103 protein-coding genes, 2 tRNA genes and 1 pseudogene (2 of these 106 running past the window's edge) are annotated in these 112,241 nt (G+C 71.6%); 58 read left to right on the top strand and 48 right to left on the bottom strand.

Going from position 1 to position 112,241, the window contains the following annotated elements:
- Positions 1-1,119: the 5' portion of an APC family permease gene (locus BLT44_RS02085; protein WP_010155816.1), read on the bottom strand. The gene continues 339 nt to the left of window position 1, outside the view; the window shows 1,119 of its 1,458 coding nt (coding positions 1-1,119); the start codon lies at positions 1,117-1,119; its stop codon lies beyond the left edge, outside the window.
- A gap of 120 nt (positions 1,120-1,239) precedes the next feature.
- Positions 1,240-3,000, bottom strand: coding sequence for an IlvD/Edd family dehydratase (locus BLT44_RS02080; protein ID WP_010155817.1), 1,761 nt, complete (start codon positions 2,998-3,000; stop codon positions 1,240-1,242).
- A gap of 236 nt (positions 3,001-3,236) precedes the next feature.
- Between BLT44_RS02080 and BLT44_RS02075 the strand changes: the two genes are divergently transcribed.
- Positions 3,237-4,421 carry a Gfo/Idh/MocA family protein gene (locus tag BLT44_RS02075; RefSeq protein ID WP_010155818.1) on the top strand — a complete coding sequence of 395 codons (1,185 nt, stop codon included), beginning with the start codon at positions 3,237-3,239 and terminating at the stop codon, positions 4,419-4,421.
- 14 nt (positions 4,422-4,435) lie between these two features.
- Here the strand turns inward: BLT44_RS02075 and BLT44_RS02070 are convergent, their stop codons facing one another.
- A complete protein-coding gene (locus BLT44_RS02070; RefSeq protein ID WP_010155820.1) occupies positions 4,436-5,608 on the bottom strand; it encodes a 4-hydroxybenzoate 3-monooxygenase in 1,173 nt (390 codons plus the stop codon).
- Positions 5,609-5,946: 338 nt separating this feature from the next.
- Between BLT44_RS02070 and BLT44_RS02065 the strand changes: the two genes are divergently transcribed.
- The 6 genes from BLT44_RS02065 to pcaC all read left to right on the top strand — a co-directional run bounded on the left by BLT44_RS02065 (position 5,947) and on the right by pcaC (position 11,083).
- Positions 5,947-6,867 carry an IclR family transcriptional regulator gene (locus BLT44_RS02065; protein WP_010155821.1) on the top strand — a complete coding sequence of 307 codons (921 nt, stop codon included), beginning with the start codon at positions 5,947-5,949 and terminating at the stop codon, positions 6,865-6,867.
- Between the two features lie 87 nt (positions 6,868-6,954).
- Positions 6,955-7,788, top strand: a complete 834-nt coding sequence (pcaH, locus tag BLT44_RS02060) for a protocatechuate 3,4-dioxygenase subunit beta (RefSeq protein WP_010155822.1) — start codon at positions 6,955-6,957, stop codon at positions 7,786-7,788.
- Complete coding sequence (gene pcaG, locus BLT44_RS02055) at positions 7,788-8,354, top strand: protocatechuate 3,4-dioxygenase subunit alpha (protein WP_010155823.1); 567 nt, start codon at positions 7,788-7,790, stop codon at positions 8,352-8,354. Before pcaH ends, pcaG begins: the two co-directional genes overlap by 1 nt.
- Positions 8,344-9,891 (top strand): lyase family protein, encoded by a 1,548-nt coding sequence (locus tag BLT44_RS02050; protein ID WP_244887460.1) that lies wholly within the window; start codon positions 8,344-8,346, stop codon positions 9,889-9,891. The genes pcaG and BLT44_RS02050 overlap by 11 nt, the downstream gene beginning before the upstream one ends.
- On the top strand, positions 9,888-10,664 hold the full coding sequence (locus BLT44_RS02045; protein WP_074689870.1) for an alpha/beta fold hydrolase: 777 nt from the start codon (positions 9,888-9,890) through the stop codon (positions 10,662-10,664). Before BLT44_RS02050 ends, BLT44_RS02045 begins: the two co-directional genes overlap by 4 nt.
- Positions 10,661-11,083: a 4-carboxymuconolactone decarboxylase gene (pcaC, locus tag BLT44_RS02040; protein WP_074689868.1), complete on the top strand. Its 423-nt coding sequence runs from the start codon at positions 10,661-10,663 to the stop codon at positions 11,081-11,083. Before BLT44_RS02045 ends, pcaC begins: the two co-directional genes overlap by 4 nt.
- A gap of 134 nt (positions 11,084-11,217) precedes the next feature.
- Here pcaC and BLT44_RS02035 read toward each other — a convergent pair whose 3' ends face one another.
- Entirely contained in the window at positions 11,218-12,741 is a 1,524-nt protein-coding gene (locus BLT44_RS02035; protein WP_010155825.1) for a SulP family inorganic anion transporter, read from the bottom strand.
- 83 nt (positions 12,742-12,824) lie between these two features.
- Between BLT44_RS02035 and BLT44_RS02030 the strand changes: the two genes are divergently transcribed.
- A complete protein-coding gene (locus BLT44_RS02030; protein WP_010155826.1) occupies positions 12,825-13,202 on the top strand; it encodes a MerR family transcriptional regulator in 378 nt (125 codons plus the stop codon).
- Positions 13,203-13,257: 55 nt separating this feature from the next.
- Here the strand turns inward: BLT44_RS02030 and BLT44_RS02025 are convergent, their stop codons facing one another.
- A complete protein-coding gene (locus BLT44_RS02025) occupies positions 13,258-13,659 on the bottom strand; it encodes a hypothetical protein (RefSeq protein WP_010155827.1) in 402 nt (133 codons plus the stop codon).
- 184 nt (positions 13,660-13,843) lie between these two features.
- Between BLT44_RS02025 and BLT44_RS02020 the strand changes: the two genes are divergently transcribed.
- Positions 13,844-14,419, top strand: a complete 576-nt coding sequence (locus BLT44_RS02020; protein ID WP_010155828.1) for a dihydrofolate reductase family protein — start codon at positions 13,844-13,846, stop codon at positions 14,417-14,419.
- A gap of 126 nt (positions 14,420-14,545) precedes the next feature.
- Here BLT44_RS02020 and BLT44_RS02015 read toward each other — a convergent pair.
- Both BLT44_RS02015 and BLT44_RS02010 read right to left on the bottom strand, forming a co-directional pair.
- Positions 14,546-14,619 (bottom strand) — tRNA-Met (locus BLT44_RS02015).
- 102 nt (positions 14,620-14,721) lie between these two features.
- Positions 14,722-14,937 carry a hypothetical protein gene (locus BLT44_RS02010; protein WP_029608159.1) on the bottom strand — a complete coding sequence of 72 codons (216 nt, stop codon included), beginning with the start codon at positions 14,935-14,937 and terminating at the stop codon, positions 14,722-14,724.
- Between the two features lie 175 nt (positions 14,938-15,112).
- On the opposite strand from BLT44_RS02010, the gene BLT44_RS02005 reads away from it, so the two are divergent.
- The 5 genes from BLT44_RS02005 (at position 15,113) to BLT44_RS01985 (ending at position 19,871) form a co-directional block, all read left to right on the top strand.
- Positions 15,113-16,069, top strand: coding sequence for an Lrp/AsnC family transcriptional regulator (locus tag BLT44_RS02005; RefSeq protein WP_176783259.1), 957 nt, complete (start codon positions 15,113-15,115; stop codon positions 16,067-16,069).
- Between the two features lie 92 nt (positions 16,070-16,161).
- Positions 16,162-17,598, top strand: coding sequence for an amidase (locus tag BLT44_RS02000; protein ID WP_074689864.1), 1,437 nt, complete (start codon positions 16,162-16,164; stop codon positions 17,596-17,598).
- Positions 17,595-17,903 (top strand): hypothetical protein, encoded by a 309-nt coding sequence (locus BLT44_RS01995; protein ID WP_010157858.1) that lies wholly within the window; start codon positions 17,595-17,597, stop codon positions 17,901-17,903. Before BLT44_RS02000 ends, BLT44_RS01995 begins: the two co-directional genes overlap by 4 nt.
- Complete coding sequence (locus tag BLT44_RS01990) at positions 17,900-19,363, top strand: sodium:solute symporter family protein (RefSeq protein ID WP_010157859.1); 1,464 nt, start codon at positions 17,900-17,902, stop codon at positions 19,361-19,363. The genes BLT44_RS01995 and BLT44_RS01990 overlap by 4 nt, the downstream gene beginning before the upstream one ends.
- 88 nt (positions 19,364-19,451) lie before the next feature.
- Positions 19,452-19,871 carry an organic hydroperoxide resistance protein gene (locus BLT44_RS01985; RefSeq protein ID WP_010157860.1) on the top strand — a complete coding sequence of 140 codons (420 nt, stop codon included), beginning with the start codon at positions 19,452-19,454 and terminating at the stop codon, positions 19,869-19,871.
- A gap of 162 nt (positions 19,872-20,033) precedes the next feature.
- Here BLT44_RS01985 and BLT44_RS01980 read toward each other — a convergent pair whose 3' ends face one another.
- The 6 genes from BLT44_RS01980 to mvk form a co-directional block, all read right to left on the bottom strand.
- Positions 20,034-21,179 carry a hydroxymethylglutaryl-CoA synthase gene (locus BLT44_RS01980; RefSeq protein ID WP_010155831.1) on the bottom strand — a complete coding sequence of 382 codons (1,146 nt, stop codon included), beginning with the start codon at positions 21,177-21,179 and terminating at the stop codon, positions 20,034-20,036.
- Positions 21,176-22,243, bottom strand: a complete 1,068-nt coding sequence (locus tag BLT44_RS01975; RefSeq protein ID WP_010155832.1) for a hydroxymethylglutaryl-CoA reductase — start codon at positions 22,241-22,243, stop codon at positions 21,176-21,178. The genes BLT44_RS01980 and BLT44_RS01975 overlap by 4 nt, the downstream gene beginning before the upstream one ends.
- Positions 22,244-22,358: 115 nt before the next feature.
- Entirely contained in the window at positions 22,359-23,498 is a 1,140-nt protein-coding gene (gene fni, locus BLT44_RS01970; protein ID WP_010155833.1) for a type 2 isopentenyl-diphosphate Delta-isomerase, read from the bottom strand.
- The gene (locus BLT44_RS01965) at positions 23,488-24,582 is read right to left on the bottom strand and encodes a phosphomevalonate kinase (RefSeq protein ID WP_010155834.1); all 1,095 of its coding nucleotides are present in this window, start codon (positions 24,580-24,582) and stop codon (positions 23,488-23,490) included. The genes fni and BLT44_RS01965 overlap by 11 nt, the downstream gene beginning before the upstream one ends.
- Positions 24,579-25,565: a diphosphomevalonate decarboxylase gene (gene mvaD, locus BLT44_RS01960; RefSeq protein ID WP_010155835.1), complete on the bottom strand. Its 987-nt coding sequence runs from the start codon at positions 25,563-25,565 to the stop codon at positions 24,579-24,581. Before mvaD ends, BLT44_RS01965 begins: the two co-directional genes overlap by 4 nt.
- Positions 25,562-26,653, bottom strand: coding sequence for a mevalonate kinase (gene mvk / locus BLT44_RS01955; protein WP_074689862.1), 1,092 nt, complete (start codon positions 26,651-26,653; stop codon positions 25,562-25,564). Before mvk ends, mvaD begins: the two co-directional genes overlap by 4 nt.
- A gap of 463 nt (positions 26,654-27,116) precedes the next feature.
- Here mvk and BLT44_RS01950 point away from each other — a divergent pair, with 463 nt between their 5' ends.
- A complete protein-coding gene (locus BLT44_RS01950) occupies positions 27,117-28,985 on the top strand; it encodes an ABC transporter ATP-binding protein (RefSeq protein ID WP_010155838.1) in 1,869 nt (622 codons plus the stop codon).
- A 450-nt stretch (positions 28,986-29,435) separates the two neighbouring features.
- Positions 29,436-30,980, top strand: a complete 1,545-nt coding sequence (locus BLT44_RS01945; RefSeq protein ID WP_010155840.1) for a hypothetical protein — start codon at positions 29,436-29,438, stop codon at positions 30,978-30,980.
- A 296-nt stretch (positions 30,981-31,276) separates the two neighbouring features.
- On the opposite strand, the gene BLT44_RS01940 is transcribed toward BLT44_RS01945, so the two are convergent.
- Positions 31,277-31,891 (bottom strand): TetR/AcrR family transcriptional regulator, encoded by a 615-nt coding sequence (locus tag BLT44_RS01940; RefSeq protein ID WP_010155841.1) that lies wholly within the window; start codon positions 31,889-31,891, stop codon positions 31,277-31,279.
- A gap of 100 nt (positions 31,892-31,991) precedes the next feature.
- Between BLT44_RS01940 and BLT44_RS01935 the strand changes: the two genes are divergently transcribed.
- The 10 genes from BLT44_RS01935 (at position 31,992) to nrdF (ending at position 41,872) form a co-directional block, all read left to right on the top strand.
- Positions 31,992-32,849, top strand: a complete 858-nt coding sequence (locus BLT44_RS01935; protein ID WP_010155842.1) for a carbon-nitrogen hydrolase family protein — start codon at positions 31,992-31,994, stop codon at positions 32,847-32,849.
- Positions 32,846-34,237, top strand: a complete 1,392-nt coding sequence (locus tag BLT44_RS01930) for an APC family permease (protein WP_244887459.1) — start codon at positions 32,846-32,848, stop codon at positions 34,235-34,237. Before BLT44_RS01935 ends, BLT44_RS01930 begins: the two co-directional genes overlap by 4 nt.
- A gap of 314 nt (positions 34,238-34,551) precedes the next feature.
- On the top strand, positions 34,552-35,775 hold the full coding sequence (locus BLT44_RS01925) for a pyridoxal phosphate-dependent aminotransferase (protein WP_029608160.1): 1,224 nt from the start codon (positions 34,552-34,554) through the stop codon (positions 35,773-35,775).
- The gene (locus BLT44_RS01920) at positions 35,772-36,230 is read left to right on the top strand and encodes a 23S rRNA (pseudouridine(1915)-N(3))-methyltransferase RlmH (RefSeq protein WP_010155844.1); all 459 of its coding nucleotides are present in this window, start codon (positions 35,772-35,774) and stop codon (positions 36,228-36,230) included. The genes BLT44_RS01925 and BLT44_RS01920 overlap by 4 nt, the downstream gene beginning before the upstream one ends.
- Before the next feature lie 46 nt (positions 36,231-36,276).
- A complete protein-coding gene (locus BLT44_RS01915) occupies positions 36,277-37,218 on the top strand; it encodes a PfkB family carbohydrate kinase (RefSeq protein ID WP_074689860.1) in 942 nt (313 codons plus the stop codon).
- Between the two features lie 39 nt (positions 37,219-37,257).
- The gene (locus BLT44_RS01910; RefSeq protein ID WP_074689858.1) at positions 37,258-37,683 is read left to right on the top strand and encodes a hypothetical protein; all 426 of its coding nucleotides are present in this window, start codon (positions 37,258-37,260) and stop codon (positions 37,681-37,683) included.
- 248 nt (positions 37,684-37,931) lie between these two features.
- Positions 37,932-38,165 (top strand): glutaredoxin-like protein NrdH, encoded by a 234-nt coding sequence (gene nrdH, locus BLT44_RS01905; RefSeq protein WP_010155847.1) that lies wholly within the window; start codon positions 37,932-37,934, stop codon positions 38,163-38,165.
- 115 nt (positions 38,166-38,280) lie between these two features.
- Positions 38,281-38,709: a class Ib ribonucleoside-diphosphate reductase assembly flavoprotein NrdI gene (nrdI, locus tag BLT44_RS01900; RefSeq protein WP_010155848.1), complete on the top strand. Its 429-nt coding sequence runs from the start codon at positions 38,281-38,283 to the stop codon at positions 38,707-38,709.
- Positions 38,709-40,850 carry a class 1b ribonucleoside-diphosphate reductase subunit alpha gene (nrdE, locus tag BLT44_RS01895; protein ID WP_029608162.1) on the top strand — a complete coding sequence of 714 codons (2,142 nt, stop codon included), beginning with the start codon at positions 38,709-38,711 and terminating at the stop codon, positions 40,848-40,850. The genes nrdI and nrdE overlap by 1 nt, the downstream gene beginning before the upstream one ends.
- 53 nt (positions 40,851-40,903) lie before the next feature.
- The gene (gene nrdF, locus BLT44_RS01890; protein ID WP_010155851.1) at positions 40,904-41,872 is read left to right on the top strand and encodes a class 1b ribonucleoside-diphosphate reductase subunit beta; all 969 of its coding nucleotides are present in this window, start codon (positions 40,904-40,906) and stop codon (positions 41,870-41,872) included.
- Positions 41,873-41,954: 82 nt separating this feature from the next.
- Here nrdF and BLT44_RS16130 read toward each other — a convergent pair.
- Together BLT44_RS16130 and BLT44_RS15515 are read right to left on the bottom strand one after the other, a co-directional pair.
- Positions 41,955-42,017: pseudogene (locus BLT44_RS16130) on the bottom strand (tyrosine-type recombinase/integrase); the annotation flags it as partial.
- Between the two features lie 88 nt (positions 42,018-42,105).
- Entirely contained in the window at positions 42,106-42,264 is a 159-nt protein-coding gene (locus BLT44_RS15515; protein WP_155819019.1) for a hypothetical protein, read from the bottom strand.
- Positions 42,265-42,573: 309 nt separating this feature from the next.
- On the opposite strand from BLT44_RS15515, the gene BLT44_RS01880 reads away from it, so the two are divergent.
- Positions 42,574-43,371: an alpha/beta fold hydrolase gene (locus BLT44_RS01880; protein ID WP_010155853.1), complete on the top strand. Its 798-nt coding sequence runs from the start codon at positions 42,574-42,576 to the stop codon at positions 43,369-43,371.
- A gap of 256 nt (positions 43,372-43,627) precedes the next feature.
- On the opposite strand, the gene BLT44_RS01875 is transcribed toward BLT44_RS01880, so the two are convergent.
- From BLT44_RS01875 to BLT44_RS01855, 5 genes are all read right to left on the bottom strand, one after another.
- On the bottom strand, positions 43,628-45,310 hold the full coding sequence (locus BLT44_RS01875; protein WP_074689856.1) for an ABC transporter ATP-binding protein: 1,683 nt from the start codon (positions 45,308-45,310) through the stop codon (positions 43,628-43,630).
- Entirely contained in the window at positions 45,307-46,104 is a 798-nt protein-coding gene (locus tag BLT44_RS01870) for an ABC transporter permease (protein WP_010155855.1), read from the bottom strand. Before BLT44_RS01870 ends, BLT44_RS01875 begins: the two co-directional genes overlap by 4 nt.
- 173 nt (positions 46,105-46,277) lie before the next feature.
- On the bottom strand, positions 46,278-47,324 hold the full coding sequence (locus BLT44_RS01865) for an ABC transporter permease (protein ID WP_050803103.1): 1,047 nt from the start codon (positions 47,322-47,324) through the stop codon (positions 46,278-46,280).
- Positions 47,324-48,958 carry an ABC transporter substrate-binding protein gene (locus tag BLT44_RS01860; protein WP_010155857.1) on the bottom strand — a complete coding sequence of 545 codons (1,635 nt, stop codon included), beginning with the start codon at positions 48,956-48,958 and terminating at the stop codon, positions 47,324-47,326. The genes BLT44_RS01865 and BLT44_RS01860 overlap by 1 nt, the downstream gene beginning before the upstream one ends.
- Positions 48,955-50,628: an amidohydrolase gene (locus BLT44_RS01855; protein WP_010155858.1), complete on the bottom strand. Its 1,674-nt coding sequence runs from the start codon at positions 50,626-50,628 to the stop codon at positions 48,955-48,957. Before BLT44_RS01855 ends, BLT44_RS01860 begins: the two co-directional genes overlap by 4 nt.
- Positions 50,629-50,824: 196 nt before the next feature.
- On the opposite strand from BLT44_RS01855, the gene BLT44_RS01850 reads away from it, so the two are divergent.
- Complete coding sequence (locus BLT44_RS01850) at positions 50,825-51,466, top strand: TetR/AcrR family transcriptional regulator (protein ID WP_010155859.1); 642 nt, start codon at positions 50,825-50,827, stop codon at positions 51,464-51,466.
- Positions 51,467-51,761: 295 nt separating this feature from the next.
- Positions 51,762-53,162: a M20/M25/M40 family metallo-hydrolase gene (locus BLT44_RS01845; RefSeq protein WP_010155860.1), complete on the top strand. Its 1,401-nt coding sequence runs from the start codon at positions 51,762-51,764 to the stop codon at positions 53,160-53,162.
- 81 nt (positions 53,163-53,243) lie between these two features.
- Here the strand turns inward: BLT44_RS01845 and BLT44_RS01840 are convergent, their stop codons facing one another.
- Entirely contained in the window at positions 53,244-54,416 is a 1,173-nt protein-coding gene (locus tag BLT44_RS01840; RefSeq protein WP_074689854.1) for an RsbRD N-terminal domain-containing protein, read from the bottom strand.
- A gap of 158 nt (positions 54,417-54,574) precedes the next feature.
- Between BLT44_RS01840 and BLT44_RS01835 the strand changes: the two genes are divergently transcribed.
- From BLT44_RS01835 to BLT44_RS01820, 4 genes are all read left to right on the top strand, one after another.
- Positions 54,575-55,906, top strand: a complete 1,332-nt coding sequence (locus tag BLT44_RS01835) for an MFS transporter (protein WP_010155863.1) — start codon at positions 54,575-54,577, stop codon at positions 55,904-55,906.
- A gap of 88 nt (positions 55,907-55,994) precedes the next feature.
- Positions 55,995-57,677 carry a thiamine pyrophosphate-dependent enzyme gene (locus BLT44_RS01830; RefSeq protein WP_010155864.1) on the top strand — a complete coding sequence of 561 codons (1,683 nt, stop codon included), beginning with the start codon at positions 55,995-55,997 and terminating at the stop codon, positions 57,675-57,677.
- A 10-nt stretch (positions 57,678-57,687) separates the two neighbouring features.
- Complete coding sequence (locus tag BLT44_RS01825; RefSeq protein ID WP_010155865.1) at positions 57,688-59,337, top strand: amidohydrolase; 1,650 nt, start codon at positions 57,688-57,690, stop codon at positions 59,335-59,337.
- A gap of 147 nt (positions 59,338-59,484) precedes the next feature.
- Positions 59,485-60,756 carry a M20 family metallo-hydrolase gene (locus tag BLT44_RS01820; RefSeq protein ID WP_010157878.1) on the top strand — a complete coding sequence of 424 codons (1,272 nt, stop codon included), beginning with the start codon at positions 59,485-59,487 and terminating at the stop codon, positions 60,754-60,756.
- A 57-nt stretch (positions 60,757-60,813) separates the two neighbouring features.
- Here the strand turns inward: BLT44_RS01820 and BLT44_RS01815 are convergent, their stop codons facing one another.
- Positions 60,814-62,184, bottom strand: a complete 1,371-nt coding sequence (locus BLT44_RS01815; RefSeq protein WP_176783258.1) for a D-alanyl-D-alanine carboxypeptidase family protein — start codon at positions 62,182-62,184, stop codon at positions 60,814-60,816.
- A 255-nt stretch (positions 62,185-62,439) separates the two neighbouring features.
- On the opposite strand from BLT44_RS01815, the gene BLT44_RS01810 reads away from it, so the two are divergent.
- The 3 genes from BLT44_RS01810 to BLT44_RS01800 all read left to right on the top strand — a co-directional run bounded on the left by BLT44_RS01810 (position 62,440) and on the right by BLT44_RS01800 (position 65,754).
- A complete protein-coding gene (locus BLT44_RS01810; protein ID WP_010155866.1) occupies positions 62,440-63,612 on the top strand; it encodes an acetyl-CoA C-acyltransferase in 1,173 nt (390 codons plus the stop codon).
- A 34-nt stretch (positions 63,613-63,646) separates the two neighbouring features.
- Positions 63,647-64,459 (top strand): polyphosphate--glucose phosphotransferase, encoded by an 813-nt coding sequence (gene ppgK, locus BLT44_RS01805; protein ID WP_010155867.1) that lies wholly within the window; start codon positions 63,647-63,649, stop codon positions 64,457-64,459.
- Between the two features lie 188 nt (positions 64,460-64,647).
- Complete coding sequence (locus tag BLT44_RS01800) at positions 64,648-65,754, top strand: FUSC family protein (RefSeq protein WP_010155868.1); 1,107 nt, start codon at positions 64,648-64,650, stop codon at positions 65,752-65,754.
- A gap of 25 nt (positions 65,755-65,779) precedes the next feature.
- On the opposite strand, the gene BLT44_RS01795 is transcribed toward BLT44_RS01800, so the two are convergent.
- The 5 genes from BLT44_RS01795 to BLT44_RS01775 all read right to left on the bottom strand — a co-directional run bounded on the left by BLT44_RS01795 (position 65,780) and on the right by BLT44_RS01775 (position 70,374).
- Positions 65,780-66,268, bottom strand: a complete 489-nt coding sequence (locus BLT44_RS01795; RefSeq protein ID WP_010155869.1) for a DUF3237 domain-containing protein — start codon at positions 66,266-66,268, stop codon at positions 65,780-65,782.
- The gene (locus BLT44_RS01790) at positions 66,265-66,849 is read right to left on the bottom strand and encodes a MarR family winged helix-turn-helix transcriptional regulator (protein WP_010155870.1); all 585 of its coding nucleotides are present in this window, start codon (positions 66,847-66,849) and stop codon (positions 66,265-66,267) included. Before BLT44_RS01790 ends, BLT44_RS01795 begins: the two co-directional genes overlap by 4 nt.
- 3 nt (positions 66,850-66,852) lie before the next feature.
- Positions 66,853-68,094, bottom strand: coding sequence for a flavin-dependent oxidoreductase (locus BLT44_RS01785; protein ID WP_010155871.1), 1,242 nt, complete (start codon positions 68,092-68,094; stop codon positions 66,853-66,855).
- A 355-nt stretch (positions 68,095-68,449) separates the two neighbouring features.
- Positions 68,450-69,463, bottom strand: a complete 1,014-nt coding sequence (locus BLT44_RS01780) for an aldo/keto reductase family protein (RefSeq protein WP_010155872.1) — start codon at positions 69,461-69,463, stop codon at positions 68,450-68,452.
- 137 nt (positions 69,464-69,600) lie between these two features.
- Positions 69,601-70,374 carry an SDR family NAD(P)-dependent oxidoreductase gene (locus tag BLT44_RS01775; RefSeq protein ID WP_010155874.1) on the bottom strand — a complete coding sequence of 258 codons (774 nt, stop codon included), beginning with the start codon at positions 70,372-70,374 and terminating at the stop codon, positions 69,601-69,603.
- Positions 70,375-70,486: 112 nt separating this feature from the next.
- Here BLT44_RS01775 and BLT44_RS01770 point away from each other — a divergent pair, with 112 nt between their 5' ends.
- From BLT44_RS01770 to BLT44_RS01755, 4 genes are read left to right on the top strand one after another with little or no spacing between them, the layout of a single operon-like run.
- On the top strand, positions 70,487-71,248 hold the full coding sequence (locus BLT44_RS01770) for a 3-oxoacid CoA-transferase subunit A (RefSeq protein ID WP_010155875.1): 762 nt from the start codon (positions 70,487-70,489) through the stop codon (positions 71,246-71,248).
- Complete coding sequence (locus BLT44_RS01765; RefSeq protein WP_010155876.1) at positions 71,245-71,904, top strand: 3-oxoacid CoA-transferase subunit B; 660 nt, start codon at positions 71,245-71,247, stop codon at positions 71,902-71,904. Before BLT44_RS01770 ends, BLT44_RS01765 begins: the two co-directional genes overlap by 4 nt.
- Positions 71,901-73,070 carry a thiolase family protein gene (locus BLT44_RS01760; protein ID WP_010155877.1) on the top strand — a complete coding sequence of 390 codons (1,170 nt, stop codon included), beginning with the start codon at positions 71,901-71,903 and terminating at the stop codon, positions 73,068-73,070. Before BLT44_RS01765 ends, BLT44_RS01760 begins: the two co-directional genes overlap by 4 nt.
- A gap of 54 nt (positions 73,071-73,124) precedes the next feature.
- Positions 73,125-73,916, top strand: a complete 792-nt coding sequence (locus BLT44_RS01755) for an IclR family transcriptional regulator domain-containing protein (RefSeq protein WP_010155878.1) — start codon at positions 73,125-73,127, stop codon at positions 73,914-73,916.
- A 36-nt stretch (positions 73,917-73,952) separates the two neighbouring features.
- Here BLT44_RS01755 and BLT44_RS01750 read toward each other — a convergent pair whose 3' ends face one another.
- Positions 73,953-74,393, bottom strand: coding sequence for a DoxX family protein (locus BLT44_RS01750; RefSeq protein ID WP_010155879.1), 441 nt, complete (start codon positions 74,391-74,393; stop codon positions 73,953-73,955).
- 138 nt (positions 74,394-74,531) lie between these two features.
- Entirely contained in the window at positions 74,532-75,302 is a 771-nt protein-coding gene (gene ddaH / locus BLT44_RS01745) for a dimethylargininase (RefSeq protein ID WP_010155880.1), read from the bottom strand.
- A gap of 193 nt (positions 75,303-75,495) precedes the next feature.
- Here ddaH and BLT44_RS01740 point away from each other — a divergent pair, with 193 nt between their 5' ends.
- The gene (locus BLT44_RS01740; RefSeq protein WP_010155881.1) at positions 75,496-77,667 is read left to right on the top strand and encodes an ATP-dependent Clp protease ATP-binding subunit; all 2,172 of its coding nucleotides are present in this window, start codon (positions 75,496-75,498) and stop codon (positions 77,665-77,667) included.
- Between the two features lie 92 nt (positions 77,668-77,759).
- On the opposite strand, the gene BLT44_RS01735 is transcribed toward BLT44_RS01740, so the two are convergent.
- Genes BLT44_RS01735 through BLT44_RS01725 form a run of 3 tightly spaced genes read right to left on the bottom strand, consistent with a single transcriptional unit; the run spans position 77,760 to position 79,974 of the window.
- Positions 77,760-78,332: a DUF2238 domain-containing protein gene (locus tag BLT44_RS01735; RefSeq protein WP_010155882.1), complete on the bottom strand. Its 573-nt coding sequence runs from the start codon at positions 78,330-78,332 to the stop codon at positions 77,760-77,762.
- Positions 78,329-79,192, bottom strand: a complete 864-nt coding sequence (locus tag BLT44_RS01730) for an endonuclease/exonuclease/phosphatase family protein (protein WP_010155883.1) — start codon at positions 79,190-79,192, stop codon at positions 78,329-78,331. The genes BLT44_RS01735 and BLT44_RS01730 overlap by 4 nt, the downstream gene beginning before the upstream one ends.
- Complete coding sequence (locus tag BLT44_RS01725; protein WP_010155884.1) at positions 79,189-79,974, bottom strand: glycosyltransferase family 2 protein; 786 nt, start codon at positions 79,972-79,974, stop codon at positions 79,189-79,191. Before BLT44_RS01725 ends, BLT44_RS01730 begins: the two co-directional genes overlap by 4 nt.
- Before the next feature lie 487 nt (positions 79,975-80,461).
- Between BLT44_RS01725 and BLT44_RS01720 the strand changes: the two genes are divergently transcribed.
- Both BLT44_RS01720 and BLT44_RS01715 read left to right on the top strand, forming a co-directional pair.
- Entirely contained in the window at positions 80,462-81,430 is a 969-nt protein-coding gene (locus BLT44_RS01720; RefSeq protein ID WP_010155885.1) for an aldo/keto reductase, read from the top strand.
- A gap of 92 nt (positions 81,431-81,522) precedes the next feature.
- A complete protein-coding gene (locus BLT44_RS01715) occupies positions 81,523-82,455 on the top strand; it encodes an aldo/keto reductase (RefSeq protein ID WP_010155886.1) in 933 nt (310 codons plus the stop codon).
- Between the two features lie 40 nt (positions 82,456-82,495).
- On the opposite strand, the gene BLT44_RS01710 is transcribed toward BLT44_RS01715, so the two are convergent.
- Positions 82,496-83,683, bottom strand: coding sequence for an ROK family transcriptional regulator (locus tag BLT44_RS01710; RefSeq protein WP_010155887.1), 1,188 nt, complete (start codon positions 83,681-83,683; stop codon positions 82,496-82,498).
- 95 nt (positions 83,684-83,778) lie between these two features.
- Between BLT44_RS01710 and BLT44_RS01705 the strand changes: the two genes are divergently transcribed.
- The 8 genes from BLT44_RS01705 (at position 83,779) to BLT44_RS01670 (ending at position 92,741) form a co-directional block, all read left to right on the top strand.
- The gene (locus tag BLT44_RS01705) at positions 83,779-84,876 is read left to right on the top strand and encodes a Gfo/Idh/MocA family protein (protein ID WP_231291520.1); all 1,098 of its coding nucleotides are present in this window, start codon (positions 83,779-83,781) and stop codon (positions 84,874-84,876) included.
- Entirely contained in the window at positions 84,873-86,372 is a 1,500-nt protein-coding gene (locus BLT44_RS01700; RefSeq protein ID WP_010155889.1) for a sugar ABC transporter ATP-binding protein, read from the top strand. Before BLT44_RS01705 ends, BLT44_RS01700 begins: the two co-directional genes overlap by 4 nt.
- Positions 86,369-87,421 (top strand): ABC transporter permease, encoded by a 1,053-nt coding sequence (locus BLT44_RS01695; protein ID WP_010155891.1) that lies wholly within the window; start codon positions 86,369-86,371, stop codon positions 87,419-87,421. Before BLT44_RS01700 ends, BLT44_RS01695 begins: the two co-directional genes overlap by 4 nt.
- Positions 87,418-88,629: an ABC transporter permease gene (locus BLT44_RS01690; RefSeq protein ID WP_010155892.1), complete on the top strand. Its 1,212-nt coding sequence runs from the start codon at positions 87,418-87,420 to the stop codon at positions 88,627-88,629. The genes BLT44_RS01695 and BLT44_RS01690 overlap by 4 nt, the downstream gene beginning before the upstream one ends.
- On the top strand, positions 88,626-89,843 hold the full coding sequence (locus BLT44_RS01685) for a substrate-binding domain-containing protein (protein WP_010155893.1): 1,218 nt from the start codon (positions 88,626-88,628) through the stop codon (positions 89,841-89,843). Before BLT44_RS01690 ends, BLT44_RS01685 begins: the two co-directional genes overlap by 4 nt.
- A gap of 153 nt (positions 89,844-89,996) precedes the next feature.
- A complete protein-coding gene (locus tag BLT44_RS01680) occupies positions 89,997-90,881 on the top strand; it encodes a sugar phosphate isomerase/epimerase family protein (protein ID WP_010155894.1) in 885 nt (294 codons plus the stop codon).
- Positions 90,878-91,894 (top strand): sugar phosphate isomerase/epimerase family protein, encoded by a 1,017-nt coding sequence (locus tag BLT44_RS01675; RefSeq protein ID WP_010155895.1) that lies wholly within the window; start codon positions 90,878-90,880, stop codon positions 91,892-91,894. Before BLT44_RS01680 ends, BLT44_RS01675 begins: the two co-directional genes overlap by 4 nt.
- 187 nt (positions 91,895-92,081) lie before the next feature.
- Complete coding sequence (locus BLT44_RS01670) at positions 92,082-92,741, top strand: TrmH family RNA methyltransferase (protein ID WP_074689850.1); 660 nt, start codon at positions 92,082-92,084, stop codon at positions 92,739-92,741.
- A gap of 1,251 nt (positions 92,742-93,992) precedes the next feature.
- On the opposite strand, the gene BLT44_RS01665 is transcribed toward BLT44_RS01670, so the two are convergent.
- The 3 genes from BLT44_RS01665 to BLT44_RS01655 are packed head-to-tail and all read right to left on the bottom strand — an operon-like array spanning position 93,993 to position 96,177.
- Positions 93,993-94,718 (bottom strand): GntR family transcriptional regulator, encoded by a 726-nt coding sequence (locus BLT44_RS01665; RefSeq protein ID WP_010155899.1) that lies wholly within the window; start codon positions 94,716-94,718, stop codon positions 93,993-93,995.
- A 14-nt stretch (positions 94,719-94,732) separates the two neighbouring features.
- Entirely contained in the window at positions 94,733-95,536 is an 804-nt protein-coding gene (locus tag BLT44_RS01660; RefSeq protein ID WP_010155900.1) for a carbon-nitrogen hydrolase family protein, read from the bottom strand.
- Positions 95,533-96,177 (bottom strand): RraA family protein, encoded by a 645-nt coding sequence (locus BLT44_RS01655; protein ID WP_029608168.1) that lies wholly within the window; start codon positions 96,175-96,177, stop codon positions 95,533-95,535. Before BLT44_RS01655 ends, BLT44_RS01660 begins: the two co-directional genes overlap by 4 nt.
- A 366-nt stretch (positions 96,178-96,543) precedes the next feature.
- Between BLT44_RS01655 and BLT44_RS01650 the strand changes: the two genes are divergently transcribed.
- Genes BLT44_RS01650 through BLT44_RS01635 form a run of 4 tightly spaced genes read left to right on the top strand, consistent with a single transcriptional unit; the run spans position 96,544 to position 100,424 of the window.
- Complete coding sequence (locus BLT44_RS01650) at positions 96,544-97,608, top strand: extracellular solute-binding protein (protein ID WP_010155902.1); 1,065 nt, start codon at positions 96,544-96,546, stop codon at positions 97,606-97,608.
- Between the two features lie 2 nt (positions 97,609-97,610).
- Entirely contained in the window at positions 97,611-98,720 is a 1,110-nt protein-coding gene (locus BLT44_RS01645) for an ABC transporter ATP-binding protein (protein ID WP_010155903.1), read from the top strand.
- 10 nt (positions 98,721-98,730) lie between these two features.
- On the top strand, positions 98,731-99,636 hold the full coding sequence (locus tag BLT44_RS01640) for an ABC transporter permease (protein WP_010155904.1): 906 nt from the start codon (positions 98,731-98,733) through the stop codon (positions 99,634-99,636).
- Between the two features lie 5 nt (positions 99,637-99,641).
- A complete protein-coding gene (locus BLT44_RS01635) occupies positions 99,642-100,424 on the top strand; it encodes an ABC transporter permease (RefSeq protein ID WP_010155905.1) in 783 nt (260 codons plus the stop codon).
- Between the two features lie 263 nt (positions 100,425-100,687).
- On the opposite strand, the gene solA is transcribed toward BLT44_RS01635, so the two are convergent.
- The 3 genes from solA to BLT44_RS01620 all read right to left on the bottom strand — a co-directional run bounded on the left by solA (position 100,688) and on the right by BLT44_RS01620 (position 103,754).
- The gene (gene solA, locus BLT44_RS01630; protein ID WP_010155906.1) at positions 100,688-101,872 is read right to left on the bottom strand and encodes an N-methyl-L-tryptophan oxidase; all 1,185 of its coding nucleotides are present in this window, start codon (positions 101,870-101,872) and stop codon (positions 100,688-100,690) included.
- Positions 101,873-101,910: 38 nt separating this feature from the next.
- Positions 101,911-103,068 (bottom strand): tyramine oxidase subunit B, encoded by a 1,158-nt coding sequence (locus BLT44_RS01625; protein ID WP_010155907.1) that lies wholly within the window; start codon positions 103,066-103,068, stop codon positions 101,911-101,913.
- Positions 103,069-103,211: 143 nt separating this feature from the next.
- Positions 103,212-103,754 carry a TetR/AcrR family transcriptional regulator gene (locus tag BLT44_RS01620; RefSeq protein WP_010155908.1) on the bottom strand — a complete coding sequence of 181 codons (543 nt, stop codon included), beginning with the start codon at positions 103,752-103,754 and terminating at the stop codon, positions 103,212-103,214.
- Positions 103,755-103,831: 77 nt separating this feature from the next.
- Between BLT44_RS01620 and BLT44_RS01615 the strand changes: the two genes are divergently transcribed.
- Positions 103,832-105,436, top strand: a complete 1,605-nt coding sequence (locus tag BLT44_RS01615) for a DNA-3-methyladenine glycosylase 2 family protein (RefSeq protein ID WP_218130071.1) — start codon at positions 103,832-103,834, stop codon at positions 105,434-105,436.
- Entirely contained in the window at positions 105,433-106,128 is a 696-nt protein-coding gene (locus tag BLT44_RS01610) for a methylated-DNA--[protein]-cysteine S-methyltransferase (RefSeq protein WP_010155911.1), read from the top strand. Before BLT44_RS01615 ends, BLT44_RS01610 begins: the two co-directional genes overlap by 4 nt.
- Before the next feature lie 95 nt (positions 106,129-106,223).
- On the opposite strand, the gene BLT44_RS01605 is transcribed toward BLT44_RS01610, so the two are convergent.
- The 8 genes from BLT44_RS01605 to BLT44_RS01575 all read right to left on the bottom strand — a co-directional run bounded on the left by BLT44_RS01605 (position 106,224) and on the right by BLT44_RS01575 (position 111,472).
- Positions 106,224-106,424, bottom strand: a complete 201-nt coding sequence (locus BLT44_RS01605) for a hypothetical protein (RefSeq protein WP_029608172.1) — start codon at positions 106,422-106,424, stop codon at positions 106,224-106,226.
- 28 nt (positions 106,425-106,452) lie between these two features.
- The gene (locus BLT44_RS01600) at positions 106,453-106,971 is read right to left on the bottom strand and encodes a DUF2243 domain-containing protein (RefSeq protein WP_010155912.1); all 519 of its coding nucleotides are present in this window, start codon (positions 106,969-106,971) and stop codon (positions 106,453-106,455) included.
- Complete coding sequence (locus BLT44_RS01595; protein WP_010155914.1) at positions 106,968-107,828, bottom strand: cytochrome c oxidase assembly protein; 861 nt, start codon at positions 107,826-107,828, stop codon at positions 106,968-106,970. The genes BLT44_RS01600 and BLT44_RS01595 overlap by 4 nt, the downstream gene beginning before the upstream one ends.
- 123 nt (positions 107,829-107,951) lie before the next feature.
- Positions 107,952-108,845 carry a CPBP family intramembrane glutamic endopeptidase gene (locus BLT44_RS01590; RefSeq protein ID WP_010155915.1) on the bottom strand — a complete coding sequence of 298 codons (894 nt, stop codon included), beginning with the start codon at positions 108,843-108,845 and terminating at the stop codon, positions 107,952-107,954.
- Positions 108,846-109,121: 276 nt separating this feature from the next.
- On the bottom strand, positions 109,122-109,403 hold the full coding sequence (locus BLT44_RS01585) for a hypothetical protein (protein ID WP_143025946.1): 282 nt from the start codon (positions 109,401-109,403) through the stop codon (positions 109,122-109,124).
- Positions 109,404-109,666: 263 nt separating this feature from the next.
- Positions 109,667-109,834, bottom strand: coding sequence for a hypothetical protein (locus BLT44_RS15510; protein WP_155819025.1), 168 nt, complete (start codon positions 109,832-109,834; stop codon positions 109,667-109,669).
- A 247-nt stretch (positions 109,835-110,081) separates the two neighbouring features.
- Positions 110,082-110,152 (bottom strand) — tRNA-Gly (locus BLT44_RS01580).
- Between the two features lie 63 nt (positions 110,153-110,215).
- A complete protein-coding gene (locus BLT44_RS01575) occupies positions 110,216-111,472 on the bottom strand; it encodes a serine hydrolase domain-containing protein (protein ID WP_010155917.1) in 1,257 nt (418 codons plus the stop codon).
- A gap of 119 nt (positions 111,473-111,591) precedes the next feature.
- Here BLT44_RS01575 and BLT44_RS16095 point away from each other — a divergent pair, with 119 nt between their 5' ends.
- Positions 111,592-112,241: the 5' portion of a biliverdin-producing heme oxygenase gene (locus tag BLT44_RS16095; protein WP_331270906.1), read on the top strand. The gene runs 412 nt beyond the window's last position; the window shows 650 of its 1,062 coding nt (coding positions 1-650); its start codon is at positions 111,592-111,594; its stop codon lies beyond the right edge, outside the window.

The following is a 112,241-nucleotide window of genomic DNA, read 5'->3' as shown; positions in this document are numbered from 1 at the left end:
CTGCTCGGGAGGCAGCGCGAGCACCGCGAACACCGCAGTCGCGAGCGCCCAGACGACTCCGACCGTCAGCGCCGACAGATAGGGCGAGTTGTGCTTCGGGTGGACGTGGCCGAGGGCGCGGGGAAGCGCGTGGTCTCTCGCGAGCGAGAAACCGTAGCGGGCGGCGATGTTCTGGATCGACAGCATGCATGCCAGCGTCGACGTGATCAGCAGGATCGTCATGACATCTGCGAAGATCTTGCCGAGGAGCAGCACGATCGAGTTGTGGAACAGGTTCGCGGTGTCCGATGCCGCGGCGGATTGGACCCCCTCAGTGCCGAAGAACGCGACGTACGCGGAGGCGGTCGCCGCGTAGAAGAGGCCGATGCCGAGCACGGACAGGTAGGTTGCGCGCGGAATCGTGCGGGCCGGATCCTTCACCTCCTCGCGGTAGATGACGGTGGCTTCGAATCCGAAGAAGTTGCCGATGGCGAAGAGCAGCGCGAGGCCGAACGTCGCATCGCTCGGCCGGGGGAGCGACAGCGAGAAGTCTTCGCCGCTCGACACGTTATGCGCGAACGCAGCGACGTCGTACACGACGATGATCAGCACCTCGAGCACCATGACGATGGTCAGCACCTTCGCCGACAGGTCGATGCGGTTGTAGGCGAAGAAGGTCGTGAGCACGATGATCGCGAGCGCGTACCAATACCAGGCGATGTCGGGGCCGCCCAGCGTGTGCACGACGAAGCCGCTCATGGTGACCGCGAAGAACACGGGGGCGAAGTACCCGATGAAGAGGTAGCCGACCAGCGCGAGGAACGCCCCGCCGAGCCCTGCTGCCTTGCCGAGCCCGGCCGTGACGAAGGAGTAGAAGCCGCCCGGATTCTCGATGCGGCGACTCATCAGCACGAAGCCGACCGAGAAGATGAGCAGCATCGCCGTCATGATCAGGTAGATCGCAGGCGCACTGTTGCCGCCGAACATGAGCAGCACCGGCATGGTGCCGGCGACCGTCGCGAGTGGCGAGGAGAACGCCAGCACGCTCATGGCGAGTGTGCCCACCCCCATATTGCCTTGGAGCCGGTTGATGGTGGTGGTGTCGAGCGGGGGTTCGACCGCTTGCTGCTGAGGTGCCATGAGATTCGCTCACTGTCGTCGTCGTTGATGACCCGGCGCACTGCGATACGTGTGCGCGGTGCGCCAGGGGGAGAAGAACTGCTGCGTGTGTTCGGGCCGTGCAGGGTCAGGGGCGGCGGATCACCAACCGCCCTGCCACCCGGTGAAGAGGCCGTAGGGGAGGCGCTGCGGCTCCTCGTCGGGAATGGCGTGGAGGAAGTCGAAGTCGCACCCCTCGTCGGCCTGCGTGACATGGTCGAGGAACAGACGCCCGTAGCCGCGATTGTACTTGCGCGGCGGGAGCTTCAGGTCGGCGAGTCGTCGCTCCAACTCCTCGGCCGGAATGTCGAGATCGAGACGCTGCGTGGTCACGTCGAGCACGATCGGGTCCCCGTCGCGCACGACCGCCAGCGGCCCACCCGCAGCGGCTTCCGGCGAGACGTGCAGAATCGTCGTGCCGAAAGCAGTGCCACTCATGCGGGCATCCGAGATGCGTACGACGTCGCGGATTCCGCGCTTCAGCAGTTTCTCGGGGATGGGCAGCATGCCCCACTCCGGCATCCCCGGGGCGCCGACCGGGCCGCAGTTGCGCAGCACCAGCACCGAATCCTCGGTGATGTCGAGGTCGGGATCATCCACCCGCCTGCCGAGATCCGCCATGTCGTCGAAGACGACGGCAGGGCCGCGGTGCGTGAGCAACTCCGGGCTCGCGGCGCTCCGCTTGATCACGGCTCCCTTCGGAGCCAATGATCCGCGCACCACCGCGATGCCGCCGGAGGCGTCGAACGGAGTCTCGAGCTTCGAGATCACCTCGCCGTCGGGTTCGGGCGCGTTCGCGAACCCGGCCGCGAGCGATTCGCCGGTGACCGTGATCGCGTCGCCCTGCAGCAGCGGCGAGAGTTCCTTCAGCACCGCTCCGATGCCGCCCGCGTTGAAGAGCTGCTGCACCAGGTACTCGCCCGAGGGTCGCACATTGACGATGCGCGGCGTGCGCTCGGAGATCTGGTGGAAGCGGTCGAGATCGAGTTCGTATCCGACTCGCCGCGCGAGCGCGAGGAGGTGCAGCACGGCGTTCGTCGAACCGCCGACCGCCATGAGGAGCGTGATCGCGTTGTCGAACGCGTCGGGTGTGAGGATCTCGCGGGGCGTCGGCCCGCCGGTGAGCGCCATCTCCACGGCGCGGCGCCCGGTCGCCTCCGCCGCCTGCGCACGCCGAGCGTGCACGGCCGGAATCGCTGCCGTCGACGGCAGGCACATCCCGAGGGCTTCGGTGATCGAGGTCATCGTCGAGGCGGTGCCCATCTCGCTGCAGTGACCCGCAGTCGGCTTCGCAGACGCTTCGAGCTCATCGAAGTCGGCCTGCGTCATGCGGCCCGCACGCAGTTCGTCGGCGTATTTCCACGTATCCGTGCCGACGCCGAGCTGCTTGCCGCGGAAGACCGCGGGCTCCTGCGGGCCGCCCGTCAGCATGATCGTGGGAATGTCGGCGCTCGCCGCACCCATGAGTTGCGCGGGCACCGTCTTATCGCAGCCGCCGAGCAGCACGATCGCGTCCAGCGGGTAGGAGCGGATCGACTCCTCGACGTCCATCGCCATGAGGTTGCGGAACTGCATTGCTGAGGGCTTCATCAGGCTTTCGCCCAGTGAGATGGTCGGGAACTCGAGCGGCAGGCCGCCGGCCATCAGCACCCCGCGCTTCACGGAGTCGGCCAGCAGCTTGAAGTGGATGTTGCAATTGACGAGTTCAGACCAGGAGTTCGCGATGCCGATCACCGGTCGGCCCTTGATGGCGAAGCCTGAGAAGCCCTCCGCCTGAATCGCGGTTCGGTGCACGAAGCCGGTGAGATCGTGCGGAGCGAACCAGCGCGAGCTGCGGAGGTCGGCCTGGGGTGAGTCTTCCATTCTGGTGTTCATTCCTTCTCGTCCGAGTGAGAAGACGAATGCCGCCGAGGAGTCGACACCACGTTCGAACTCCGTTGTCAGCACTGCGTCGCTAATTGCACTCCAGTACAGCAATGCGTGCGTATCCCGACCTGTTCCAGATTGAGACAGCTGCGACTCCCCGGCTCGGTCGTAATCTGGCGCAGGCGTCGTTGGAGCAACGCCGCCGCATCGCAGGCGAAGACGAAGGAGTCGTAATGGTGAGCAGTGAGCGTATCGGCGTCGGGCTGATTTCGGTCGGGTGGATGGGGCGCCTGCACGCGCGGGCCTACTTGGCGACACGCCAGTTCTTCCCCGAACTCGCGCGGCACCCCGAGCTGGTGATCGCGGCAGACCCTGATGCTTCGGGCCGCGAGCACGCCGCAGAGGCGCTCGGGTTCCGGGAGACGACGGCCGACTACCACGAGCTGCTCGCGCACCCCGATGTCGACGTCGTCTCGATCTGCGCACCCAACTTCTTGCACCACGAGATCGCCCTCGCAGCTATTGCAGCCGGCAAGCCGTTCTGGATCGAGAAGCCGATGGGCATCAGTGCGACGCAGTCTCGCGAGATCGCGCAGGGCGCGGCAGCAGCCGGCCTGATCACGGCGGTCGGGTTCAACTATCGTCACGCACCGGCCGTCGCCGAAGCGCGTCGACTCGTGCGGAGCGGAGAACTCGGCACGATCACGAACGTCCAGATGCGTCTGCTCACCAGCTACGCGTCAGACCCGCAGCAGGTCTTCACGTGGCGATACGAGAAGGAGCGTGCCGGCACCGGAGTGCTCGGCGACGTGCTCTCGCACGGCTTCGATCTCGCGCAGTTCGTCGTCGGGCGTGTGGAATCGCTGAACGCGATCACCGAGACCTTCATCCCGCAGCGCCCGCTTCCGTCTGGCAACTCGGCGAACAGCTTCGCGAAGGGGGAGGCCTCGACGACCCTGCGTGATGTGGAGAACGAGGATTATGCCGCGGCATTGGCGCGTTTCGAGAACGGGGCGGTGGGGTTCTTCGAATCGACCCGGGTCGGGATCGGTCCGCATGCTGAGTACATCTTGGAGGTCTACGGCACTGAGGGTTCGATTCGATGGAACTTCGAGCGCATGAACCAGTTGGAAGTCGCGAAGGATCTGCGTGGATATCAGACGGTGCTGACCGACACGACCTTCGGCGAATTCGGTCGCTTTCAGCCGAACGCCGGCCCAGGCATCGGTTTCAACGATCTGAAGACCATCGAGGCGGCGCTCTTCATCCGATCGGTCATCGAGGGCACGCAGCTGGCTCCGTCTGTCGCCGACGGCTGGTCGGCATCGGAACTCGTCGACGCGTCACTGCGCAGTGCGGAGTCGGGGGCCTGGGTCAGCATTCCCGAGGTCGACGGCGTCACCACCTACGACCGGTAGCGGAACGCAGGGGTTCACCGTTCGAGCGGCCACCCCGTGTACGCCTCGGCCAGGTAGCGCCGGCCCGCCTCCGACTCCACGACGCTGCGCAGCTCGCCGAGCTGCCGCTGCCGGTCGAACGCGTCGCTCCCGGGCGCCGCGTGGAGCATGCTCGTCATCCACCACGAGAAGTGCTGCGCCTTCCAGATGCGGCGCAGCGCCCGCTCGGCGTAGGCGTCGACGCCGCGCTCGTCGCCCTCTACCAGCAGCCGCCGAAGGGCGTCGCCGAGCAGCAGCACGTCGGCGACGGCGAGGTTCATGCCCTTGGCGCCGGTCGGCGGCACCGTGTGCGCCGCGTCCCCGACCAGCGCGGCGCGCCCCAGCCGCAGCTCACCCGCGACGAAGCTGCGGAAGCGCAGCACGTCGCGCTGGAAGACGGGGCCCTCCGCGAGCCGTGTGCCGGGAACGCGGCGCTGCAGCGTCTCCCAGATCTCGGCCTCGGAGAGCGCGTCGGGGTCGGTATTCGGGTCGCACTGGAAGTACATGCGCTGCACCGTGTCGGATCGCTGGCTGATCAGCGCGAACCCGTCGGCGGAGTTGCTGTAGATCAGCTCGCTCGCACTCGGCGGGGCGTCGCAGAGCACCCCGAACCAGGCGAACGGATACTCGCGTAACGACCCGGTCTCGCGGCCGCCGGCCACGGCGCGGCGCACGACGCTGCGCGATCCGTCGCCGCCGACGACGAAGTCCGCGCGAATCTCGAAGGGGGCCCCGTTCTCGTCGGCGCCCGTGATGCGCGGCTGCGCCTCGATGTCGTGCACGCCCGAGACGGTGGTGCTGAAGCGCAGGTCCTGGCCCGCGGCGAGGCGGGCGGCGATGAGGTCTTTCAGCACCTCGTGCTGCGGGTACAGCCACACCGATCGGCCGACGAGCGCGGGGAAGTCGATGCGGTGCCCCTCGCCGGCGAAGCGCAGCTCGATGCCGTCGTGGCGGTGGCCCACGGTGCGCGCCCGGCTTCCGCTGATCCCGTCGAGCACCTCGACGGTGCCCTGCTCGAGGATGCCGGCCCGGATGGTCGTCTCGATCTCGGCGCGGCTCCGCGCGTCGACGACGATCGACTCGATGCCCGCCTCCGCGAGCAGGTGCGAGAGCAGCAGGCCCGCGGGCCCCGCTCCGACGATGGCGACGCGCGTGCGGTCGACGATCATGTGGTCTCCTGTGACGGTTCGAAGGCGGGGGGCGGCCCCGCGAGCGAGCGAGTGCTCGCGGAGCCTCGATCAGTGTGGCCCGGGCGCGCCGCCGCGCCCTCGGGATTTCTCACTGACTGAGAATCGCGGATCCGGCCGTTCGTGCGCGCGCCCGCCCGCCCTTCCTCCCTACGGCTGCTCGAGCGTTCCGACGCCGAGGCCGAGGGTTCGCACCGACCCGGAGGGTTGCTGCGCTGCGAAACCCCTCGTGCTCGCGCCGAACCCTCGGTCTCAGCGAGAACGTCGCGCGCGCCCGCTACGCTCGTCCCCACATGCCGACGTGACCGCGAGGAGGCAGCATGGCAGCGCGATCGACACCGCACGCGGGCCCCGACGAGGGTTCGCATGGGAGCCCGGATGAGGACCCGTACGCGGACCCGCACACGGGCCCGCACGAGCACCCCGACGAGAGCCCGCAGGAGTACCCGGGTGCGGACCCCGATGAGGGCCCGCACGCCGGCGCACCGCAGTACCCCGGCGTGCTCGACCGCGCGCTGGCGGTGCTGTCGTGCTTCACGGAGGACGAGCCCGAGCTCACCGCGGCGGAGCTCGTCGAGCGCACCGGCCTCGCCTCCTCCACGCTGCACCGCCTGGTCACGATGCTCGTCGAGCGGGAGCTGCTCGTGCGGCTGCCCGGTCGCGGCCTCGCCATCGGAGCGCGTCTCTGGGAGATCGGGGAGCTCTCCCCGTTGGCGGTGCGGCTGCGCGAACGCGCGATCCCGCACCTCATGCGGCTGTACGAGGTGACGGGCGAGAACGTGCACCTCGGGGTGCTCGACGGGCCGCCCGAGCGGGCGACCGTGCTCTACGTGGGGCGCGTGACGGGGCGCCGCTCGATCCCGACGGTGAGCCGGGCGGGCGGGCGCGGGCCGTTGCACACCACCGGCGTGGGCAAGGCGCTGCTCGCAGGCTGCGAGGAGGCGTGGCTCGAACGCTACTTCGCCGCGCGCCCGCTGCTGCGGGAGACGACGCACTCGATCACCGACGAGGGGCGGCTCCGGGCCGACCTCGCGGCGGGGCGCGCCCGCGGGTACTGGCGCACGCAGGAGGAGATGACGCTCGGCAACGTGTCCATCGCGGCGGCGCTGCCCGGGGTGCTCGGGCTGCCGCCCATCGCTCTGGGAGTGGTGGTGCACCTCGAGCGGGCCGACGAGCGACTGCTCGCGATGCTCGTGCAGCAGGCGGCGAGGGAGATCTTCGCCGAGGTGCGCAGCCTCTGAATCCCGCTCAGTGGGAGCGGTTCGGGGGCGCGGCGGTGCGAGCTGGCACGCTGATGCGCAGGCACGACCTCGAAGGAGAGCCCCGCAATGCCACAGCACCCCACCGTCGCCCCCGCGCCCGCCCCTGCGCCCGAGACCCTGCTCGCGGCGCCCGATCAGGCGTCCCAGCAGCAGATCTCGGATGAGATCGCGGCGCTGCACACCGATTTCTCGAACCGCGTCGCCGATGGCGAGCGGCTGCCGCGCACGATGTACGACTTCCCGCCCTACCGGTCGAGCCTGCTGCGGCACCCGACGAAGGATCCGCAGCTCGTCGACCCCGAGACGATCGAGCTGTGGTCGCCCGCATACGGCCAGCGCGATGTCGCCGCCATCGAATCCGACCTGACGCTGCAGCACACCGGCGACCCCCAGGGCGAGCGCATCACCGTGACCGGGCGCCTGCTGGACTCGTGGGGGCGCCCCGTGCGCGACCAGCTGATCGAGATCTGGCAGGCGAACGCGGCGGGCCGCTACATCCACCAGCGGGATCAGCACCCGGCCCCGCTCGACCCGAACTTCACCGGTGCGGGGCGCGCGATCACGAACGACGCGGGCGAGTACACGTTCACCACGATCAAGCCCGGGCCGTATCCGTGGAAGAACCACGTGAACGCGTGGCGGCCCGCGCACATCCACTTCTCGGTCTTCGGGCGATCCTTCACCCAGCGGCTCGTCACCCAGATGTACTTCCCGGGCGACCCGCTCTTCGCACTCGACCCGATCTACAACTCGATCCGCGATCAGCGCGATCGCGACCGGCTCATCGGGGTCTACGACCACGACCTGACCGTGCCCGAGTTCTCGATGGGCTACCGCTTCGACATCGTCATCGACGGCCCTGCGGCGACCTGGTTCGAGCCCGAGGAGGGAGAGCACTGATGTCGAGCACCGCACCCGAGAAGACGCACGAGCCCACGCCCGGGCAGACCGTCGGCCCGTTCTTCGCGTTCGGCACCGCCTTCCCGAAGCAGCGCGAGGTGGCCTTCCCGCACTCGCCGGGCGCCATCGTGCTCGCCGGTACGATCTTCGACGGAGCGGGTCTGCCGATTCCCGACGCGATGATCGAGATCTTCGGCGCCGACATCGACGGCTCCGTGCCGCGCGCTCGGGGCGCGCTGCGCCGCAACGACCACGCGTTCACGGGCTTCGGCCGCGCGTTCACCGACGATGAGGGTCGCTACGAGTTCTGGACGCGCAACCCCGGATCGGTGGCCGGCGAGGCGCCGTTCTTCTCGGCGATCGTCTTCGCGCGCGGCCTGCCCGACAAGCTGCACACCCGCATCTACCTCCCCGAGGATGGCACTCGTCTCGACGCCGACCCCCTGCTCTCCGTGCTCTCCGCCGCGCAGCGCAGTACGCTCGTTGCAACGCGAACGCCCGACGGGCATCTCGCGCACGACATCCACCTGCAGGGTGCGAAGGAGACCGTGTTCCTTGCCTACTGACCCGCAAGCGCAGCCGCTCGGGCGGCCGAAACCCCGCGCGTTCGACACGGGGCTCCTCGCCCCGGTGAGCTCGGGGCGGGATGAGGCGCTCGCCGACGCCGAGGTGCTCGCCGCCCTCGTCGCGGCGGAGGTCGCGCTCGTGCGAGCCTGGGCGGAGGTGGGGGTCGCACCCCGTGAAGCCGCGGACGCCGTCTCGGCCGCCCTCGGGTGGCGGGGTGCGGGTCGCGGGTGCGCGGGTGTCGACGACTGGCTCGCGGCCGTCGTCGAGGAGGCGCCGCAGGGCGGCAACCCGGTGATCGGGCTCGTGCCGCGGCTGCGGGCGGAGGTCTCACCCGACACGCGCCACTGGGTGCACCGCGGCGCGACCAGCCAGGATGTGCTCGACTCGGCCCTGATGCTCGTCGCGCACCGCGCGGGTCGCGAGACCCTCGAGCACGCGCGTCGCACGGAGGCCGCGCTCGCGCAGTTCGCTCGGGCGGAGCGGGATCGCATCGCCGTCGCCCGCACCCTCACCCAGCACGCCGTGCCCACGACCTTCGGGCTGCGCATCGCCGGGTGGGTGCGCGCCGTGCGGCGCGCCGCCGAGCGCCTCGCGGAAGCGCTCGCGGCACTGCCGGCGCAGCTCGCCGGCGCGGGCGGCACCCTGGCGGGGTACGTGGCCGTCGCCGGTGCGGAGCTGGGCTCTGCCGAGCGAGCCGAACAGGCTGCCGCCGAGCTGCCCGCAGCGTTCGCCGCCGAGCTCGGGCTCGCGGCGCCCGACGGCCCCTGGCACACGTTGCGCTGGCCCGTCACCGAACTGGGCGACGCGCTCGTGCAGCTCGTCGACGCGCTCGGAGTGATCGCCGCGGAGGTCGCCACGCTCAGCCGAACCGAGATCGGCGAGGTCGCCGAGGGCCGCGGCGGAGGCTCATCGGCCATGCCGCAGAAGCAGAACCCGGTGCACGCCGTGCTGATCCGCTCAGTGGCGATCCGCGCCCCGCATCTGGGCGCGACCCTGCACGCCGCCGCAGCGCTCGCCGTCGACGAGCGGCCCGACGGGGCCTGGCACGCCGAGTGGCCCGCGCTGCGCGAACTGCTGCGGCTCGCCCTCGGCGCGAGCTCCCACGCCGCCGACCTCGTCTCGGGCCTCCACGTCGACGCCGAGGCGGTGCAGCGCAACGTCGAGCTGACGCGGGGGCTGATCGTCGCGGAGCGCCTCTCGCTCGTGCTCGGCCCCGTGATCGGTGCGGAGCGCGTGCGCGAGATCGTGTCGCGCGTGCGCGGAGGCGCGTCGTTGCGCGATGCCCTCGCGGCCGAGCCGGGGCTGGTCGACGCCCTCGCCGCCCGCGGCGGGCCCACGATCGACGAGCTGGCGGATCCGGCGCGCTACACCGGCCTCGCCCAGCAGCTCGTCGATGCCGCCCTCGCCGGCGAACCCGCCGGCGGCCCTGACGCGGCAGCGCCAGACGGCGCACCCGGCGGCGCAGCACCCGGCGGCGCAGCACCCGACGCCGGCGAGCCGACCGGCCCCACCGCACCACGACAGGAGCACCGATGACCGCACCAGGAATCGCACTCACCGAACCGGTCGGCCCCGCCGGCGCGCCCCTCGTGGTGCTCGCGCACTCGCTGGGCACGGGCCCGCTGATCTGGGAGCCCGTCGTGCCGCAGCTCATCACCGACTACCGCGTGACGCTGCTGTCGCTGCCGGGTCATGGAGCCGCACCCGTGCCCGGCGGTGCCTTCTCGATGGAGGAGCTCGCCGACGCCGTCGCCGCGAGCGTGCGCGACATCGCAGGCAGCGCGTACGTCGCCGGAGTATCGATCGGCGGCGCGCTCGCGCTCACGCTGGCACTGCGGCACCCCGACCTGGTGGCGCGGGCGGTGAGCATCGCGTCGGCGGCGTCGCTCGGCTCGGCGGAGCACTGGAACGCGCGTGCCGCCACCGTGCGGGCCCAGTCGACCTCCGTGCTCATCGCGGCGTCGGCGGCGAACTGGTTCGCGCCCGAGTCGCTCGAACGCGAGCCCGAGCTGATCGGGCGCATTCTGCACGCGCTGCAGAACACTTCGGACGAGGGCTACGCGCGGTGCGCCGAGGCGCTCGCCGGCTACGACCTGCGCGACCGGCTCGGCGAGATCCGCGTGCCCGTGCTCGCGATCGGCGGCGCCCAGGACGCGGTGGCACCCGAGGACCGGCAGGACGAGCTGGTCGCGGGCATCGCGCGGGCCCGCAAGGTGATGATCGAGGACGCCGCGCACCAGCCCCCGGCCGAGAGCGGGGAGGCGGTCTCCGCGGCGCTTCTCGCGTTCTTCGGGGAGGAGCGGGCATGAGCGCCGACGAGCGCGACGCCGCGGCAGGCGAAGGCCTGTCGGATGCGTCGCGCTACGAGCAGGGCATGAGCGTGCGCCGCGCCGTGCTCTCGGACGCCCACGTCGACCGGGCGAACGCGCAGACGACGGCCTTCACCGCCGACTTCCAGGATTTCATCACCCGCACCGCGTGGGGCGACATCTGGTCGCGCCCCGGGCTCGACCGGCGCTCGCGCTCGATCGCCGTGCTCACCGCGCTCATCGCGCACGGGCACGAGACGGAACTCGCGATGCACCTGCGCGCGGCGCGCACGAACGGACTGACCGTCGAGGAGATCAAGGAGGTCATTCTGCAGGCCGGGCTCTACTGCGGAGTGCCGGCGGCGAACTTGGCGTTCGTCGTCGCGCAGCGCGTGTTCGAGGAGCTCGGCGACCTGTAGCGATCCCGCGCAGCCGGGCGAGGCGCCGCGCAGCCGGACGAGGCGCCGCGCAGCCGGGCGAGGCGGCGCGCGGCCGAACCCCGGCCCGGCCGGGGAGACGCCCGCCGCTCAGCCCTCTGAGCCGAGCCCGCCGCTCAGCTCTCTGTGCCGAGCTCGCCGCTCAGCCGCGTGTGGAACGCCGCCGACTCGGCGTTCATCCCGATGAACTCCACCGAGATGCCGCGCTGGCGGTACTTCGTCTGAATCGCGTCGAGTGCGGCGACGGTCGAGGCGTCCCAGACGTGCGCGCGGCTGAAGTCGATGACGACGCGCTCGGGGTCGTTCGCGTACTCGAAGAGCGTGGTGAGGTCGTTGCTCGACGCGAAGAGCAACTGCCCCGAGACGGTGTACCGGGCCACGGTCTCGCCGCTCTCGACGGTCACCTCCCGCTGCACGCTCACGAGGCGCGCCACCCGCCGCACGAACATGATCGCCGCGGCGAGCACCCCCACGATCACCCCGATGGCGAGATTGTGCGTCGCGAGCACGACCGCGACGGTGATGATCATCACCGCGGTCTCGCTCTTCGGGAGCCTCCGCAGCGTGGCGGGCGAGACCGAGTGCCAGTCGAAGGTGCCGATCGACACCATGATCATCACGGCGACGAGCGCCGCCATCGGAATGACCGCGACGATGTCGCCGAGCAGCACGATGAGGATCAGCAGGAACGCGCCCGCAAGGAAGGTCGAGATGCGTGTGCGCGCCCCCGACGCCTTCACGTTGATCATCGTCTGGCCGATCACGGCGCAGCCGCCCATGCCGCCGAAGAAGCCCGAGACGATGTTCGCCACGCCCTGCCCCCACGACTCCCGGGTCTTGTTGGAGTGGGTGTCGGTCACATCGTCGATGAGTTTCGCGGTGAGCAGCGACTCCATGAGCCCGACCATCGCCATCGCGAGCGCGTACGGGCCGATGATGGTGAGCGACTCCCAGGTGAGCGGCACGTTCGGCACGAACAGCTCGGGCAGGCTGCGGGGGAGCTCGCCCTGGTCGCCCACGTTCGGCACCTGGATCGCGAACACGAGGGCGACGGCCGTCACGAGCACGACCGACACGAGCGGGGCGGGCACGATGCGGGTGAGGCGCGGCATCGCGATCAGGATGAGCAGGCCGAGGGCGACCAGCGGATACACGGCCCACGGCACGTCGATGAGCTGCGGCAGCTGGGCGCTGAATACGAGGATCGCGAGCGCGTTGACGAAGCCCACCATCACGCTGCGCGGGATGAAGCGCATGAGCTTCGCCACCCCGCAGACGGCGAGCACGATCTGCAGCAGGCCGGCGAGGATCACCGTCGCGATGAAGTACTCCATGCCGTACTCGCGCGAGACCGGCGCGATGACGAGGGCGACCGCTCCGGTCGCGGCGGTGATCATCGCGGGCCGACCGCCGACGAAGGCGATCGTGACGGCCATGATGAACGAGGAGAAGAGCCCGACCTTCGGGTCGACGCCGGCGATGATGGAGAATGAGATCGCCTCGGGGATGAGCGCGAGGGCGACCACGAGGCCGGCGAGCGCCTCGCGCGTGAGGAGTCGCGGCGACCGGAGTGCGGTCAGCACGGACGGATCGGGGCGGTAGCGCGCCGTATCGTCGGTGCTGCTCGGTGCGATGGACATGTGTCTCCTCCTGCGAAGCGGCGGGGCCCGCCCGATAACACTAACGTAGCGTTAGGGTTGAGGGAACGGAACGAGGAGCGCGCATGCCCGAAGACGGAATGATGCACATCGGAGAGCTCGCGGATCGCACGGAGCTGTCGATCCGCACCCTCCGCCACTACGATCAGATCGGGCTGCTCGTGCCGAGCGGGCGCTCCGAGGGCGGCTTTCGGCTCTACACCGAGAGCGATTACGACCGGCTGATGCTGATCCGGCGCATGAAGCCGCTCGGCTACTCCCTGGATCAGATGGCCGACCTGCTGCGGGCCATCGACCGCACGCACGGGTCGACGGAGGCGCATGCGGCGCGGGCGATCGGCGACTTTCTCGCCGACGCCGAGGAGCGGCGCGAGAAGCTCGCGCGGCAGCTCGCTGCGGCCGACGAGTTCATCCGCCAACTGCGCGAGACGCCGCTGCGCTGAGTCGCGGCGGCTGGGGTCGGTTCACGCGCGCCGCTGCGGCGACCGGCGGGCACTCCTACAGTCGCAGCTGCCGCACCTGCAGCTCGAGTGCCGCATCACTCGTCGCCCAGCTGACCGTCTTTCCCTCACCCTTCTTGCTGATGCCGACGCCCGGAACACCCCAGTTGACCATCGTGTACTCGGGCCCCGCCTCGCCACCGGGGCCGAAGGCCTGCTGGGAGGAGGTCGACCCGACTTCCCCGACAGTGATCGCGGTGGCGTCGGGCAGAACGATTGTCGAGCCCCGCAGGTCACAGCCCGGTTCGCCCATGCGATCCATCGTCTGAGCCTCGATCACGCTGGCGTCGCATTGCACGAGATCTTCCCATCCCGGCGGAATCGTCACGCCCTTCGGCGCACAGGAGCTCACCGCGAGACCCATGAACAGCATCGCGGCGCCTCCCACGATTCGCATCATGCGTCGAGCCTATCCGCGCCGCCCCGCACGGTGATGTCGCTGCGCGAGACGCCGCTGCGCTGAGTCGCGGCGGCTGGGGTCGGTTGCCGCGTGACACCGGCGTCGGCGGTTCGTATCATGAGAGGCGTCAGCGGGTGCGAGGCCCCTGCGGGCGCAGAGCTGCGGATCGAACATGGGGTGAGTGATGGCGCGAGAACTCGTATGGACCGGTTTCGTCACCGTGGACGGCGTGATGGATTCGCCGGGCGGGTCGAGCGAGGGGCACCCGAACGGCGGGTGGGTGATGCGCACCCCGTTCGACGAGGCCGCGTTCGCGCTGAAGGGCGAGGAGCTGGGCGAGACCACGGCGCTGCTGTTCGGGCGGCGCAGCTACGAGGCCTTCGCGCCGGTCTGGCGGGATTCCGAGGATCACGCCGCGTACCGGGATCTGCCGAAGTACGTCGTGTCGTCGACGCTCGACCCCGATGCCCTCGTCGAGGGGTGGGGTCCGACGACGCTGCTGCGCTCGAGCGCCGACGTCGCCGCGCTGCGGGAGAGCGCGGGCGGCGCGATCTTCATCCATGGAAGCGGCGAGCTCGCTCGGCGGCTGGCCGCGGCGGGGCTCATCGATCGGTACCACCTGCTGGTGTTCCCGGTGCTGCTCGGCAGCGGCAAGCGGGTGTTCGCGAGCGATCAGCCCGGCGAGCAGCGCCTCGTGCTGCGGGAGTCCGAGGCCTACGGCAACGGAGTGGTGAAAGCGATCTACGACGTCGCGCGTTGACGCGAGATGGGCGGGCGACGACTCCTGCGCCGCCGGCGGCGATCCCGCGGCCCCGAGTGCGGAGACGGGGCCGGAAAACCCAGAGGCTCCTGGTCCGGTTCTCACCGGGCCAGGAGCCTCTGTTCGTTGCGGGGGCGGGATTTGAACCCACGACCTCCGGGTTATGAGCCCGGCGAGCTACCGAACTGCTCCACCCCGCGGCACACCTCCACCGTACCGCGGGGGCGACGCGAGTTCGAATCGGGCCGATCCTCCGGCGCGTCGGGGTTGTATGAGGGGGACTCCGCCATGCGGCTCGCGCCTCACCGCCCCGACGGGGGGAGCTTGTCGATGCCGTGCCGGTTCGGCTCGGTCGGCTCGGCCGCGGTGGCGGGCGACGCCTGGGCGGGGCCCGAGGGCGTCGCGTCTGAGGTCGGGTAGCTCGGCTTGTCGGCTTCGGACGCCTCGCCCACCTCGTCGCGCTCCTCCTGCGGCGGCAGATGGTCGAGGGGCTGCTTGATGTCGTCGTGATTCGTCATGCCACCCACGACCGCGCGCGGTCGGGCGGCGGGCCAGGGGATTGCAGGCGCGTGCGCGATGTGGTGGGATGCGCCGGCCCGGCGCGCGGCTGCCCGGCGCGCGGCTGCCCGGCGCGCGGAGCCGGCTGCGGTGGCTACGATCGAGTGAACGGACGCAATGAGGGAGGGCCCAGGGGTGCTTGACGTGCTTTCCGAGCTGGATCGCCGCATCGTCGGCGCGCTGCAGGTCGACGGCAGGGCGTCGTGGAGCGCGGTCGCGCGGGCGCTCGACGAACCGCTGCGCACCGTGGCCCGGCGGGGCAGGGTGCTGCTCGAATCGGGGATGGTGTCGGTGGTGGGGCTGCGCAACCTCGGCCCGACCTGCGTGATCGAGGTGACGTGCAAGCCGTCGCGCCTCGAATCGCTGGCGCGGGAGCTGGCCGAGCACCCGGGTGTCGTCTACGTCTTCGTGCTCGCGAACCCGTCGAGCGTGCTGGTCGAGGTGCACGAGCAGTTGTTCGATCTCGGCACGATGACGCTGTCGGTGATCCCCGCCTATGCGGGGGTGCTGGAGGTCTCGGCCACGCCGGTGCTGCACTACTTCAAGACGAACGCCGATTGGCAGCCGGGGCTGCTCTCCGCGGCCGAGACGGCGCTCCTGGGGGCGGGGCCGCGGGTAGAGGAGTCGACGGCGCTTCCCGAGCAGCTCGACGCGGCCGACAGCGCGATCGTGCAGGCGCTGGAGCGCGACGGCCGGGCGAGTGCGGCCGAGCTCGCGGAGGTTGCGGGGGTGACGGAGCCCACGGCGCGGAAGCGGCTCGGCGATCTGCAGCAGCGGGGTGCGCTCGCCACGCGCGTGCTCGTCGATCCGCGGCTGCTCGGCTTCCGCATCGAGACGTGCGTGCGAATCGACTGCGCGCCCGCGCAGGTGCGCGAGGTGGGCGAGGCGATCGCCGCGCTGCCCGAGAGCCGTTACGTGGCGGAGCTGCTGGGGGAGCGCTCGCTGATCGCGCACTTCGCCGCCGATGACCTTCCGCACGTGCGCCGTCTGCTGCACGACGAGTGGACGAGGCTGGCGGGCCGCCTGCATCCGGCGCTCATCACGCGCGTGGTGAAGCGGAGCGGGCGCCTCGTCGACACGGTGGAGGCGTAAACCAAAAATCCTACGCAGGTTCTTGGCATAACTCGCAAGTCGTGATTTACTTACTGACCGTAGTCGTAAGTCAATGACGATGGGAATCACGTATGGCCGATCCGGCCGAACTCACCGAGCTCTCCGCGACCGAACTGCGAGCGGCGCTCGGCGCACGCGAGATCAGCGCCGTCGAGGCGGTGACCGCCCACCTCGACCGCATCGAGCGCGGCTCCGCCGTCAACGCGATGGTCACGGTCGACGCCGACGGTGCGCTGCGCCGCGCCGCCCGCCTCGACGCGGAGGGGCCCGATCCGCGCCTGCCGCTCTTCGGCATCCCGGTCGGCGTCAAAGACACGCACGACACGGCGGGCCTGCGCACGACGTACGGCTCGATCCGGCACGCCGAGCACGTTCCCGAGCGCGATGCCGCGCACGTGCGGCGGATGCGCGACGCGGGCGCGATCGTGCTCGGGAAGACGAACGTGCCCGAGTACGCCGCGGGGTCGCACTCGGTCAACCGCGTCTTCGGCGCGACCCGCAACCCCTACGCGCTCGACCGCTCGGCCGGAGGCAGCAGCGGCGGCGCCGCAGCAGCGCTGGCGGCGCGGCAGGTCGCGCTCGCCGATGGGAGCGACATGGGCGGATCGCTGCGCAACCCCGCATCGTTCTGCAACGTCGTCGGCCTGCGGCCCTCGCCGGGCGTCGTGCCCGAGGCGGAGGCGACGAACCTGCTCACGCCGCTCACGACGGCCGGCCCGATGGGGCGCACCGTCGACGACGTCGCCCTGCTGCTCTCCGTCATCGGCGTGCCCGACCCGGGCACGCCCGTCGCGGCGCCGGCGCTCGGCGCCGCACCCGCGGTCGCCGATCTCCGCGGGCTGCGCGTGGCCTGGGCGCCGACCCTCGGCGGCCAGGCGCCGCTCGCGGCCGACGTCGCGGCGGTGCTGGAGGAGGCCGTCTCCCGATTCGCCGAGCAGGGGGCGAACGTCGAGATCGCGTGCCCCGACCTCGCCGGTGCCGCCGACGCCTTCCTCACGCTGCGGGCCGCGGAGTTCGAGATCGCCTGGGGCGATCAGCTCGACGTCCACCCCGATGACTTCAACGATCGCCTCACCTGGAACATCGAGCAGGGGCGCACACTGACCGGCCGCGACGTCATGCGCGCGCAGGAGCGCCAGACGACGCTGATGCGCGAGGCCGCGCGGTTCTTCGAGCGCTTCGACGTGCTGCTCGCACCGGCGGCCACGGTCGCGCCGTTCCCCGTCGAGTGGGACTACCCGCGCACCGTCGCGGGAGAAGCGCAGGCCCACTACCTCGACTGGATGCGCGCGGCGACGACGATCACGATGCTCGGCACCCCCGCGCTCTCCGTACCCGCCGGGTTCACCGCCGAGGCGCTGCCCGTCGGCCTGCAGATGGTCGGCCCCTTCGGCAGCGACCTCCGGCTGCTCGGGATCGCCAAGGCCTTCGAGACCCTCACCGGGTTCGCCCGTCGCACCCCCCACCTCCCCGCCGAATCACGCCATTGGAGCAACGAAGCACGATGAAACCACGACTGTTCACCCCCGGAAGGCTCGCGATCGTGAGCGTTCCCGCCCTCGGATTCTTCGCGATGCCCTTCCTGCCGTTCGCGCAGGAGCCGACCCTCTGGCTCGGCCTCCCCGCAGTGCTCGTGTGGAGTGCGCTGATGGTGCTGCTCTCCGTCGCCGCCCTGCAGATCGTCGAGACGCTCTACCTCCGGGCGGGCGGCCGTGAGGCCGACCAGCAGGAGGCGGAGCGCTTCGCGACCCGGCAGATCGAGCAGATCCGCGCCGCGCGCATCGCCGCAGAGGACAGCGAGGGCGTGCGATGACGCTCTCCATCATGATCGTGGCCGGCATCGTGCTGATCGGCGCGCTCGGCATGGCCAGCCGTCGGCGCCAGAAGAGCATGAGCACCTGGACCGTCGGCGAGCGCAGCAACCCGAAGTGGACCTCGTGGTTCCTCCAGGCCGGCGAATCGCTGACCACGTTCAGCTTCCTGGGTCTCGCCGGCATCGCGTTCGGCGGCGGCGTCAGCGCCACCTTCGCCGTCGCGTACCTCACCATCTCGTGGCTCGGCCTCTACTTCGTGGCGCCCCGCATCCGCGAGTTCGGGCAGCGCCGCGGCTACCTCACCATGGGCGACTTCTTCGAGGATCGCTTCCGCAGCAGGTGGCTCGGCCGCGTCGTGTCGGTGATCGGCGCCCTCGCGCTGATCCCGTACCTGCAACTGCAGATCACGGGCCTCGGGCTGATCGTCGAGCTCGCCACGGGCAGCGAGGGGGCGCGCGGCCTGAGCATGGTCGTCGCGAGCATCCTCGTCGCGCTGTTCGTCGCCTGGTCGGGGCTGCGGGGCATCGCCCGCGTGGCGATCCTCAAAGACGTCATGATGGTGGTCGCGATGATCGTCATCGCCGCGGGCCTCATCATCTCCTTCGGCGGCATTCCCGAGATCTTCGCGCAGATCGCGCGCGAGGCACCCGTGCTCCTCACCATGCAGGTCGACGGATACGACCCGGTGTTCTTCATCACCGCCACCCTCGTCACCGTCATCGGCTCCAGCTTCAACACGCTGCCGCATCTCTGGCCGCCCGTGCTCGCCGCGAAGAGCGGCGAGGTGCTCCGCAGCAACGCGAAGTGGCTGCCGATCTACCAGCTGGTGCTGTTCCTGCCCATCACCGTCGGGCTCGCCGCCGTACTCGTGCTGCCCGCCGACACGACCGGCAACACGGTGCTGCTCACGATGTCGGGGGCGATCCTGCCCGACTGGCTCGTCGGCGTCGTGGCCATCGCGGGAGCCTCGGCGGCCATGGTGCCCGCCTCGGCGATCGTCATGGGCATCTCGACGCTCATCACCCGCAACGTGATCGGCAGCATGCCGGCCGGGCGCCAGATGACCGGCAACTACGCCGTCATCGTCGCCGCGACGGGGCTCGCGCTCGCCTTCGGGCTCGTGCGCTCCGACATCGGCGCGCTGCTGCTGCTCACCTACGGCTGCTCCACGCAGTTCGCACCCGCCATCGCCATCGCACTCGCCGATCGCGTGCGCGTCGGCGCGTGGCCGATCGGGCTCAGCATCGTGACGGGCTCGCTCACGGTCGCCGTGATCACGTTCGCGGAGATACCGATCGGCAGCTGGGACTCGGGGCTGATCGCGCTCGCGCCGAATCTCGCCGTGCTCGTGGTCGCCGAGGCCGTCCGTCGCGCGCGGGGCGGGCGCGACGTCGAGCAGGTCGCGATGCCGTCGCCGGATCGCGTGGCAGCCGCGGGCTCGGTGTCCGCTCTGAGCTGACTTCGGGCGAGTATCGGCACGGCGTCAGCCGATCGGCGTAGCCTGCGAACGTGGCAGGCACGAGCGCCCGCCACTGAAAGGGGAACTCATGAGCATCATGTACACCGCTGAGGCACTCGCGACCGGCGACGGGCGCAACGGCCACGTCAGAAGCGTCGACGGCCTCGTCGACACCGATCTGCGCGCTCCGAAGGAGATGGGCGGCCCCGGCGGCGCCCCCAACCCCGAGGTGCTGTTCGCCGCCGGCTACGCGGCGTGCTTCCACGGTGCGCTGCAGGCGGTCGCGCGCGAGCAGAAGGTCGACATCTCGGATTCGAGCGTGGGATCCCGCGTCAATCTGGCCAACGTCGACGGCGGGTTCGAGCTCTCCGTGGAGCTCGAGGTCGTGCTGCCGCACCTCGACCACGAGCAGGCGCAGCAGCTTGCCGACGCCGCCCACCAGGTGTGCCCGTACTCGAAGGCGACGCGCGGCAACATCGACGTGAAGGTCACCGCCTCGGACGACTGAGTCTCTTCGGGCGTCGAACGCCCGCCGACGCACCGAGCCCCTGCCGAGAGAACGTGTTCTCGGCGGGGGCTCGGCGTCTCGGCGGGGGCTCGGCGTTCCGGGCGGGGCGGGGCGGGGCGCGCGGCGGGCCGAGGCGGGGCGGGGCGGGGGCGCGGCGCCCGCCTAGCGGCGCTCGTACCGGCGGGCGCTGCCCGAGATGCCGGCGAAGCGGAAGGGGGCCTCCGTGACGCGCGGCGTCTCGACATCGGTGCTGCTCGGCAGTTCACGGGCGTGCAGCTCGCGGTACTCGGGCACGCTCAGCGGCACCCGCGCGTCGAGCACCGACGTGAAGCGGTCGCCGCGCGACGCCGCGGCGGGCTGCACGATGCCGGTCAAGAACTCGCTCACGCTGCCCGAGCCGTAGCTGAACATGCCGAGGCGCTTGCCGACGAGGTCGGGCTCGTGGTCGAGCACCGAGGCGACGCCGGCGTACAGCGACGCCGTGTACGCGTTGCCGAGCCGGCGGTTGTAGATCGCGCCCGGCACGAGCCCGTCGTCGCCGAGGTCGACGCCGGTGTGCTCGCCGAGGCGGGCCTGCGCCTTGCGCGCCATCTTCGTGTACGGCTGGTGGTAGACGAGGCGGTCGATGTCGGTGATCGCGGGCCCGCCGTGCGCCGCCAGATCGTCCCAGGCGCCCGTCATGGCGTCGAGGTACGCCGAGATCGACAGGGCGCCGTCGACGATCGCTGTCGACGAGTCGTTGGGGCGCCAGAAGTCGTCGACGTCGGCGGAGAAGAGCCCCGATGCGGGTTCGATCTCGACGAGCGCGGGGTCGGCGGCGATGAGGATCGCGGCGGCGCCCGCGCCCTGCGTCGGCTCTCCCGGCGAGTCGAGCGCGTACCGGGCGATGTCGCTCGCGATCACGAGCACGCGCTCATTCGGGTTGCGCTGCACGATGCCGACCGCCGCCTGGATCGCGGCGGTGCCGCCGTAGCAGGCCTGCTTGATCTCGGCGACGCGCACCTGCGGCGGGAGGCCGAGCAGCTTGTGCACGAACACGCCGGCCGCCTTCGAGTGGTCGAGACCCGACTCGGTGGCGAAGAGCAGCGTGCGCACGCCGTCGAGTCCGTTGCGGTCGAGCAGCGCGAGGGCCGCGGTGGCGCCCATGGTGACGATGTCCTCATCGGCCGCGGGAACGCTGAACTCGTCCTGCCCGAGGCCGATCCGGTACTTCGCCGGGTCGACGCCCGTGGTCTCGGCCAGCGTGCCGAGGTCGAGCAGGTGGTGCGTGCTCGCCAGTTCGATGTCGTGAATGCCGATCGAGATCATGCGTTCGGCGTCTCCTTCCGCTCGATGCGCAGGTGCGCGGCCATGAGTTCGCCCGGGTTCGTCTGCGCCGCGATGAGCGAGAGCTCGCCGCAGAGCACGGTCGCCGCCATGAGTTCGGCGAGCCGGCGCGCGTTCTCGCCGGGTTCGCGATCCTCGCGGCAGCCGATCCGGGTCAGCGCCTCCTCGATGTGAGGCAGGTGCTTGCCGTTGCCGACGGTGCCGACGATGAGGTGGGGCACGGTGCACGAGAAGTACAGGCCCTCCTCCCGGTTCTCGGCGTAGGTGATCCCCTGCGATCCCTCGACGATGTTCGCCGCATCCTGCCCCGTCGCGAGGTAGAAGCCGAGCAGCATGTTGGCGTAGTGCGCGTTCGCCGAGCGGATGGCTCCGGCGATGGTGCTGCCCACGAGGTTCTTGCGCACCACCATGTCGGTGACCCGCTGGGCGTCGGTGCGCAGCCCGCTGGCCACGAGCTCGTGCGGGATCAGGATCTCAGCGACCACGCTGCGGCCGCGCCCCAGGATCCCGTTGACGGCGGTCGCCTTCTTGTCGGAGCAGTAGTTGCCCGAGATGGAGCCGTACTCGAGCTCGAGCCCCCACGACAGGATGCGCTCCATCAGCGCGTCGGCGGCGTTCGTGACCATGTTGTGGCCCGACGCGTCGCCGGTGGTGAAGGCGAAGCGCACGAAGAGCAGATTGCCGACGATCTCGGGGTGCGCCTCGAGCAGCTTCGCGTGGCGGCTGCCGCCCGTCACGACCTCCTGCAGCTCGCCGAAGCGCGCCTCGATGGTCTGCGCGGCGATCTGCGCGCCGACGGCGCCGCGCGCGGTGAACAGCACGGAGCGCGTCATGCGCTCGCCCGTGACGACGGTGCGGATGCCGCCCTCCACGGCGCGGGAGACGCGCGCACCGCGCCCGACCGAGGGCCAGAGCGGCGTCTCGTACGTGGCGAGGGGCACCGAGATCTCACCGGAGACCGAGGTGCCGGTGATCCTGATGGGGCCGACCCAGCTGGTCGGGATCTCGGTGACGGTCTCGCAGTGGGCGTGTTCGGGAACGCTCATGGCTTCCTTCGTGAGTGAGTGCGTGCGTGCGGGGTGGGGGTCGGCGCGGCGCCGCAGATGCGGGGCGGCGCGATGCAGCGGAGGCGCTGGCGCTGGAGGTGCGTGCGCGGGCGGGTCATGGGCGCGGCGCCTCCGATCGGAGAGCGAGTGCACTGAGGTCAACGCCGCGGTCGGCGCAGAATTCCCGCAGCCGCCCGCGCAGGATGAGGTCGGTCGCGAGCAGATCGTCTCGCGTCGCCGCCCCGAGCAGTGCGTAGACCGCGCGGGTGCGCAGCTTCCAGTCGTTCACGAGGGCGATGAGGCGCTCGGCGCCGCCGGGCTCGCCGTTGCGGCCGATCGCCGCGAGGAACGCGCCCGCGACGCCGACGGCCTGGGCCCCGGCCGCCAGCGCCTTCACCACGTCGAACGGGGAGCGCACCCCGCCGGAGGCGAGCAGCGCGGGGGCGCCCTGCGGGGCGTCGAGGAGGCACGCGAGGGCCGACTGGCCGAACCCGGCGAGCATCGCGTACTCGCCGGCCGGGCGCCGGGCGTTCTCGATCTTCAGGAAGTCGGTGCCGCCGCGCCCGCCGACGTCGGCGATGCCGACGCCGATCTCGGAGAGGTGCCGCAGCGCGCTGCGGCTGAGGCCGAATCCGACCTCCTTGACGATCACGGGAACGGGCGAAGCGGCGGCGAGCTGCTCGATCGACGCGATCCACGACGAGAAGTCGCGCGAGCCCTCGGGCATCGCCGTCTCCTGCACCGCGTTCACGTGCACCTGCAGGGCGTTCGCCCCGAGCAGCTCGACCGCCCGCGGCGCGTCGGAGGCGGGGCGCCCCACCCCGAGGTTCGCCATGACGAAGCCGTCGGGGTTCTCGTCGCGGATCACCGAGAAGCCGCGCGCGGCGTCGGGCTCGTCGAGCGCGACCGAGACCGAGCCGCACGCCATCGGCAGCCCGGTCTCGCGCGCCGCGATGGCGAGCTCGCGGTTGATGCGGGTCGTGCGCTCGGTGCCGCCCGTCATGCCGTTGACGTAGAAGGGCGTCTCCCAGCGCCACCGTCCGGCGGCGTGCTGCGGCCCGGCGCCGAAGGCGATGCCGACGCCGAGATCGACGCGTTCGGCGTCGACGCCGTCGAGCGCCTGGTGCACGAAATCGAGGTCGTCGAACTCGTTGCGCCCGGCGTCGCCCTGCTGACCGAGCGCGAGGTCGACGTGCTCGTCCTTGCGCGCGGCCCGGCTGCCGTCGATCGCCTGCGGCGCGGTCTCAGAATGCATCGACGCCTCCCGACGCGGGGTGCGGGGCGAGGCTGAGGCGCCGGATGTCGTTGGCCTCCCACTCGCGCAGAATCGGTTCGGTCGCGAGATCCGCATCCGCGAGCACGATGCCGCAGTCGCCGCCGCCCGCGCCCGAGGGCTTGCCGCCCGCACCGTGGCGCTCCGCGATGTCGCAGAGATCCCGCAGCTGCGGCGTCTCGATTGTGATGCCCGACGATGCGCCCAGGCGCTGCAGCACCCGGCGCGCCCGCCCCAGCACCTCCGGAGCCCCCGCGCCGCCGCGGGCGAACGCGTCGACCAGCGCGTCGACGCAGGCGCGGCTGTCGGCGATGAACGTCGGATACGGCTGCAGCGGGGTGCGGCTCTCGGAGGTGCGCACCTGCTCCACGAGGCGCTCGGTCGATGCCGGGGAGCCCGTCCAGCCCACGAGCAGCTGCAGCGCATCGGGATGCGCGAGGCGCGTGACGCCGCTGCCCGCCCACTCCTGCCGCGCGGCGAGCGTCGCCGACACGCCGTGCGCGGCCCGGTGCGCGCGCAGCGCACCGCGGTCAGGGGAGGCGTAGCGGATCCACCCGCCGAAGGTGCTCGCCGCCAGATCGCCGCCCGACGCCGTCGGGGCGACCTCGATGGTGGCGAGCAGGGCGAGCTTGAAGCGCTCGAGCTCGCCGAGGCCGAGCCCGTAGAACTCGTCGAGCGCGGCGACGACCGCGACCGTCACCGCCGCCGACGAGCCGAGGCCGAACTTGCGCCCGCTCACGTCGTCGAGCTCGCTGCTGATGTCGAGATCGTAGTAGCGCGGGGGCAGGCTGCGCTCGGAGCGCAACTGCTCGACCGCGGTGATCGCGGCGAACACGTAGTCGTAGGGCTGGTGCTCGAGCACGATGCGGTCGCTCGCGTCGTCGCGCACCCACACGAGGGGCGAGCGGCCGTACGCGCTCGAGCGCACGCGGCCGACCTGCGATCCCTCGCTCAGCTGCACCGTGATGTACCGGTCGACCGCGACGATGACGGCGGGCTGCCCCGGATCGACGACGGCGTACTCGCCGGCGATGTAGAGCTTGCCCGGCGCGCGCTGCTCGATCATGCGGTCGCCCCCGCCGGGGCCGCCGAGTCGGGGGCGACCAGCTGCGCGCCGGCGCCCGCGCCGACGAGCCGCACCGAGCCGAAGCCCTGCAGCGCATCACGCAGATCCTCCGCCTGATCCGGTCGCACGATCACGGCGACGTTCGGCCCCGCGTCGGCCGTCGCATACGCCTCGAGACCCTGATCGCGCAGCGCGACGACCGCGTCGAAGACGGCGACGCTCGTCGGGGCGAGATACCTGATCGGCGGATCGCACGACTGGATCACCGCGTGCATGCGCAGCGCATGCGACTCCGTGATGCGGCCCACCCGCGTGAAGTCGTCGGCCGCGCAGGCCTCGAGCATCGCGGCGAGCGACTCCTCGGTCGACGAGATCCAGGCGGGGAAGAAGGGGGACGTGAGTGCGGAGCGGCGCATCGCGGCGCGACTCGACACCGCCTTCTGCGCCGTATCGACGGTGACGATCACCATCCGCATGTCGGGGCCCGAGACCCCCTCCGCGTACGAGTGCGCGTCGTCGCCAGCGTGCCAGACGGCGAGGCCGTCGACGAGGCTGCGCGATGCCGAGCCCGACCCGCGGCGCGCCAGACGGCTGAGGTCGCGGCGATCCAGGTCGAGCCCGTACGCTGCGGCCGCCGCGGTCGCGAGCGCCGCGAACCCCGACGCCGACGACGCGAGCCCCGCACCCGTCGGAGCCTCGTTGGTGGAGGTGACAACGGCGCGCGCCTCCGAACCCGCGAGCTCGCGCACCCGGTCGAGGAACCGGGTGACGCGCCGCGTCGCATCGTCGCTCGCCTCGGCGCCGTTCAGGGCGAACGCGTCGGAGCGGGCGCCCGCATCGAGCGCGACGGTGGTGGTCGTCGCGAACGCGTCGAGCGTCAGCGACAGGCTGCCCGCGACGGGCAGGATGAGATCCTCGTCCTGCTTGCCCCAGTACTTCACGAGGGCGATGTTCGGGAACGCCCGAGCGGTTGCGGTCGTCATGCGGCGGGAACCTCCACTGTCCAGGTGCGTTCGGCGCCGGCGTCGCGCATGGCGGCGCCGATCTGCTCGGCGTGCGCCGTCGAGCTCGCGACCGCGATGACGCAGCCGCCGAGCCCCCCGCCGGTGAGCTTCGCCCCGCTCGCGCCCGCAGCGCAGGCCGCGGCCACGATGGCGTCGAGGTGATCCGAGCTGACCCCCACGCGGTGCAGGATCGCGTGAGCTTCGCTCATGGCGGCGCCGACCGCGGCACGGTCGCCCGCCGCGAGATCCTCGATCGAGTGCTCCGCGATCTCGGCCAGCCGGGAGAGCAGGGCGTCGGTGGATGCGGGCTCGCGCTCGCGGAGCGCCTGCACCGAGCCCACCGCCTGCGCCGTCGACCCGGGGTGGCCGGTGTCTGCGAACGCCAGAATCAGGGGCGCTCCGATGCGGATCGGCGCGACCGCGCCGCGGGTGAACCGGATCGCGCCCGTCGCCGCCACCGTGCGGGCGTCGATGCCGCTCGGCTTGCCGTGGGCGACGCGCTCGGCCGTCTGGATGAGGTCGAACAGCGTCTCGCCGTCGAGCTCCGCGCCGGCGAGGTCGAACGCCGCGCGCGCGATCGCCGCCGCGACCGCCGCGCTCGACCCGAGGCCGCGCTCGTGCGGGATGGAGCTCGCGATGGTGACGAGCGCGCCGTCGGCGACCGCGGGTGCGTCTGCCGCGCTCGCGCCTGCCGCGCCGTCGGCGACCGCGCCTGCGCCTGCGTCTGCCGCGCCCGCCTCGCTGCGCGCGAGATCGGCGAGGCCGGCGCGCTCCAGCGACGCGCGGATCGCGGTCACCACGGGGGTGAGCCGCGCGGGCGCGCCGTCGACGGGCCCCGTGTAGAGGGAGCTGGCGATTCGGAGCCCCGCCGGGCCGCCGCGCTCGATCGTCGCCTCCGCCGTCAGGCTGTCGACGGGGATGGCGATCGCCGGGGCGCCGTAGACCACGGCGTGCTCGCCGAAGAGGATCGCCTTCGCGTGCGCGGCCCCCGCCCCTCGGCGGCCGCCCGCAACCGGAACCGGGGACGCCTGAACATCGTGCGGTTCCACGCGGGGGGTCTGGGACATTCGGATCCGTTTCGGTCGACTCCCGGGAGCGAAATCCGCGCTCGGGCACGCGTGAAGGGGGCCGGACACCCCCGTCCCCTGCACGTCAGATCTCTTAGGGTATTCGCAACCGCCTGAAGATGCGACCCGGGCACCCTCCCGGCGGCGCCCGCGGGGAGTGCGGAACTCCCGATGAGAAGGAGGTTCGGCGACGAAATCCGCTGTCGGCGGACGCGGTGGGGGTTGCGCAAGGGGGGTGCGCTGGGTGTTGCGCTGGGGCTGGTGCAGGGGGGGTGCGCGGTCGTGGTGCGGGGGCGGTGCCGGGTCGGTGCCGGGGGTGCGCACGAGTGGGCAGGCGCGCGGTGCGGCTGTCGAGGTGCACAGCGGTGCGGCGCGTCGCCGACGACCGCTTGCGGCGAACACGGCGCCGCAGCGCCCCGCGGCGCGCTATTCTCCGAAGCATGAGCGCGGGTGAAGCATGAGCATGGGCGGCGGGCCGGTCGGCCGGGGATCCCGCATCTCCGCCGGCGACGCCGAACTCCAGCGCAAGCTCAACCGCGACGCGCCCGCGGTGCCGGGGCTCGGGCGCCGCATCGCCGCGCTGTTCCGCCCCTACCGCGCGCAGCTCGTCGTCATCGTCGCGCTCGTGCTGGTCTCGGCCGCGCTCGCGATCCTGCCGCCGCTGCTCACGCAGCGCATCTTCGACGACGGCCTGTTCCCCCTCGACGGCGGCGGGCCGCACCTCACCGTGCTCGCCTGGCTCGTCGGCGCGATGATCGCCGTGTTCGTCATCTCCTCCGGGCTCGGGATCGTGCAGACCCTCTTCACCGCGCGCGTCGGCAACCGCGTGATGGGCGACCTCAGAGTGCGACTCTTCTCCCACCTGCAGTCCATGGAACTCGGCTTCTTCACCCGCACGAAGACCGGCGTGATCCAGTCGCGCCTGCAGAACGACGTCGGCGGCGTCGCGAACGTGCTGACGAACACCGTCTCCAACATCATCGGCAACACGGTCACGGTCGTCGCCGCCATCGTGGCGATGCTGCTGCTCAGCTGGCAGCTCACCCTCATCGCCGTCGTCGTCATGCCCGTGCTCGTGATCGCGCAGCGACGCGTCGGGCAGATCCGCGCGAAGATCGCCGGCCGCACGCAGGAGTCGCTGTCCGAGATGAGCGCGATCACGCAGGAGGCCCTCTCCATCTCGGGCGTGCTGCTCGCGAAGACCTACTCGCGCCAGAGCGCCGAGACCGAGCGCTACTCGGCCGAGAACCGCAACCAGATCGACCTGCAGGTGCGGCAGACGATGAGCGGGCAGCTGTTCTTCGCGCTCGTGCAGGTGTTCCTCTCGGCGGTGCCCGCGATCGTCTACCTCGTCTCGGGGTGGCTCATCGCGCGAGGCCAGAGCGAGGGGTTCGACCCCGGCATCACGGCGGGCACGATCGTGGCCTTCACCACGGTGCAGTCGCGCCTGCTCTTCCCGCTCGTCGCCCTCATGCGCATCGCGCTCGACCTGCAGACCTCGCAGGCGCTGTTCGCCCGCATCTTCGAGTACCTCGATCTGCGGCCCGCCATCGTCGACGCCGACGATGCGCGCGAGCCGTCCGACGCCCCGGGCCGGGCCGGTCGCATCGCGTTCGAGTCGGTCTCGTTCCGCTACCCCGACGCCGGCCCTGACGATCGCCCGACGCTCGACGACGTGTCGTTTCACGTGGAACCGGGGGAGTTCGTGGCCTTCGTCGGCGCCTCCGGATCGGGCAAGACCACCATCGGCTCGCTCGTGCCCCGCCTCTACGACGCCTCCTCCGGCACCGTGCGCTACGGCGACGACGATGTGCGCGAGCTGCGACAGGAGGCGCTCATGGACCGCATCGGGGTCGTGACGCAGGAGCCCTACCTGTTCCACGCCTCGGTGCTCGCCAACCTGCGGTACGCGAAGCCCGACGCCTCGCTGCACGAGGTGCAGGCCGCGGCGCGCCTCGCGAACATCCACGACACCATCGAGAGCTTCGCCGACGGCTACGAGACCGTCGTGGGCGAGCGGGGCTACCGCCTCTCGGGCGGCGAGAAGCAGCGGATCGCGATCGCGCGCGTGCTGCTCAAGAACCCCCGCGTGCTCGTGCTCGACGAGGCGACGAGCGCGCTCGACACCGTCAACGAGCGCATCGTGCAGCACGCCCTCGAAGACGCCCGCAGCGGCCGCACGACCATCGCGATCGCCCACCGCCTCTCGACGATCGTCGACGCCGACCGCATCTACGTGGTCGGCGGGGGGCGCATCCTCGAGCACGGCACCCACCAGCAGCTGCTCGAGCGGGGCGGCGCCTACGCCGAGCTCTACGCCCAGCAGCAGTAGCGGGGAGTCGGCGGGTGCGGCGGCGGCGGCGGCCGCGCCGCGCCGGTGTCTGCGTCCGCGTCGGCGTCTGCGTCGGCGTCCGCGTCGGCGGCCGTGCCGAAGCCCCTGTGCGAGCGGGGTCACTTCGGGAGGGTGTGGGCGACCGTTTCAGGCGCGACACCCTCCCAAAGTGACCCCGCTCCGATGGCGGAGGCAGGGTGCGTCGGCGATGCGTCAGTCGGTGTCCGCGACCATCGGCGTTCGCCCATCCGCGTCGTTGCCTGACCGACACCGCCCCTCTCTCCGCTCGCACGACCAGCGGGGTCACTTCGGGAGGGTGTCGGCGGTGGTTTTCGGTGCGACACGCTCCGAAAGTGACCCGGCTCGCAAAAGTGGGAGGGTGCGGGGTGTGGAGGTGCGTGGGTGGGACCGCGCTCTCGACCGGGACGTTCGACTCAGTATGGTGAATGCATGACCGAGTCGCGCCAGCCCGAGCCGCCTGCGCAGCAACCGGAGGCGCAGCAGCAGCCCGGTTCCCCGCAGCAGCAGCCACCTCAGCAGCAAGCCGGGTACCCGCAGGGGCCCGGAAGCCCGCAGCAGCCGGAGGGCTGGCCGCAGCAGCCGGGTCACGCGCATCAGCAGGGGTACCCGCAGCAGCCGCCCGGCCAGCCGATCCAGCAGCCATTCGGCCACCCCGCCCAGCCGCCCGGCGTCCCGAATCGGTACCCCGGCCACCCCGTCCAGCCGCCCGGCGTCCCGAACCAGCAGCCGGGTTACCCGATCCAGCACAGCGGCGCCTCAATCCAGCACGTCGGCTCCCCGAACCAGCCGCCGGGCTTTCCGCCGACGCATCAGGGCCTGCAGCAGTACGCTCCCGGTGCTCCCCATCCGCAGCACCCGCAGCACCAGCACCAGCACCCGCAGCACCCGCACCTGCCGTCCCCGCCCCCGGCCGCACCGCCGGCGCCGCGCAAGATCAACGTCGGCAAGACGCTGCTGTTCGTAGCGCTCGGGGTCCTGCTGGTCGTGGGGATCGTCGTCGGACTGCTGTTCGCCGCCGTCAATGCGCTCGGGAAGTGGGGCAGCTCGGTGGTCGACGGCGCGATCAGCGGGCAGTCCACCGCCGCGACCGTGTACGTGATGAACGAGCGGCCGGGCTGGGACGCGATGGAGACGTACGTCGTCGGCACCCTCGACACGTACTCGCAGGCCGCCGAGGACGGCACGATCTTCGACATGACGCCCAACGGGCGGAGCGTCTCATCCGACTACTACGCGGCGCTGCTGTACCAGCTGACCGACCTGCGCTCGGCACTGCGATTCGCCGGATCGACGATGAGCACCGACGCCGCCGAGCTCGACGACCGCATCCAGGCGTACGTCACGGAGGTCGAGGAGATCGAGCGCAGATTCGCCGCGGGTGAGGATCTCGACGTCACGGTGCAGATCACCGACGAGAACGGCGAGGTGCGCGAGTACAGCGGCGATCGCGCACCGGCGGAGGGGCCCGACGGCGCGCCGCTCGCCAGCGATCCCGAGACGTACGCGCGGGGGTTCGCGGCTCAGCCCGACGCCGATGGCAGTTACGCGAGCGCCGCGCAGCTGCTCGCCGCCCAGTTCGGGCGCGAGGTGAGCTTCGACTACTCGGCGGTGCGGCAGTACTGCATAGAGTCGGATCCGACCGGCATCGCGGAGGCCGGTTTCTGCGCCGCCAACCCCTCGGTGATCTACGTCAACGACACGGCGCCGGGGTATCCGCAGAATCTCTCGAGCCCCGCATTCATCGACGTCATGAAGCACGAGCTCGCTCACGCGGTCACCTTCGACACGTGCGGAACGCCGCGGCCGCCCATCACCGGAACGCTCACGGAGGGCGTCACGAGCTCGTACGCGGTGCTGTTCTTCGGGGCCGATTTCGATGAGCTGCAGAGCCGATCGGAGACGGCTCCCGAGTACACGATGACCGAGGAGACCGACCGGATCGCGCGAGCCCTGCACGACGGTCAGTGCTCCTAGGCGGCGTGCTCGCGGGCTGAACGGCCCCCGCCCCGCCCCGCCCCGCCGCTCCGCCGCTCTGCCGCTCCGCCGCTCCAAATCTGCGAGCGGGGTCACTTTCGGAGTGTGTCGGTGTGTGCGACCGCTGCAACTCCCTCCGAAAGTGACCCCGCTCGCGAGGACGCGAGGAAGGTGAGGGGAGCGGGGCGGCGGGGCGGGGCAGCGGCGGAGAGGGGGAGCGGAGCGGCAGAGCGGGGCAGCGGCGGAGAGGGGGAGCGGAGGCGCGGCGGCGGAGCGGCTCGGGGCAGCCGCGATCCCTACGGGCGGCCCGCGAGCAGATTCGCGCCCGTCAGCGACGACGCGACCGACAGGGAGACGCGCAGCGCATCATCCGCCGGGAGGCGGCCCGCGGTGACCGGAATCGCGATCCCGTCCTCGACGGCGAGGATCGCCCGGGCGGTCTCGAGAACGTCGTACTGCAGCCGCATCGCGCCCGCGCGGGCACCCGATTCGAGGATCTCGCTGAACAGGTCGAGCTGCTCGGCCTCGAACTCCACGCCCGAGGCGAGGATGCGCTCCTGCCGGAGCGCGAGCGCCGAGAGCTCCATGAGCAGCACGGTGGCGGCGTGCGAGCTCGTGCCGGTGCGGGGTACGCCGAGCGCGATGCACTCGGTGAGGCGCTCGACGGGCGAAGCGACGTGCGCGACATGCTCCCGACGCCGCGTCGAGTATTCGGCGATCGCCGTCTCGTACGTGTCGGCGTAGAGGTCGGCGAGATCGGGGTAGTAGTAGCTGACCGCCGCCGGCGTGAGCGAGGCGGCCTCAGCGATGTCGACGAGACGCGCGCCGCCCTGCCCGCGTTCGATGAGCAGCCGCGACGTGACCGCGATGAGTTCGCGCTTGCGGGCTTCCTGGTTGCGGGGGCGGGCCATGCGCTCATTCTTTCAGAGCGGAGGGGGCGCCGCGCGCAGCCCGGTTGACACGTCCAGCAATAGTTATTTAAAGTTTCATTAACCAATGAAGGGAAGGCCCATGAGCCGATCACTCGGTGTTGCACTGGTGCAGCACCACGCCACAACACTCTCCGCGTTCGCAGAGCACCTCCGCGCGAGCGCCGCCGCCCACCCGCAGATGCGTCTCTGGGTCTACCCCGAGCTGCACCTCGACACCCCGGTCGGCACCCCGGATATCGAGAGCATCGCCCGCCCGCTCGACGACGAGCGCTTCGCCCGGCTCGCCGCGCTCGCCGCCGAACTCGGCATCTGGCTGGTGCCGGGCACCTTCTTCGAGCGCAGCGACTCCGGTCGCGTGCACAACACCGCGCTGGTGTTCGGCCCCGACGGGGAGGTGCGCGCGACGTACCGCAAGATCTTCCCGTGGCGCCCGGCCGAGACCTGCGCTCCCGGCGCCGAGTTCACCGTCTTCGACCTGCCCGGATACGGGCGGATCGGCATCTCGATCTGCTACGACATCTGGTTCCCCGAGCACGCCCGCCACCTCGCGTGGGCGGGCGCCGATCTGATCCTGAACCTCGTGCAGACGAACACGAGCGACCGCGAGCAGGAGCTCGCCATCGTGCGCGGCAACGCCATCATGAACCAGGTATGGATCGCATCGGTGAACGCCGCCGCACCGACCGGCCGCGGCCGGTCGCTCGTCGTGGATCCCGACGGCGCGATCCGCATGCAGTCGTCGACCGCGGAGCAGCAGATCCTCACGAGCGTCGTCGACTTCGACCAGGTGAGCGCGGTGCGCCGGTTCGGCACGGCGGGGGTGTCGCGGCCGTGGGCGCAGCTCCGCCCCGACGACGCGCCGATCGAGCTGCCGCTGTACGCCGGGCGCATCTCGCCCGAGACGTGGGCGCCGCGCGGAGCGGAGGCGGGCGAGTGAGCGCGCCGACCTCCGCGCAGGGCGCGCAGGCCGCGCAGGGCGCGCAGGGCGTGCAGGGCCTGCAGGGCCTGCAGCCGACGAAGCTGCTGCCGCGACTCGGGCTGCTCGGGGTGGTCTTCTTCGGGCTCGCCTACATGGCGCCGGGCATCGTCACCTCGACGTTCGGAGTCGTATCGGGGGCGAGCCGCGGCGCCGCCCCGACGGCGTACCTCATCGCCACCGCGGCGATGCTCCTCACGGCGATCGCCTACGCGGTGCTCGCTCGGGCGTACCCGAACGCCGGATCCGCCTACACCTACGTCGGCAAGACGCTGGGGCGCGTCGCGGGGTTCTTCGCCGGGTGGGTGATCCTGCTCGACTACCTCTTCCTGCCCATGGTGGCGTGGCTGATCCAATCGACGTACCTGCACGCGCAGTTCCCGGGCATTCCGCTGTGGGTGTGGCTGGTCGTCAACGTGGGCGCGACGACCGCGATCAACCTGCTGGGCATCGCGCTGGCGGATCGCGTCAACATCGTGCTCACCGTCGCCGCGATGGCCTCGGTCGCGGCGCTCGTGGTCGTGCTGCTCCTGTTCCTCGGCCGCGAGGGCGGCGCGCCCGTCTCGAGTGCGCTCTGGAACGAGGAGACAAGCGTGGTCGCCGTCAGCTCCGCCGCGGCGGTCGCGGCGTACTCGTTCCTCGGGTTCGATGCGATCAGCACGCTCAGCGAGGAGACGAAGGAGCCGAAGCGCGACATTCCGCGGGGGATCGTGCTGGCGGTGCTCATCGGCGGATGCATCTTCGTCGGCGTCTCACTGCTCATGCAGCTCGTGCACCCCGGAGGGGCCTTCGACGATCCCGACACGGCCGGGTACACGATCTCCATCTTCGCCGGCGGCGCCGCGTTCACGAACATCAACAATCTCGTGAGCGTGATCGCCGGCTTCGGGTCGGGCCTCGCGATCCAGGCGACGTCGAGCCGGCTGCTCTTCGTGATGGGGCGCGACGGCGTGCTGCCGCGGGCGGTGTTCGGGCGGCTCAGCAACGCGTTCCGGGTGCCGTGGCTCAACATCCTGCTGATCGGCGCGATCGGCATGTTCGGCATGCTGCTCGACATCGGCACGGCGACCGCGTACATCAACTTCGGCGCGTTCCTGGCGTTCGCGCTCGTGAACATCGCGTTCCTCGTGTGGATCTGGCGGCGCGCCGAGCGGTCGCGCCCGGTCGCGGCGCGGGCGCTGCTGAGCCTCGTCCCCATCGCGGGCTTCGCCGTCGACCTGTACCTGTTCTCGCAGCTGCACCCCGAGGCGTACGCGGTGGGCGGCGTGTGGCTCGCGCTCGGCGTCGTGATGCTCGCGGTCGCGACGGGCGGCTTCCGGCGCCCCGTTCCGGTGCTCTCGGAGCGCTGACCGCGATCCGGCCCCGCGGCCGCTCCACTGCTCCGCCGCCCCGCTGCTCCGCCGCTCCGCTGCTCCGCCGCTCCGCTGCTCCGCCGCTCCGCCGCTCCGCCGCGCCGCCGCTCCGAATCCGTGAGCGGGGTCACTTTCGGAGTGTGTCGGTGTGCGCAACCGCTGCAACACCCTCCGCAAGTGACCCCGCTCTCGAAAGGGGAGAGGAGAAGAGAGGAGAGGCGGCGGCGCGGCCGCAGGAGAGGCGGGCGGCGGCGCGGCCGCAGCGGAACGGGGGCGGCGGCCGAGCGGCCGCGCGACGTAGGATCGTGACCGTGCGCACTATTACCCAGTCACGGAAGCTCGCGGGGGTGCGCTACGACGTGCGCGGCCCGATCCTGCAGGAGGCCGAGCGCCTCGAGCGCGAGGGCCATCGGATCCTCAAGCTGAACATCGGCAACCCGGCGCCGTTCGGGTTCGAGGCGCCGCCCGAGATCGTGGAGCGGCTGCAGGAGGCGCTCGCCGAGGCGCAGGGGTACAGCGATTCGCGCGGCATCCTCCCCGCCCGCGAGGCGGTCGCGCGCTACTACACGGAGGAGGGGGTCGCGGGCGTCACCCCTGACGACGTCTTCATCGGCAACGGCGTGAGCGAGATGATCTCGCTGGTGGTGCAGGCGCTCGTCGACGAGGGCGACGAGGTGCTCGTGCCGTCCCCCGACTACCCGCTCTGGACGGCGCAGGTCACCCTCTCGGGCGGCCTCGCCGTGCACTACCCGTGCGACGAGGCGAACGGATGGATGCCCGATCTCGACGCGATCGAGCGCCTGGTGACGCCCGCCACGAAGGGCATCGTGCTCATCAACCCCAACAATCCGACGGGGGCCGTGTACTCGGCGGAGCTGGTGCGCGGGTTCGCCGCGCTCGCCGAGCGGCACGGCCTCGTGCTCATGGCCGACGAGATCTACGAGCGCATCCTGTACGACGGCGCCCGGCACGAGCATGCGGCGCTGCACGTGCGCGACACCCTCTGCCTCACCTTCAGCGGCCTGTCGAAGGCGCAGCGCGTCGCGGGCTACCGGGCGGGGTGGCTCGCGATCTCGGGCGACCGGGCCCGGGGCCGCGACTTCTTGGAGGGGTTGCAGCTGCTCGCGAACATGCGCATGTGCGCGAACGTGCCGGCGCAGCACGCGATCCCCGTCGCCCTGTCGCCGGCGTCGAACTGGTCGGGCATCGCCGAGCTGTGCGCCCCGGGCGGGCGGCTGCGCGAGCAGCGGGACGCGGCGCACCGGCTGCTCACCGAGATTCCGGGGGTCGGCTGCGAGCTGCCGGGCGGGGCGATGTATCTCTTCCCGCGGCTCGACCCCGAGGTGTACCCGATCGTCGACGATCAGCGGTTCGTCATCGATGTGCTGCGCGCCACGCACGTGCTCGTCACCAACGGCCGCGGCTTCAACCTGCCGACGCCCGATCATCTGCGGTTCGTCACCCTGCCGTCGGTGCCCGTGCTCACCGAGGCCATCGGGCGCATCGCGGAGTATCTCGAGACGAGGCGGGCGTGAGCGTCCGGGTGCTCGCCGTCGGCAAGAAGCACGAGAGCTGGGTCTCGGAGGGCATCGGCCGGTACGAGAAGCGCCTGCGCAAGCCCTTCGACACGGCGTGGCAGCTGCTGCCGCACTCCTCGCGCGAGGGGGAGGCGGCGCGCGCCGAGGAGTCGGATCGGCTGCTCGCGAAGCTGGATCGCGACGCCTTCGTCGTGCTGCTCGACGAGCGCGGGCGGGGCGTCGATTCGCCCGAGTTGGCGCGCACGCTGCAGCGGGCGTTCGACGGGGGCCGGTCGGTGACGGTGATCATCGGCGGGGCGTACGGCGTGGACGACCGGGTGCGGGCGCGCGCCGATTTCGTGTGGAGCCTCTCGCGGCTCGTCTTCCCGCACCAGCTCGTGCGTCTCGTGCTCGTCGAGCAGCTGTACCGTTCGCAGGAGATATCGGCGAACCGCTCGTATCATCACGTGTGATCCGATCCGGATCGCCCGCAGTCCGCCCGCTCCAGGAAGGCCCGCAGTGACGCGTTCTCCCCGTCTCGCCGTCGTCGGCAGCATCAACCTCGACCTCATCGCCCGCACGGCCGCCCTGCCCCGGCCGGGGGAGACGGTCGGCGGTGGCTCGTTCTCCCGGCTTCCCGGGGGCAAGGGCGCGAATCAGGCGGCCGCGGCGGCGGCGCTGGGCGTCGCGACGCGCATGATCGGGGCGGTCGGCGACGACGCCGATGGGGCGCTCGCCCGCGACACCCTCGTCGCGGCGGGCGTCGACGTGTCGGCGGTGCGCACGGTCGACGAGCCGACGGGGGTGGCGCTCATCGGCATCGACGCGTCGGGGGAGAACCAGATCAGCGTGTGCCCGGGGGCGAACGCGGCCGTGACGGTGCCGGGCGACGCGTTCGCGCCGGGCGAGGCGGTGCTCGTGCAGCTCGAGGTGCCGATGACCGCCGTCGCCGCCGCGGCGCGTGCGTGCACGGGGTTCTTCGCGGTGAATGCGGCGCCCGCGGCGGAGCTGCCGGAGGCGGTGCTGCAGCGGGCGGATCTCGTGATCGTGAACGAGACCGAGTTCGCGGCGCTGCCCGCGCTGCACGGGGCCGGTGCGGGTGCGGTCGATGCGGGTGCGGGTGCGGGTGCGGTCGATGCGGGTGCCGATGCCGGTGCGGGTGCGGGTGCGGGAGTCGGGCACGGCGAGGGCGCCGGCCCGCTCGTGGCGGTCAGCCTCGGTGCGGAGGGGGCGAAGCTGCTGCGGGGCGGCGCGGAGGTGGCGCGCGCGGCGTCGCCCGCAGCCGCCGTGGTGAGCACCGTGGGCGCGGGCGACGCGTTCTGCGCCGCGCTCGTGGCGGCGCTGATCTCGGGCGTCGCCGAGGCCGACGCGCTGGCCGCGGCCTGCGCCGTGGGCGCGGCAGCGGTCGCCGACGAGCGCTCGCAGCCCGCGCTGCAGCCGCTGGAGGCGTATCTGCCGTAGCGGTCCGTGAATGTCGGCGGTCGGCGCGACGATCGAGGCATGATCCCGTTCCGCCTCTCAGCGCGGCTGCAACCGCGGTCGCGCTCCGGAGCTCCTGTCGCTCCGGTCGGCCGCGCCCCGCGCGACGCCGGTGGGCGCGGCGCGGGCACCGCCGGCGACGCCCGCGACCGCGATGCCGGTGGCGCGATCGTGGTGCCGTGGCGCATCGCGCAGCGTTCGGGCAGCGGGGTCATCGAGGTGGAGAACACGGGTGCCTTCGCACTGCACGCGGTGCGGTTCTCGTTGGCGGGCGACGGCCTCCTCGGGCTGTCGCTGCCGCGTACGGTGCTGCCGGGCGAGCGCCTGCGCGTGGCGGTGCGCGGCACGCGGGCGGAGGCGGCCGCCGAGGCGCCCGATTCGCTGCTCGTGCTGCGCTGGTTCGCGGCCGACGGGAGGGAGCTGCTGTGGCCGGTTTCGCTCACGTGAGACGCCCTCCCCCGACACGCCGAGCAGGGTGTGGAGGGAGGAATTTTTCGCGCCCTGCGGCGTTGTGGATAAGTGGGCGAGAAGTGCGGGAACGCGCCGAAAGTTCTCCCCAGTCCGGCCCCCGGATGCGGGAAAAGTCGGTGCAAAACTACATTGGTGTAACTACTGCATGTTGTGGTCGGTCCCGGTGTGGTTCACTAGATGTAGTGCCTCGGACGAGGCGGCACAGTTTTATCGAAGGGCGTGAAATGGCGATCACCGTATACACCAAGCCGTCGTGCGTGCAGTGCACCGCGACCTACCGGGCGCTCGACAGCAAGGGCATCGAGTACGACGTGCTCGACCTCTCGCAGGACGAGACGGCGCTCGAAGCGGTGAAGGAGCTCGGCTACCTGCAGGCTCCCGTGGTGGTGACCGACGACGAGCACTGGTCGGGCTTCCGCCCCGACAAGATCTCGGAGCTCGCGGGTCGTCTCGCGTAGCAGTGCGGTGACGGGGCGGGAGCACATGCGGTTCCCGCCCCGCGCAGTACCCCGGGGCTCCGGCGGGCCCCGCCGGTGGAGCGGCGAACGAGCGGGCTGAGAGGAAGAGGAGAGTATGGCGGATCTCGTCTACTTCTCCAGCGTCTCCGGCAACACGCACCGATTCGTCGAGAAGCTCGGCCGGCCGGCCGAGCGGATCCCGATCCGGACCGGCGACGAGCCGCTCCGGGTCACCGAGCCGTACGTGCTGCTGCTGCCCACCTACGGGGGAGGCCCCGAGACGCGGGCCGTGCCGAAACAGGTCATCAAGTTCCTCAACGACGAGGAGAACCGCATGCACCTGCGCGGGGTGATCGCCGCGGGCAACACCAACTTCGGTGAGGCCTACGCGATCGCCGGCGACATCATCGCCAGGAAGTGCCGAGTGCCCTTCCTCTACCGATTTGAACTCTTTGGAACACCGGACGACGTCACCGCCGTCCAAGATGGATTGGAACAGTTTTGGTCCCGACAGCAACAGCCGCCGACACCTCGAGCGCAGTGATGGAGCCCGGACTCGAATCGTCGAAGATCAGCGAGATGGACTACCACGCGCTGAACGCGATGCTCAATCTCTACGACGCCGACGGGAACATCCAGTTCGACCGCGATCGCGAGGCGGCGCGCCAGTACTTCCTGCAGCACGTCAACCAGAACATGGTGTTCTTCCACAACTTCGAAGAGCGCATGCGGTACCTCATCGACAACGACTACTACGAGCGCGAGCTCATCGAGCAGTACGGCGTGCCCTTCATCGAAGAGCTCACCAACGAGGCGTACGCGATGAAGTTCCGCTTCCCGACGTTCCTCGGCGCCTTCAAGTTCTTCACCTCGTACGCCCTCAAGACGTTCGACGGCAAGCGCTACCTCGAGCGCTTCGAGGATCGCGTCGTCATGTCGGCCCTCGGCCTCGCCGAGGGCGACCGCGAACTCGCCCGCGGCCTCGTGCGCGAGATCGTGTCGGGCCGATTCCAGCCGGCGACCCCCACCTTCCTGAACCTCGGCAAGGCGCAGCGCGGCGAACTCGTCTCCTGCTTCCTGCTGCGCATCGAAGACAATATGGAGTCGATCTCGCGCGGCATCAACTCGTCGCTGCAGCTCTCGAAGCGCGGCGGCGGCGTCGCCCTGCTGCTGTCGAACATCCGCGAGACCGCGGCCCCGATCAAGAAGATCGAGAACCAGTCGTCGGGCATCATCCCCGTGATGAAGCTGCTCGAAGACAGCTTCAGCTACGCGAACCAGCTCGGCGCGCGACAGGGCGCCGGCGCCGTCTACCTGTCGGCGCACCACCCCGACATCATGCGCTTCCTCGACACCAAGCGCGAGAACGCGGACGAGAAGATCCGCATCAAGACGCTGTCGCTCGGCGTCGTGATCCCCGACATCACGTTCGAACTCGCCAAGAAGGGCGAGGACATGTACCTCTTCTCGCCGTACGACGTCGAGCGCGTCTACGGGGTGCCCTTCGGCGACATCTCGATCTCCGAGAAGTACGCCGAGATGGTCGACGACGCGCGCATCAAGAAGACGAAGATCAACGCGCGCCACTTCTTCCAGACCATCGCCGAGCTGCAGTTCGAGTCGGGCTACCCCTACATCGTGTTCGAAGACACGGTGAACCGGGCGAACCCGATTAAGGGCCGCATCAACATGTCGAACCTGTGCTCCGAGATCCTCCAGGTCAACACCCCGACCACGTACAACGAGGACCTGAGCTACGCCGAGATCGGCAAGGACATCTCGTGCAACCTCGGCTCCATGAACATCGCGGCCGCGATGGACGGCGGCAACCTCGGCGGCACCGTCGAGCTCGCGATCCGCGCCCTCACCTCCGTCAGCGACCAGAGCCACATCTCGTCGGTGCGGTCGATCGAGGACGGCAACGACCAGTCGCACGCCATCGGCCTCGGCCAGATGAACCTCCACGGCTACCTGGCCCGCGAGCACGTGCACTACGGCTCCGAAGAGGGCATCGACTTCACGAACATCTACTTCTACACGGTGCTGTTCCACGCCCTGCAGGCCTCCAACCGCATCGCGATCGAGCGCCAGACCGTGTTCGGCGGCTTCGAGGACTCGCAGTACGCAACGGGCGAGTTCTTCGACAAGTACACCGAGCAGGAGTGGGCGCCGGCCACGCCGCGGGTCGCCGAGCTCTTCGCGCAGGCCGGAATCGCGATCCCGAACCAGGCCGACTGGCGCGAGCTCAAGGCGAGCGTCATGGAGCACGGCATCTACAACCAGAACCTGCAGGCCGTGCCCCCGACCGGCTCGATCTCGTACATCAACAACTCGACGAGCTCGATCCACCCGATCGCGTCGAAGATCGAGATCCGCAAGGAGGGCAAGCTGGGCCGCGTGTACTACCCGGCGCCGTTCATGACGAACGAGAACCTCGAGTACTACACCGACGCCTACGAGATCGGCCCCGAGAAGATCATCGACACCTACGCCGCGGCCACGCAGCACGTCGACCAGGGCCTGTCGCTCACCCTGTTCTTCAAGGACACCGCGACGACGCGCGACATCAACAAGGCGCAGATCTACGCATGGCGCAAGGGCATCAAGACGATCTACTACATCCGCCTGCGTCAGCTCGCACTCGAGGGCACCGACATGTCGGAGTGCGTCAGCTGCATGCTGTGATCCTCGCGATCACGGCATAACGACACAGAAACCACCGGAGTAGAGAGAACCCGATGAACTTCAAGCTGGGCCACGCCGTGCAGGCGATCAACTGGAACCGGATCCAGGACGACAAGGACCTCGAGGTCTGGAACCGACTCGTCAACAACTTCTGGCTGCCCGAGAAGGTGCCGCTGTCGAACGACGTGCAGTCGTGGGCCACCCTCACGCCGCAGGAGCAGCTGCTCACCATGCGCGTGTTCACGGGGCTCACCCTGCTCGACACGATCCAGGGCACCGTCGGCGCTGTGTCGCTGATCCCCGACGCGATCACCCCGCACGAGGAGGCCGTCTACACGAACATCGCGTTCATGGAGTCGGTGCACGCCAAGAGCTACTCGTCGATCTTCTCGACGCTCTGCTCCACGCAGGAGATCGACGACGCGTTCCGCTGGTCGATGGAGAACCCGAATCTGCAGAAGAAGGCGCAGATCATCACCGACTACTACGAGGGCGATGATCCCCTGAAGCGCAAGGTCGCCTCGACGCTGCTCGAGTCGTTCCTCTTCTACTCGGGCTTCTACCTGCCCATGTACTGGTCGAGCCACGCGAAGCTCACCAACACGGCAGACCTGATCCGCCTCATCATCCGCGACGAGGCCGTGCACGGCTACTACATCGGCTACAAGTTCCAGAAGGGTCTCGAGAACGAGACCGAGGAGCGCCGCCAGGAGCTCAAGGACTACACGTTCTCGCTCATGTACGAGCTGTACGAGAACGAGGTCAAGTACACCGCAGACCTCTACGACCCGGTGGGCCTGACCGAGGACGTCAAGAAGTTCCTCCACTACAACGCCAACAAGGCGCTCATGAACCTCGGCTACGAGCCGATGTTCCCGAAGGAGATGACCGACGTCAACCCGGCGATCCTGTCGTCGCTCTCGCCCAACGCCGACGAGAATCACGACTTCTTCAGCGGGTCGGGCTCGTCGTACGTCATCGGCAAGGCCGTCGCCACCGAAGACGAGGACTGGGACTTCTAAAAGCCCAGATAAGAGGCGCTATTTACAGAAGAGGCTCGGGTTGGTAGTTTCGCATGAGCGAAGCTCCAGCCCGGGCCTTTCTTAGGTCGGCGTACACGTCAAGAGTCATCGCTGCGGAAGCGTGACCAAGCATCCTCTGCACGGCCAGGTCACGTCATCAGAGACGGCCCATTACCTAGGGGCCGACCGCACCGTCCGGGCATGCTCGTGAGCTGCAAAGCCATTTGGTCCTGCTATTCACCGTGCCTGAAGCCGAATGGATAGAAGCCGTGAATCACCCCATCGATGTAGCGGTGCTGCGCTACATTCGCGAACTCCAGTGCTTCTTCCTGCGTGGCACAGATTGCAAGAATCTTGAGGTCCGGAGTGGAGTCCTCCTGGACGACCCACACTCCGTCTGTATAGGCGTTCCGATCCATCATTGAAAGCTCCCCTCTCAGATACGGGAAGCCGTTGATCTGCGGACGCTCGTATGGAGATTCTAAGGAACAGCTCGCCTGCAGCGAGAAGCCGTGGAAGTGCGCAGAAAGCCCCCTCTGAAGTCCGTTCGTAGATTCCCGAGGGGCTTTTTACTGCGCCCGCTTTCGGTCGGGGAGAGCTGGGAGGGTGGCCGTTCCCGTCCCGACCCTCAGCCTTCACGCGGCTCGCCTCACCGAACGACAGCGCGCACGCCGCCGCGCTCAGCGGGCCACAATGGAGGGATGTCGACTCCGCTGATCCCCGAGATGCCCGAACCCGTCTACGTGATGTCGGAGGAGGGATTCCGTCTCGCGACCTACACGTGGGGCGACGAGGACGCGCCCGTGGTGCTGGCGGTGCACGGCTTCGCGTCGAGCTGCCGCGACAACTGGGTGAGCACCGGCTGGGTGGGCGGGCTGCTGCGCGAGGGCTTCCGGGTGCTCGGCATCGACCAGCGCGGTCACGGCATGAGCGAGAAGCCGGTCGAGCCCCGCAACTACCAGATGCCGCTGCTGGTGTCTGACGTCGAGGTGATCCTCGACACCTACATGATCGACCCGGTGCGGTACCTCGGCTATTCGCTCGGCGCCCGCGTCGGCTGGCATGTGGCGGTCGACCTCGCCGATCGCGTCGAGCGCGCCGTGCTCGGCGGCATCCCCGACGGCCGCCCGCTCGGGCGCCTCGACCTCGCGCAGGCGAACGACTATCTCGCCAACGGCACCCCGGTGACGGATCGCGCCACCCAGAACTACGTGAAACTCGCCGAGCGAGTGCCCGAGAACGATCTCGCCGCGCTCATCGCGCTCGCCGGCGGCATGCGGTTCGGCGACGAGAACCCCGACCTGGGGCGCCCCCCGCAGCAGCCCGTGCTCGTCGCCACCGGCACCGAGGATCTCATCTTCGACGACTCGAAGCAGCTCGCCGCGCAGCTGCCGCACGGCGCATTCGCCGAGATCGAGGGGCGCCACCACTTCAACGCCCCCGGTGCGCGCGACTTCAAGCGGATCGGCATCGACTTCCTGCGCGACGCGGGGGAATAACGCTCGGCGCTGCCGGCGCCGGCATCGGCACTGGCGCCGGTGCCGGAACCGGCGCCGTCGGCCCTGCTCGCCCCGGCTTCGTGCAGGGGATCCGGCGAAATGCAGTGCACTTTCGCGCTGTACGCCCGTTGGACGCCGGATCTCCTGTGCGACGGCGGGGCCGGGCGGGCGGGGGGATTGGCCTGAGCGCGGCGGAAGGGCGACAGCCGGGCGGGGCCCGGGCTGGGCCGGGCCCGGCCCGGCCCAGCCCGGGCCCCTACGCGGCCTGCTGCCAGAGCGGCGCGGGCCGCGAGGTGATGAGGCGCTGCGTGTACTCCTCCTGGGGGTCGGTGAGGATCTGCGCGGTGCTGCCGTACTCGACCACCTCGCCGCGCTGCATCACGAGGGTCTCGGTGCAGATGCGGGAGACGACCGCGAGGTCGTGCGTCACGAAGACGATGGAGAGGCCGAACTGGTCGCGCACCTCCTCGATGAGTTCGAGCACCTGCGCCTGCACCGAGACATCGAGCGCGCTCGTCGCCTCGTCGAGCACGAGCAGCTTCGGCCCGGCGGCGAGAGCCTTCGCGAGCGCGACGCGCTGCCGCTGGCCGCCCGAGAGCGCCTTCGGCCGCGCCGCGAGCTGGTCGGGGCGGAGGCCGACGCGTTCGAGCAGCGACGCGGCCACCGTCTCGGCCTCGCGCCGCGCTCCGCCGCGATGCAGACGCACCACGTCGGCGACGGCCCGCCCGATCGGGATGCGCGGATCGAGCGACAGGTACGGATCCTGGAACACCATCTGCGTGGTCGCCGCCAGCTCGCGGCGCTCGGCGCCCGACATAGCCCGATCGGGGCGCGCGACGCCGCCGAACGACAGCTCGCCGGCGTCTGCCTGTTCGAGCCCGACGAGGATGCGGGCGAGCGTCGACTTGCCCGACCCCGATTCGCCGACGATGCCGAGCGATCCGCCGCGTGCGAGCGCGAAGCCGACGCCCGAGAGCGCCGTCACGTCGTCGCGGCCCGGCACCCGGTAGCGCTTGGTGAGCCCGGACGCCGCGATGAGCGGAGGCTCGGCGGCGGACGCGCCGGCACCGTCGGCACCTACGGCACCGTCGGCACCGGACGCGCCGGCGGCGGGATCCGGATCGCCGAGAGCGTCGGCACCAGCACCAGCACCCGCATCCCGCACCTCGATGCGCGGCGTCGCGGCCAGCAGCTCCTGCGTGTACGCCTCCTGCGGGGCGCGGAACACGGCCTCGGTCGCCCCCTCCTCGACCACGCGCCCGCCCCGCAGCACGACGACGCGCTCGCACAGCGAGGCGGCCAACCCGAGATCGTGCGTGATGAACAGCATGCCCATGCCGCGCGCCGCCTGCTGTTCGCGCAGCAGCTCGACGATGCCCGCCTGCGTGGTGACGTCGAGGGCGGTGGTCGGCTCGTCGCAGAGCAGCAGATCGGGGGAGTCGAGCAGCGCAGCGGCGATCATGACGCGCTGCAGCATGCCCCCCGAGAGCTGGTGCGGGTACTGGTCGAGCAGCGCCGCGGCGCGGGGCAGACCGACCTGCTCGAGCTGCGCGACGGCGCGGGCGGCGGCGTCGGCGCGGCTGAGCCCGTGCCAGCGCACGAGCGTCTCGGTGAGGAAGTCGCCGAGGGTGCGCACGGGGTTGATGCCGGCTCGCGGATCCTGGAAGATCATCGACGCGCGGGTGCGGCGGATGGTGCGCAGCTGCGCCTCCGTCGCGGTGACGGTGTCGATGTCTCCGACCCGCACCGATCCGTCGAGCGAGGCGTGGTCGGGGAAGAGGCCGAGGGCGGCCCGGGTGGTGAGCGACTTGCCCGATCCGGATTCGCCGACGAGCGCCACCGATTCGCCGGAGGCGACGGAGATCGAGACCCCGTTCAGCAGCGGGCCACGGCCCGGAACCCGCAGCGAGAGGTCTGCGATGTCGAGGAGCTGGGTCATGAGAAGTTGCCTCCGATGCGGTCGGACAGTTCTTCGCCGATGATGTTGATGGCGACCACCACGAGCACGACGACGGCGGCCGGCACGAACGTGGGCAGCAGCGCCCCGCTCATGAGCGCTCCGCGGCTCTCGTTGATCATGGAGCCCCAGTCGGCGGTCGGCGCCTGCACGCCCAGGCCGATGAACGACAGCGCGGCGAGGTCGGCGAGCACGTAGCCGAAGTTCAGCGTCGACTGGGCGCCGACCGTCGGCACCACGTTGGGGAGCACGCGGCGCATCGCGATCCACGATCCCCGGAAGCCGAGCACGCGGTACGCCTGCACGTAGGGCCGCGTGCGCTCGGCGACGACGAGACCGCGCGTGAGCCGCGCGACGTAGGGGATGTAGGCGATCGTCATCGCGAGCACGGGGGCGAAGAGCCCCTTGCCGAAGAGGGCGACCGCGAGGATCGCGAGCAGCATCGCCGGGAATGAGAACAGGAAGTCGAAGACGCGCGACAGCACGGCGTCGATCCAGCCGCCGCGCCACGCCGCGACGAGACCGAGCAGGAGGCCCAGCACGGTCGAGCCGATGACGACGATGAGGGGGCCGATGAGCGAGGTGCGCGCCCCGTACATGAGGCGGGTGAGCAGGTCGCGGCCGAGCGCGTCGGTGCCGAGCCAGTGCGCCCAGCTCGGGCCCGAGAGCACGTTCTGCAGGTCGACGTGATCGGGGTCGTACGGGGCGATCAGCGTGGCGAGCGCGGCCGCGAGCACCACGACCGCCACGAAGACGAGCGACACCGTCGCCTGCACGGAGAAGCGCCGGCGCCGCAGCGATTTCGGTACGGCGAGGGCTCGGGTGGCGTTCGGCGGCCCGCCGGGGGCGGGCGCGGAAGCGCGGGACGCTCCGGCTGCCCCGGGGGCGCCGGACGCGCTGGACGCGCCGGATGCGGACGGCCGGGGCGCGGCCTGAGAGGCAGAGGTGCTCATCGGGTCTCCGATCCTGCGGCGATGCGGGGGTCGATCAGGGGCTGAAGGAGATCGACGATGGTGTTGATGGTGACGAAGGCGACGACCACGACGAGCACGATCGCCTGCACCACCGGGAAGTCGAGGCGGTCGACCGACTGCACGAGCAGCGAGCCCATGCCGGCGAGGCCGAACGTCTGCTCGACGATCGCGCTCGACACGAGCAGGCCGGCGACGAGCACGCCGCTGACGAGCAGGATCGGCCCGATCGCGTTGCGCAGCACGTGCCGCAGCACCACCGACGAGCGGGTGAGGCCGCGGCTCGTCGCCACCTCGACGTGCTCGCGCACGAACTGCTCGTTCATCGACGAGCGGGTGACGCGGGCGATCAGCGCGACGAACGCGAGGCCCAGCGCGAATGCGGGGAGGATGAGGTGCACGAAGCGATCCCACCCCTCGTCGCCGCTGCCGAACGACGGGAACCACCCGAGCTGCACGGCGAAGACGGCGATGAGCAGGATCGCGATGACGAAGGCCGGCACCGCCCCGAGCGCCGTCGACGTCATCAGGATCACGCGATCCGCCGCCCTGCCGCGCCGCAGGCTGGCGAAGATGCCGGCCGCGAGCCCGAGGAGCACGATGATGACGGCGGCGAGCGCCACCAGCTCGAGTGTGACCGGCAGGCGGGCGAGCAGCACGTTCGACACGTCGTCGCGGTACTGCAGCGAGCGGCCGAAGTCGCCGCGCACCACGCCGCCGATCCACGAGAGGTACTGCTCGATGGGCGGCTTGTCGAGGCCGTACTGCTTCGTGACCTCGGCGATCGCCTCGGGGCTCGGGCTGCGGCCGCGCAGCAGGAACCGGGCCGGGTCGCCGGGTACGACGAAGCGTGAGAAGAACACGACGAGGGAGGCGGCGAACAGGGTCGCCACGAGGCCGACCACACGCCCGAGCACGAAGCGCGCCGTCGCCCCGCCGCGGCCCGCGCGGGTGCGGCGCGCCTCCGGTCCGTCCTCGCGCAGGCGCACGGCCCGCGTCTCGTTCGCTCCTGACGGTGCGCGCATCACTCGGCCCTCCCGATCGTCGCTGCCCAGGGGTAGTACATGTAGTAGATCGACGGGTCGACGCCTGTGATCCGCTCGCCGAGCCACAGCGTGGTCGGCACGTCGAACAGCGGAATCCAGGGGAGCTCCTCGCTCGTGAGCCGCTGCGCCTGCGCCGCGAGGTGCGAGCGCGCGTACGGGTCGTCGGTCTGCAGCGCCTTGTTCACGATCGCGTCGAACTCCGGGTTCGACCACTGGCCGTAGTTCGAGAACTCGCCGGTGCGCAGCACCGCGTACATCTCGAGCGGGTCGGTGCTCGAGAGGTACCAGCGCGTCGTCAGCAGATCGACGCCCTCGAGCGCCGTCGGGTCGGAGAAGAGGAGCGTGTAGGCGTTCGGCGTGCGCGTGTCGATCTCGATGTCGAGCCCGATCTCGGCGCCCGCCGAGGCGACCGCCTGCGAGATCACGTCGAACGAGGCATCGAGCGACGCGGTGGCGTAGGTGATCTTCGCGCCCTCCGCGCCCGCCTCGCGCACGAGCCGGCGCGCCTCGTCGAGGTCGTAGTCGTGGTTCGGCAGATCCTCGAACGCGGCGTCGGTCGCCTCGGGGTCGCCGTTGATCCACACCGACTCGGGCGTGAGGGCGTCGGTCGGCGTCGCGTAGCCCTGCACCGCGGCGCGCACCAGCGCCTCGCGGTCGAGCGCCATCGTCAGCGCCTGGCGCACCCGCACGTCGCCGAGCGGCCCGTCCATGTCTGAGACGATGAGGCTCTGCACGGTCGCGTTCAGGCCGAAGTGCACGCTGCCCGTGTCGCTGGCGCGCAGCACGTCGATGGCGTTGCTCGGGATCGTCCACGCGCCGTCGATCTCGCCCGTCTGCAGCGCGTTGACGCGCGCATTGGCGTCGGTGAGGATCACGAACGTCAGCTGCTCGGCCTTCGCCCGCAGCTCCGGATCCCAGTAGTCGTCGAAGCGGTTCAGGGTGATCGACTCCCCCGAGCGCCACTCGCCGAACGAGAACGGCCCGGTGCAGTTCACGCCCGTCGACTGGTTGCCGTAGTCGGCGCCTGCCGCCTCGGTGCTGGCGGCCGACTGGATGACGCCGGGGGCGGCCGACATCAGCTGGTTGAACTGCGAGTCGGGCACGACGGTGCGCACGGTGACCTCGTGCTCGCCGGTCTGCTCGATGGTGTCGACGTTCTTGAACGTGTCGTACCAGAACGAGGCCACCTCGGGGTCGAGATGCCGCTGCAGCGACACGACGACGTCGTTCGGCGTCATCTCGGTGCCGTCGTGGAACGAGACGCCCTCGCGGATCGTGTACACCCAGGTGAGCGGGTCGGGATGGTCGAACGCGGTCGCGAGCCCCGGCGAGACCGACAGGTCGGAGTTCCACCGCAGCAGCGAGTCGCAGACGTTCGAGAGCACCGTGTTGTCGTTGTAGTCGAACGCGTAGGCGGGGTCGAGGGAGTAGGGCTCGGTGCCGAGCGCCCACGTGAACGAGTCGATGTCGCCCACCGGCGCCGGGGTGGTCGCCTCGAGCTCGAACGTGCCCGCATCCTTCCCGACGGCGCTCTGCCCGCACCCGACGAGACCCGCGGCGAGCAGGATCGCGGTGCCCGCCGTGGCCGCTCGGCGCATGCGGCGCCCGGTCACGCTGCGCCCTCCGCCCGCGCGTACACGCGCTCGCCGCCGATCCACGTCTCGTCGACGCGCGCGGTGTGCAGATCCTCGCGAGCGAGTTCGAAGAGGTTGCGGTCGAGAATGGCGAGGTCGGCGTAGTACCCCGGCTCGATGCGGCCGGTCGCGTGGTCGAGGTGGTTCACCCGGGCCGTGCCCTGGGTGTACGCGTCGAGCGCCTGCGCCAGGGTGAGCTTCTGCGACTCGGGGCCGAGGGGCGGCAGGTCGCTGCCGGGCGAGCGGCGGTTCACGGCGATGTGGATCGCCTGCACCGGGTCGGGGCTCGACACCGGCCAGTCGCTGCCTGCGGCGAGCCGGGAGCCCGACGCGACGAGCTCGCCGAAGGGGTAGTGGTGGTCCTCGGCGTCGTCTGCGAGGAAGGGGAGGGTGAGGGTGTCGAGCTGATCCTCGTGGCAGGCCCACAGCGCCTGGATGTTCGCGGTCGCCTCGAGCGGCGCGAACCGCGCCACGTCCTCCGAGCGCACCACCTGCAGGTGCGCGAGGTGGTGGCGGTTGCCGCTCGCGCCGTTCTGCTCCCGCGCGTACTCGACGGCGTCGAGCGCGTCGGTCACCGCGCGGTCGCCGAGCGCGTGGAAGTGCACCTGCATGCCCGCGGCGTCGAGCGCGGCGACGAAGCGCGCCATGTCTCGCGGATCGAAGAACGAGATGCCGCGGTTCTCGGTCGCGTCGCCGTGGTGGTCGCGGTAGCACTCGTGCATCGCCGCCGTGAAGTTCTCGGCGACCCCGTCGACCATCACCTTCACCGACGCCAGCGAGAGCCGGTCGGGGTGGCACTCGCGCGCCACCTCGTCGCGGCGGGCGAGGATCGGGCCGAGCTGCGCGTCGCCGTCCTCCCGGTTCCACCACTGCGCCCCCCGCACCCGCACCTTGAGGGCGCCGTCTCGGGCGGCGCGCAGGTAGACGGGCACCGTGTCGGGGCTTCCCATGAACTCGCCGACGGCCGCGTCCTGCCAGGCCGTGATGCCGAACGAGACGAGGTGCTGCTGGGCGGCGAGCAGCCCCGCGTACGCCTGGTCGAGCGTGGGGCGCGGCCGCACCTCGCCGAAGAGGCTCATCGCGCCCTCGTGGGCCGTGCCCGCCGGGGTGCCGTCGGCCTCGCGCTCGAAGCGGCCGTCGGCCGGGTCGGGCGTCTCCGCGGTGATGCCGGCCAGCGCGAACGCGCGCGTGTTGGCCCACGCGCCGTGGTGGTCGCGGTTCTCGAGCAGCACCGGCCGGTCGGGCACGATCTCGTCGAGCATCTGCCGCGTGGGCGTGCCGCCGGGGAACGCGTCCATCGACCAGCCGGCGCCCTGGATCCAGGCGAGGTCGGGGTGCGCCGCGGCGTAGGCTGCGACCGCGGCGAGCGTCTCCTCGGCGGTGTCGCAGCCCGACAGGTCGCAGCTCAGCAGTTCGACGCCGGCCATCACCGGGTGCGCGTGCGCGTCTTGGAAACCGGCGATGAGCAGCCGGCCGGCGAGGTCGACGCGGGTGGCCGCCGTCTCGGCGAGGCGGGCCACCTCCTCGGCGTCGGTGGAGAGGATGCGCCCGTCTGCGACGGCGATGCCGCCGAAGACGGGGGAGCCCTCGGTTCCGGTGTAGATCCAGCCGTGCTCGAACACGGTGTCAGCGGTCGGGGTGTGCGTCACCGCAGCCTCCTTCGGCGTATCTTCTTCGATGCGTAGGAGTTCACGGTAGGCGAGATCCGCCGCCGAGTCAACGTCGATGACATGGACGTTGACTATTCGTGATCCGCGCTGGCTACACTGAGACCACCGCGAGACGCGGGAGAGACGCAGCTGACGACGGAGGCCGAGGGTGGCGAGTGGTGCCGGGGTGAGACGCGTGCGACTGGATCAGCGCACGATCATCGACGGGGTGCTCGAACTCGCGCGCACCGAACCCACCTCCCGCGTCACCTTCAAGCGCCTCGGCGAGCACCTCGGCGTCGACGCGTCGGCGATGTATCGGCACTTCCGCAACAAGGACGAACTGGTGCGCGCCTCCCTCGACCGCCTCAGCGGTTGGGCGGCCGAAGCGGGCCGGGCGGCGAGCGGCACGTGGCGCGAGCGGGTCGAGGTCGTCGTGACGCGCACCGCCGAGCTCAGCCTCGAATACCCCGCGATCGGCAAGGAGGGCGCCGTCACCGACCCGGCGGGCCCCGGCGACGCGTCCGCCGTCGAGTTCCTCCTCGAGATGCTCGTCGAGGCGGGGCTCTCGGGCGACGACCTCATCCGCTTCTACGCGGCGATCTCGGGCTTCATGCTCGCCCACTCCTCGGCGATGGCCAACGAGACCTTCCAGCGCGGGCCCCTCGCCCGCGACGGCTCGATCCCCTGGATCAGCACGTTCGGGCCCATCGCCCTCTCGGAGTACCCCCTCGTCGACGCGCATCGCGACGCGCTGCTCGCCGTCGACGGCATGACGGTGTTCCGCGCGGGCGTCTCGGCGATCCTCGACTCCGTCGAGCGCGCCGTGTCGGCCTGAACCCGCCGGTGCACACGTTTCTCGCCGGTGCACCGCCCTTCCCCCCGCGCCGCGCCCGCCGGTGCACACGTTTCTCGCCGCGCCGCGCCCGCCGGTGCACACGTTTCTCGCCGACGCACATGCGAAACACGGGTGGATCGGCGAACGCGGTGTGCGCCGGCGGGCGCGCACGGGCCGCAGCGGCGGGGGAGCGCGGAGCGGTGCGCGGCGTCACCCCGCTCGACCCCGCGCCGCGGCACCCGAGTAGGCTGGACGGGTGACCCGGGCGCGGCCCGAGAAGAGGAGGTGGCAGCCGGTGTCTGAACGCGGCGAGGAATCGACGGCATCGACCCCGGCTGCACCGGAATCGGCCCTGCAGCCGTCTGCGACCGGCTCGGCCGCAGACACGATCGCGCTGCTGCGCGCACTGATCCGCGAGGCGTGCGTCAACGACGGCAGCGTGGGGTCGGGGCAGGAGATCCGCAGCGTGCGCGTGCTGCAGCGCTTCCTCGCCGACGCCGTGGCCACCGGCCGCGTGGAGACGCACGTGCTCGAATCTGCGCCCGGCCGCGCCTCGCTCGTCGCGCGCCTCCGCGGCACCGGCACCGACCCCGACGCCCCGTCGCTCGGTCTGCTCGGCCACCTCGACGTCGTGCCGGTGGACCCCGACGGCTGGACCCGCAACCCCTTCGGCGGCGATCTCATCGACGGCGAGATCTGGGGGCGCGGCGCCGTCGACATGCTGTACCTCACCGCCGCGTTCGCCTGCGTGCTGCGCGACGCCGCGCTCGCCCCCGAGCCGCCCCGCGGCGACCTCGTGCTGATCGCGGTCGCCGACGAGGAGGGCGGCGGCGAGTACGGCATCCACTGGCTGGTGCGCCAGCACCCCGAGGTCGTGCGGGTGACCGAGGCGCTCTCGGAGTCGGGCGGCATGCGCATGGGCCGCCACGTGGCCATCGAGGTGGCCGAGAAGGGATCCGCCGGGCGGCGCCTCGTGATCCACGGCAAGCCCGGCCACGCGTCGATCCCGTACGGGGCGAAGAGCGCGTCGTACCGCGTGGGCGAGGTGCTGCAGCGCCTCGGCGAGGTGATGCCGGCCGCCCAGCTCGGGCCGCTCTGGAACGCGTTCGTCAGCGCGCGCATTGAGGATCCGGCGCTCGCCGAGCGGCTGCGCGACCCGGTGCGGCTCGACGCCGCGCTGCCGCACCTCGGCGGCATCGCCGGGTACGCGCATGCGGTGTCGCGCATCACGATGTCTCCGACGGTGCTGCGCGCCGGCATGACGCACAACGTGATCCCCGCGATGGGCACGATCGACCTCGACATCCGCACCCTCCCCGGCACCACGGACGCGGAGGTCGACCACCTGCTGCGCGTCGTGCTCGGGCCGCTCGCCGATGACATCGAGATCGAGCACCTGCGGGGCTGGGCGGCCACGACGTCGCCCTCCGACACCCCGCTCTTCGCCGCGATCGAGCGCGCGGTCGCCGCGGTCGCCGACGCCCCGGTCGTGCCGATCATGGCGGCCGGCGGATCGGATGCGCGCGTGCTGCGCGAGCTCGGCATCCCGGCGTACGGCTTCGGGCTGCTCGGCCCCGACTGGAGCTACGAGCGGTACCGCGAGGGCGTGCACGGCAACGACGAGCGCATCGACGTGGAGTCGGTGACGCTCTCGCTCGCCGCGCTGCAGCGCATCGTCGCGGATCGCCTCGCCTGATCCGACCCCGATCACCCGGCGCCGGTCACCCCCGCCCGACTGGGCGCCCGCCGGTCGCCGCCCGACCCGGCCCCCGCCTGATCAGGCCCAGCCGACGACGAGGCGCGCCGCGTCCGCGGGCACGAGCGGGTCGACGCCCGTGAGGTCGGCGAAGCGGCGCAGCCGGTTCGCGAGGGTGTTGCGGTGGCAGTAGAGCGCCTCGGCGGCGGCGCCGATGCTGCCGGTGTCGAGGTATCGGCGCACCGCCTCCTCGAGCCGTACGCGCTCGGCGGGGGTGCAGCGCGCGAGCGCGTCGTGCACGTCGGCGAGGATCGGGCTGCCGGCGTCGAGCAGGCTGCGGGCCGCGAGCCGCGCCCAGCCGCGGCTCCACGTCATCGCCCCGGTCTCGTCGGCGGTGAACGCCAGCGCCAGCGCCCGCGCGGTGGCGGCGGCCTGTCGCAGGTCGGCGACCCCGGCGAGCGCTCGCGCCACGCCGACGCGCAGGTCGAGCGCGCGCGCCGCGACCTCCGCGAGCCGGGTTCCGGGGAGCGGCGTCTGCCGCATGAAGGCGATGAGGGTCTCGCCGAGGTGGTGGGTGTAGACGCGCCCGCCCGCGCGTTCGAGTTCGGAGATGTGCACGCGCAGCGCAGCGATGTCGTCGCCGACGGCGGCGACGACGTGCAGCGGGGCGGTCTCGGCGAGCCCGAGGTCGGCGGCGATCGTTTGAAGGCGCTCGGGGCCGGGCTGCGCGTCCTGGAAGAGCGCCGCGATGAGCCCCTGCCGCACCGACGCCCGCTCCTCGTTCATGCGCTGCAGCTCGTCGAGGTAGGCGGCCTCGGTCTGGTGCACGTAGTCGTCGACGGTGCGCAGCACGATGTTCGTGTGCCGCACGATGAGCTCGGCGTCGGCGGCCGAGGCCGCCCGGGTGAGCGCCTCCCACAGCACGGTGAAGTCGTGGCGGATGGCGGTCATGAGCGAGGTGAGGGGGATCCCGGCGCGCGCCCGCGAGACGCCGACGTCGGTGGCGACGGGTACGGGGGCGGCGAATCCGCCCGCCCGCAGCCCTTCGATCAGGGAGATGAACGAGAGCGTGCCCGTGCGGCGCAGCTCGGAGACGGGGATCGGAGCCGGGTCGTAGCCGGGCACCGCGCCGACCTGCGAGAGGAAGCGGTCGGTGAGCGCTTCGGGGTCGAGCTGTGCGAGCAGCTCCAGCCACCGGCCGCGGTCGTCGGGGGTGGGGGTGTCGCTGAGCGCGGCGGCGGAGCGGGCGTCCATGCCTCCAGTGTATGTGCACATGCACTGAAATCTGCGCGTGTTCGGGGGCGATATGGCACTCCGGATGTGCGGATTCCCTGCGAAAATCGAGTACCGACGCCCGCGCAATCGTGCGCGTGCCGCACGCCCGGATCCCGCATCCTCGACGGAGAGAACGCATGAGCGAGACAACCCACACGGCATCGATCGAATACGGTGCCACGCAAGAACTGAGCGTCAAGGACGCGAACAAGGTCGCGATCGGAGCCCTCATCGGCACCGCTCTCGAATGGTACGACTTCTTCCTGTTCAGCGCTGCCGCCGCTCTGGTCTTCAACGTCCAGTACTTCACGAGCGAGAACGCGACGGCGGCGGCGCTCGCCTCGTTCGCCACCTTCGGCGTCGGCCTCGCGGCGCGCCCGATCGGCGGCATCATCTTCGGCCGCATGGGCGACAGCATCGGCCGCCGCAAGGTGCTGATGATCACGATCGTCGGCATCGGCGTCGTCACCGGCCTCATCGGCCTGCTCCCCACCTACGCGGCCATCGGCATCGCGGCCCCGGTGCTGCTCGTGCTGATGCGCGTGCTGCAGGGCCTCTTCGTGGGCGGCGAGTGGTCGGGCGCCATGACCATCGTCGTAGAGAACGCCCCGCTGCACCTCCGCGCCCGGTACGCGGCGATCCCGCAGATCGGCTCGCCCATCGGCACCATCTTCTCGTCGGGCGGCTTCTTCGTGATGACGCTCATCCTGTCGCAGCAGAGCTTCGACTCGTGGGGCTGGCGCATCCCGTTCCTCATCGCGTTCCCGCTGCTGCTCGTGGCCGTGTACATCCGCTCGAAGCTCGAGGAGTCGCCCGTCTTCCGCCAGCTCGAGGAGTCGGGCGAGGTCGACAAGACCCCCGTCGCCAGCACCTTCAAGCACAGCTGGAAGCAGATCATCGTGGGCATGGCGGCGGCCCTGCTCGGTGTGGGCGGGTTCTACCTCGTCACCGCGTTCTGCGTGTACTACGGCGTGAACGTGCTCGGCTACGACTCGTCGCTGATGCTGCTCGGCAGCATGGTGGCCGCGTTCGTCGAGATCTTCATGCTGCTGTGGGGCGGCATGCTGGGGTCGAAGTACGGCGCGAGCCGCGTGATCCTGTGGGGCGGCGTGGCTTCGGCGATCGTCGCGATCCCGGCCTTCCTGATGCTCGCGTCGGGCAACCCGGTGCTCGTGGTGCTCGCGATGACGCTCGCCGTGGCCGCGCTCTCGCTGCCCTACGCGGCCTCGGGCACGGTGCTCACCGGGCTCTTCCCGGCGAAGACGCGCTACACCGGCGTGGGCCTGGCGCAGAACACCGCCGGCATGCTCTCGGGCTTCATCCCGCTGCTCGCGACCGGCTTCGTCGCCGCCGCGGCAGATCACTGGTGGCCCGCCGCTGCGATGCTCATCTTCCTGAGCCTCTTCTCGGCATTCGCGGGCGCCGTCGCGCCGCGCCTCAGCGTGAAGCTGCCCGGCTTCAAGCACTGATCGACGGGGCCGGTGCGGACCCTCGTGTCGAGGGCCCGCACCGGCCTCTCCCGTTCCCGCCCCCTCGTTCTCGGAAGGATCGCACCACATGTCACAGTCGGCCGGCCACCTCATCGTCCGCACCCTGGAGGCGCACGGCGTGCCGCGCGTCTACGCCGTTCCCGGCGAGAGCTACCTCGACGTGCTCGACGGGCTGCACGATTCGACGATCGAGACGGTCGTCTGCCGTCAGGAGGGCGGGGCGGGCTTCATGGCGCTCGCCGAGGGCCGGCTCACGGGGCTGCCGGGCGTCGCGATGGTGACCCGCGGGCCGGGCGCCGCGAACGCGATGATCGCGATCCACACGGCGTGGCAGGATGCGACGCCGCTGGTGCTCTTCGTCGGCCTGATCCCGGTCGCCGATCGGGAACGCGACTCGTTCCAGGAGTTCAGCCTGACCGGCTGGTTCGGCTCGACCGCGAAGCGGGTCGTGACGATCGACGACGCCGACCGGGCGGGCGAGCTCGTCGCGGAGGCGTTGCGCGTCGCCGCCGCCGGCCGCCCCGGCCCGGTGGTCGTCGGGCTCCCCGAGGACGTGCTGGTGGAGCTCACCGACGCGGCCCCGAGCACCCCGATCCCGGTGCCGGATCCGCAGCCCTCGGCGGGGGAGATCGCCGCGATCGCGGATCGCCTCGCCCGCGCCGAGCGCCCCGCGATCATCGCGGGCGGAGACGGCTGGCACACGGGAGCGGGCCGGGCGCTGCTCGACTTCGCGGCCGACGCCGGCGTTCCGGTGTTCGCCGACTGGCGCGCCTACGACGCCGTTCCCCACGAGGGCCCGGCGTGGGCCGGCTGGCTCGGGTACGGCCGCGCCGACGCGGTCGCCGCGGGGTACGCCGCGGCCGACCTCCTCGTGTTCGTCGGGTGCGGCCGATCCGACGTGATGAGCGACGGCTACCGTCTCGGCTTCGCGGCGGAGACCGTGCTCGTGTCGATGGACCCGGAGGCCGCGATGCACGCGGGGCGCATCGACCAGCAGGTGCTCGCGACTCCGGCGGCGTTCGTCGAGGCGCTCGGCGCCATCGATCGCGCATCGGCGCGCGGCGGGCGGGGCATGGAGTGGATGGACGCACGTGCAGCCGCGCAGCAGCGGTTCGCGGCCCACCGCCCCGACGCCTCCGTGCCGGGCGTCGCCGGCGTCTCGGGCATTCCCGCGGGCGTCGAGCAGCCGGGCGTCGACCTCGGCATCGCGTTCGGCGAGCTCGACGACCGGCTCGGCGGCCGAGCGGTGCTGACGTTCGGGGCGGGCAACGCGACCATCTGGGCGCACCGCTTCGTGCAGCACCGCACGCCCGCGAGCCTCGTCGGGGCCCGCAACGGCGCCATGGGGCTCGCGGTGCCCGCCGCCGTGGCCGCCTCCCTCGCCTTCCCCGAACGCCCCGTCGTCGCGGTGTGCGGCGACGGCGACTTCATGATGAACGGGCAGGAGCTCGCCACGGCCTTCGCCCACGGGGCGGCACCGCTCGTGATCGTGGTCGACAACGGCATCTACGGCACCATCGTGCAGCACCAGGAGCGGCACTACCCCGGCCGCCCATCGGGCACGCGGATGGCGAACCCCGACTTCGCCGCCTGGATGCGCTCGTTCGGCGGCCACGGCGAGCGGGTGGAGCGCACCGAGGAGTTCGCCGCGGCCCTCGACCGCGCGCTCGCCGCCGAGGGCCCCGCACTCATCCACCTGCTCATCGACGAGAGCGTCATGCCGCCCGCCGCGGGCGAGATCGCAGCCTGAGGAGACACCCATGCAACTCGACCTGATCCTCACCGCACGTGAGATCCTCACCATGCACCCCGAGCGCCCCACGGCCACTTCGGTCGGCGTCATCAACGGGCGCATCGTCGGCTTCGACGAGGAGATCGCGGGGCTCGACGCCGCCGAGACCCACGATTTCGGCGACGCCTGCATCACGCCCGGCCTCATCGACGCGCACTGCCACACCGCCTGGTGGGGGCTCGGGCTCACCTCGATCGATCTCAGCGCGACGCGCGGCCTCGACGCGCTCTACGCGCAGATCGCCGCCGAGGTGGAGCGCCTCGACGCGCTCGGCGATCCCGAGGCGTGGGTGCACGGCACGGGGTTCAACCAGGCGCATCACGGCGGCGCCTTCCCCGACATCGCCCGTCTCGACGAGATCACCGGGGAGCGTCCGCTCTACCTGCGCCACACCTCGGGCCACGCCTCCATCACGAACACCGCCACCCTTCGGCTCGTCGGGGCGCTCGACGCGGAGTTCGAGAACCCGACCGGGGGCGTGGTGGTGCGCGACGCGCAGGGCGCGCCGACCGGCCTGCTCGAGGAGGCGGCGCAGGGGCTCGTGCAGGCGCTCCTGCTGCCCTACGCGACCGAGCGCCTCGTCGAGGCCCTGGAGGCGGCGACGAGCCGATACGCCGAGCAGGGCATCACGAGCTTCACGGAGGCGGGCGTCGGCGGCGGGTGGATCGGCCACAGCCCGATCGAGGTCGCGGCGTACCAGGCGGCGGCCGAGCGCGGCCGCCTGCACTCCCGGGCACAGCTGATGCCGGCGATCGACGCCCTCAGGCCCCTCACCGGGCACGCCGCCGACTTCTGCCGCGAGGGCGAGGGCGCCGGGCTCGACCTCGGCATCCGCGCCGGGTTCGGCGACGACGCGGTGCGCTTCGGGCACGTGAAGGTGTTCCTCGACGGGTCGCTGCTCGGCGCCACCGCCGCGGTCACCGAGGACTACTGCGGGCACGACCACAACACCGGCTACCTGCTCGACGAGCCCGAGGTGTACCGCGAGCGGGCGCTCGGCGCCTACCGCGCGGGCTGGCCGCTCGCCCTGCACGCGATCGGCGACGCCGCCATCGATCTGGCGCTCGACCTCATCGAGGAGGCGCAGGATCGCTACGGGCGCCGCGACGTTCCGTGCCGCATCGAGCACTTCGGCATCGCCCGGCCCGACCAGGTGGAGCGCGCGGGGCGCCTGCGGGTCGCCGTCACGCCGCAGGCGGGGTTCATCAGCGCCTTCGGCGACCAGATGGCGGATCGGGTGGGCCGCGACCGCGAGGGCTGGCTGTACCGGGGGCGGTCGGTGATCGACGCGGGCATCGTGCTCGCCGGATCCTCTGATCTGCCGGTCGCCGACAACAACCTGCGGCGCGGCATGCAGGCCGCCATCGACCGGCGCACCGAGAACGACACCGTGCTCGGCGCGGCCGAGGCGATCACCCCGGAGGAGGCGCTGCGCACGCACACCGAGTGGGCGGCGCGGGCGACCGGGCAGATCGCCGACAAGGGCACGCTCGAGCGCGGCAAGCTGGCCGACTTCACCGTGTTCTCCGCGTCGCCGCTCACGGCGCCCCGCGTCGCCGACCTCGACGTCGTCGCCACGGTGCTCGGCGGCGCGCTGAGCTACGACTCGCGACGCTGAGCCGCCCGGGATCGGCACGAGCCGCAGCGCCCCGATCCCGCCGGCCTCGGCACCCCGCCCCGGCACCCGTCCCGCAGCCGCACCCGCGCCGGCACCCCGCCCCGCAGCCCCGGCACCCCGCTCCGCAGCACAGCACACCACGTAAGGATGACCATGACGCAGCAGCACGATGAGGCCTTTCTCGCCGACTGGGCCGTGCACTCGCAGTTCGGCGCCGTGCCCGGCACCAACGGCGTCGACCGCCAGGCCGCGACCGCGGCCGACGGGGAGCAGCGGGCGTGGTTCGCGCAGCTGCTCGAGCAGCACGGGTTCACCGTCGAGCGCGACGCCGCCGGCAACCAGTTCGGCCTGCTCGAGCTCGTGCCCGGCGCCCCCTACGTGGTGACCGGATCGCACCTCGACTCGCAGCCGACCGCGGGCCGCTTCGACGGCGCCTACGGCGTGATGGCTTCGGCGCACGCCTGCTTCCGGGTCGCCGACGAGCTGCGGGCCGACCCCTCGGCGGCGCGGCTGAACCTCGCCGTCGTCAACTGGTTCAACGAAGAGGGCTCGCGCTTCAAGCCGTCGATGATGGGCAGCTCCGTCTTCACCGGCAAGATGGCCCTCGACGCGGCGCTCGCGACTACCGACCCGCTCGGCACGACCGTTGCTGACGCGCTCGACGCCATCGGCGAGCGCGGCACGGGCGATGTGCTCGGCGGCGATTCGGGCCGCGAGGTGGCGTCGTACGCCGAGATCCACGTGCAGCAGGGGCGCAGCATGGAGGAGGACGGAGTGACCATCGGCCTCGTGAACGCGACGTGGGCGGCGCACAAGTTCGAGTTCTCCGTGACCGGGGCGCAGGCGCACAGCGGCTCGACCCTCATGACCGATCGCCGGGACGCGCTGCTCGGAGCCGCCCGGCTCGTGGTGGCGGCGCGCGAACTCGTCGACGAGTTCGAGCCGGGCGCGCTCCACACCGCGTGCGGCGAGCTCAACGTCTACCCCAACTCGCCCGTCGTCGTGGCGAGCCACGTGGAGCTGCTGCTCGACCTGCGCTCGCCGAGCGCCGACGTGATCCGCGCCGCGCACGCCTCGCTGCAGCGCACGATCGAGCGGGTGCAGCGCGAGGATCGGGTGGAGATCACGGTCACCGCCGAGCACAGCTGGGATCAGAACCCCTACTCCGAGGCGGGCGTCGAACTGGCGCGCGAGGTGGCCGCCGAGCTCGGGCTCCCGCACGATCGGGTGATGACGGTGGCCGGCCACGATTCGACGAACATGAAGGACGTCGTGCCCACGGTCATGCTCTTCGTGCCGAGCGTGGCGGGCATCTCGCACAGTCTCGACGAGTTCACCGAGGAGGCCGACCTCGTCGCGGGCGCGAACCACCTCACGGGCGTCGTGCGCCGGCTCGCCGCCGGCGCGCTCGTCGACTGAGGCTTCGCGGGCGGCGCGGCGAGAGACGCGCGGCCCTCCCCTTCGCTCGCCGGAGCCTCAGCTCCAGGTGAACAGTTCGCGCGGGTGGGTGAGGCGCCAGCCGTAGCTCGGCGCGACCACATCGGCTCCGGTGACGAGGTCGACCGTGCGGTCGGCCGGCGCGTCCGGCTCTGCGGGGTCTTCCCGCTCCGCGGGGTCTCGCGGCTCCCCGGGACCGGCGACGCGGATCGCGCCCACGCTCCGCCCGGCCGCGGCATCGGCGCCGGTGAGCCCCGCATCGGGCTCGCCCGCCTCCGAGAACCCGCCGGATCGGAGCGACGCCGTACGCGTCGCCTCCTCGCCGGGCAGCAGCACGGCGTCGGCACCGCCGTCGGCGAGGATCGGGATCTCGGCGCCGTCGACGGTCGTGGCGGTGCCCAGGCGCTCGCCGGGCTCGACGATCGCGAGTCGCCGGGGCGCCGCGTCGAGCGCCGAGAACAGGTCGAGGCTCGAGCGCAGGCGATCCTCGTCGGAGTCGCGCCCCAGCACCACCGAGAGCTGCACCACCTCGCGGCTCAGCGCGTCGCTCGTGCGCGCCGCCGCGAGGTTGTACCCGGCCGCGTTCGTGCGCCCGGTCTTCACCCCGACCACCCCGTCGAGCACCCCGTGCAGCGGATTCGTGCTCTCGACCGTGCCGATGCCCCAGGGCAGGTCGACGCGGGGCAGCGCCACGATCTCGGCGACCGTCTCGTTCTCGAGCGCAAGGCGCGCGAGGCGCAGCACGTCGGCGGCAGACGCGGCGTTCCGCTCGTCCATGCCGGTCGGCTCGTGCAGTTCGAGCGATGCGAGGCCCGCGCGCTGCTGCCAGTCGCGCACCGCGGCGAGGAACCCGGCGTCGTCGCCGAACACCGAGTACGCGTACGCGGCGGCGAAGTCGTTGGCCGATGGCACCAGCGCGAGCTGCAGCATCTGGCGGGCCGTCACCTCGGTGCCCACCGGGATCGGGAACGCGACCCCGTCCTCGGCCAGGTACTCGGCCTGGCGCGCGGCGTCCTCGGCGGTCCAGATGTGCGTCGGGCCGTCCGATCCGGCCTCCACCGGTTGCGCGTCGAGCACGACGAGCGCCGTGACGAGCTTCGAGATGCTCGCGATGGGCGCCGCGCGCTCGGAGTTCGTCCACACCGCGTCGTCGTGCAGCCAGCCCACCGCCGTCGGATGCTGCTCGGCGTCGACGGCGCGCTGCACCCCCGCGGCGTCTGCCGAGAAGCGCGCCGTCGCCGGCTCGTCGAGGCGCACCACCGGCTCGGGCAGTGGCGCGATGGCGCACAGCACGGCGTAGGCGAGAGCGAGCAGTGCCGCGAGGCCCGCGGCGCCGAGGCCGACGAGGCGGCGCGTGCGCGGGCGCGGGGCGCGGTGCGGGGCGCGATGCGGGGCCGAGGTCGAGCTCACCCGATCCACCCTAGGGCGCTTCGGGACCCCGTCGCGTCGGTGAGAGATTCGGCGCGCGTGAGGCGATTCGCCCCCGGGGCCTCGCACCGACGCCGAATCTCTCACCGAAGCAGGGGGGGGGGAGCCGGCGCACCGCCCGGCCGTGCCGCACACCTGCACACTCCGGGCCGCACCGCCCGTGCAGGTGTGCGGCGCGCCCGTCGGCCGCATGCGCGATGATGGGTGCAGTTCGCCGCACCACCGAGGAGTCAGCCGATGACCGCACTCATCGCGGGTTACGCCCGCACGCCGTTCACCCGTTTCACCGGTCAGCTGGCCGCGCAGCCCGCCACCGTGCTGGGCGCTCACGCCGTGCGCGCCGCGCTCGCGCGGGCTGGGGTGGCCTCATCCGACGTCGACGCCGTCGTGGTCGGCCAGGTGCTGCAGGCGGGCGCCGGGCAGAATCCCGCCCGCCAGACCGCGGTGGGCGCCGGCATTCCCCTCGGCGTGCCCGCGATCACGCTGAACGCCGTGTGCCTCTCGGGCGCCGAGGCCGTGTCGCAGGCCGTGCGGCTCATCGCGAGCGGCGAGGCCGAGGTGGTGGTCGCCGCCGGGCAGGAGTCGATGTCGCTCGCGCCCCACGTGCTGCCGCTGCGCGCGGGCACCAAGTACGGCGACGCGACGCTCGTCGACACCGTCGACCGCGACGGCCTGTCGGATGCCTTCGATCAGGTCGCGATGGGCGCGCTCACCGAGACCGGCAACGCTCCGCTCGGCCTGACCCGCGCCGAGCAGGACGCCTTCGCGGCGGCCTCGCATCAGCGCGCGGCCGCCTCGGCGGAGTTCCTCGCGGGCGAGATCGAGCCGTTCACCGTCTCCTCCCGCCGGGGCGACACGGTGGTCGCGAGCGACGACGGCGTGCGCGCCGACACCACGGCGGAGACGCTCGCCGGGCTGCGCCCGGCCTTCTCGCGGGAGGGCACGATCACAGCCGGCAACGCCTCGCAGATCACCGACGGCGCCGCCGCGCTCGTGATCGTGAGCGCGGCGGCCGCCGAGCGCCTCGGCCTCTCGCCGCTCGCCGCGGTGGAGGCGACCGCGTTCGTCGCGGGCCCCGACACGCACCTGCACTCCCAGCCCGCTCGGGCCATCGAGGCCGCCCTCGCGAAGACGGGCGGCGCCACGGCCGCCGACCTCGCCGTCGTCGAGATCAACGAGGCGTTCGCCGCGGTCGGCGTGCAGTCGAGCCGGGAGCTTGGGCTCGATCCCGCCGTCGTCAACCCGCACGGCGGGGCGATCGCGCTCGGCCACCCGATCGGTGCATCCGGCGCCCGCATCGTGGGCACGCTCGCGCGGCAGCTCGCCGAGCGCGGCAGCGGGTCGCTCGGCGCCGTCGGCATCTGCGGGGGCGGCGGGCAGGGCAGCGCGCTCGTGCTCCGCGCCGTCTAGCGGGGCCGACGCCGCTGCCGATACACTCGCCGCTATGGGAGTGCAGCACGCAGCCATCGGCATCGACGTCGGGGGCACGGGTATCAAGGGCGCCGCGATCGACGTGGCGACCGGCGACAAGATCACCGCTCGGCACAAGGTGGCGACCCCCGCGGGCGGGGCTCCGGCGGACATCGCGGCGGCGGTCGGCCGAATGGCGGCGGCGATCCGCGCCGAGCTCGCAGCAGGCGGGTTCGCCGGCGCCGAGACGCTGCCGGTCGGCGTCACCCTGCCCGGGGTGGTGCGCGACGGCGTGATGCGCACGGCGGCGAACATCGACCTCAGCTGGATCGGCACCGACGCCCACGCGCTGCTCTCCGCCGCCGTGGAGGCGCCGTGCACCGTGGTCAACGACGCCGACGCGGCGGGCATCGCCGAGGTCGCGTTCGGCGAGGTCAGCGGGCTGCCCGGGGTGACGCTGGTGCTCACCTTCGGCACCGGGATCGGCTCGGCCCTCGTCGCAGACGGCGTGCTGGTGCCGAACTTCGAGCTCGGGCACCTGGAGCTCGACGGCTTCACCTCGATCGAGCGGCACACCGCGGCGAAGGTGATCGAGCGGGAGGGCATCACGCTCGCGGAGTGGGCGTCGCGGGTCGCCCGGTACATCGGCCATCTCGAGAAGATTCTGAACCCCGACCGGTTCGTGCTGGGCGGCAGCATCAGCAAGGCCTCCGACAGCTACCTCCCGTTCCCGGGCGTGACGGTGCCGGTCGTGCCGGCGCGGTTGCGCAACAACGCGGGCATCATCGGCGCGGCGCGACTCGCCGCCGAAGCGCTCGACCCCGCATCGGCCAACTCCGCACCGTAGGCGGCCTCCGCCCGCGCCGACGTGGCGGCGCCAGCCGCTTCGCCGCATGCGCCGGCCCATGCGCCAGCGTCGCCGCATGCGCCAGCGTCGCCGCACTCGCCAGCGTCGTCGCACCATCCGCACCCGCGCGGTCACGCGCACCCGCCGCACCTGGAAGAATGGGTGGGTACGAAGGGCGGAGGGCGAGCATGGCGGAAGCGGTCGGCGACGGCGATCCCGCCCGACCCGACCGGCGCACGCCGCCGACCGCGGTGATCAAGGCGGTGCGCAGCCTCTTCGAGATGCCGGCGGGCCCGGGCCCGCGGCTCTGGATCGCGCTGCGCGCCGCACTCTCGATCGGGGTGCCGTTCGGTGCGCTGACGGCGCTCGGCTACGAGGGGGTCGGCCTGCAGACCGCCGCGGGCGCCTTCGTGGCGCTGTTCGCCGCGGGCCTCGCCGCCGCGGAGCGCGCGAAGGTGCTGCCGTTCGTCGCGCTCGCCCTGATCGCGTCAGCGGCGCTCGGGGCGGCGCTCTCGCCGTGGCCGGTGCTGCTGGGCGTCGGACTCGTCGTCGTCGCGGGGGCGACGTCGGCGCTGTCGTTCGCCTTCCGGCTCGGGCCGCCGGGCCCGGTGTTCTTCGTGCTGAGCTACGGGCTCGCCGGCAACATCACGGCGGTGGTCGACGGGCAGCGGGTGAATTCGCCGCTGGTGCTCATCGCGGCCCTCTCGGGCGGTGCGCTGTTCTCGTATCTGCTCGCGCTCGCCCCCCTGCTGCGGGGGTCGGAGCGGGCGAAGCCGGTGCGCCCGCTCGGGGAGCTCCTGCCCGGTCCGTGGCTGGGGTCGGGCGAGCTTCGGCTGATCCTGCGCATTCTCATCGTCTCGGTCGCGGGCACGGCGGTCACGATGCTCTGGATCGACCCGCACCGCGCCTACTGGACGGTCTCGGCGGGCGTCGCGGTGATCGGTCTGAGCGCGGTGCGGCGCCACTCGCTCGCCCGCGGTCTGCACCGCACGGTGGGCACCCTCGTGGGTGCGGGCGTGTACCTCGCGATCGCCCCGCTCGGCGCGATCCCGTTCGCGCTCGTGCTGCTGCTCACGGGGCTGCAGTTCATCATCGAGCTCGTCGTGGTGCGCAACTACGCGCTCGCGCTCGTGTTCATCACGCCGCTCGTGCTGCTGCTCACCGGGGCCGCCGCCGGCGGGGGCGATCTCATGGGGGCCGCCGCGGAGCGGGTGCTCGACACGCTCATCGGCTCGGCGATCGCGGTGGCCACGGCGCGGCTGCACCGGCGGGTGACGCAGGATCGCCGCGAGTGATGCGGCGATCCGCTGCGCCGCCCGGTTACACGAAGCGGTAGGTGGCGTAGCGCACGGAGTCGGCGGTGCGCGCGGCGACGGCGAGGTGCAGCGAGCGCTCGAGGTGGGCGAGCGCCGGCGCCGACGTCTCGATCGTGACGAGGGTGCGGAAGTAGTACTCCGACGGGTCGACCGGCTCGCCGGCGAGCAGCGATTCGAGCACGTGCGGCTCGCCGCTGCGCACGCCCGTCGCCTGCAGGTAGAGCAGTTCGCCGGCGTCGGTGCGGGCCGAGTAGCGTCCGTCGATCTCGATCGACCCGTCGGCGCGCACGATCTGCCAGTCGGCGCCGCCGGGGAGAATCTCGGCGTTCACCTCGCCGGTGATGCTGCCGCCGAGAATGGGGATGATCCTGCGGTGGCCGGCCCGGGTGGCGCCGTGATCCTCGATCGCGCCGAGCGCGACCGAGACGTCGAACACGTGCTCGAGGCCCGGAGTGGGCAGTGCCGGGTGGGGTGCGGGTGCGCGGCTGGTCATGAGTGCTCCGATGCTCGGTCGTTCGCGGGGTGGGGTGGTGCGGGCAGCGCGGGATCGGCCGGCTGCTCGGGATCGGCCGACTGCTCGGGCTCGGCCGACTGCTCGGACTCGGCCGATTGCTCGGGCTGCTCGACCCCGCGGTCGGCGAGGAGGGCGTCGAGCAGCCGTTCGAGTGCGGGAAGCGCGGTCTCGATGGCGTGCGCATCGCGGGCCGGCAGCGCCGCCAGGGAGGCGCCGAGGATGCGCGTGCTTGCCCGGTCGTAGGCGGCGAAGAGCATTCGGGCCTCTTCCGAGGTCGACACCAGCACGCGCCTGCCGTCGGCGGCGTCGGGTCGGCGCTCGATCAGGCCGGCGCGCTGCATCGCCGCGAGCACGTTGCTGACGGTGGACCGGTCGAGGCGCAGGGCGTCGGCGAGGTCGCTCGGCGCGAGCGCCACCCCGTCGGGCAGGGCGCGGATGATCTGGATCTGCGAGTCGGGGATCTCGGGCAGGTCGCCGGCCGCCCGCGCGGCCGCGAGCAGGGCGCGGCGCAGGGGCGAGATGACGCCGGCGAGGCGGGCGGGGTCGACGGCGGCGCCCATCGTTCAGCGCACCACCGAGAGCGACGCGCGATCGTTCAGCGATGTGGGGTGGAAGCCGGCGGCCCGCTTGTAGGCCGTCGCGACCTCCTCGAGCTCGTCGGGGCCGATCACGTCGTGGATGTGGGCGAAGCCCTCGGGGGCGCGCTCTGCGGCGAGCACCATCACCTTCTCTGGGCCGGCCTGCCGCGTCTGCTCGAGCAGGGCCGCGGTCGCGGGGCGGCGATCCGCCTCGTAGGCGCGCAGCCCCGCTTCGGGCGAGGCGGCGGTCGCGAGGTGGAAGGCGAGGGTGCGCGCGTCGAGCGTCGCCTGCGAGCCGCCGTTCGACCCGTTCGGGTACATCGCGTGCGCGGCGTCGCCGACGAGGGTCGTGCGCCCGAACGTCCACCCGGGCAGCGCATCGCGGTCGACCATCGGGTACTCGAGGATCTCATCGGCGCTCGCGATGAGTGCGGGGATGTCGATCCAGTCGAACGACCACTCCCGGAAGAGGTCGACGATGGGCTGCGGGTCGATGGGGTGGTTCCAGTCGACCTCGCCGGATCCCGCCCCGCGCCGCTCGGCGATGAAGTTGATGGGCATGCGTCCGTCGGGCCCGACCGGCCCGAGCGGGTACGCGACGAACTTCTGCTCCCCGTCGCCGACCATCACCATGGTGCGACCGTCGAGGAACGGCTCGGCGGTCGCGACGCCCCGCCAGAGGGTGAGCCCGCTCCACGGGGGCGCCCCCTCGTCGGGGTAGCGCTCCGCCCGCACGGCGGAGTGGATGCCGTCGGCGGCGATCACCACGTCGGCGTCGACCGAGACCGGGCCGCGCGCCGTCTCGAAGTGCGCGGTGCTGCTGTCGGCGCGATCCTCGACCGACACGACCCGGTGCCCGGTGCGGATCACGTCGCCGATGCGCCGCTCGACGAGGTCGCGGAGGGTGAGCTGCAGGCGCCCGCGGTGCACGGAGAGCTGCGGCCACGCGTAGCCCGCGGCGAGCCCGCGCGGCTCCTCCCAGATCGACTGGCCGTGGCGGTTGAAGTAGGCGAGCGCCGAGGGTTCGACGCCGAGGGCGGCGATGTCATCGACGACGCCGAGTTCGGTGAGCTCGCGCACCGCGTGGGGCAGCAGGTTGATGCCGACGCCCAGGCCGCGGATCTCGGCGGAGCGCTCGTACACCTCGATGTCGGTGAGGCCCGCGTCGTGCAGGCTCAGCGCGGTGAGCAGGCCGCCGATGCCGGCGCCGATGATGACGATCTTCATTGATCACTCCCGTTCGCGGGCGGCCGGTGCCGGCCCGCCCGATAGTTTTGCGGCAAAACTAACACGGTGGGTGCGGGGGCGCAAGGGCGGGGGCGGGGCGGGGCGCGTGAGCGCAGCGCCCAGAGGCGCGCCGCCGCCCCTCCCCGCCCGCCGCGCCGCCCCGCCCCTCCCCGCGCGAGTGCGAGTGTTTCGCCGAGACGGAGGGAATCCCGCGCACAGAAACCCTCGTGCTCGGCGCAATCCCTCGTGCTCGGCGAGAGAGGGGCGGGGCGGGCGCAGGCGAGGGGCGGTGCAGGCGAGGGGCGGTGCGGGCGAGGGGCGGCGCGGCCGCCGCCCCCGCCCCCGCCGCCGCCGGCTAAACCAGGCGGGTCTTCGGCGAGACGCAGTAGGTGTCCTCCGCGTCGCGGTTCGGGATATCGCCGAGGGCCGCGTCGATCGCCTCCAGCGCGTCGGCTTCGAGCACGACGCCCGACGCCTTCACCGTGTCGGCGAGCTGCTCGGGGCGCGAGGCGCCGACGAGGGCGGCGGCGACGTTCGGGTTCTGCAGCACCCACGCGATGGCGAGCTGCGGCATGGTGAGGCCCGCCTCCTCCGCGATCGGCTTCAGGCGCTGCACGGCCTCGAGGATGCGGTCGTCCAGGAACTTCTGCATGAACTCGGCGCCGCTCTTGCCGTCGGTGGCGCGCGAGCCGGAGGGGACGGGCTGACCGGGCAGGTACTTGCCCGAGAGCACGCCCTGCGCCATCGGCGACCACACGATCTGCGAGATGCCGAGCTCCTCGGACGCGGGCACGACCTTGCCCTCGATGACGCGGTGCAGCATGGAGTACTGCGGCTGGTTCGAGACGAGCTGCACCCCGAACTCGCGGGCGAGCCGGTGGCCCTCGCGCAGCTGCTCGGCCGTCCACTCCGAGACGCCGATGTAGAGCGCCTTGCCCTGCCGCACGACGTCGGCGAACGCCTGGAACGTCTCCTCGAGCGGCGTCTCGTAGTCGAAGCGGTGCGCCTGGTAGAGGTCGACGTAGTCGGTGCCGAGGCGTCGCAGCGAGCCGTTGATCGACTCGAGGATGTGCTTGCGGCTCAGTCCGGTGTCGTTCGGTCCCTTGGGGCCGGTCGGGAAGTAGACCTTCGTGAAGATCTCGAGCCCCTCGCGGCGCTGGCCGTCGAGCGCGCGGCCGAGGACCGCCTCGGCCGCGGTGTTCGCGTAGGTGTCGGCCGTGTCGAACGTCGTGATGCCGGCGTCGAGCGCCGCGTGCACCGTCTGGATCGCCGCGTCGTCGGCGACCTGGGAGGCGTGCGTCACCCAGTTGCCGAACGTGATTTCTGAGACCTTGAAGCCGCTGTTTCCGAGATACCGATAGTTGACCATGGCCCCAGACTATGCCCGCTGCTCGGGTGCGGGCAGTGAATCGGGATCGGGCGACGGGCGGCCCGGCGGGCCGTGTGGGTCGGTGATTCGGCATCGGCCGGCGCCCGGCGAGTGCGCGTCGAGCGCCGTCGCCGGTGTCAGTTGAGCGCGCCGTCGTTGGTGGTCGAGGCGCGTTCGAGCAGCCGGTCGGGCAGCAGGTGGGTGAGCGGAGCCAGCAAGCGGTACCTCCAGTCGGAGACGACGACGCTGCGCCCGCGGCGCACCGCCGAGATGCCCTCGTGCGCGACCCGGGCGGTGCTCGCCCAGGCGATGCGGGGCAGGCGCGGGAGGTGATCCTCGCCCATGCGAGCGTGGAACTCGGTGTCGAGGAGGCCCGGGCAGAGGGCGGTGACGTGCAGGCCGCGGCGCCGGTACCGGGCGTTGAGCGAGCGTGAGAGCGACACGGTCGCGGCCTTCGCGGCGCCGTACGTGCCGGTGGGGGTGAATGCGGCGACGCTCGCGACGTTCAGGATCCAGCCGTACCCCCGCTCGAGCATTCCGGGTACGGCGGCGTGCGAGAGGTGCAGCGGCACCCATGACAGCAGCTCGTGCAGGCGGCGCTCGTCGTCGAGCTCGCTCGTCTCGAAGCCGGCGGCGACGCCGAATCCGGCATTGTTGACGAGGATGTCGATCGGGTGCGCGCGGTCGGCGAGACGCGCCGCCACGCGTTCGAGGTCGGGAGCTCGCGTGAGGTCGGCGGGGAGTGCTTCGGCCTCGATCCCGTGCCGGCCCCGCAGTTGGGCGGCGAGCCCCTCGAGTCGATCGCCGTCGCGCGCGACGAGCACGAGGTGCACCCCCTTCGCCGCGATCTGGCGGGCGAGCTCCGCCCCGAGTCCCGTGGAAGCGCCGGTGATGAGTGCGGTGAGAGCCATGGCGACAGTCTGGCACCGGCGCCCGAGTGCGACCCGGGGATGCGCGATGACGGGAACCGAAGTAGCATGTTCGCATGATGAAGAAGATTTCGCTGAGCGAAAAACCGCGCGGATGATCGACAAGATCGTGCAGGATCCCGCTGCCGCCGTCGCGGGAATCGCCGACGGCGCCACCGTGATGATCGGGGGGTTCGGCCGTGCGGGCCAGCCGGTCGAGCTGATCGACGCGCTCATCGAGCAGGGAGCTCGCGAGCTCACCATCGTCAACAACAACGCGGGCAACGGCGACGTCGGCCTCGCTGCGCTCTTGGCCGAGCGGCGGGTGCGGAAGATCATCTGCTCGTTCCCCCGCCAGAGCGATTCGTGGGTCTTCGACGCCCTGTACCGCGAGGGCGCCATCGAGCTCGAACTGGTGCCGCAGGGCAACCTCGCGGAGCGCATCCGAGCGGCAGGCGCGGGGATCGGCGCGTTCTACACGCCCACGGGCGTCGGCACCGAGCTCGCCGCGGGCAAGGAGACCCGCGAGATCGGCGGCCGCACCTACGCGCTCGAGTACCCGATCAGCGCCGACGTCGCCCTCATCAGCGCGCTGAGCACCGACCGGTGGGGCAACCTCGTGTACCGCGCGACCGCGCGCAACTTCGGGCCCATCATGGCCGCGGCGGCCCAGCTGACGGTCGTGCAGGTCGACGGCGTGGTGCCCCTCGGCGGCATCGATCCCGAGGTCGTGGTGACCCCCGGCATCTACGTCGACCGCGTGGTGGCGGTGGGGGAGCGCCCCTGGCTGCGCGACGGCGCCTTCGTCGGCGGCGTCGATCTCGCCGGCGACCCCGTGCCCGCGTCCGCCGTACCCGCCGAGGAGGCCGTCCGATGACCACGCGCATCAGCCGCCGGCAGCTCGCCGCGCGCATCGCCGCCGACATCCCCGAGGGCTCCATCGTGAATCTCGGCATCGGCGCCCCCACCCTCGTCGCCGACTACCTGCCCGAGGGCGCGGAGATCATCCTGCACACCGAGAACGGCATGCTCGGCATGGGGGCCGCCCCCGCCGCGGGCCTCGTCGATCCCGATCTCATCAATGCGGGCAAGCAGGCGGTCACCGCCGTCGCCGGTGCCGCGTACTTCCACCACGCCGACTCCTTCGCGATGATGCGGGGCGGCCACCTCGACGTGTGCGTGCTGGGTGCCTTCCAGGTGGCGGCCAACGGCGACCTGGCCAACTGGTCGACCGGAGCTCCGGGCGCGATCCCGGCGGTGGGCGGGGCGATGGATCTCGCGATCGGCGCGAAGCACGTGTACGTGATGACCGACCTGCTGACCAAGCAGGGGGAGTCGAAGCTCGTCGAAACCTGCACCTATCCGCTGACCGGGGCCGGCTGCGTCTCGCGGGTGTACACCGATCACGCGGTCTTCGACGTCACCGCGAACGGATTCGCCGTGCGCGAGACGTTCGGCGAGCACACGATCAGCACGCTCGAGGCGGCCACCGGGCTGCGCCTCGTCGACGCGACCGCGGAGGAGCGATCATGACCGGAGCCTACATCTACGATGCGGTGCGCACGCCGTTCGGTCGGGCGGGCGGAGCGCTCGCGGGCGTGCGCCCCGACGATCTCGCCGCCGTCGTCATGCGCGCGACGGTCGAGCGCGGCGACTTCGACCCGGCGCGCATCGGCGACGTGATCTTCGGCGACGCGAACCAGGCGGGCGAGGACAACCGCAACGTGGCGCGCTTCGGCGCCCTGCTCGCCGGCTTCCCCACCACCGTGACCGGCACGACCGTCAACCGTCTCTGCGCGTCGTCGGTCGAAGCGGTGGTGCAGGCTGCGCGGGCGGTCGAGACGGGCGACGCCGGCATCGTGCTCGCCGGCGGAGTGGAGTCGATGAGCCGCGCCCCCTTCGTGGTCGAGAAGTCGCCCAAGCCGTGGCCGGCCGCCGGCAACCCGACCATGTGGAACACCTCGATCGGCTGGCGCATGGTCAATCCGGCGCTGCCCGCCCACTGGACCATCTCGAACGGAGAGTCGGCCGAGCAGATCGCGCGGGAGTGGGGCATCACCCGCGACGCGCAGGATGCGTTCGCCGTGCGATCGCACGAGCGGGCCGCGGCCGCATGGGCCGCGGGCGTGTTCGCCGACGAGATCGTGCAGGTGCCGGGGGCCGAGCTCGCGCGCGACGAGGGCATCCGCGACGGGTCGACCGTCGAGAAGCTCGCGGCCCTGCGGCCGCTCTTCGCGGCGGAGGGCACGGTCACCGCCGGCAACTCCTCATCGATCAACGACGGCGCCTCCGCGGTGCTCGTCGGCGGCGAGGGGGCGCTCGACGCCGAGCCCCTCGCGCGCATCACCGGCCGCGCGGCGCACGGGGTCGACCCCGATCGCTTCCCCATCGCGCCGGTCGAAGCCGCCAACCGCGCCCTCGAACGCGCAGGCCGCACCTGGGCCGACGTCGACGTCGTCGAGCTGAACGAGGCCTTCGCATCGCAATCGCTCGCCTGCCTCGCCGGGTGGCCCGAACTCGACCCCGAGCGGCTCAACGTGCACGGCGGAGCCCTGGCGATCGGGCACCCGCTCGGCGCCTCGGGCGGCCGCATCATCGGGCGCGCCGCGCATGAACTGCGGCGCCGCGGCTCGGGCGTCGCCGTCGTGGCGATCTGCATCGGGGTGGGCCAGGGCCTCGCCGTCGTGCTCGAACGCTGATCGGGTGCCGCAGCGGAAGCGCCGAGCCGCGCCGCCTGCCGGTAGTGTGGGCGCGTGAACGCGCACGCAGACCCCGCCGGCGAGTCGTCGAGCAGCGACTTCGTGCAGTCGCTCGCACGCGGTCTCGCCGTGATCCGAGCATTCGACGCGGAGCACCCTGAGCTGAGCCTCAGCGAGGTCTCCCGTCGCGCCGGAATCCCGGCGGCCGCCGCGCGCCGCTTCCTGCGCACCCTCGAGACCCTCGGCTACGTGCGCTCCGATGCCCGCGCGTTCGCGCTCACCCCGCGGGTGCTGGAGCTCGGCTTCAGCTACCTCTCCGCACTGTCGCTCCCCGAGACGATGCAGCCCCACCTCGAACGTCTCTCGCGCGAGACGGGCGAGTCGGTGTCGGCGGCGGTGCTCTCGGGCGACGAGATCGTCTACGTCGCCCGCGTGCCGACGCGGCGCATCATGACGGTCGGCATCACCATCGGCACCCGCTTCCCCGCATACGCGACGAGCATGGGGCGGGTGCTGCTCGCCCCACTGCCGGAGGCGCAGCGCGACGAGGTGCTGGCGCGGGCGCCGATGGAGGCGCTCACCGACCGCACGACGACCGACGCCGGGCGGCTGCGCGCCGAGCTGCAGCGCGTGCGCGAGCAGGGCTGGGCGATCGTCGACGGCGAACTCGAGCCGGGGCTGCGCTCGGCCGCCGCCCCCGTGCGCCGCCGCGACGGCACGGTCGCCGCCGCGGTGAACGTCTCGACGAGCGCGAGCCGTGACACACTCGCGCACCTCCGCGACGCGCATCTGCCGCGGCTCCTCGAGACTGCTGCGGCGATCACGGAGGATCTGCGTCACGTCTGACCGCCTCGGCCCCCGCAGCGCACACGGAGCCGATGCTCAGCGGCGCCGTGAGCGCCGCACGGCCTGGAGTGCGCCGCACGACCACAGCGCCCACAGCACGAGGAGCGGCTGGAAGACCAGTCGGATGCCGCGCGCCGCGTCGCTCTCGAGTCCGAATGCGTCGGTGCGGGTGACGAACTGGGAGATGTTGCCGGGGAAGACGGCGACGAAGAACGCGGCGATCACCCAGCCCACCGGTACGCGCAGCCTGCCGAGCACGATCGCGGCGCCGCCGAGCGTGATCTCGACGACCCCCGAGGCGATGACGACGAAGTCCTTGTCGGCCGGAACCCAGTCGGGCACCTGCGCCTGGAACTCGCGGCGCGCGAACGTGAGGTGCGCGATCCCCGCGAAGAGCAGGGCGGCGCCCAGCAGCACGCGCGCGACGTGCTGCAGGGGCGTGGCCCGCGGGGGATCGGCGGTGATCAGTGCGCTCATATGCGGCCTCCCGGTGCGTGTCGGATGACGCCAGGGTACGCGCGCCCGGCCCCCGGGGGCCACCCGCCGGCGCCGGAAGTCGCCCGGCCCCCGGGGGCCACTCGCCGGCGCCGGAAGTCGCCGGCGCCGGGCGGCGCGTCAGTGCGCGTTGCGCACCCGCACGGAGAGGCAGGTGGGGCAGCCCTCGAGCTTCTCGTACTCGGCGAGGGCGACCTCCGTCACCGTGTAGCCGAGGTCGCGCAGCATCTCGGCGGTCTTCGGGGCCGACGCCGAGATGATGAGCTCGGATTCGCTCAGGCAGACGACGGCGGTGCCGTGCGGCTCGGGCACCGGCAGGAAGCGGTCGAAGAGGTCGGCGTTGTCGACGAACTCGGGGTAGCCGATGACCGTGCCGTCGGGGAGCGCGGTGACGGCGGTCTTGAGGTGCAGCACCTTCGTGACGGGAACGCCGACGACCGTGGCCCCGAGGGGGCCGAGGATGCGGCGCAGCTGGGCGATGCCCTCGGCGTTCGTGCGGCCGCCGCGGCCCACGTAGACGGTGTCGCCGATCTTCAGCACGTCGCCGCCGTCCAGCGTGCCGGGCTCCCGGATCTCGGCGATGGGGAGGCCGAGCTCTTCGAGCGCCCTGCGGGTGCCCGCGGTCTCGGGCTTGCGGCTGTCGGCGCCCGGGCGCGAGATCACGGCGACGTTGCGGAACATCACGACCGTGTCCTCGATGAACACGGAGTCGGGGCAGTCGTCGGCGGCTTCGACCTCGATGGTCTCCCAGCCGTGCGCGCGGAGGGCGGCGACGTAGCCGTGCCACTCCTCGAGTGCGCGCTCGAGGTCGACCGTCACCTTCTCGATGTGGTCGACGATGCCGTCGTCGAGGCGGGGGCTGGGCTTGCGCACGAGGGCGATCTTGGACATGTGAGGCGTTCCTTCGCGGTCTGATGATGGTCGCTCCCAGGCTAGCGGGCGCGAGCGGGGCCGGATCGCGCAGCGGTTCTAGCGCAATCGCATCGAAGGCGCTAAACTTGAGTCATATTCACTCAACTTTGCGGGAGCGCCTGATCAGGGCGCGCATCACCCGCGACCGGCATCGACGCAGAGAGGACCCCAGATGCAGGCAAATTGGACGCCCGCCCAGGGCGAGGGCGAGCAGCAGTCGGCGCTCGAGCAGTTCGGCGTGAACCTGACCGAGGTGGCCCGCTCGGGCAAGCTCGATCCGGTCATCGGCCGCGACTCCGAGATCCGGCGCGTGAGTCAGGTGCTCACCCGCCGCACGAAGAACAACCCCGTGCTCATCGGCGAACCCGGCGTCGGCAAGACCGCCGTCGTGGAAGGGCTCGCGCAGCGCATCATCGCCGGCGACGTCGCCGAATCCCTGAAGGACAAGGAGCTCATCTCGCTCGACATCTCCGCCCTCATCGCCGGGGCGAAGTACCGCGGCGAGTTCGAGGAGCGCATGAAGGCGGTGTTGCAGGAGATCAAGGACTCCGACGGCAAGTTCATCACCTTCATCGACGAGCTGCACACCCTCATGGGGGCCGGCGGCGGCGAATCGTCCGTGGCCGCCTCCCAGATGTTGAAGCCGATGCTCGCGCGCGGCGAGCTGCGGCTCATCGGCGCCACCACGCTCGACGAGTACCGCGAGTACATCGAGAAAGACGCCGCGCTCGAACGCCGCTTCCAGCAGGTCTACGTGGGCGAGCCGTCGGTCACCGACACGGTGGCGATCCTGCGCGGCTTGAAGGAGCGGTACGAAGCGCACCACAAGGTGACCATCGCCGACTCGGCGCTCGTCGCCGCAGCAGCGCTCTCCGACCGCTACATCACCGCGCGGCAGCTGCCCGACAAGGCCATCGACCTGATCGACGAGGCGGCGAGCCGGCTGCGCATGGAGATCGACTCGGCCCCGGTCGAGATCGACGAGCTGCGACGCGCGGTGGATCGCCTGAAGCTCGAAGAGCTCGCCCTCAAGAAGGAGAAGGACGAGGCATCGAAGGAGCGCCTCGCGAAACTGCGCGACGACCTCGCGGCCAAGCGCACCGAGCTCGACGCGCTCGAGGCGCGGTGGGAGCGCGAGCGCGACTCGCTGAACCGTGTCGGCGCGCTCCGCGAGAAGCTCGATCAGCTGCGCATGGAGGCCGAGGTCGCCCAGCGCGAGGGCAAGCTCGAGAAGGCGTCCAAGCTGCTGTACGGCGAGATCCCGGTCATCCAGAAGCAGCTGACCGAGGCCGAGGACGCCGAGGCGCAGGGCGCGGTGGGCGACGAGGATCGGATGGTCAACGACCAGGTCACCGACGAGGACATCGCGGGGGTCGTCGCCGCCTGGACCGGCATCCCCGTCGGGCGTCTGCTGCAGGGGGAGACCGAGAAGCTGCTCGCCCTCGAGCACGAGCTCGCGAAGCGCCTCATCGGGCAGGGCGACGCCGTGCGCGCCGTCGCCGATGCGGTGCGGCGCACCCGGGCCGGCATCGCCGACCCGAACCGGCCCACCGGATCCTTCCTCTTCCTCGGCCCGACCGGCGTCGGCAAGACCGAGCTCGCCAAGGCGCTCGCCGAGTTCCTCTTCGACGACGAGCACGCCATGGTGCGCATCGACATGTCGGAGTACGGCGAGAAGCACTCCGTCTCCCGCCTCGTCGGCGCCCCTCCCGGGTACGTCGGCTACGAGCAGGGCGGCCAGCTCACCGAGAGCGTGCGGCGCCGGCCGTACTCGGTCGTGCTGCTCGACGAGGTCGAGAAGGCGCACCCCGAGGTCTTCGACGTGCTGCTGCAGGTGCTCGACGACGGCCGCCTGACCGACGGGCAGGGCCGCACGGTCGACTTCCGCAACGTCATCCTGATCCTCACCTCGAACCTCGGCAGCCAGTACCTGATCGACCCCGACATGGTGTGGAGCGAGAAGGAGAGCGCGGTGCGCGAGACCGTGCGGCGCGCATTCAAGCCCGAGTTCATCAACCGGCTCGACGAGATGGTGATCTTCCACCCGCTCAGCGAAGCCGACCTGGCGCAGATCGTGGAGCTCTCGATCGACCGGCTGCAGCTGAGACTGGCGGATCGCCGCCTCACGCTCGCCGTCACGCCCGACGCGCGGAGCTGGCTCGCATCGCGCGGCTACGACCCGATCTACGGCGCCCGGCCGCTCCGGCGGCTCATGCAGAAGGAGATCGACGACCGGCTCGCCCGGGCGATCCTCTCGGGCGAGGTGCGCGACGGCTCGGCCGTGCGGGTCGACGTGGCGGGCGACGGCGACGGGCTGGAGCTCTCCGTGATGCCGGGGGCGTAGGGCGCGGTTCAGCCGGCGCGGTTCAGCCGGGCCCTTCCGCCGGGTCGGTCCGCCGGGCCGGGGGGCGTCTCAGTAACCGAGGCGCCCCCGGCTCACGCGCGATCGAGGCGCACCCCGGCGAGCAGCACCCCCGCGGCGAGCGCGCCCAGCGCGCCGACGGCCATGTCGCTGATCGTGTCGTGGTACTCCACGAAGATGTCGTCGCTGATGAACACGAAGCCCGCCCACTCGATCATCTCCCACACCGCGCCGAGCGCCAGCCCGAGCACCGGGTACAGCACGATCGGCACGCGCCTGCGGAAATCTGGGGACGCGGTCGCCGGAACCACGCCCCAGTGGGCGAGCAGCAGATACGCCATCGGCACGAGAGCGGCCATGCAGACGACGTGCATCACGATGTCCCAGCCGTCGACCGTGCGGTAGAGGTCGATCACGTTGCTCCACGCCGCGAGCAGCACGATCGCGGAGAAGGCGATGTCGAACGACGCGCGCGCGCCGAGGAAGCGCGGCGCGACGAGCGCGGGCAGGGTCAGCGCGAGAATGCCCGCATCGGTGGGCTGCAGTCGGATCGCGGCGAAGACGACCCCGAGCAGCCCGAAGACGCGCAGCGCGTCGGCCGCGTACTCGGCCGGGCCTCGGGGCGGGCGGAGGAAGTTCTCTTTCATGCGGGGTCGGAGCCTTTCGGGAGGCGCACCTCGGCGAGCACGGGCAGGTGATCCGACGGCCATCCGCCGAGAACGGGTTCGGCGACGATGCGCACGCGATCCACTACGACGTCGGCGGTCGCGACGATCCAGTCGAGCCTGCGGCCGGGGCGCGGCGCGCGGTAGTTCGCGTACGTGGCGTACTCGGGGGAGCCGCGTTCGCGAGCGGCGCGCCACGCATCGCGCAGGGCCCCGCCGGCGAGCAGGGCGTCGAGGGCGGCCGACCCCGGCCCGGTGTTGAAGTCGCCGGTGAGGATCGCGGGGCCCGGTTCGGCGGTGATCGCATCGCGCAGGTGGGCGAGCGAGCGCTCCCTCGAACGGGCGCTCACCGGGTCGAGGTGGGTGTTCACGCACCGGAACTCAGCACCGGTGCCGCGGATGCGGAAGCGCGCGGTCACCGCGACGCGCGGGAACGGGTTGCCCCAGCTGCGCGAGCCGGCACGGTGCGGCGCATCGGACAGGGCCGTCTGCCGCCAGCCGAGCAGTTCGAGGCGGGTGCGGTCGAAGAACACGGGGCAGCCCTCGCCGCCGCCATCCGCGTCGCGCCCGTGGCCGACGAAGCCGTACCGGTCGCCCAGCGACTCGCGCACCCAGCGGGTCTGGCCCGGCAGCGACTCCTGCACGCCGAGCACGTGCGGGGCGATCGAGCGCAACTGCGCGCGCAGCCGGTCGCGGCGCACCGGCCAGCGATCCGCCGGTCGCAGCGCCCAGGATCCGAGGTCGCGGCGGATGTTCGCGATCATCACGCGCAGGTCGTGCGCCTCGTGGGCGTCGTGCGCGTCGTGCGCCTCGTGCGCCTCGCGCGCCTCGTGCGCCGTCACGAGCGGGCCCCGCGCGGTGTCGGCACGCCCAGACGGTGGAGCAGTCGTCGCAGGGCCAGGCGGATCCAGCGCACCGAAGGAAAGTCGGCGGGCCAGTGCATGAGCACCGTGCGGATCGCCCACTCCGTGCGCCGGGCGAACCCGCGCGCGGAGCTCAGGGGCCGCATCGACATGCCCATCACCGCTGCGCGCACGCGGCGGATGCGATGCCGTTCGCCGAAGTGGTACGCCAGATCGAGGTCGTCGTGAATGTCGGCGCGCAGATGCACCTCGTCGCGCACCGCCTCCCACGCCGACCGGCGGAACCCCAGGTTCGAGCCGAACACGGGGGTGTGCCCGAGCGCCGGAGCGGTCGTCGCCACGTACATGCCGAGGTAGACGGCGGCGGCGACGCGGCGCAGGGGCCGGGGACCGTCGATGAAGTGCGCGCTCCCCGTCACGACGGCGATGTCGGGCCGGGCGTCGAGCACCGAGGCGAGTGCCGCGATCCACGTCGCGTCGGGCACGCAGTCCGCGTCGAGGCGGAGCACGATGCTCCCCGACGCGGCGTCGTAGCCCGTCGCGCTCGCCGCCGGGATGCCGGGTGCGGGGCACGGCACGACGGCCGCGCCGGCTGCGCGCGCCACCTGCGCGGAGTCGTCGCGCGAGTTGTTGTCGACGACGATGATCTCGTCGGCCGCCCGCGTCTGCCGTCCGAGCGCGTCGAGGCAGCGCCGCAGCAGGGCGGCGTCGTCTTTGACGGGGATCACGACGGAGACGGTCGAGTGATGATCCCCGCTCACGCGCCACCCCCAGGTCTTCCGCTCGTCTCTTCAGCGTAGCGGCCCGGGCCGGTCGGCCCGCGCTCGGCGTCACGGCCCGGGCGCCCGGCCGCGCTCGGCGTGGCGGCCCGCGCCGCGATGCCCGCGCTCGGCGTCGCGCAGGAGATCCTGTGAAATGCAGAGCGTTCTCGGGGAATGCGTCCGCGCGACGGCGGATCCACTGCACGAGGAGCGGCGGGCGGTGGGTTGTGAGTGGCGGGCGAGGCGCCCCGCAGACGGCGCCCGCGCCCAGCGTCGTACAGGAGATCCTGTGAAATGCAGGGCGTTTTCGGGGAATGCGTCCGTGTGACGGCGGATCCACTGCACGACGAGCGGCGCGCGGTGCGCGGGCGGAGCGCGGCGCGGTGCAGCGCGGCGGCGTGCGCGATCCGGCGGAATGCGGGCCGGGCCCGCGTTGTTGGGGTGGGTGGAAGCACCGCAGGGTGGCACGCATCGCGAAGGAGAGCTCATGACTCAGGCTGCACAGACCGCACGGACCCGCATCGGGAACTCCGATCTCGAGATCGCCCCGCTCGCGCTCGGAGGCAACGTCTTCGGGTGGACGGCCGACCGGGCCACGTCGTTCGACGTGCTCGACGCGTTCACGCAGGGCGGCGGCGACTTCATCGACACGGCTGACGGGTACTCGGCGTGGGCGCCGGGCAACTCGGGCGGCGAGTCCGAGACCATCATCGGCGAGTGGCTCCGCGAGCGCAGCAGCCGCGACGCGGTGGTGATCGCGACGAAGGTGTCGACGCACCCGCAGTTCTCGGGCCTCGCCGCCGCGAACGTGCGCGCCGCCGCCGACGCGTCGCTGCAGCGCCTGCAGACCGACCGCATCGACCTCTACTACGCGCACTTCGACGACGCCGATACGCCGCTCGAGGAGACGGTCGCCGCCTTCTCCGAGCTGGTGGACGCGGGCAAGGTGCGCGCGATCGGCGTATCGAACTACACGGCGGATCGGGTGGCCGAGTGGTTCCGGATCGCGCGAGCGGGCGGCTACCACCTGCCCGTCGCGCTGCAGCCGCACTACAACCTGGTCGAGCGCGATTTCGAGACGAACGGTCTGCGCGCGGTCGCCGAGGAGGAGGGGCTCGCGGTGTTCCCGTACTTCTCGCTCGCGAAGGGCTTCCTGGCCGGCAAGTACCGCGACGCCGAAGACGCGACCGCGGCGGGCGCGAGCCCCCGCGCAGGCGAGGCGGCCGAGTACCTCGACGATCGGGGTCGCGCGGTGCTCGCCGCCCTCGACGCGGCGGCCGACGCCCACGACGCTCCGGTGGCGGCGGTATCGCTCGCCTGGCTGCGCCAGCAGCCCACGGTGGCCGCACCGATCGCCAGCGCGCGCAACCTCGATCAGCTGCCGGCGCTGCTCGCGTCGCTCTCGCTCGAGCTCTCGGCGGACGAGGTCGCGAACCTCACCGCGGCCTCGGCGTAGGTCCGCTCCGTCGGCGCCGGGGCGGCGCGCGCGGTCTCTGCCGCGCCGCTGCGCCCGGGCGCCGCGGCGCGGCGCCCGGTAGTGTGAGGCGCATGCGCACGATCACACTGCCGGGCACCGAACTCTCCGTCTCCGATGTCGTGCTGGGGTTGATGCGCATCCAAGACAAGTCGGACGACGAGGTGCGCACCCTGGTGAGTGCGGCCCGCGACGCGGGCATCACGCTGCTCGACCACGCCGACATCTACGGCGACCGGCTGCACGGGTGCGAGCGGCGCTTCGCGGAGGCGCTGCGGTTCACGGCGTCGGAGCGCGAGCAGTGGGTGATCCAGTCGAAGGCCGGCATCGTGAAAGACGGGCCGTACTTCGACTTCTCGTACGCGCACATCATGGAGTCGGTGCACGGCTCGCTCGAGGCGCTGGGCGCCGACTACCTCGACATTCTGCTGCTGCACCGCCCCGACGCGCTCGTCGAGCCCGAGGAGGTGGCGCGGGCGTTCGACGAGCTCTCGGCCTCGGGCAAGGTGCGGGCGTTCGGCGTGTCGAACCACACGCCCCGGCAGATCGACCTGCTGCGCAAGTACGTGGCGCAGCCGCTCGTCGCGAATCAGCTGCAGCTCTCGATCACGCACGCGCCGATGGTCGCCCAGGGCATCGCCGCGAACATGCAGGGACTGCCGCAGTCGGTCTCCCGAGACGACGGGGTGCTCGACTACTGCCGCCTCCACGACATCACGGTGCAGGCCTGGTCGCCGTTCCAGGCGAACTTCTTCGACGGCCCCTTCCTCGGGTCGGATCGCTATCCCGAGCTCAACGCGGTGATCGACCGCCTGTCGGCCCAGTACGGGGTGCCCGCCGAGGCGATCGCCGTCGCGTGGATCACGCGTCACCCGGCGCGCATGCAGGTGGTGCTGGGCACGACCTCGCCCGACCGCGTGGCCGCCGCCGCTCAGGGCTCCGATGTCACGCTGACGCGCGCCGAGTGGTACGAGCTCGTGCGGGCCGCCGGCTACACCGTGCCGTAGGCGCCGCCGAGCGCACCGCCGCTGCGGCGGGTGCGCCCCGCTATCCGCCGAGGGCGGCGGCGATGCGCTCGGGTGCGAGCGCGGCGTCGATCGCGAGCTGCGCGGCGCCGTAGATCGCGGCGTTGCCGGCGGCGAGCGAGGGGGCGATGGTGAGCTGCTCGGTGGAGAGCGGGATGGATCGCGCGTAGACCACTTCGCGCACGCCGGCGACGAGGTGCTCCGCCGCTTGCGCCATGGTGCCGCCGATGACGATGGCGGAGGGGTTCATGATCGAGACGCAGGCGGTGAGCACTTCGCCGATGTCGCGGCCGGCCTGGCGGATCAGCTGGATCGCGTGCACGTCTCCGGCTTTCGCGAGCGCGACGACTGCGCTGGGGCGGTGGAGGGGCGCCTCCGGCGTGCTCAGCGCGCGGGCGAGGGCGCGCCCGGAGGCGACGGCTTCGAGGCAGCCGCGATTGCCGCAGGGGCAGGGGGTGTCGGCGGCGCGGGCGAGTGCGATGTGGCCGATGTCGCCGGCGGCGCCGTTGGCGCCGCGGCGGAGGCTTCCGCCGGACACGATGCCGGCCCCGATGCCGCTCGCGACCTTCACGAAGATGAGGTCGGTGACTCCGTTCCACGCGGTCGCGAGTTCGCCGAGCGCCATGATGTTGACGTCGTTGTCGACGAGCACGGGCGCGTCGATGCGGGAGCGGATGGCGCTCGGGATGTCGAAGCGATCCCAGCCGGGCATGATGGGCGGGTTGATGGGGCGGCCGGTGGAGAACTCGACGGGGCCGGGTACTCCGATGCCGACTCCGGCGACGTGCGACAGGTCGTAGCCGAGGCCGGGGAGCAGTTCTTCGGCGGAGTCGAGGATCCAGGAGATGGCGGCCTCGGGCCCCGATGAGATCTCGCGCGGCGTCGAGATCTCGGCGAGCAGTTCGCCCCGCAGGTCGGTGACGGCGACGCGCGCGTGCAGGGCGCCGAGGTCGGCCGCGAGCACGACGCGTGCGCGCGGGTTGAAGGCGAGCTGGGCCGACGGGCGCCCTCCGGTGGAGGCTGCGTCGGCGACGGGAGCGATGAGGCCGAGCTCGATGAGCTGGTCGATGCGCTGCGCGACGGTGGGGCGGGAGAGTCCGGTGACCTGGGCGAGGTGGGCGCGCGTGCGGGGTGCTCCGTCGCGGAAGAGCTGCAGCAGTCCGCCGGCGGAGGAGGCCGGGGGCTCGGAGGGGGCGATGATCGCGGTCACGCTTTCAGTAAACCACACCCCCAACTTCGGTAACGGTTTGATTACTTATGAAGAATACTTGACAAAAGTGTGGAGTCCGGAAACACAATGGACCCATGTCCCCGCAGACGATGGAGTCTCGCCGGCCGCCCAGCATCGGAATGCTCGGCGCCGGCTTCATGGCTCGCACCCACACGCACGCCGCCCGGCTCGCCGGCGCCCGCCTCGCGACGCTCGCCGCGTCGAGCCCGCAGAGCTCCGAGCGCGCCGCGGCCGCGCTCGGTTACGAGCGCGCGGCGACCGCCGAGCAGCTGCTCGCCGAGGCGCACACGGTCGTGCACATCTGCACCCCGAACACGAGCCACGTCGCTCTCGCGCGCGCCGCACTGCTCGCCGGCTCGCACGTGATCTGCGAGAAGCCGCTCGCCACATCGGCGGCGGACGCCCGTGCGCTCGTCGACCTCGTCGAGGCCGAGGGGCGGGTCGGCGCGGTGCCCTTCGTCTACCGCTACCACCCGATGGTGCGCGAGGCTCGGGCCCGCATCGCGGGCGGGGGCCCCGGCGCCGTCGTCACCATCTCGGGGCAGTACCTGCAGGATTGGCTGCTCGGCGCGCACGACGACAACTGGCGGGTGGCCGCCGACGCCGGCGGTCCGTCGCGCGCCTTCGCAGACATCGGATCGCACCTCGTCGACCTCGTCGAGTTCGTCAGCGGAGACCGCATCACCCGCCTCGTCGCGACCACCCGCACCGTGCACGCGGAGCGGAACGGTCAGCGGGTGAGCACGGAGGACGCGGTGGCGCTGACCCTCGAGCTCGCAGGCGGCGGCATCGGATCGCTGCTCGTCTCCCAGGTCGCGCCCGGCCGCAAGAACGGACTCGTGCTCGAGATCGCGAACGCCCGCGAGAGCGTGCGCTTCGAGCAGGAGGACCCCGAGCGGCTGTGGGTGGGGCGCCGCGACCAGTCGCTCCTGCTGCGGCGCGATCCCGACGCGCTCTCGCCCGACGCGGCGCGCCTCTCGAACGTTCCCGCCGGGCACGCGCAGGGGTATCAGGACGCGTTCGACGCGTTCGTCGCCGACGCGTACGCGGCGGTCGCGGGCGAGCGGCCCGAGGGGCTCCCGACCTTCGCCGACGGCCTGCGCGCCGCGCAGATCACCGACGCCGTGCTCGAATCGGCCCGCGCCGGGCGCTGGGTGGAGGTGGCCTCGTGACCACCGCACCCGTGCTCAGCGTCACCGGCATCCGCAAGCAGTTCTTCGGCAACGAGGTGCTGCACGGCATCTCGCTCGATCTCGTGCCCGGCACGGTGCACGGTCTCGTCGGCGAGAACGGCGCCGGCAAATCCACGCTCATGAAGATCGTCGCCGGCGTGTACCGCCGCGACGCCGGCGACATGCGGCTCGACGGCGCGAGCGTCGACTTCGCGCACCCGGTCGAGGCCGCGGCCGCCGGGGTGGCCACCGTGTTCCAGGAGTTCAACCTGCTGCCCGACCGATCCGTCGCGCAGAACGTCTTCCTCGGCCGCGAACCGCGTCGCCGCGGCCTCATCGACACCGCCGCCATGCGGCGCGCCACCGCCGAGCTGCTCGACGACCTCGGCATCGCAGGCATCGACCCCGGCGCCCAGGTCGGCAGCCTCACCGTCGCCGAGCAGCAGATCGTCGAGATCGTGAAGGCGCTCTCGATCGACGCGAGGGTCATCTCGATGGACGAGCCGACGGCGGCGCTCGCCGATCACGAGGTCGCGATCCTCGCCCGCGTGATCCGGCGCCTGCGCGACCGGGGCGTCGCCATCCTCTACGTCTCCCACCGGCTCAAGGAGATCTTCGAGCTCTGCGACACGATCACCGTGATGAAGGACGGCGCGCTCGTGTCGAGCGATCCGGTGGGCGCGCTGGATCAGCCGACGCTCGTGCGCCGCATGGTCGGCCGGCCCATCAGCGCATTCTTCCCCGATCCCGAGCCCGGCACCGAGACGGGCGAGGTCGTCGTGCAGGTGCGCGGCGGCGGCAACACGCAGCTCGACGGCATCGACCTCGACGTGCGCGCCGGCGAAGTCGTCGGCCTGTCGGGGCTGCAGGGATCCGGCCGCACCGAGCTCGTCGAGGCCGTCTTCGGCGCCGCGCCCTTCACGCGCGGCACGCTCAAGATCGCCGGAGCGGCGCGAAGCGTCCGCAGCCCGCGGCAGGCGGTGCGACTCGGCATCGCCCTCGTCACCGAGGACCGCAAGCGCACGGGCCTCGCGCTGAACCAGTCGATCCTCGACAACGCACTGCTCGCCATCCGCAGCGTCTTCCCGCGGCGCACGCGCGCCGAGCGCGCGCAGATGCCCGGCATGTTCGAGGCGCTCGAACTCGTGAGCCGCGGCCCTCAGCAAGAGGTGCAGGCGCTCTCCGGCGGCAACCAGCAGAAGGTGGTGCTCGCGAAGTGGCTCGCCACCGAGCCCCGCGTGGTGCTGCTCGACGAACCGACCCGCGGCATCGACGTCGGCGCGAAGGTCGCCGTGTACCGGCTCATCCGCGAGCTGGCGAAGCGCGGCGTCGCGATCCTGCTCGTATCGAGTGAACTCCCGGAGGTGATCGGCATGTCCGATCGGATTCTCGTGATGCGCGACGGGCGCATCGCCGGCGAACTGCCGGCCGGCTCATCCGAGGAGACGGTGCTGGCGCTCGCCACCGGCGCCGTCTCGGAACGGGGCGCGGCATGAGCATCGCACTCCCCGAGCGGCTGCAGCACCTCAAGCGGCTCGACACCACCGCGATCGTGTTCCTCGCGCTCATCGTCGTGCTCGTGCTCAGCGCGATCCTCGTCGCCACGGTGGGCCGCAACCTCTTCAGCCCGGGCAGCATCCGCGACATCCTCACCGGGATGAGCGTGCTCGGGTTCGTCGCGATCGGGCAGACCCTCGTCATCCTCGGCGGATCGCTCGACCTCTCCGTGCCGTACGTCGTCAGCCTCACCAGCCTCATCGCGGCGCAGACCATGAACGGGTCGGCCGGCATGGTGCTGCCCGGCGTGCTGCTCGCGCTCGCCGTCGCAGCCGTCATCGGGCTCGCGAACGGCCTCATCGTCACCGTCTTGAACGTGCACGGCTTCGTCACCACGCTCGGCGTCGGCCTCATGCTCAAGGGGTACCTCGACACCAACTACCAGGGCACCGCGGGCTCGGTGCCGTGGGCGTTCCAGCTCTTCGGCGCGACCGGCGTCGGGCCGGTGCCCGTCTCCACGATCGTGATGCTCGCCCTCGCCGGCCTCGTCGCCTTCCTGCTCGCGCGCAGCAGCTTCGGCCACCACCTCTACGCGGTCGGCGGCAGCACCGAGGTCGCCCGGCTCTCGGGAGTGCGCACCCGGCGGCCCCTCATCTGGGCGCACGTGCTGTGCTCGGTGTTCGCGGGCCTGGCCGGCCTGCTCCTCGCCAGCCGCCTCGGCGTCGGCAGCCCGACCGTCGGCGTGCAGGGCGGCTACGACCTGCTCTCGATCGCCGCCGTCGTGCTGGGCGGCACCCTGCTCGCCGGCGGGCGGGGAACGATCTGGGGCACCATCGGCGGAGTCGCGATCTTCGCGGTGCTCGACAACCTCATGAGCGTGCTGCAGGTCAACCCGTTCCTCAAAGACGTGGTGCGCGGCGCGGTCATCGTCGTCGCCGTCGCGATCTACTCGCGGCGCCGACTCATCGCCCGCCGCGAGCGCTTCACGCGCTCGGGGGAGGCGGCGTCCGTGCCGGCAGACGTCACGACAGCAGGAGGATCGCGATGAGCGCCACCGACCCGAGCCGCACCGACCCGAGCATCACGCGCCCCGTCGACACCCCGGCCGCGGCGCCCGCCCCCGGCGGCATCGCCCGATTCGTCCGCGCGGCGATCAGCCCGCGCGGCGCGGTCTACCTGCTGCTGCTCCTGCTGCTCGTCGCCGTGGCGATCCTGAACCCCTCGTTCGCCGAGCCCGGCCAGCTCGTGCGCTACATCCAGCGCGTCGCCCCCATCGCCCTCGTCGCCATCGGCCAGTACTTCGTCATCGTCAGCGGCGAGTTCGACCTGTCGCAGGGCTCGCTCGTAACCACCCAGGTGGTGCTCGCGGGCACGCTCATCGGGCAGGACGACGCGAAGGTGCTGCCCGTGCTGGCGCTGCTGCTCGTGCTCGGCGCCGTCGTCGGCGTGGTGAACGGCCTCGTCACCACCTTCCTGAAGGTGCCCTCGTTCATCGTCACCCTCGGCATGATGCTCGTGCTCTACGGCGGCGTCATGTGGTGGACCGGCGGAGCGGCGACCGGCAACCCGGCCGACTCGTTCCGCCAGGTCGGCCGCGGCGGCATCGAGGGCGTGCCCGTCATCGGGCTGCTGCCGTGGGCCGTGCTGGTGCTCGCCGCCGTCGTCGCCCTCGCGGCCTGGCTCTCTCGGCGCCCCTTCGGGCGCACGCTCGTGGCGATCGGCGACAACTCGGCCGCCGGCGTCTTCGCCGGAGCCTCGGTGTGGCGCACCAAGACCGCCGCGTTCGTCATCTCGTCGCTCTGCGCCACCGTCGCCGGCGTGCTGCTCGTCGGCTACGCGGGCGTGCACCCCTCGGTGGGCCGGGGCTACGAGTTCATCGCGATCACCGCGGTGGTGCTCGGCGGCGTCGTGCTCGGCGGCGGACGCGGCTCCGTCTGGGGAGCGCTCGCCGGCGCGTTCGCGCTCGAGACGCTGTTCACGCTGCTGAACTTCACCTCCGTGCCGTCGACGATGCGCGACGCCATCCAGGGCGCCATCATCATCGCGGCCGTCGCCTACTCGGGAGCCGCGTTCCGCGCGCGGCGCAAACGGCCCACCAGCGGTCTCGGCGCGGTGGCCGACGCGGGCGCCCCGGGGCCCAGCACCCACGAACCTCCCGGGCTCACCGGGACAGATCCGACGGGGAGCACCCCGTCACCCGATCCCGCCGGCACCGCTGCCGCGCGGGGCGCACAGAAGAAGGAGAACCGATCATGAAACGATCGCTCAGCATCACGGCGAGCCTCGCCGGTGCGGCATCGCTGATCCTGCTCGCGGGGTGCACCACCGATCCGTCGGTGGAGAACTCCGCGGAAGAGGCCCCGGCCGAGACCTCCGAGTCGACCGAATCGACCGAGTGGTTCGACCAGGAGCTCTTCGACAGGCAGGACGAGGAGCGCGGCGTCACCCCCGTAGGGCCCGAGGACGAGCCCTACCTGCAGATGATCAACGCCGAGATGAAAGACACCTCCGAGTTCGCGTCGGACGGGGCCAAGAAGGTGTGCTTCGCGAACGCCTCGATCTCGAACCCGTGGCGTCAGACCGGGTGGATCACGATGAACGAGCAGCTGAAGGTGCTCCAGGAGTCGGGCGCGATCTCCGAGATGGAGACGCGCGACGCGAAGGACAGCGACGACACCCAGATCGCCGACATCGACTACTTCATCGCCGAGGGCGACTGCGACGGCTTCATCATCTCGCCGAACTCGACCGCGGCGATGACCCCCGCCGTCGAGCGCGCCTGCGAGACCGGCAAGCCCGTCGTCGTCTTCGACCGCGGCGTCGAGACGGACTGCGCCGTCACCTTCATCCACCCCATCGGCGGGTTCGCGTGGGGCATCGACACCGCCGAGTTCCTGATCGACAACCTCGAAGAGGGCGACAAGGTGATTGCGCTCCGCATTCTGCCCGGCGTCGACGTGCTCGAGCAGCGCTGGGCCGGCGCCGAGAAGCTCTTCGAAGAAGCCGGCATCGAGGCGGTCGACTACTTCTCGGGCGGCGACCCCGCCGAGATCAAGAAGATCATCTCCGACGAGCTCGCCAAGGGCGACGTGCAGGGCGTCTGGATGGACGCCGGCGACGGCGCCGTCGCCGCGATCGAGGCGTTCGAGGACGCGGGCAAGGAGTACCCCGTGATGACGGGCGAGGACGAGCTGAGCTTCCTGCGCAAGTGGAAGGACACGGGCCTCACCGGGCTCGCACCGGTCTACTCGAACTTCCAGTGGCGCACCCCGCTGCTCGCGCTCGAGAAGATCTTCGACGGCGAAGAGGTGCCCGCCGAGTGGGTGCTGCCGCAGAGCCCCATCACCGCCGACGAGCTCGACGAGTACCTGGAGCGCAACGACGGCATGCCCGACGGGCACTACGCCAAGTTCGGCGGCGAGAACCTGCCCGGCTACCCGAAGGTCTGGCAGGATCGCCAGATCCCGTAAGCGGTCGGAGCGCCGGGGGAGGGCGCGCGCGGCGCGCGTCCCCCGGCGCCTCCGGCTTCTCCGGCTTCTCCGGCTTCTCCCGCTTCTCGGCCACGGCCCGCTCGCCCGCGATCTCCGATCGCCCCGCGATGCACGCCGCATGAAAGGACGCACATGCGCAGAACGCTCGGCGTGAACACCTGGGTGTGGACCTCGCCGCTCGACGACGCGTCGCTGGTCGCCATCGCCGAGCGCGCGCGGGGCATCGGGTACGAACTGCTCGAACTGCCCGTCGAGACCCCGGGCGACTGGTCGCCCGGCCTCGCCGCCGAACGCCTCGCCGCGCTCGGCATGGGCGCGCGCGTCGTCGGGGCGATGGGGGAGGGGCGCGACCTGCTCGACGAGCGGTTCCGCGCCGCCACCCAGGCGTACCTGCGGCACTGCGTCGACGTCGCGATCGCGGTCGGATCCCCGACCGTCGCCGGCCCCTTCACCGCGCGCACCGGCCGCGTCTGGCGCATGGACGCCGCGGAGCGGGCCGCGGTGATCGCCGCGTGGCGCGAGGCGATCCGGCCCGTCGCCGACTACGCCGCCGAGCGCGGCGTGACACTCGCGATCGAACCCCTCAACCGGTACGAGACGAGCCTCCTCAACACGGTCGGCCAGGCGCTCGACGCCCTCGATCCCCTGCTCGGAGACGGGGCCCCCGGCGGCGCCGGCCTCGGTCTCGCGCTCGACGCCTACCACCTCAACATCGAGGAGCGCTCGCCGGCCGCGGCGATCCGGGCCGCCGGCGATCACCTCGCCGTCGTGCAGGTGTGCGGCAACGACCGCGGCCCCGCAGGGCCCGACCACACCGACTGGAGCGCCTTCTTCGACGCCCTCGACGACGTCGGCTACGCCGGCCCGCTCACGCTCGAGAGCTTCACCGGAGACAACGACACGATCGCGACCGCGGCGTCGATCTGGCGCCCGCTCGCAGCGTCGCAGGATGCGCTCGCGCGCATCACCTACGATTTCCTCACCGACCACCAGCTGCAAAGGAGCGGCCGCCCATGAACCCGGAAGCCTCGCACCCCGTCACCCTCTTCACCGGGCAGTGGGCCGATCTGCCGTTCGAAGAGGTCGCCCGCCTCGCCGCCGAGTGGGGGTACGACGGGCTCGAGATCGCCGCCTCCGGCGACCACCTCGACCTCGCGCGCGCCGACGAGGACGACGCCTACCTGCGCTCCCGGCTCGAAGTGCTCGACCGCTACGGTCTCAAGGTGTGGGCGATCTCGAACCACCTCGCCGGGCAGGCGGTCTGCGACGACCCCATCGACTTCCGCCACCAGGCCATCGTGCGCCCCTACGTGTGGGGCGACGGCGACCCCGAGGGCGTGCGGCAGCGCGCCGCGGCAGACATGCAGCGCGCCGCCCGCGTCGCCCGCAAACTCGGCGCCGACGTGGTCACCGGCTTCACCGGGTCGAAGATCTGGCCCTACGTCGCGATGTTCCCGCCCGTGCCCGAATCGGTGATCGACGAGGGGTACGCCGACTTCGCCAGGCGCTGGGCGCCGATCCTCGACGTCTTCGACGGGGAGGGCGTGCGGTACGCGCACGAGGTGCACCCCTCCGAGATCGCCTACGACTACTGGACGACCGTGCGCGCCCTCGAAGCCGTCGACCACCATCCGTCGTTCGGCATCAACTGGGATCCGAGCCACCTCGTGTGGCAGGGCGTCGACCCCATCGGGTTCATCGTCGACTTCGCCGACCGCATCTGCCACGTCGACTGCAAGGACACGCGCCTGCGCCCGCAGACGGGGCGCGCGGGCATCCTCGGATCCCACCTCCCCTGGGGCGATCCCCGCCGCGGGTGGGACTTCGTGTCGACCGGCCACGGCGACATCCATTGGGAGGACGGCTTCCGGGCGCTCGCCGGCATCGGCTACACCGGCCCGATCTCGATCGAGTGGGAGGACGCCGGCATGGACCGCCTGCACGGCGCGGCCGAGGCGGTCGAGCGGATCCGCGCCCTCCTCTGGAAGCGCCCGACGGCCTCCTTCGACGCCGCCTTCTCGAACCAGTAGGTGGGGCGCGCGGCCGTGCGGCGCGGCCGTGCCGCCGTGCCGCCGTGCCGCCCTGCCGCCGCTGCTTCTCTCGGAGCGGGGTCGCTTCGGGAGCGTGTCGGCGTCGACCCTGCGTGCGACACCCTCCCGAAGTGACCCCGCTTCGAGGGGAGGGAGGGGGAGAGAGCGCGCGTGCGAGAATCTACGGGTGAACGACGCAGCGCCCCAGGCCGTACCGACTCCCGAGCGCTCGACCTCCGGAGTGGGTCCTTGGCCGGGCGGGCGCGACGCGTGGCCCGCCGATGCGCACTACGATCCCGAGCTGCTCGAGCACGGCGACACCCGCAACGTGATCGACCGGTACCGGTACTGGAGCATGGCCGCGATCGTGGCCGACCTCGACGAGCACCGGCATCCGTTCCACGTCGCGATCGAGAACTGGCAGCACGACATGAACATCGGCTCGATCGTGCGCAGCGCCAACGCGTTCGCGGCCGACACCGTGCACATCGTCGGCCGGCGGCGCTGGAACAAGCGCGGCGCCATGGTGACCGACCGCTACCAGCACGTGGAGCACCGCCAGGACGTCATCGCGCTCGCCGAGTGGGCGCGGGGTGAGGGGATCCCGATCATCGCGATCGACAACGTTCCCGGCTGCGTACCCATGGAGACCTTCGACTGGCCGGAGCGCTGCGTGATGCTGTTCGGGCAGGAGGGGCCCGGTCTCACCGCCGAGGCGATCGCGGCCGCCGACGCGGTGGTCGAGATCACGCAGTACGGATCGACGCGATCGATCAACGCGTCGGCCGCGGCGGCGGTGTCGATGTACAGCTGGGTGCAGCAGCACTCGCTGCTCCGCCCGCGCTGAGGCGCCGCCCCGCGCCCCGGGCGCCGCGCCGCATCGCCGCCGTGCGCCGCCCCGCCCCGCGCCTCATCCGCGCGAGACCGAGGGTTTCGCGCGAGACGGTGCGTTTCACGGGCGATGTTCCCCTCGCTCTCGGCGCAAACCCTCAGTCTCGCGCGTGTGAGCCCGCGACGCGCAGAGGAGGGGGCAGTGAGGGGCGGATCGACGGAGGCAGACTCATACTGCAGACCGGCCCGGATCATGCGGAAGCGGACCCCGAATCCGCGTAAAACGGTGAGCTCACTACTCAAATCGCGTCGTACCGCAACTGAACCATCGCGATTCCGCAGTTCGAGCAGTTGGCGAGGGGCAGTGTGGGGACTGCAAGTGTGCACCCGGCGCAGAGGCGAACGATCCCACCCCGCCGCAGACCGCACGCTTCGCGACACCGAACAGGCACGCCGCAGTGTCGGCGACGGAGGGAAGGCGATGAGTGAGATGAACTGGCCGGTATGGATGGGCGATATCCCCACCTGGGTGACCGCGGCGGCAGTCGTGTTCGCGGCAGGATCCTACAATCTCGACCGCGCGCGTCAGCGCACCGAGACCGAACGCGAAGCCCGGGAACAGGCGAATCGCCTGACCGCGTGGATCGTGACGGATCCGGATGGGCAGAAGCGGAAGTACGGTGTGGTGCTCGACAACAGTTCCGGATCGGCCTTCCGCGACGTCTCCGTCATGGTGAAGATGCACAGCGCCCTGGTCGACAAGCCGATTCGTCTCGTGATGCTGCCCCCTGGTCGGTACTACGTCGAGTTCGACAGCGCGAACGACGCGTTCCCCTGGAAGTTCGCCACGGAGGTGCCGAACACGGTGGACGAGTGCCTGCGGCCCATCATGCACTCGATCAAGTACCAGGTGCGGTCGGTGACGTTCACGGATACGCGGGAGCAGCGCTGGGTGCGCGACGCGTCGTTCGTTCTCGGCCGCGGCGGCGGTGTCGATGTACAGCTGGGTGCAGCAGCACTCGCTGCTCCGCCCGCGCTGAGGCGCCGCCCCGCGCCCCGGGCGCCGCGCCGCATCGCCGCCGTGCGCCGCCCCGCCCCGCGCCTCATCCGCGCGAGACCGAGGGTTTCGCGCGAGACGGTGCGTTTCACGGGCGATGTTCCCCTCGCTCTCGGCGCAAACCCTCAGTCTCGCGGGGAAAGGCGGCGGGCGGGCCGCGGCGGGCGGGCCGCCCGCCACCGCCCCGCGTGCGGCGCACCGCCCCGCGCCCTAGTTGCGGAAGATGCCCGACACCTCGTCGAGGCTGCCGACGAGGTGCGACTCCAGCAGCGAGGTCGCGGTCTCGAGGTCGAACTGCTCGATCGCCTGGGCGATCTCGAGATGCTGGTCGACGGCCGAGCACCGCCGTGAGGGCACCGCCTGGAACATGGCGATGCCGATCCTCACCTGGCGATCGTGGATGGAGTTGTAGAGCTGCGCGAACTCCGTGTTGCCCGTCGCCTGCACGAGGGTCCAGTGGAACTCCTTGTCGGTGACCACCATGTCGACGACGCGCTCGGGGTCGTCCTCGAGGATCGTGCGCTGCTCGTCGATGAGGTGGAACAGGCGCTCGGCGATGGGCACGCGATGCTCGCACACCCACTTCACCCCGTGCCCCTCGAGCACGACGCGGGTGACCGCCTGTTCCTGGATCGCCCGCAGCGTGATCTCGGGCACGAGCGCCCCGCGATGCGGGATGAGGGTGAGGAGCTGCTCGGATTGGAGGCGGGAGAAGGCCTCCCGCACCGGGGTGCGGGAGACTCCCGTGGCCAGCGCGATCTCGTTCTCCGTGATGACGGTCTGCGGCGCGAGCTCGAGCGTGATGATGAGGTTCTTCAGGTATCCGTAGGCGTAGTCCGCAGCTTTGACGCCGGGCGGCCGCACGCCCGGCGGCAGCGGCGCCTTGACCGACCAGCCGCCGAACCGGGCGTGCGATACATCCGGGATGAGCTGCATGCGTAGATCGTAGCTCAGGCCTGCGGGCCGACGACGAAGCGGCGGTTCTCGAGGCACGGGTTGGTGCTGCGCACCTGTGCGACGCGGTCGGAGCTGATGACCGCGGTGGCGAACGCATCGGCCTCCTCGCCGGCCGAGGCGCGCATGATGCCGAGCGGGTCGATGATCTGGCTCTGGCCGGTGCAGTGCGGACCGGTCTGGCCGGCGGCGGCGACGTACGTCGTGTTCTCGATGGCGCGGGCGCGCAGCAGCGACTCCCAGTGCAGCTCCTTCATCGGCCCGACGGCCCACGCGGCGGGGTAGACGAGCACGTCGGCGCCGTGGTCGACGAGCCAGCGCGCCATCTCGGGGAAGCGCAGGTCGTAGCAGGTCGCGGCGCCGACGGTGATGCCGTTCACCGCGAAGGTGAGCGGGGTGTCGGCGCTCGCCGCCGTCACCGAGTCGGATTCCCGGTATCCGAAGGCGTCGTAGAGGTGGATCTTGCGGTAGATGCCGTCGAGTTCGCCCGTAGGGGCGATGTGCACGAGCGTGTTGTAGGGGTGCCCGCCGGGGTTCGTCTCGGTGAATCCGGCGACGACGTGGGTGCCGCCGCGCTCGGCGGCTTCGCGCAGCGCGGTGACGAAGTCGCCGTCGAGGGCTTCGGAGTACCCGGAGTCGGGCTGCTCCTTGGCGGGATCGGAGTACATGGCGTTCTCGGGGATCACGACGAGGTCGGAGCTGGGCGCCGCCTGCGCGATCAGCGAGACCGAGAGTTCGCGGTTGCGGGCGACGTCGAGGGTGGCGGAGAACTGGGCGACGGTGAGGCGGAACTCGCTCATCGTGCAGCCCCGCTGGTCTCGAAGTACTGGGCGGCGCCGCTCCACTCGGAGAGCTTCAGGCCCGCGGAGATCTCGGCCTTCTTCGCGGGCTCGGCGTTCTCCTTGCTGCGCAGATCTGCGACGATGTCATCGATCTCATCCTCGGTGAGCACCGCGATGCCGTCGGAGTCGGCGAACACCGCGTCGCCGGGGGTGACGACGACTCCGCCGACCGTGATGGGAACGTTGATGGCCCCTTCGATGCCGAGGATCCGCGTGGTGCGCGCGGAGACGCCGCGCGAGTACACGGGCAGCCCGAGTTCGAGCACCTCGTCGAAGTCGTTCATGGCTCCGGAGAGCACGACGCCCTCCGCTCCGCGGGTCTTCGAGGTGAAGGCGACCATGCCGCCGAAGCTGGAGCGCTCGTCGCCCGACTGCTCGACGACGAGCACGTCGCCGGGGCGGAGGTGGTCGGCGGCGACGTGGAGGGCGCTGGAGTCCATGTGGGGGAGGCGCACGGTGACGGCGGTGCCGGCGAACTGGATCGGGCGACGGTTGGGGGTGAGCCCGCGGATGAAGCCGAAGTCGCGCAGGTGGCCGAGGGTCGACGTCTGTACGGTGAGGAGCGCCCGGCGGCGTTCCTCGGAGATCTGCTGGGGCATGGGGAGGAATTGGAACACGGTGTCGTGCCTTTCCGGTGCGGGTTCCGCGAGGGTTCGCACACCTCTTCGTGTGGGATCGTGCAGAGCTGACCAGGCCTGTCGCACGGATTGTGTACGTGTTGTATACACGTGCCATGCACTGTAGCAGGCGTGGGCCGCTCGCGAAACCCTCGGGGTGAGGATCGCGCGAAATCCCCGATCAGCGACACGTGGCGACGCCACCATCGCCCGAAGCGCCCCGAGCAGCGTTACCGAATCGCGTCTTGCGCGATCGGGCACCGCCGCGTATCGTCGCTCTCGACCAAGCCTGTCGACATGGGTGAACGACGCGGGAGCCCCCGCATCAGACTTCAAAGGAGAAGCACCATGTCGAAGAAGACCGCACTCGGCGTATCCGCCGTGATGATCTCTGCGCTCGCGCTGACCGCCTGCAGCGGGTCGGGCGGGTCGGGCTCCGCGAACCCCGACGCCGTCGAGATCAACGTGCTCGGCTACGCCGCGCTCTTCGAGGATCAGTACACCGCCGCCGTGATCGACGAGTTCAACGCCTCGCAAGACGACATCGTCGTGAACTTCGTGCCGGCGCAGCACAGCGCCGAGATGCTCGGCAAGCTCCGCAGCGAATCGGCGAGCCCCACCGTCGACCTCGCGATCATGGACGCCTCGGTCGCCCACACCGGCAATCAGGAGGGGCTCTTCTCGAAGGTCTCCGCCGACGAGGTGCCGAACATCGCCAACGTCGTCGAGCTCGGCCAGAGCGCCGACGGCTTCGGCCCGGCGGTCACCTTCGACAACCTCGTCGTGCTCTACAACACGGCCGAGGTGAAGAATCCGCCGAAGGGCATCGAAGACCTGTGGGATGCGCCCGAGAACTCCGTGTCGATCCCCGCCCCGCCCGACATCCAGGGGCACACCCTCACCATTCTCACCGCGAACAACCTCGGCGACGACTACCAGGAGAGCATCGAGCCCGCCATCGAGAAGCTCTCCGAGCTCGCGCCCCTCGTCAATACGTGGGAGCCGGTGCCCGACGTCTACCAGCCCGTCATCTCGGGCACCTCGCAGTACGGCGTCGGGTGGAACGCCCGCGCGCAGTACTTCGCAGACGACTCCGACGGAGCCATGGGCGTCGTGCAGCCCGACGACGGCATCGGGTTCCAGATCAATACGATCAACCTCGTCGAAGGCAGCGAGAAGGCCGACGCGGCCCGCGAGTTCATGGACTACGCCCTCTCGAAGGAGGCGCAGGAGTCGTTCGCCGAGGCGCTCTTCTACGCCCCCGTCGTCTCCGACGCGGAACTGCCCGAGGAGATCACCGATCGCGTCGCCGATTCGGCCGATCCCAACATCGTCGACATCGACTGGATCTGGCTCGCCGACGAGCGCGACGCCTGGACCGAGCAGTGGCGACGCAACGTCATCGGAGGCTGATCATGACGCAGCAGCTGGACCCGGAGTACCTGTCGATCCGCAACCTCCAGAAGACGTACCCGAAGACCACCGCCCCCGCGGTCAACGATGTGAACCTCGACGTGCAGCAGGGCGACCTCGTCGCCCTGCTGGGCCCCTCGGGGTGCGGCAAGACCACCACCCTGCGCATGGTCGCGGGCCTGCTGGAGCCGACATCGGGCGAGATCCGGGTGAACGGCGAAGACGTCGTCTCCACGCCCGTACACAAGCGCGGCATGGGCATGGTCTTCCAGTCGTACGCTCTGTTCCCGCACCTCACGGTCGAGGAGAACGTGGCCTTCGGCCTGCAGATGCACAAGGTGCCGCGGGCGCAGATCGCCCCGCGCACCGCCGAAGCGCTCGACAAGGTGCAGCTCGGGCACCTCAGGGCGCGCAAACCCGCCGAGCTCTCGGGCGGCCAGCAGCAGCGCGTCGCGCTGGCGCGGGCGCTTGTGATCCACCCCACCCTGCTGCTGCTCGACGAGCCGCTCTCGAACCTCGACGCGAAGCTCCGCGAGGCGATGCGCCGTGAGATTCGCGGCATCCAGCAGGAGTCGGGCACCACCACCCTGTTCGTCACGCATGACCAGGACGAGGCGCTCGACATGGCGGATCGCATCGCCATCCTCAACAACGGCGTCATCGAGCAGTACGACCGCCCGACCGCCATCTACGAGAGCCCCGCCACCAAGTTCGTCGCGAACTTCGTGGGCAAGGCGAACTTCCTCGAGGTCGGCGCCGTGTCGGGCGGCTCGGGCGGATCCGGCAGCACGTACCAGGTGCACTCCGACCTGTTCGGAAGCTTCGCCGTGGCGGGGGCGCCCGGCGTCACCGGCGCGGCGTCGCTCGTGGTGCGGCCGCACCGCGTCACCGTCGAGCCGAGCGGCGAGCGCCTCGGATCGCTCCCCACCGCGCGGGCCCGCGTCACCGCGTCCAGCTACACCGGCAACGTGCGCAGCTACGACCTGCGGCTCGACAGCGGGCAGGAGATGCGCGCCGACAAGCTGAGCTCCGCGCGCGACGAGCTGCGCATCGGCGACGAGGCGTACGTGTCGTTCGAGCCGGGCGACGCGCACCTCGTGCCGGAGGGGTGAGGCGATCCCTATGGCTGCAACGCACACCAACACCGAACTCATCAGCGTCGGCATGAAGTCGAATCGGGCGCGCAACCGCTCCCGACTCTCCGCCTACGGGCTGGTGCTCCCCGGGGTGATCGGGCTCTTCGCGAGCTTCCTCGTGCCGCTGTTCGTGATGATCCGCATGTCGCTCAACGAGAACGGATCGGGCGGCCAGCTGATCGAGACGTTCACCCTCGCCTCCTACCACAAGGCGCTCGCCGACCCGTTCTACTGGGAGGTCGTCGGCAACACGCTGATGCTGGGGCTCGTCTGCGGGCTCGCCGCGGTTGTGCTCTCGTACCCGATCGCGCTGTTCCTCACCCGCACGACGTCGCGGTGGAAGGGGGTGCTCATCGCGCTCGCCATCGCCCCGCTGCTCACCTCCGCGGTGGCGCGCACCTTCGGGTGGATGGCGATCCTCGGCGACCAGGGCGTCATCAACGCGGCGCTGATGAACACGGGGCTCCTCAGCAGTCCGCTGCGGCTGAGCAACAACTTCCTGGGCACGTCGATCGCGCTGGTGGAGATTCTCATGCCGTACGCGATCCTCGCGATGATCTCCGGGTTCGGCCGCATCAACAGCTCCCTCGAAGAGGCGGCCGGATCGCTCGGCGCCTCCAAGGTGAAGGTGTTCCTGCGGGTGACGCTCCCCCTGTCGCTCCCGGGCGTCTTCACCGGGTTCCTGCTCGTCTTCGTGCTCGCCGTGAGCTCGTTCGTGACGCCCAAGCTGCTCGGCGGCGGGCGCGTGTTCATCCTCGCGACCGAGGTGTACAGCGAGGCGACGCAGACGCTCAACTGGCCGTTGGCCTCCGCCCTCTCGGTCATCCTCCTCGTCGTCTTCGGCGCGATCGTGGCCGTCTATCAACGACTCATCAAGCGATTCGAAGGGTGACGCCCATGGCCAAGATTCTGAACCGCATCATCGTGACGATCGTCTACCTGTTCCTGCTCGCGCCGATCATCGCGGTCGTCATCATCTCGTTCAACGACTCGAAGAGTCTCGCCATCGAGTTCGGGGCGCCCTCGTTCCAGTGGTACCAGAGCATCCTCGAGAACAGCGAGCTGATGGACGGCGCCCGCGTCAGCCTCATCACCGCGGTGATCACCGCCGTCGTCGTGCTGCTGCTGGGCGTTCCGGTGGCCCTCGCGATCGCGCGGTACGAGTTCCCCGGCAAGGCCGCGATCTCGGGGTTCTTCCTCTCGCCGCTCCTCGTGCCGGGCGTCGTGCTCGGCCTCGGCCTGCTGCTCGTCTTCCAGCCGGTCGGGCTCGTCGGCACCTACCCCGGCATCGTGCTCGCGCACTTCGGGGTGACCGTGCCGTACGTGATCCGCACGACGCTCTCGAGCCTCACCACGAGCGACATGCGGTGCGAGGAGGCGGCGCGGGTGCACGGCGCGAACTCGTTCACCACGTTCCGCCGCGTGACCCTGCCGATCATCGCGCCGGGCATCCTCGCCGGCGGCGTGATGGCGTTCATCATCTCGTTCGACGAGGCGGTCATCTCGCTCTTCGTCGCCGGATCGGGGCACACCACCCTGCCCGTCGAGATGTTCCGCTACCTGCAGTACCGCTCGGACCCGGGCCTCGCCGCGCTGTCGGCGATCCTCATCGCACTCTCGGTGGTCATCGTGTTCATCGTCGAGCGCGCCGTGGGCCTGCGGAAGGTGGTGAACTCGTAGGGGGGCGGGCGCGTGCGCGGGGCGCGGGCGGGCGGGCGGGCGGGCCGCGCGCGCCGCGCCCGGCCCGCCCCGCCCGCGCCCCGGGCCCGCCCTGCCCGCGCCCGGCCCTGCCCGCGCCCCGGGCCCGCCCTGCCCGCCGAGACCGAGGGTTCGCCTCGACTCGGAGCGTTTCACCGCCGAGAAATCCCTCCGGCTCGCGGAGAACCCTCACTTTCGGTGGGGAACGCCGCACTGACTGATAACGCCGCCGCCGCACCCCGCCCCTAGTGCCCGCCGCCGGTGTAGGGGCCGGTGACCGCGAGCCTCTCGAGGTGCGCGGGGAGGGCGAAGCGCGGGTCCCACCCGGCGATCGCGTCGAGGTCGTCTCCCGCCGCGAGCTGCGCCGCCCACTCGCCGAGCTGCGGCGAGAACTTGAACCCGTGGCCCGAGAGCCCGGTGACGGTGACGACGCGCCCGCTCGGGCTGCGGTCGACCACGGGCAGGCGATCCGGGGTGTAGGCGCAGTGGTGCACGCTCTGGCGCACCGGTTCGGGGCTGATCTCGGGGAAGAGCTCGGCGGCCCGCTGCCCGATCTTGATGAGTTCGGCGCGCGTGTGCGACGTCGGCACCTGGTCGACGTCGCGGGCGACCGGCCACTCGGGGTTGGTGCAGGCCTTGAACGAGTATCCGTCGAAGCTGGGCGCTCCGAAGAAGTGGATCGGTCCGGCGTCTCGCAGGAACGCGGGGAAGTGCGCGGGCGCGTACCGCTCGGGGTGCTTCGGCATGAACCAGGTGAGCCCGAGCACCTGGAGGCGGAGCAGGTCGTGCAGGGCGGGGGAGAGCCGCGTCGACCACGATCCCGATGCGACGACGACGGATCGCGCGAGCCACGCCCGCTGGGGGGTGCGCACGACGACGCCGCCGCTCCGCTCCTCGATCTCGAGCACGGGGGTGTTGACATGCAGCTCGGCGCCGTTCGCCTCGGCGAGGTCGAGCGCCGACATCACGGCGACTTCGGGTCGCAGCCCGCCGCCGTGCGCGTCGAGCAGCCCGACGTCGCCGTCGGCGATGCGGTGCTGGGGGTATTCGGCGCGCAGCTCTTCGGTGCTGAGCAGTCGGTGGGGGAGGTCGAACTGCCGCACCGTTCCGATGGCGGTCTCGAGGTCGGGGAATCCCTCGGGGGCGATGCTCAGGCAGCCGACCTCCGCGTAGATGTCGCGGCCCGATTCCCGTTCGAGCTCGCGCCAGAGCGCGCGGGATCGTTGGATCATGCCGACGTAGGTGCCGCCCTCGTGCACGGCGGTGCGGAAGACGCGCGATTCGCCCGCGTACGAGCCGTGCGCGTGCACACGCCCGTACTGCTCGATGCCGACGACCCGGAGGCCGGGGCGCTTGCTGAGCTGCCAGAGGGCCATCGAGCCCACGGTGCCCGCTCCGATGACGATCACGTCGGTGTGCTGCAGTTCCATGTGTCCTCTATCTCGTGTGGTGCTGCGGGCCGCGTCGCTCAGGCGAGCGCGGGCGCGTCCCACAGGTTCAGGGTGGTGCCGATGCCGTCGCGCACCGCGTTGCGGTAGACGCGGGTCGCCCAGGCGACGTCTTCGACGGGCATGCCGCCGACCGAGTAGATGAAGATCTCGTCGTCGTGGCGCCGGCCGGGGGCGACGCCGCGGATGATCTCGCCGACGTCTTCGAACTGCTCGGGCGTCATGCGTCCGTCGCGCACGCGGTCGACGAGGTGGATGCCCCAGATGCCCACGGTCTCGTGGGCGGGTTCGGGGAGCTCCTCGGCCCATGCCTGGTAGATCTTGCGGGCGTCGGCGACGTGGCGGGAGCGCTGCACGAGCGATTCCTCGACGGCGAGGTGCGCCGAGCAGCAGATGAAGGCGCCGGGTTTCACCCATTCGTCGCACACGAGCGGGTAGTGCTGCGATCCCGATTGGCTGGGCACGGCGATGCTGACGATGTCCGATCCGCGCACCGCGGCCTCGAAGCTGTCGACCTGCTCGAGCGCGAGCTGAGGAAACCGGTCGGCGGCCCAAGCGATGAAGGTGTCGACGCCGCCCTGGCTGCGCCCGAAGACGCGCACGGTCTCGATGCCGGGCCTGACGGCGACGAACGATTCGAGCGAGGTGCGGTTCATCGGGCCGGGCCCGACGATGCCGACCACGCGGGCGTCTTCGCGGGCGAGGTAGCGGGCGCCGACGCCGGGGATCGCGCCGGTGCGGTACGCGCTGAGCAGGTTCGCCGACATGATCGCGAGGGGCGCGCCCGTGTCTTTGTCGCTGAGGGTGAACATGAGGATCGAGCGCGGCAGGCCGCGCTCCTTGTTGGCGACGTTGGAGCCGTACCATTTGCAGCCGGCGGTCTGGTAGTCGCCGCCGAGGTAGGCGGGCATCGCCATGAAGCGCCGGTCGGGGCCGTCGACGGGCATGCCGGGGAAGGTCTCGGTTTCGGGGAAGAAGATCTGCGCGCCGTGCGAGTTGTTCTCGGTGCCGGCCATGCGGTAGTCGCCGGCGGCGAAGAGGCCGAGCATGTCGGACATCGTGTCGACGCATGCGGCCATGTCGGTGACGCCGGCGCGGATCATGTCGGGCTCGCTGAGGTACAGGAAGTCGATGCGGGTGTCGCTCGCGGGTGCGTCGGCGGGGTGGGGGTGCGGCACGTCGGTGTGTCCCTTCGTTCGTTCCGGGCTGCGGCGCTCGGGGCCCTCGGCGGGGCCGGTGGGGTGCGTCCACCCTAGAACTATCCATTTGGATAGTCAAGCGCGCGGGTGATCGAGCAGGCGCCGGATCGCGATCCCCGCAGTCAGTCCGCGCTCTGGGCCTGTGCGACGAGAGAGCGCAGGCGAGCGAGCGCCGGCGCGACGCTCTCGGGCAGCACCAGCTGCTTGAACACGATGCCGTCGAGCGCGAACCAGATGAGCTCGGTGAGCCCGGCGTCGCGCACCCCGAGACGCGCGAGCTGCCGCGAGATCGCCTCCCGGTAGGCGAGGTAGTGGCGCTCGGCGAGCGGCCGTAGCTCGGGGCGCCGCCGCGATTCGAGCAGCAGCTCGTACTGGAACGCCTGCGAACCGCTCTCGCGGTCGGCCAGCGATTCGATCCCCGCCGCGAACGTCTCGGCGGTCAGCGCGTCGCCCACCATGTTCGATCCCTTGAGGCTCTCGTCGATGGCGTACTCCATCGCCTCGGCGATGAGCTGATCGCGAGTGCCGAAGTGATGGCGCACGAGCCCGTGCGAGACTCCGGCCTCCGCGGCGACCGCGCGATAGGTGAGCGCGCGCAGCCCGCCGGCCGCCACGACGACCACGGTGGCGCGCAGCAGCGCCTCACGGCCCGAGAGGTCTTTCATGCTGTCGAGCGTACTCGCCGCACCGCCGTGTCCGATTTCGGCGTGCGCGGCCGCCCGCCGCCCGCGATGATGGTGACGTGCCCCCGACGACCCCGACCCCGCACCCGACGCCGACCCCGACGCCGACCCCAGCCCCGCCGACGCCGGTCCCCGCGCTGCCCCTCGACTTCGACGCGTGCTATCGCGCGGCGTCGGGCCGCGACAGCCGGTGGGACGGGAGGTTCTACCTCGGGGTGACGAGCACCGGCATCTACTGCCGGCCGTCGTGCCCGGCGCGGAAGCCCCTGCCCGAGAACTGCCGGTTCTTCCCGAGCGCGGCGGCGTGCGTCGCCGCGGGGTTCCGGGCGTGCAAGCGGTGCCGCCCCGAGGCGGTGCCCGGCACCCGCGACTGGGACGCCCGCGGCGATCTCGTCGGCCGGGCCGTGCGCCGCATCCGCGACGGCGCGATCGACGCGGTCGGCGTCGCCGGGCTCGCGCGGGAGCTCGCCGTCAGCGAGCGGCACCTGCGGCGCATGCTCGTCGACGAGGTCGGCGCCGGGCCGCTGCAGCTCGCCCGCACGCGGCGCGCGCACGCCGCGCGGGCGCTCATCGACGAGACCGATCTGCCGCTCGCCGACATCGCCTTCGCCGCGGGCTTCGGCAGCGTGCGGCAGTTCGGCGAGGTGATGCGCGGGGAGTTCGGGGCGGCGCCGTCGCAGCTCGCGCGCCGCACCGGCGCATCGGTCGCAGGCCCGAGCTCCGACGAGCGGCCGGCCCTCGCGCTGCGGCTGCGCACCCGCGCGCCCTACGACGCGGCCGGGCTGCGCGCCTCGCTCGTCGCGCACGCGATTCCCGGCCGCGACATCATCCACCCCGACGGCACGACCGAGCACGCGCTCGATGTGCCCGGCGGTACGGCCGTCGTGCGCGTGCACTGGCCCGAGCTCCCGCCGGCGGCCGCCCTGCCCGAAGCGCGGGGCACGACGATCGCGATCCCGGTGTCGCTCGCACTGCCGCGGCTCTCCGATGCGATGCCCGCGATCGAGATCGTGCGCCGCATGCTCGATCTCGACGCCGACCCGGCGCAGATCGCCGAGGCCCTCGGCGCCGATCCGCGGCTCGCCCCGCTCCTCGCGGCGCGCCCCGGGCTGCGCCTGCCCGCGGCGCGATCGTCTGCGGAGACCGCGCTCGGCACGGTGCTCGGGCAGCAGGTGTCGCTCGCCGCGGCGCGCACCCTGCAGGGCAGGCTCGCGGCCCGCTTCGGGCGCCCGCTCACGGGTGTGGCCGAGGCGCCGGGGTTCTACGGTGCGCTCGATGTCGCCGCGATCGCTGCAGAGTCGGTGAGCTCGCTGCGCGAGACGCTCGGCCTCACGAACAGCCGCGCGGCGACCCTCCAGACCCTCGCCGCGGCGCTGTCGAGCGGGCTCGACCTCGGGAGCGGCGCCGACCGCGACCGCGCCCGTCGCGAGCTCGCTGCGCTGCGGGGCATCGGGCCGTGGAGCGTGGAGATGATCGCGATGCGCGCGCTGGGCGATCCCGACGCGTACCCGGCCGGCGACCTCATCCTGCGCCGGGCGCTCGGCGATCCGGCACCGCGAGCAGCCGAGCGGATCGCCGAGCCCTGGCGCCCGTACCGCGGCTATGCGACTCAGCACCTGTGGGCCGACTTCCTCGCCGCGTCCGCACGAAAGGACCTCCCATGACCCGCGCTCCGCACGACCCGACCCGCGCTCCGCACGACCCGACCCGCGCTCCGCACGACCCGACCCGCGCTCCGCACGACCCGACCCGCGCTCCGCACGACCCGACCCGCGCTCCGCACGACCCCGCTCGCGCTCCGCTCCGCCGCACCGTCGTCGACATCGTCGGGGCGCCGTTCCACGCCATCTGGTCGCCGGAGGACGGCGCACTCCGGGCGGCGGGGTTCGCCACCGAGGCCGACCCCGAGGCGCGATCACTCGAGGCGCGACTGCGCGCCGCCGACCCGACTGCGGCGGAACGCGGGATCGCGGACGCCTCGGCGGGCGCCGCAGCGCCCGCCGATCCCGTCGCCGAGGCGCTGCGCGCGTATGCGTCCGGCGAGGTCGCCGCCATCGACGCGCTCGCCGTGCGGCAGGTCGAGACGCCGTTCCGCGGCGACGTGTGGCGGGCGCTCCGCGGGGTGCGGGCGGGTCGCGCGGTGACGTACACCGAGCTCGCCGCGCTCGCGGGGCGCCCGTCCGCCGTGCGCGCCGCGGCTTCGGGGTGCGCGAACAACCTCGTCGCGCTCGTCGTCCCCTGCCACCGGATCGTGCGCGCCGACGGCGGGCTCGGCGGCTACCTCTTCGGCGTCGGTCTCAAAGAGCGCCTGCTGCGTCACGAGGGTGCGCTGCAGCACGAGCTGCCGCTCGGCTGACATCGCGATCCGTCACTCGACGCAATGGAGCGCTGCGGCTCGCCGGCGTTCGCGATCCGCCGCTCGCGCGCACCGATCGCAGACCGGCCCGCGGGTCAGGCCGGCGAGAAGCGGTTGCGCAGCTCGGCCGCGCGGCGAATGTCGCCCTCGAGTGCGGCGGTCTGCTCCGGAGCGAGCGTGCCGTCCTTCTTCGCGTTGTCGAGCCGCTCGAGCCCGGCCTGCACCTCGTTGTCCAGGCCATCGAGCACCATCTGCTGAATGCTCTGCGGAAGGCGCTGAAAACTAGTCGTATCCATACTTAAAAACGTACAGGGTGTCAGGCGGTTACGTCACATCGTGATAATGGGATTTTCGCGTTTCGCGCGCATTTTTCGCGTCGCGGCCGCCTCGCGCGAGCACCGCGGTCCAGATGACCCCGGCGACGAGCAGCAGCCCGCCGGCCGTGTTCCACGCGATGTCGTAGGGCAGCAGGTCGACGCCGTACCGAATCTGGTGCAGGCGCAGCACCTTGTGGTCGACGACGCCGTCCCAGAGCTGGAAGAGGCCGAGCCCCGTCGCGAACCCCGCCCAGGCGGCCGACGCCCAGAGCGTGCCGCGGCGCCGCGCGTCGAGCATCAGGAAGAATCCGAACGCGAAGGCGAACAGCTCGGCGGCGTGCAGCAGTCCGTCGGAGAGCAGGGCGATGCGCGGCGTCGCGGCGTCGTAGAAGTGGTGCCAGGCGAGAATCTGGTGGAACACGATCTCGTCGATCGCGGCCATCGCGGCGACCCCGAGCAGGAACGCCGCCCAGTACGAGCGGTTGCGCAGCGGGTCGGCGGTGCGGCGGCGAGACGTGCGGGTCATACGGAGGCTCCTCTCGGGCGACGGGTCGCGTCGGCAGGGCGAATCGGGGGTGCGGGGGCGGCGCGGCCGGCGGTCTCGCGGCGCATCCGCCTGCCGGTGACGCGGTACCACTCCGCGCAGAGCAGCACGATCAGCACGAAATCGACCGCGTCGCCGCCGTAGAACATGAGCTGCGCGCCGGCCTCCGCTTCGGCAGCCGAGATGCCCGGGGGCGGCTCCGCCACCAGCAGCTTCGCGAGCACCCCGTGCGCGGCGAGCGACACCACGAGCACCCCCGCGCGCAGCGCGAACCCCGACCGGTGCGGTGACGGATCGACGCCGACCAGTGCCGCGGTGTAGAGCGTGCCGGCGAAGATGAAGTGCAGCATCACGAGCCAGTGCACGAGCAGGTCCCGCTGCATCGCGTCGTACAGGGGCGTGCGATAGAGCACCCACATGCCTCCGACGTTCAGCACCGCGGCGACCACGGGATGCGCGAGCACGCGCGCGACCGGGCTGCGCAGCACGCGGCTGAGCCGACGGGCGGGATCGACGCTCAGCGCGCGGAGCGCCAGCGTGATCGGCGCGGCGAGCACGAGGAGCAGCGGGGCGACCATTCCCACGAGCAGGTGCGCGCCCATGTGCGCGACGAAGGAGCCGTGGGAGGCCGCGGCGAGCGGCCCGACGAAGCCCGCGGCTGCGCACAGCGCTCCGGCGATCCAGCAGGCAGTGCGATGCCAGGGCCAGGGGCGCCCGCGGCGCGTCTCGATCACCGCAGCCGCGACGTAGACGGTCACGGCTGCGAGGGCGGGAACGGCGAGGATCAGCTCGGCGCCCGGCGCGCTCGCCTCCCCGCCGTGCACGTGCGCAGGCGTCATAGCGCCCCGATTCGTGAACTCATGCCACGAGGCTAGGCATCGGCCGGCCGCCGCGGGGGAGGGTTGACGCGCGCGCCGGGCGCTCTCGTCGCACGTCCTCGTGCTCGACGAGCTGCGAGCGACTCAGCCGGTCTGCGTGGCGACGGCCCGATCGCGCGCTCCCCCGCGCTTGACGAGGAAGATCGCGACCACCGCGACGAGCACGTACACGAAGTTGAAGACTCCGGCGATTCCGAGCAGGCCGGCTGAGCCGCCGAGCGCCGCCGAATGCGCATCGATGCCGCCCGTCGCGAGGATGGTCGTCGGATCGGTGGCGGCGTGCAGCAGAATCGCCCACATCAGTTGCCCGGTGACGCGTACGACGAGGTACATCATCGCGCCGAATCCGAAGGTGTAGACCACGGTGAGGGCCACCGTCGCGCCGGCCTGGCCCTGGAGGATGTTGCCGGCGTGGAGCAGCGCGAAGTACGCGGACGACAGTACGAGCACTGCGCGCTCGCCCGATCCGCCGTGGCGCAGCATCTGCACCACGATGCCGCGGGTCGCGACCTCCTCGGTGAACCCCACGCACAGCCCGAGCAGGAGCAGCGAGAGCACGAGCGCGACCGACCAGGCGTGCCACTGCGTCGCGAAGAGGCGCAGCACGATCGGGATCGCGACGAGGGCGACTGCGATCCACATCCAGGCCCGACCGCTGTCCGGCTGCCGGGCGAAGAGCGCGCCGAACCACCCGACTGAGCGGGCGAACACCAGCAGCAGCGCGCCCGAGAGCAGGATCGGCAGCGCCATGCCCACGACGACGCCGAGCGGCGACGTCAGCGGGTCGTCGCCGAGCGCGGGGCCTGCGGCAGCGGTCACCGCGAGCGCGATGAGCTGATACGCGCCCCAGTAGGCGACGACGAGGAGGAGGGCCTTCCACCACGTGCCGGCATTCCAGAACCGCGCCCAGCGCGAGTCCGAGCCTGTGCCCGTGCCCGTGCCCGTGCCCGTGCCCGAGCCCGTGTGATCGTGCTCCATGCGGTCGCCTCCTCAGCGGCATCCCGCCGGTCGAGATCCGCTTCGAGACTACGACGGGGGGCGCTGCTCGCACCAGTGCTTCCGGCGGTGCGTGTGCGTACGCTCGCGCCGACCACGAGGGGTTGCGCCGACCACGAGGGTTTCGCTTCGTCGCGAACCCTCGCTCTCGGCGCGAACCCTCGCGCTCGCGCTCGATGCAGAGCTCGCGCTCGATGCAAGCTCGCGCTCGAGGCGCCCTCGCGCTCGAGCGCTCCGGAGAGTCGGGAGCGAGGCCCGTCACAACCCCATGAAGACTCGGGTGAGGCGCACGATGAGCAGTCCGAGCGAGAGCAGCAGCATGAGGTAGCTCAGCACCATTCCCGTGATCGCCGTCCACAGCAGGTCGCCCGGGCGCGCCACTGCGCGATGGCAGTACGCGGCCGCGATCAGGCTCACCGCGGCGCTCACGAGGTACGAGAGAAGGCCTCCGGGCAGCGTGAAGGCTGCGACGACCGAGGCGGTTCCGAGTGTGAGCGCGATGAGGTGCATCACGCGAGCATCCTGGTGGGGCGTGGACATACGAGGCAGCCTAGCGAGGCGCCGCGACCGACCAGGTGTGCCACTGCGTCGCGAAGAGGCGCAGCACGATCAGGATCGCGACGAGGGCGACCGCGATCCACATCCAGGCCCGACCGCTACTGGCTGCCGGGCGAAGGCCGCGCAGAACCACTCGGGGGCGCCCGCTCACGCCGACCACGAGGGGTTGCGCCGACCACGAGGGTTTCGCCTCGTCGCGAACCCTCGCTCTCGGCGCGAACCCTCGGGCTCGCGGCCGCGATGCCTCAGCGATCTCGGGTGGGGAACAGGAACAGCCCGGCCATCCCCGCCGCACCGGCCATGATGATCGCCGATGTGAAGTTGTCGAACGACAGCCATGCGATCGGCAGGATCATCCCGAACCCGATGAACGCGGCCCACCAGTTGAGTCGTTTCTTCTCGGTGCTGTTCATGCCATCCACGGTAAACGGCGAGCTCCGTGGCCGCTTCCCCCGTGCGGGGGATATCCGGGCGATGGCGGTTCGCGAAGGATGATGGATCCGCCTGCTGCGGGTCGAACCCGAGGGAATGGCGCGAGACCGAGCGCATATTCTCACGCAATGCCCTCGGTTTCGCCGTGAACCCTCGGTTTCGCGCGGTGGGGCGCAGGCCGCCGAAAACAAAGAACGGGCCCAATCGTGGAGGAAAGGGCCCGCTCGGAGGGGATGACGGGAATCGAACCCGCGCTATCAGCTTGGGAAGCTGAAGTTCTACCATTGAACTACATCCCCGCGTGGGAACCGCGAAGATTCCGACTCATCAACCGTAGCAGAAAGTCGCGGCCCCGCGCCCCGCTACTGGCAGACGGCGGTGTTCGCGAGCGCCTCGTCCTGCTGCTCCACCGTCCACGTGAGCTCGGGGGCAACGCCCTGCGCCTGCGCGAGCGCGGCGAGCTTGAGGGCGAGCGACTGCACGAAGCCGGTGCCCGCCGACGAGTTGTTCAGCGCGACGACCACGGAGAAGCCGCTCTCGGGATCCGTGTAGGCGGCGGTCAGGGTGCCCGTCATCGCGCCGGTGCGGCCGTAGAGCGGGCCGATCTTCTCGACGCCGAAGCTCCACAGGCGGCCCTCGGCGGCGATCTCCTCGGTCGGTTCGCCGTTCTCATCGCGCGCCGGGTTCTTCGTGGGGAAGGCCTCGGTGATGAGACCGGCGCTGTCTTCGCCGAAGGCCCCGTCGAGGTAGCTGTCGTAGAACTTCTTGAGGTCGGTGGCGGTGGTGACGGTCGCTCCCGCGCCCGCGAGCATCGACGGCGACACCTCGGAGACCTCGACGGGTTCGGCATCGCAGACCGCCTTGCCGCCGCTCGACGGGTACGTGAGGCCCTGCAGCGTCTCGCCGTTCACCGTGGTGCTGCTGAGGTCGGGGAAGTAGGTCGATCCCATGCCCGCATCCGAGTACACGTGGTTGCGCAGCAGGTCGGGCAGATCCTCACCCGTCTTCACCTTGAGTGCGCGCGCCAGCAGCACGATGTTCGTGTCGGACTGGTGGAAGTCGAGGCCGGGCCACGAGCCGGGCGACTGCGAGAGCCCCTGCGCGATGAGCTCCTGCTCGGCCCACGGCCGCGTCGGGTTGTTCGCGAAGATGTCGGTGAACGCGCCCTTGTAGTCGATGAGGCCGGATCGCATGTCGCACAGCTGGCGGTAGGTGACGTCCTCGATGTCCGACTGGCGGGTGAGGTCGTCGGAGACCTTCCCGTCGAGGTCGATCCGGCCCTCGGCCGCGAGATCGAGCATGAGGGCGCACATGACCGGCTGAGTCGCCTGCGCGCCGCGGATGAGCGTGGAGCCGTCGACCCCGCTGTCTCCGTAGCCGCGCAGATACTCGCCCCCGGCGTTGTCCCACACCCCGACGATCGCCTCGGTCGATCCGCTCTGCTGCATCGCCGAGGCCACCGCGTCGTCGATGCCGGTCGCGAGGGCTTCGTCGACGGTGTTGACGTCGGCCGCACTCGTCACCGATCCGCCGCCGGTGCACGCCGTGAGACCGAGCGAGGCGACGATGATGGCACCGACGGCCAGCAGGCGAGTGCGAGGGGCAAAGCGCGGAATCAAATTCGACCGCCAATCTCGAGGGTGAATTGGACACAGAACACACGGGAGTCTAGTGCGTGCGACTGAGAAGTTCGCGGCGGGGTGGAGTGAAGTGAGGCAACCCTTACTAGACTGACCTGGTGACGATTTTTTCGGATGACGTGATCTCGGGAGTGACCGGGCACATGAACGGCGACCACACGGACGACAACCTCCTGATCGCGCGCGCTTTCGGGTATCCCGGCGCGACGGCGAGCACGATGGTCGGCGTGACCGAGGCCGCCGGCCTGTGGCGCGTGACCGACGCCGACGGGGAGCACGACCTGTCGGTGGCGTGGCCGGGCGGCCCGATCGCCGAGCGGCCCGAGATCCGCCGAGAGGTGGTCGCGCTGTACATCGCCGCGTGCGCGAAGCTCGGGGTTCCGGCGCGCGGCGAGCACGAGGAGCCGGCGACCTCGCACCCCGGCGCGGGGCACGCCGCCGACGAGACCCACGGGGGCGGCTCAGCCCACGGCGCCGAGGCAGCCGGAGAAGGCGCCGACGCGGCGGCCGATCGCCCGTTCTCGGTGATCATCCGCGAGAGCTCGTGGTCGGATCACTCCGACAGCGAGGGCGCGACGTTCATGGAGGACATCATGCGCGGCAAGGGGTCGCTGCAGGACTACGTCGACCTGGTCGCCCAGCACTACTTCATGTACGAGGCGCTCGAGGCGGCAGCGGATCGGGTCGCGGGCGACCGCCGGTTCGCCGGCTTCCACACGCCCGCGCTCGTGCGCCTGCCCGCCCTCGA

Source organism: Leucobacter chromiiresistens (genome assembly GCF_900102345.1).
GTDB classification, from domain to species: domain Bacteria; phylum Actinomycetota; class Actinomycetes; order Actinomycetales; family Microbacteriaceae; genus Leucobacter; species Leucobacter chromiiresistens.
Note: the sequence above shows the minus strand (reverse complement) of the source record. Positions and strands in the feature narration are given on the sequence as shown.

What these genes read in the sequence shown, in the direction of transcription:
- BLT44_RS02080 (WP_010155817.1), bottom strand. Translation starts at nt 3,000, where the DNA reads ATGGAAGACTCACCCCAGGCCGACCTCCGCAGCTCGCGCTGGTTCGCT.
- BLT44_RS02075 (WP_010155818.1), top strand. Translation starts at nt 3,237, where the DNA reads ATGGTGAGCAGTGAGCGTATCGGCGTCGGGCTGATTTCGGTCGGGTGG.
- BLT44_RS02070 (WP_010155820.1), bottom strand. Translation starts at nt 5,608, where the DNA reads ATGATCGTCGACCGCACGCGCGTCGCCATCGTCGGAGCGGGGCCCGCG.
- BLT44_RS02065 (WP_010155821.1), top strand. Translation starts at nt 5,947, where the DNA reads ATGGCAGCGCGATCGACACCGCACGCGGGCCCCGACGAGGGTTCGCAT.
- pcaH (WP_010155822.1), top strand. Translation starts at nt 6,955, where the DNA reads ATGCCACAGCACCCCACCGTCGCCCCCGCGCCCGCCCCTGCGCCCGAG.
- pcaG (WP_010155823.1), top strand. Translation starts at nt 7,788, where the DNA reads ATGTCGAGCACCGCACCCGAGAAGACGCACGAGCCCACGCCCGGGCAG.
- BLT44_RS02045 (WP_074689870.1), top strand. Translation starts at nt 9,888, where the DNA reads ATGACCGCACCAGGAATCGCACTCACCGAACCGGTCGGCCCCGCCGGC.
- pcaC (WP_074689868.1), top strand. Translation starts at nt 10,661, where the DNA reads ATGAGCGCCGACGAGCGCGACGCCGCGGCAGGCGAAGGCCTGTCGGAT.
- BLT44_RS02035 (WP_010155825.1), bottom strand. Translation starts at nt 12,741, where the DNA reads ATGTCCATCGCACCGAGCAGCACCGACGATACGGCGCGCTACCGCCCC.
- BLT44_RS02030 (WP_010155826.1), top strand. Translation starts at nt 12,825, where the DNA reads ATGCCCGAAGACGGAATGATGCACATCGGAGAGCTCGCGGATCGCACG.
- BLT44_RS02025 (WP_010155827.1), bottom strand. Translation starts at nt 13,659, where the DNA reads ATGATGCGAATCGTGGGAGGCGCCGCGATGCTGTTCATGGGTCTCGCG.
- BLT44_RS02020 (WP_010155828.1), top strand. Translation starts at nt 13,844, where the DNA reads ATGGCGCGAGAACTCGTATGGACCGGTTTCGTCACCGTGGACGGCGTG.
- BLT44_RS02010 (WP_029608159.1), bottom strand. Translation starts at nt 14,937, where the DNA reads ATGACGAATCACGACGACATCAAGCAGCCCCTCGACCATCTGCCGCCG.
- BLT44_RS02000 (WP_074689864.1), top strand. Translation starts at nt 16,162, where the DNA reads ATGGCCGATCCGGCCGAACTCACCGAGCTCTCCGCGACCGAACTGCGA.
- BLT44_RS01995 (WP_010157858.1), top strand. Translation starts at nt 17,595, where the DNA reads ATGAAACCACGACTGTTCACCCCCGGAAGGCTCGCGATCGTGAGCGTT.
- BLT44_RS01990 (WP_010157859.1), top strand. Translation starts at nt 17,900, where the DNA reads ATGACGCTCTCCATCATGATCGTGGCCGGCATCGTGCTGATCGGCGCG.
- BLT44_RS01985 (WP_010157860.1), top strand. Translation starts at nt 19,452, where the DNA reads ATGAGCATCATGTACACCGCTGAGGCACTCGCGACCGGCGACGGGCGC.
- BLT44_RS01980 (WP_010155831.1), bottom strand. Translation starts at nt 21,179, where the DNA reads ATGATCTCGATCGGCATTCACGACATCGAACTGGCGAGCACGCACCAC.
- BLT44_RS01975 (WP_010155832.1), bottom strand. Translation starts at nt 22,243, where the DNA reads ATGAGCGTTCCCGAACACGCCCACTGCGAGACCGTCACCGAGATCCCG.
- fni (WP_010155833.1), bottom strand. Translation starts at nt 23,498, where the DNA reads ATGCATTCTGAGACCGCGCCGCAGGCGATCGACGGCAGCCGGGCCGCG.
- BLT44_RS01965 (WP_010155834.1), bottom strand. Translation starts at nt 24,582, where the DNA reads ATGATCGAGCAGCGCGCGCCGGGCAAGCTCTACATCGCCGGCGAGTAC.
- mvaD (WP_010155835.1), bottom strand. Translation starts at nt 25,565, where the DNA reads ATGACGACCGCAACCGCTCGGGCGTTCCCGAACATCGCCCTCGTGAAG.
- mvk (WP_074689862.1), bottom strand. Translation starts at nt 26,653, where the DNA reads ATGTCCCAGACCCCCCGCGTGGAACCGCACGATGTTCAGGCGTCCCCG.
- BLT44_RS01950 (WP_010155838.1), top strand. Translation starts at nt 27,117, where the DNA reads ATGGGCGGCGGGCCGGTCGGCCGGGGATCCCGCATCTCCGCCGGCGAC.
- BLT44_RS01945 (WP_010155840.1), top strand. Translation starts at nt 29,436, where the DNA reads ATGACCGAGTCGCGCCAGCCCGAGCCGCCTGCGCAGCAACCGGAGGCG.
- BLT44_RS01940 (WP_010155841.1), bottom strand. Translation starts at nt 31,891, where the DNA reads ATGGCCCGCCCCCGCAACCAGGAAGCCCGCAAGCGCGAACTCATCGCG.
- BLT44_RS01935 (WP_010155842.1), top strand. Translation starts at nt 31,992, where the DNA reads ATGAGCCGATCACTCGGTGTTGCACTGGTGCAGCACCACGCCACAACA.
- BLT44_RS01910 (WP_074689858.1), top strand. Translation starts at nt 37,258, where the DNA reads ATGATCCCGTTCCGCCTCTCAGCGCGGCTGCAACCGCGGTCGCGCTCC.
- nrdH (WP_010155847.1), top strand. Translation starts at nt 37,932, where the DNA reads ATGGCGATCACCGTATACACCAAGCCGTCGTGCGTGCAGTGCACCGCG.
- nrdI (WP_010155848.1), top strand. Translation starts at nt 38,281, where the DNA reads ATGGCGGATCTCGTCTACTTCTCCAGCGTCTCCGGCAACACGCACCGA.
- nrdE (WP_029608162.1), top strand. Translation starts at nt 38,709, where the DNA reads ATGGAGCCCGGACTCGAATCGTCGAAGATCAGCGAGATGGACTACCAC.
- nrdF (WP_010155851.1), top strand. Translation starts at nt 40,904, where the DNA reads ATGAACTTCAAGCTGGGCCACGCCGTGCAGGCGATCAACTGGAACCGG.
- BLT44_RS01880 (WP_010155853.1), top strand. Translation starts at nt 42,574, where the DNA reads ATGTCGACTCCGCTGATCCCCGAGATGCCCGAACCCGTCTACGTGATG.
- BLT44_RS01875 (WP_074689856.1), bottom strand. Translation starts at nt 45,310, where the DNA reads ATGACCCAGCTCCTCGACATCGCAGACCTCTCGCTGCGGGTTCCGGGC.
- BLT44_RS01865 (WP_050803103.1), bottom strand. Translation starts at nt 47,324, where the DNA reads ATGCGCGCACCGTCAGGAGCGAACGAGACGCGGGCCGTGCGCCTGCGC.
- BLT44_RS01840 (WP_074689854.1), bottom strand. Translation starts at nt 54,416, where the DNA reads ATGGACGCCCGCTCCGCCGCCGCGCTCAGCGACACCCCCACCCCCGAC.
- BLT44_RS01835 (WP_010155863.1), top strand. Translation starts at nt 54,575, where the DNA reads ATGAGCGAGACAACCCACACGGCATCGATCGAATACGGTGCCACGCAA.
- BLT44_RS01830 (WP_010155864.1), top strand. Translation starts at nt 55,995, where the DNA reads ATGTCACAGTCGGCCGGCCACCTCATCGTCCGCACCCTGGAGGCGCAC.
- BLT44_RS01825 (WP_010155865.1), top strand. Translation starts at nt 57,688, where the DNA reads ATGCAACTCGACCTGATCCTCACCGCACGTGAGATCCTCACCATGCAC.
- BLT44_RS01820 (WP_010157878.1), top strand. Translation starts at nt 59,485, where the DNA reads ATGACCATGACGCAGCAGCACGATGAGGCCTTTCTCGCCGACTGGGCC.
- BLT44_RS01810 (WP_010155866.1), top strand. Translation starts at nt 62,440, where the DNA reads ATGACCGCACTCATCGCGGGTTACGCCCGCACGCCGTTCACCCGTTTC.
- ppgK (WP_010155867.1), top strand. Translation starts at nt 63,647, where the DNA reads ATGGGAGTGCAGCACGCAGCCATCGGCATCGACGTCGGGGGCACGGGT.
- BLT44_RS01800 (WP_010155868.1), top strand. Translation starts at nt 64,648, where the DNA reads ATGGCGGAAGCGGTCGGCGACGGCGATCCCGCCCGACCCGACCGGCGC.
- BLT44_RS01795 (WP_010155869.1), bottom strand. Translation starts at nt 66,268, where the DNA reads ATGACCAGCCGCGCACCCGCACCCCACCCGGCACTGCCCACTCCGGGC.
- BLT44_RS01790 (WP_010155870.1), bottom strand. Translation starts at nt 66,849, where the DNA reads ATGGGCGCCGCCGTCGACCCCGCCCGCCTCGCCGGCGTCATCTCGCCC.
- BLT44_RS01785 (WP_010155871.1), bottom strand. Translation starts at nt 68,094, where the DNA reads ATGAAGATCGTCATCATCGGCGCCGGCATCGGCGGCCTGCTCACCGCG.
- BLT44_RS01780 (WP_010155872.1), bottom strand. Translation starts at nt 69,463, where the DNA reads ATGGTCAACTATCGGTATCTCGGAAACAGCGGCTTCAAGGTCTCAGAA.
- BLT44_RS01775 (WP_010155874.1), bottom strand. Translation starts at nt 70,374, where the DNA reads ATGGCTCTCACCGCACTCATCACCGGCGCTTCCACGGGACTCGGGGCG.
- BLT44_RS01770 (WP_010155875.1), top strand. Translation starts at nt 70,487, where the DNA reads ATGATCGACAAGATCGTGCAGGATCCCGCTGCCGCCGTCGCGGGAATC.
- BLT44_RS01765 (WP_010155876.1), top strand. Translation starts at nt 71,245, where the DNA reads ATGACCACGCGCATCAGCCGCCGGCAGCTCGCCGCGCGCATCGCCGCC.
- BLT44_RS01760 (WP_010155877.1), top strand. Translation starts at nt 71,901, where the DNA reads ATGACCGGAGCCTACATCTACGATGCGGTGCGCACGCCGTTCGGTCGG.
- BLT44_RS01750 (WP_010155879.1), bottom strand. Translation starts at nt 74,393, where the DNA reads ATGAGCGCACTGATCACCGCCGATCCCCCGCGGGCCACGCCCCTGCAG.
- ddaH (WP_010155880.1), bottom strand. Translation starts at nt 75,302, where the DNA reads ATGTCCAAGATCGCCCTCGTGCGCAAGCCCAGCCCCCGCCTCGACGAC.
- BLT44_RS01740 (WP_010155881.1), top strand. Translation starts at nt 75,496, where the DNA reads ATGCAGGCAAATTGGACGCCCGCCCAGGGCGAGGGCGAGCAGCAGTCG.
- BLT44_RS01735 (WP_010155882.1), bottom strand. Translation starts at nt 78,332, where the DNA reads ATGAAAGAGAACTTCCTCCGCCCGCCCCGAGGCCCGGCCGAGTACGCG.
- BLT44_RS01720 (WP_010155885.1), top strand. Translation starts at nt 80,462, where the DNA reads ATGACTCAGGCTGCACAGACCGCACGGACCCGCATCGGGAACTCCGAT.
- BLT44_RS01715 (WP_010155886.1), top strand. Translation starts at nt 81,523, where the DNA reads ATGCGCACGATCACACTGCCGGGCACCGAACTCTCCGTCTCCGATGTC.
- BLT44_RS01705 (WP_231291520.1), top strand. Translation starts at nt 83,779, where the DNA reads ATGTCCCCGCAGACGATGGAGTCTCGCCGGCCGCCCAGCATCGGAATG.
- BLT44_RS01695 (WP_010155891.1), top strand. Translation starts at nt 86,369, where the DNA reads ATGAGCATCGCACTCCCCGAGCGGCTGCAGCACCTCAAGCGGCTCGAC.
- BLT44_RS01690 (WP_010155892.1), top strand. Translation starts at nt 87,418, where the DNA reads ATGAGCGCCACCGACCCGAGCCGCACCGACCCGAGCATCACGCGCCCC.
- BLT44_RS01685 (WP_010155893.1), top strand. Translation starts at nt 88,626, where the DNA reads ATGAAACGATCGCTCAGCATCACGGCGAGCCTCGCCGGTGCGGCATCG.
- BLT44_RS01680 (WP_010155894.1), top strand. Translation starts at nt 89,997, where the DNA reads ATGCGCAGAACGCTCGGCGTGAACACCTGGGTGTGGACCTCGCCGCTC.
- BLT44_RS01675 (WP_010155895.1), top strand. Translation starts at nt 90,878, where the DNA reads ATGAACCCGGAAGCCTCGCACCCCGTCACCCTCTTCACCGGGCAGTGG.
- BLT44_RS01665 (WP_010155899.1), bottom strand. Translation starts at nt 94,718, where the DNA reads ATGCAGCTCATCCCGGATGTATCGCACGCCCGGTTCGGCGGCTGGTCG.
- BLT44_RS01660 (WP_010155900.1), bottom strand. Translation starts at nt 95,536, where the DNA reads ATGAGCGAGTTCCGCCTCACCGTCGCCCAGTTCTCCGCCACCCTCGAC.
- BLT44_RS01655 (WP_029608168.1), bottom strand. Translation starts at nt 96,177, where the DNA reads ATGCCCCAGCAGATCTCCGAGGAACGCCGCCGGGCGCTCCTCACCGTA.
- BLT44_RS01650 (WP_010155902.1), top strand. Translation starts at nt 96,544, where the DNA reads ATGTCGAAGAAGACCGCACTCGGCGTATCCGCCGTGATGATCTCTGCG.
- BLT44_RS01645 (WP_010155903.1), top strand. Translation starts at nt 97,611, where the DNA reads ATGACGCAGCAGCTGGACCCGGAGTACCTGTCGATCCGCAACCTCCAG.
- BLT44_RS01640 (WP_010155904.1), top strand. Translation starts at nt 98,731, where the DNA reads ATGGCTGCAACGCACACCAACACCGAACTCATCAGCGTCGGCATGAAG.
- BLT44_RS01635 (WP_010155905.1), top strand. Translation starts at nt 99,642, where the DNA reads ATGGCCAAGATTCTGAACCGCATCATCGTGACGATCGTCTACCTGTTC.
- solA (WP_010155906.1), bottom strand. Translation starts at nt 101,872, where the DNA reads ATGGAACTGCAGCACACCGACGTGATCGTCATCGGAGCGGGCACCGTG.
- BLT44_RS01620 (WP_010155908.1), bottom strand. Translation starts at nt 103,754, where the DNA reads ATGAAAGACCTCTCGGGCCGTGAGGCGCTGCTGCGCGCCACCGTGGTC.
- BLT44_RS01610 (WP_010155911.1), top strand. Translation starts at nt 105,433, where the DNA reads ATGACCCGCGCTCCGCACGACCCGACCCGCGCTCCGCACGACCCGACC.
- BLT44_RS01605 (WP_029608172.1), bottom strand. Translation starts at nt 106,424, where the DNA reads ATGGATACGACTAGTTTTCAGCGCCTTCCGCAGAGCATTCAGCAGATG.
- BLT44_RS01600 (WP_010155912.1), bottom strand. Translation starts at nt 106,971, where the DNA reads ATGACCCGCACGTCTCGCCGCCGCACCGCCGACCCGCTGCGCAACCGC.
- BLT44_RS01595 (WP_010155914.1), bottom strand. Translation starts at nt 107,828, where the DNA reads ATGACGCCTGCGCACGTGCACGGCGGGGAGGCGAGCGCGCCGGGCGCC.
- BLT44_RS01590 (WP_010155915.1), bottom strand. Translation starts at nt 108,845, where the DNA reads ATGGAGCACGATCACACGGGCTCGGGCACGGGCACGGGCACGGGCACG.
- BLT44_RS01585 (WP_143025946.1), bottom strand. Translation starts at nt 109,403, where the DNA reads ATGTCCACGCCCCACCAGGATGCTCGCGTGATGCACCTCATCGCGCTC.
- BLT44_RS15510 (WP_155819025.1), bottom strand. Translation starts at nt 109,834, where the DNA reads ATGAACAGCACCGAGAAGAAACGACTCAACTGGTGGGCCGCGTTCATC.